This window comes from Xenorhabdus szentirmaii DSM 16338, assembly GCF_002632585.1.
GTDB lineage: Bacteria > Pseudomonadota > Gammaproteobacteria > Enterobacterales > Enterobacteriaceae > Xenorhabdus > Xenorhabdus szentirmaii.
Window position 1 is genome coordinate 1 of sequence record NZ_NIBV01000004.1, and the last position, 109448, is coordinate 109448.

Below are 109448 nucleotides of genomic sequence, written 5' to 3' on the forward strand. Positions count from 1 at the left end.
GGTAGCTTCTCCAGCAGATATTGATTCGTTGAATCAATAACAGGGATTACCTCAATGTGATCATTTGGAAGATAATCTGCAATAATTTTGCTATCAAGAAGGTCCATTGATATTGGGAAGCAGTAACCTTTTCCCGGAAGGGTCAAAACCTCAACTCCCCATTCACGGATTGTCTGAATATGTTTATTGATCCCTGCCCGGCTCATTCCCAATTCTTGACCAAGTTGCTGCCCAGAATGAACTTCACCATCTGATAAAAATTTAATTAGTTTTAACGGAATACTAATATCTTTCATGAAATACATTCCACCGCATCTATCTCACCCTCACTACCGATAAAGCGTACTTCAGGCTCTAAATGAATATTAAACTTTTCGGCTACTTTATTTCGGACATAAGCAGCTAATGCAACAATATCCTGCCCTGTTGCATTTCCTTTGTTAATTAATACTAATGCCTGGTTTGTATGAATAGCCGCATCGCCAACGGAATATCCTTTTAAATCACATTGTTCAATCAACCACCCTGCTGTAATTTTTACACTATGCTCATTAACGCAATACTGAGGGCAATCTGGGTATGTAAATTTAATTTTCTGAGCTAATGCTGCTGATATGATAGGGTTTTTAAAGAAACTCCCCGCATTGCCCATTATTGCAGGATCGGGTAACTTACTCTGGCGAATTTCACACACCATATTAAATACTTGCTCTGGAGTCACATCTTCTCGCGAGAATTTAGCCAAACCACCATAAGTTAACGTTGGCTCCCAGATTTTATTCAAACGTAACCCGACGGCAGTAATAGCGTAATCATCTTTATATTGATGTTTGAATATACTATCTCTATAGCCAAATTGACACGCATTGGCCATTAGACGAATTGAATTTCCCGTTTTCAGCTCAATAAGCTCCACATACTCACAGACATCTTTAAATTCAACGCCATATGCGCCGATATTCTGAATAGGGGCAGAGCCTACATTTCCGGGAATTAACGCTAAGTTTTCCAAACCGTAAATCTGTTGGTTGAGCAAAGAGATGATCAATTGATGCCAATTTTCACCTGCACCAACATGAACATGCCAAGCTGTATCAGACTCTTGTATATTAATACCAAGAATGCGGTTTAGGATCACAGTACCTTTAAAATCGTCGGTGAAAAGAACGTTACTTCCTCCTCCCAACAATAAAATAGGATGATTCTTTTCCATTGCTTCTCGCCATAAGGTCAGAAGAAATTCAATAGAGGTGGCTATACCGATATGATCGGCGCTGGCTGAAATGCCAAACGTGTTGAACGCTTTTAGTTGGGTAGATTGACAAACAGACATTCACTTTAGGCTCAATAGGTAATTTAAGCCGCAGTCTATCAGACTCTATATTTGAAAGGTAAATAGTTACCCAATACCTACCTGTTAATAAAATATAAGAGAGCTAGAAAAGCCACTCATTAGAGTGGCTTTAGATTACTGACAAAGGGTTTTTTATCTGGCACCTTATTGGTTTTATCTGTGATTCAGCCGTGCATTTATCGGGTCAAAAACCCAATCATGCTCAGGAAAAGACGTGTCGGGGATAAATAAGGAAAAATCGGAAGATAATGGTTGATAATGAATACCGCAAACCCCGCTACTTTCAACGAGGTTTGTCAGCGGTCAGAGAAGCTTTAATTAGCCTCTTTTGTTTTTTAAGCCACGAAAAGACCTTTAATCTCATCCAGATCCAGTTCTAATGGCTCAGTTAATTAATTGTTCTACGGACAATTTAAGACTGATTAACTGAGAACCAACGAGGATTTCTTCACCGTAAATAATAGGCACAGGTGCACCCTGTTCTACTGTATTTTGAGGGCCGTCAAAGTAAGTTGAGTTTTTACGATTATCAGCGCCTCCTGTATAGGGGTTAGGTGTTTTTGTAAGAAGCCCCATAACTCCACCAATCAACATTGATGCTCCTGCTAACGCTAATGCATAGTTTTGAGTATAAAGACCGACCACAATCAAAACAGCCCCAATAACTGCCTGAATAGCACCCATAACCTTAGCGCCAGCCCCCCGATAGATGGGAGTAACGCAAACATGAACCATATCCCCATGATTTTCCATCTGGTATTCAGTTTCACTCATATCTCGTATTGTGCCGTTAGCTCTGGTCACACGGATATGGTATTTCTGGTACTTTGTAGCATTCTGTTTCATCCAGGCGAGCACCCCCTGTCTATTGCAGTTAATGATGCTAATGCCCTGCCGTACCGTAATACATTTGACTCTGTGCTCTTTGCCAAACTTCTTACCCAACACGCCACCAAATTCAAACGTGACTAAATTAGGCTCTTTTACTTTTTCACTCATAGCAATTCCTTATGCCGTAAATGATGGATCGTTGTTTTCTGATACATTCCACCGTAAACTGCTTTGCAGCTTAAGCGGTCAGATTGGTGGTGCAAAATCAGGTTATCACCAATATAAACCGCACAATGATCGGGCATTTTTGCTCCTATCTTCATAAGAAACAGATCACCTCGTTTGGGCTGTGTTCCGTAAGGCAGTTTAACAAACCCTTGTTCAGCAAAGTTTTCACTGAGAATATCTTTATCACCATCCCACCAATTGGGGATATGAAGATGCGAACATGCTCCCACCTGAATATTAAATTCCCGTTTGAGATAGTCACGGCATAACATCCAACAATCAAAGACGCCAAAAGCGTAAGGCCGCCCCTCATAAGGCATCTCAAAACCATTAGGGGTAATAACATTCACATCACTTATAATGAATTCACTGTCAATTTCAGGGTTATAGTTTTTTGTCACGTTAATGATAAACCAAGGAATTTCAGAGGATTCACAGCCAGCCAGATCCGCTTCACTGGCCTTATTTGTTCTATCCGTATGGCTATGCCATACCCCTACGACTTCCCCTTTATTTTCTGCTGCTATTTGATCCTCTGCATCCATGACAAAGAAATTAACAGGGTCTTCCGCAACGTTTTTACACAACACAAGTTCATACTTGGCTCTTTTCGTATTAACCAACAATCCACAAGCCTCATTAGGATAAGTTTGGATTGCCGCCTGTTGCATTGCCAAGTATAAAGCTGTATTCATCATTTCTTGGATCATGCTCGTGTTGCCCCCGGAAAGCCGCCAAACATAATGATGCCATCAGCAAAGTAATTCTTCCGTGCTCGGCAACTGGATAACCGCTTAGGGCAAAAGTCTGCTCCGGGGATAGAAGTCGGTTTGTCATCTTTATCAAAAGCAGGGCCAGTATATCCACACTCTGCACTACGATAATTCCACTGACAAGAATTACGGATCACTTGTCGGTTAGGAAGCTGTACCCCCATTAAGTCATAAACTGACGCCAGTTCAAACTCCACTATTTCGCAGGTCTCAAGCGTTTTCTGGTCGATAAACCATATATCATCAGGAAAAGACTGTTCGGGATTTGCATCAGGATTGACGCCATCAGGGAAATTCTCGGCATCAAGAAAACACTGCATCGTTCGCTTGCGTGTCACCTGACAACCTAACAAATCGTCTTTAGTTTGTAGTTCTGCCGAAATCATCCCATGCAGATTAACGACTTTTAATTTAGGTCTTGGAAGTTTACCTTCTCCACTAATGTCAAATCCTGTTGCCTTGATTGGCATAGGTTGGTAAGTCTTACCCTGCCATATAACAGGTTGATTCACATCATTTGTACCAGCGTGAAAATAGAATCGCCCTCCCCCAGTATTTTGGGGAAGATCGATAATGAAAAATTCAAATATAGAATCTGGTGATAGCAATTGAATTTGCTGTCTGATTGACTTCACTGTCATTATGTTTCATTCCTTAAAATCATGCTATTCCCAGTACGGGAATAGCACAGTTTTATTCGAATACTTGTCTGAATGTCGCTGTTAAGGTTGCACTTCCCTGACCTCTTGTAACATTAAAACCTTCACATACAATTAAATAAAGTTTTTTATCTGGAGATATCCAATTAAATGAATCTTTTCCACCATGTTCGTAAAGAAAATCTTCTATTTCTTGAATGAGGGGATAGCCCCCTTCAAATACCAGACTCCATTCGTACTTTCGCCAATTAAATCCCGACGTTAATCGTTGCTCATAACCTTCATCAAACGACTGTCTACTGATTGCCGGTTTGAAGTTTTTACGGGATTCAAATTTTGGATGCCACTTGAAGGTTTTCCGTTCCATGTGTTACTCCGTTAACATACCACCAGGTCGTTTTTCTTCGGTCATTGTCTCAAGAACAATGGATTTAATTTTCTGAGCCGTCTCGTTCCATGCAGATTCATTGCTTGAGTTACTTTTTTCTTCTTTATCTCCTCCCTGATTGACTACAGAAATGGAGATAACAACATTCTTATCTGAACCTGCACCAATATCATCACCAGCGATGTTCATATTCACGGGAATACGGCGACCATCAGGCAAAGGTACATAGGCTTCATTGTGCGATCCCTCACCGAAGAGTGCTAGTTGAGGTGAAGTTGCAATGCCACCTTTTGAATAGGCTTTTAGCGGAATTTCGCCCAACGATCCCATAATGCCGCCTTTTGCAAAAGTGGAAGTATATGATTGCCAACTGGTTGACATACCCATTGCCCCCGTATTAGCCGCAGAACCTGCCGCTCCTACACCCGCGCTTGCTCCTCCACCATATCCGGCTGCTACTGTCGATCCAATTGTTCCTGCCATTGATACAATAGAACCAGCAGTACTTGCTGAACTACTTGCCGTCAGAGATGCTATGAAACTTATAACGGCACTTCTTGCCAAACCTAGCGCAACTGAGAATGAAGTCACTGTTGTGGTAGCTGAAATATCAGCGGCCGATTTTGTTTGGGTTGCGGTTGTACCGGTGATCATTGCCCATAATTGTTGTGCATAACCGGCAATAGTAGAGAAGATGCCATCTGATTGCATTGTCTTCAATGCACCGGTTGTTTCTGTGGCCGCCTTACCGAGAGCTTGAGTAGATTTAGCAATGCCATCGTCGCCTTCCTTAGCACTAGAGCCACCGAACATACTCCCTATGCTCCCTACAGCTCCACCGATTTTTGATATGAGGCTTTCTCCCGTATCTCCGCCAGCACCTAAGCCTAATCCATTAATCATCGGTGAAATAACCATGCTGCGGATAAAGCTGCGTTGAAGCTCTTTAAAAATAAAATTACCGAAATCAGCAATATTAAATTTACCGGTATCAAGAAATTCCATAAGCTTATCTTCGAGGTTATCGAAAATATTCTTCATGTTTTCGTCAATTAATTTACCCAGATTCTGGTAATCATATGCCATTCTCGCCGTAGCGGTTTCAGTCATACGAACCATTGCTTCCTCTTTGCCAACATGGAACTTAGCCTGCTCTGCTTTGAGATATTTTGAGATTTCAATATTATTCTCATTTGCCTTGATAATCTTGGCAAAATACTCGTCTGCTTCTTGGTGGTTTTTTTCAAACTCGCTACGCATTTCTGCAACGGATTGAGTCATATTGCCTTTAACTGTATTCGCAAAACCCGCCCATTTTGAGATAAGTTGATCCGCAGAATCTTTGGTTAATGCCTTTTGGTAATCGTCCGCTCCTGCGGTGATTTCCGCTAGTTGTGCTTTGGCCTTATCTATCTGTTCTTGGCTTAGGATGCCATCTTCTGGTTTGGAGCTACCCAGTTTGGAAAGGCTTTTGGTTAGTGCATCAATTGATTGTTTATATTTAATAACTTCTGTACTGCCAAAACCGACTTTTTCCGCCACACTTTCGGCTTGATCGAGGATTTTTTTGTTCTCCTCGGCCATTTTCTCTGCAAGCCTTTTGGCCTTAGCTTCTTTTGATTCTCCTTGATGAGAGGATTTCCTGCGGTCGGCTTCATCTTGAATACGAGCATTAGCTAAAGCTACATCGATCTCCTTCTTCTCTGCTACTGAAAGTTTTGCGTAGGCCTCTGACAAATTATCAACGGCAATTTTTTTACCAACCAAAGCCTCTATAATTTGGAAATTAGCCTCTGCTTCTTTCTCTCCTTTCGCAATTCTGCCATCAATTGTGGCAACCTTTTCACCACTATTAATGCGATCACCTAACGAAAGCCGTTCATTATTTTTCCTGATAGTAGATAATCTTTTTTCTAACGCATCATTCGCACCATCATTGAAGTTTCCATCAAGCCCTTTCCAGCCATTAAACATCAATTCTTTGCCGTCTTTAACCATTTGCGCAAGATTGCCGATCTGGTTAGCTATATCATAGTAATGTTTGCCAATTTCTTCTTTTTGCGATATTAGTTTTTGAAGAAATACATCGTTTTTAGCTGCCACAGCATCACCTAATTCGGCTGTACGGTCAGCGATTTTTTTGTTAATTTCTTCTTGTTGTTTTCCAATAACATCTCGAACTTTCACGAGGCCTAATCGTTGAGCTTCCACTTCCTCATCATAAGCGGCACCTAGATCTTCTGCTGCTTTTTTACGAATTTCTGCCTGCCGTTCTGTCGAGTCTTTGTTGGTTTGAAGGTCTGCATCTCTCTGTTTTTCTATATCCGAACGTTTCTTCTGGTAATCAGCTTGTCGGATATTTGCAGCTTTTTGGTTTTCTTCCATTACCAGCTCTAACTTCTTGCGCATATGCTCTTTTGCACGAGCAAGCTCGGAGGCTCGAATTAAATCTTGGTTGTTATCATAATCTTTCTGTGAATCTTGTTGCTTTTTTAATGCATCAGTGTATTTTTTTTCTACTCCTTCAATAACACTATCAGTTACAATCAATCCTGATTTTTTGTTATTGTAGATTTGTTCCCTATGCTCTAAAGCATCATTTAATTCTTTGTTTGATCTATCTAAAACCTCCTTTTGTTCTTTTAATTTAGCCTTAAGCAAAGCAAGTTGTTCATCTGTCACCATGCTAGGCATGTTACGAGCTGCCTCTGTCGCATCTATAGCTTTTTGCTCAGCCTGTCCAAACCACCATGCAAGAGCGGCAACAATTTCAATAACTGTTGTGATAGCAGCAATGATAATATTTGCTTTCATAGCCATATTTAGGCTGCGCCATGCATAAGCCATTTGCCCGATTGCGACAGTTGCTACATTCAACGAGCCTCCCATACGCTGTGAACGTTCTGCAACCGTTGAAATATGTCGCCCAAAGCTAATCAGACCGCCACCACCCCCAGTGATCGTAGTCGCAATAGCTCTATTAAATGAAGTAATCGAACCAATTGTTGTCTTTAAAAAAGACAGGAAGATTTTTGTGCCGCCAATTAGCAACAGGATTTTTAGTAAGGAGGTCAATGCTGACTGATTGTTCACAACCCAAGTAAGCATTTCACGAGCAACATCTATAAATCCTGTAACCATCTCGCCAAATTGTTTGCCGTAATAGGACGCAGCATCACTCATTAGCAGCCTATTAATGTCTTTTAGAGCATCTTTTACCGCATCCATATAACCGGCATCACCGATGGATTTAGCCATTAGCGCAGCGTTGGTTTGCATTTGAGACACCAACCCTGAATAAGTGCTCATCATCCGTTGTGCTGATCCCCGATAAGAAATCTCCATGATGTTGAGCATTCCTTTTATTGCGGTTGTAGCCTCAACTTGCCCTGACGATATGGCTTTCGTCAGTTCGCCCATAGAAAGGTTCATACTGGTTGCCATTGACTGCATGGCAGTAGGAATAGCCTCTCCTAATTGCTGACGAAGCTCTTCCATTGATATGACGCCTTTGCCGGACATCTGCTGAATTGCAATTGTTGCTCGTTTAAGCAATTCACTATCGCCACCAAATCGAGCAACCGAATCAACCATCGCATCTAACGAACCTTTGGTTGGGTCGATCCCCGCCGATTTTAGTTTTACGAAGCTGTCTGAGATAGATTCAATAGAGAAAGGCGCATTTTTAGCTTTATCAATGATAAAATTAAAATCACGCATTGATTCGGCTGCTTTATCCGAAGATGTAGCCAAGCCTTGTAACATGACTTGCAGGCGTTCTAATTTCCCTGCGCTATCAAGTATAGTTTTTTGCCAATCAAAAAGGGCAGTCTTTAGCGTTCCAATAGCAAAAGATGCCATACCGATTGTGGTAATCGTATCTGACAAAGTGCGATTAAAACCTCTAAACCCGCCCTCTAAGCGCTTAACACCCGTACTCGCCTTTGTACCTTGATTAGATAGACGATTGAGTAAACGACCCGCATTATCGATCTTTATCTCAAACTCTTTGCTGTCTAGCGACAACCGAAAACCTAATGAGTCAGCCATCCTTAGCCCCTACCGAATATATTCCTTAATTTCAATTCGGCATCTGGATCAGATTCGGCATGGAAAGGTGACAACACCTTTTTCATGATGACCGGCTGCCCCAATCGTTGCTGTAAACTTTTCTCAAATGCCGTATAACTATCCGCCGTTGCCTGAGCACCCCTTACTGTCTGCAAACGGCGAATATCATCTTCTGACTTGATACGGTCTATGTTCCGACTTAATAACCAGAACCGTTCAAGCGGCATGGCGATAACCGATTCCGTGGTTTCGCCATAGAAAGCAACAACACGACAAAAGTAGAAACCGAAATCGATAGAAATAATTTCGACTCCGTTTTCTTGACGGGTTATTACTTTGCGTCTTCTCCAGCGTGATGCTCATTGGTTTCTTCGCCTTCATGAAATGCAAAGAGGACAATTTGCTGGATTTGTTCTGGCGTCAGGTTCTCTACCTCAGCTTTTGCCATTTCAGGAAGCAGCTTGCGAACAATTTCAATACCCGCCTTTAATTGCTCAACCGGAGTTTGGTTTTCAATATCCTCAGAGTGAAATTGCTGCGCCAGCGCAAACAGACCAACCGTCATTGGCGACATTTTATAATTCACACCACGCAGAGTAACTTCTTTAGGTTTTGGGGCAATTGCATCAAGGTCAAGTAATTTTGCCATCTTAAACTCCATGTAATAAAAAGGGCTTCTATTCGAAGCCCTATAATATAATAGGTATAAACATACTTACCAGATTAAATTAATTAATCTTGATTTGTCTCGTGCTCTGTCACAGATTGACTATTCTGAACCACGCCTCTCTCTAATTCTTTATCTTTAGGAGCATGTTCAGTACTTACTTTTTTTTTGCCATTTTTCCTAATACACCACTGTCATCAGGGTAGGCATTAAATTCAATATTGAACACACGAACATCATCATGCTTGTATGCCATATTGAAGCTACCTGCTGTTGCAGTACGAGGCAAGGTGAGAACATAATCATCTTTGTTCAATGGAGTTAGGACAAGGGATTGAGCAACTTCAACCAGATTGATACCGATACCGGTCTTGATGGTGATCTCATCACCTGAACCACCGACTTCACTGCCCGGCATTACTGTTGCCAAACGTTCCAGCACAGTTTCAGCCAAAGGTACAGTGACTTTGATGTTACGCCCCTGAATCAGTTCAGAAACAGTTGTTTCACCAAACTGATCAACAGTCACTTTCAGCGTATCGGTTGTAACTTCAACTTCAACACCACCCTTGGTATACCCCAAATCAATGCCATTAAAAGAAACATTACACGCACCTAGCTTAATATTCTCTACTTTATTTCCAGCCATAAGTATTCCCTTACTTATTAAGTATATAACAACTAAACTCTATCACAACACCTGCTTCAAAAGAACCCCCATCGTTTTGAGGATAGATAGCCGGTAATGTAACAGCCTGAATAAAATTAAAGTATACGCCTTTTATCTGAACATCCCGCACAGAAAGGTGCTTCATAATTGATGTACTCAGTTCAGTAACCTTACTAATGCTTTCTGCTCTGATCATCAAAGGAAAAATATCTTGGTAATAGCCCGTTAATTCGTTATCTATTGCAATGCCATCATTAGGCGACATAACCAAAAATCCACGTGTCACTTTTGGCGGCATATAGTAACAAAACAGGTCCTTGCCAATCACCCCGACCTTTTTAGATCCAAGATATTCCGTAAAAGCTTCAAGAATCATTTCCATCTACCTCTGCCGAAACCAGCACGTATACCTGCATCTTTCAGATCATCTCGACGCCGTTTCCAAACTGTGTTTCCTGCGCGTTCAATATAGTTTTTTCCAACCTTAACTTTCATGCCTGAACCGTAGTTTTCTACCTGCTTGAGCCTTGACTTAACCCCTAGTCGATACTGTGAACTGTTCATATAACCGGCATACACACCAATAGGTACGCGTCTTACAGGTCTTTTGTTGTTGCCAATGCCAGATCTCATTTTGCTTTCCGAGACATACAGGTTCACATGAACTTCGTTCTTTGAATTCACTACATGAGCGAAAACGGAGCTTTCAAGACTACCTGTTTCACGGGGCGTCATCGCGCGAGCATATTTCTGCATTTCCGCCGCCATCTTACGAAGCTCATTCAAAAGGTTTCGCTTCAACGCATTCTGGCTATGGGTCAGTTTTTCCTGAGCACGCTTAAATGAGCCAATATCTACTGAGATACCCATAAATTAGCCCCCACTTCAAAATGCCCCTCCTTTCCTCTGAGTCCGAATCGGTTATGAACTCTTTTTACTTCCAGTTTCACCCCCTCGATCAACAGCACATCATCCAGTTTTAGCTTTGACGACTTAGGAAATATGATCACCGCATCAAAAAGCTCCATATCTGCTTTTCCTCGTGAAGCCGAGCTATCAGCACGTACAGAAGTCCGGTCGTATTCCTCGATGAAACGAACGATCCCGACATCTGCTTTACCCGCGAAAAACAGCTTTGGCTCTCCGTACATGGATAACGTTTCTGACTTCCGATAAATTGTTGCAGTTGATTGCCGGCTAAACTTCATATCACCCCCTACGAATACGGATAGTGTTGTCGATGTAACGAGCGATAATCCGCCATGTTTTACGTGACAATGAACGGGTAGCTGATCTGCCGCTACGATACATATTGGTCGTCTCACCAATTGATTCTGACAACAAACCATCATCCCGCGCATCAGAAGCCCCACCGTTCTCAACGACAGCGACAGCTTCAATCATGCAGGCTTCCGCCAAGTCTTTAAGGAAATAATCTGGCAATGATCTGAATTCTTCTTCGCTCAGTTCAGCAAAATCAATTATGTTGTTTTTAAATTCACCTGATAGATAAAAAGGCAGGGTGTTGGCGGTCAGTACGTTTTGAGGTCGATCGTACTCGTTATCTGAGATTTTGTAGACCTTTTTGATATCGAATCGCATGTTTTTTAGACGTTTTGTGGCTTCCATTAATGCCTGACGCTGTGTATGGCCGTTCAGCATTAAGAAGCTGTCTGAGGCGTACATATCCATAGCCGCCAGTTTCGCTTCCATCAACGACACAAATGATTCGCCTGGCACTGACAAATCTAATGAGTTGATAATTGCGTAATACTGCTCATACTCAGATACGCGACCGCTCTGTGTCACCGACTTAACGATCACACGACGTATATCCTTTGATTTATCACCAGCCAATTCGTTATGTTCGCCTGAAACTGAGAACGAAATGCTCAAATCACCGCTTTCGATGGCGATAGGAACGTCTTCAACAACAGCTTTACCGGAAATATCAAACAATGAGTAAGTGGCTGATTCGACATCAAGAGCATCAAACACAAAGGTGAGAGATACGGTGTTTCCCGATTTAACCACGTCCAGTTTTGACATTATTCACCTGCGATTTTCAAGATGCTTTCGATCATGGCTTCGATTGATTTTTCTCGCACATCTAGATCATTACCGATTTTACGTAACGCCGAAATGCCGCCTTTATCGGCCACAGCTTCTAATTCTGCTCGTGAATAGCGAACACCCGCTTTTTCGGCAGTTCGTTCCATCGGTTTTACTGGTTGCGCTTTAGTTTCCGCTTCGAGGGCTTGTTTCGCTGTTAATTCGCGGGATTCTGATAATGAGGCTGCGCCACTCATGTTTTTACCGTCGATAGTTTCTGCTTTCATAATTGAGCAAATACGCTGCTGATCGAGGAACGGGATTAGTGATTTACTAACACCGTTTTCAAATTCAACTCCAAACATAACACCGTTGTAACCGGAGAATGCAGATTCAATGAGTTTGATTTTGGCTGGATTCATTTTTTTCTTTCCTTAAAGTGTGTGCGGTCGTCCTGACCACACTTAATTTACTCGCCTGAATCGTCTGCCTTTTCCGGTTCAGGCTTCTTAACTGTATCTGCCACTAACTCTGAGCGAACCGTTGATAAAATACGTTCTTGTTTACGCTGACTTACCGGTGACACAGTTACGCCATCCTTAAAACCGGTCATAAACAAATGTCCCGTGTAACCACGCATTGATCTTTCGGTCAGCTTTACTTTCTTTTCGGCCATAGTTTTATTCCCTTATATGAAAAAAGGGTGGGCTTTCGCCTCACCCTTTTTCGGTCACAAGTACCTGTTACAGTGCAACGCCAGTCAGTGCTGAAATTGCCTTGTCGTGTTTGTTTGCCAGAGAGCAATACCATTTAACACGAGTACGGGTGGCATCTTTGTTCTGCACTGTACCGATGCTTTCAACAACGATACCGGCGTTGTCACCGCCGTACAGACCGGTCAGACCGTTTTCTTCGCTCAGGTGCAGACAGTAAATGTCAGCTTTCTTCGCTTTAGTATCGCCAACAACAGGAATAAAGTCGTTCACAATGAACGGTACACCGTTGTGGGTCAGCATTGGGCGACCAAAGTTTTCGATCATGATTTCTTGTGGGCCGACATTTACAGTACGCAACAATGCACGATAGGCACGAATATGCTCAGAGCGCATCATGATAGCGTCAGCACCTAAATCTTTAACCGCATCGACCAGTTCATCCAGCATGGAAAAGGTCATGGCGGAATCGGCAACAATTTTTTGGTCGTTGTGGATCAGCTTCGGAATACCGTCGAATGACTTAGCGTTTGTAACACTGTCACCTAAAATCAGGTTACGGCGGAATGCACGAGCCAGACCTTTCACTTTAGCGCGGATCTGAATAGCCAACTGGCTATTGGTGTCGGCCATAGTGGTCGCGAGGAATTTATCAACGTCCACGTCACCTGCCATGATTCGCAGTTTAGCAACGTGTTCAGTGAACTTAGCCGCACCTTCCGGTACGACGTCATTCACGTCAATGAAAGTAGCCTCACTCAGTTCAGATTCGCGGTTGTACAGGTACGCCTTAGAATCCACTTTCATGAATGGAAGTACCGCAAACAAATCTTCGCGGTCGATAATAGTTTCGATAACGCCTTGTTCTAAAGTGTTATTCGACAGCTTTTCAGCTTCTTCACGCAGTAATGGCATCGTAAGTTCCCTTTATACGCACACACAAACATTGATTCGGGGAACATCCTGTTCCCCATTTTGCTTTAATTGCCGGAGCGCATTTTTGCCACGCCAGCGGCGATTTTATCGAGAGCATTCAGCTCCTTCAGTGCCGGCTTACCACCTGCACCCAAATCGGTATTTGAACCTGCACCCGGCCTCGCTTTGCTACGCAACAGAGCATCAGATTCAGGGTCGGCTTTTAAAATCCGCTCAATGGCCTGCTCAAACGCTAACGGTGAGCCGTTGCCATCTACCAGAACAGCACGTTCTTTTGCACCAGCAGGTTTGTCATAACCAACAACGATACCGTCTTCACCCACTTCAAAATGCCCCCCGTAAATAACGCGGGCCTTTGATGGGGTAATCAGAGTTTCTTCACGCAGGAAGTTCGAGCCACTGAATGCAGAACCGACCGTTAGCTCAAGAATTTGAGAACGCAGTGTGTCTTTTTCACCTGCAAGGGTCGCAATCACATCGTCACGGCCTTTCAGTTCGGCTTGGTGTGCTTCAATCATCTGCTTTTTGACAGCATCGAATTCACCACGTTTCTCTTGTTCTTCCTGTTCACGGCGCTGTTTTTCTTCTTCCGCAGTTTTCTTAGCAGTGAGAAGTTCGGTAATTTGTTCAGGGGTTGCGTCACCAAATGCGGCCAATTTATCTGTCAGCGATTTGTTTTCGGTTTTGCGCTTCATCGTTTCCTTAACGAGATTCGCCTTTTCCGTTTCGGACGCCTTTAGGCGATTAATCAATTGTTCTTGTGAAAGATCGACGTAATCATCTTTAAGCTCTTCGGTTTTCCTCTCTGGTTCACCAGCAGAAACACCACCGCCACTACCACCCTGTATACCATCGTCCGCAACATCCATTAAGATGCCACGATTCGCCATCAGCATTTGCCATAAATTCATCGTTTACTTTCCTTGTAAAAATCACTCGGTTTCTTGAGTCGATTTCGGATCTGTCTCTCGATCTTTTCCGATTAAATAATAGGTATTTACCTACTTACTTTCAAGCGTTAATTGCGCATTTTTAAGCGGAAATTCCCTTAAATCGCTTTCAAAAGCCGATTTCATGGTTTTTGAAACATTGGGGAAGATCTTGTCAATCAAGATTTCCATTTGGTGACGGCGTACTGAATCAGGCGCTTCAATCTCTTTTAGCTGTTTCGCAACATCAAATTCATCCATCAAACCGCGAACATCGAAGCTTTCGGGGTATGAAACGAGTTGATCAATTTCTTCCTGTGACTTTTCCTGCCCCATCCATTTAGCTGCAAGGTAAAGCATCTGACGTTCCGCTCGTTGTAACCGCTCGGCTTTCGTAATAAGCAAACTATTCACGCGCTGGAAGTCATACGCTTTAGCCGCACCTGAACTATTGTCGATACCTTTAGCGTTATCCTGTTTGGTACGCTCGCCAGCCACACCTACCGAATGGTAGATTTCGTTGATAACTGTCTGGACGGTTTGAATAATCATTGATGCCTGTTTTGGATCTGGTGACATATAAAACGGCTGCGCTCCACCTTCTGCGTCATAAGTGAAAACTCTCTTCGTACCAAACTCTAAAACTTTTTTATGATCATCATCACCAGGCAACATTGACTGAACCGGTATCGCCAATTGACTGAAAGTCTGGTCTTGGATAATGGCATCGAGGTTAGACAGATAGTTGGCCACGGCTCGGTCGAGGTAGGCGATATCATCAATCAGCGACGGGCTGAAATAACGCGATTCAGCATTCCCCATGCAATCCACCGGAAATACGGGTACAACGCCCAAGTTATGCTCACCTGAGTTTTCGATACTGATCTGCGTTTGCTTACCGCTACCTTTCTTCGTTTCCTTGAACAGATACCAGTCATTTTGTGTCCATAAACGGTAACGGTTTTGCTGTTTACCAGATGAATTGAATGGATCTGCATCGTCACGAACTAACTCATGTGTTAAAGCCCAAAGCATGTTGCCGTCATCGTCATAGGCAAAATCCAGCATTTGCTGTGGAGGCATCCAATAGGCATAAGCACGGGCATCGGTTTTCTTTTCATCCGCGACTGATGACACATCAATGTTTTTCATTGTGGAATCGACAACGACCCAAATACGACCAAACACCGACGTTTGAATGTCGATAGATACCATCAGCTCATCAATCGTCATTTGCTCACGGGTGGCGCGATCCCAAAAATTTTTAACGGAGTCAGGTGCATCCTCGCGTTCACGAGAAATGTTCTCTCTGAATATGTATTTGTTGATTAAGTTAACGACCTCACGAGTATGGTTAAACCGATAGGCTCGTTCTAAACGTTCCTTAAATTCAGTGTCACCCTCTTTAAAGTAACGAAAGATGTTATCCGCGAACCACTTTCGGCCGCCAGCGTAGGTGGATGCCAAGAAATTCCAATGTTCAATCCGCCCCTCATATTCAGGATGCCGACGCTCAACCAGTTCCTTTAATTTTTTTCCATCTAGATTTTCATTGTCCATATAAAATCCTTTTAATAGGTATTAAAATACCTATTAATTTTAGCGTGAACCACCGAGAATAGTGCGCTCTTTAATCGGGAATCTTCTGTGAATTGGGTAGCCAATCGCATCGGTACTATGCTCTACGCCTGCTGCCTTATCAACATCCCTTGAACCCGGCTTGTAAATTACCTTTTCAAATGATTCTATCAGGTGTTTACACTTAGGATCTATGTAGAGCCTAACTGTGCCTGCCGCACTCATCAACATACGGTTTGTGGAGTTAACACGATCTGCAATAGGCGGGTGTTTCTTCGGGAAATCGATTCTGGTGAAACCTTTTTCCTTAAAAATATCGATATCCGACTCACCACGCGCATGTTGGCGATAACTGCCAGCCGGGTCAGGGAAAATAACGACCTGACTTTTCCAACGCCAATAACGCCGCTCAATCTCATCACAGACCTCTGCTGTATTTGATGAAAACAGTACAATCTCATCAATCGCCCACAATTCTCCGTTCGGCTGAGGTTGCAATACAACAGACGACATAGGATCGATGTTAAAGTCCTGTCCTATCCATATCGGCAGTTTAGGGTTGAACTCACACTCCCTGACATGTGTCTTGCATTCAAACGGATAGTAAACACGCCCCGACATATTCTCGAACGAAGCAAGGTATTCCTGCGCAAATGATTTAGGGTCCATATCCTCGCGAGCCGCCTCAATCTCAGACTCAGGAACAAACGGAGAATCTGCGGTAACAAACTGCCAGCTTTTCCAGTGCCCTTTTTTCTGCATCGATTTACTCTGCCCGATAGTCCACAGCTTATGAAATGCCGAGTAACCTTTCGGTGTACCAATGATTAACGCCTCACCTTTTGTAGATGAAAGAGTAGGACGAATAACCTTGTACCAAGTATCAGGCTTCATATCCTGAAATTCATCAAGTACAACAAAGTTCAATGCAACACCACGAAGCGTATCAGGCTTATCAGCACCTTTTAATGCCAACTCACTGCCATTTTTCAACACAATGGTCATTGTGGTATCGTTTTTCTTCCTGACCCACTTACGAGGGATCAGCTCTTGCAAATCATCCCAAAGGATTTGTCTCGCCATCTGGTATGTTGGCGCAATATACCAAACACGTTGCTTAGGGGCTTTGATGGCGGATTTCATCAATTTTGAGATCGATAAACGCGACTTACCCCAACGACGGCCAGCACACACCACTTTAAAACGGTGAGGCGACTTAAAGACTGACATTTGACCGCTGTGGAGCTGAACGAGTTGAAGCCCCTTATTAACCTGAGACATTACTCACCCCCGTCACTTTCTTCATCATCGTCGAGGTCGAGTTCTTCTGATAGATCTACAGGTTCATCTGATTTACGCAGCTCAGCCACTTGGCTCTGTGTCAGTTCACCGAACATCAGTGATGGCAGGTCGTCTTCTTCAACATCCACTTTATCCATATTGAGTGCTTTACTGGATACCTCAAAGCACTTACTGAGCGTGATGGATGCACGTTGCAACGCTTTTATATTGGCTTCACGCTCGGCGAAGCCAATTAATCCACCACCCGTTGCAGTAGATTTAGAGCCTTCGGTTACTTCTCGCATCAGTAACGCCGCAATGTTGAAAGCGAAGCGGTCATATTTGCCTCGTCTTTCTTCAATCAATGCGGTTCGTTCTTTTGCCCGGATCTCCGCTTCAGATTTGATTGCATCACGAACCAGCTTTCCTACCGCGTCAGTGCCTTTCACAACCTTCCGTTTTTTGAAATGCCGTGATAGCGTTTCGCGTCTTACCCCGAAACGCTCTTCCAACTGAGATAACGAAAATTCACCGGAAGACCACGCTGCTTCTGCTTCCGCCCATTGTGAAGCAGAAAGCCGTGTCCTTTCTTCTTTGGTAGTCACTCGAAAATTCCTTTTTCCGCAGTGTTAATGTAAAAGCCTTGCTCCCATAATATGTATATTAATTTCTTATTTAAAAAATAACTAAACATTCAATTTTTGTTATTTTCATTAATTACCAATATATATTATTTATATCAAGGTATTATTAACTATACATTTTTGCAACCGCAGAACCGAGATCAGTCAGTTTATAAACGACACGGTTGTATGCACCACCAGCGGAACGTTTTCTCAAACCACCTTTAATTACGAATCCTTTTTTAATCAAAGCACGGATAGAAAACTGCATTGATTGCTTTGTCGTTTTGTAAGGCAGCATTTCCAGTAATTCATCCATATCAACCGGATTCTCTCTTTCCATTCCAATCCATACAGTGCGGATAATCATTTTTTGTTTTTCTGTAACGTCCATGTTGTATTCCTTTCTACAAAATCATTTTTAAGCGTTCTAAATCCATTCCTGAGCGCACTTCTTGATTATCAAATGCCAGAAGTGGTATTTCACTCGGAAGCGTTTTCCCGAAGTCTGGATTGCGATATGCGCCATACAACGGGGTTGTAAAGCTGAGGTTGTGAATTTCCTTGAGTAATTTCACCATCGCTTCTTCGGTTATTAGCGTGTCAAGAATGTTCTGAATAGTTGTGCCACGGTTACGACCCGCTTTCGCCAAAGACGAATTCTTGTGGTAGTTGGCAGTCAAATCAGCCAGTGCTCGGCGACGGCGTGTTTCCGTCATGGCAAACAATTCTCCCACGATTGCCTCGGTATCACCGGCATCCGAACGGAAGTGACGCTGATAAACCCGCAATGCGCTTTCGTAGGTTTTCGGACGCTCCGGTCGAATAAATTCAAATCCGGCTTTCATGGCAAACGGATTGTATTTGCTCATAGAGGATTGAATCTCAATGATCGACTTATCGTGCATACGAGAAGCGATATTGACTAGCCGGTAACTGATTCCTAACCCACGGTAAAGAGTGTCAACCACACAACGACTTATCACTGCAAAGTTGGCATTCACATACTTACCCCAATACTGGTTCGCCACCGTTGTATTGGTTGTTGGTTTCAACTTAGGAAACATCCGGTGGCGCGGTGCAAGCAACAGCTTCGGATATGCCATCACGACAACACCGACCAGACGGTCGCCAATCGTGCATTTGTAGTAACATGGCGCGAATGGCTTACTGTCAGTCTTGTAGTGAAGTGATTTCAATTCATGCCAGTCTTCAATCGTGCCTTTCGACACGATCATTTCTTTCATAAAATCGAGGTGCTTCGGGAAGTACTCCTCATTATAGCGTTGGATCACCGTACTGCTCATGCTCAACCCTCCGTCGCGTAATCAACTTTCACACGCTCTTTGTAGTGTTTGGTGATAGTGATACCCGGACGTAAGGCATTGATCAGGTCTTCATGAGTGGTGGCTACCATCACGGTAGCACCAATTTTACGCGCCGCTCTCTGGAAGTTAGAAGTGACCGCCTGAGCTGTTACACGATCCAATACAGCACCGAACTCATCTGCCGCCCACACATTCGCGCCAGACTCGATCAGTTTTGCGATTTTTAATCGGTAACGCTGTCCATCAGACATCTCGGATGGCTTGCGAATAAACAGGTAAGCATCGTTGAGTCCGGCCATCGACAGCAGACTTAATGCCTCTGCGGTTGTCTTACCGACCTGATCAATGACGTTTTTATCATCGTCAAAGGTAATATCATCAATGGATGCAACAGTTTTTCCTTCATCTTTCATCAGGCGTTGCAATTCACGCAAGATCACAGATTTGCCTGAACCTGATTGCCCTGTGATATAAACAACATCCCCCTGGTCTATTTTGACTGGCAGATTGTCGTATAAAGTGAATTGGTTATCGTCCATTCCTAAGCCGAAAGATTCCGCCACCTCGAGTGTGCGAGTAGTTTTAGTGACACGGGTATCAAATGAAACGTTAATCAGATAGTCGCTCATGACTGCTCTCCGTACACTTCCTGAGAAACTTTGTCAGCAAACGCCAGAAATGCGTCCAGACCCTCTTTTCCCGTAGTTTCTTCCATGTAGGCGAGTAAATCCCCAACGATAATTGCGGAGCTGGCAGGGATGGATTTAAAGCCCATTACGTCACTGAGACGAACGTCTTCTTTTGCGACTTCATGAGTGATTTCGTCGCGTTCCTCTTTCTGACGGTCGGTTTCCAGTGACAGATCAGACACCAAATCGTCGGTAGCCATTGAGCCAGCCATATCTTCAACCAGAACACTTAATTCACGCTCAGAAAAACCGTATACGGCTACGTCATTGTCGATCAGCCCTTTCAGTTCTTCTTGTAAAAGCAATGCGTCATAATCGGTGCTGGATAAGCGGTTATCTTCGAGTCGTTTGGCCGCGACTTCTTTTTCGCCGAGATCGTCACGAATAATGACGGGTACTTTTGCCAGACCCGCAAAAATAGAGGCTTCGGTACGACCATGACCGGTGATAATCACCATATATTTATCAACAGTGATAGGCTGATCGAAACCACGCTTTTTAATCGCTTCGGCAAGGTCTTTAATTTGTTGTTCGTTGTGCTTTTTCGCATTCTTCTCATACGGAATAAGCGTTCGCGGGTCTAAATAAACGATCTCAAATTTCTTTTCCATCAGCGCACTTCCTTGTATTTTTCAGCAATCATCAGCAGAGCTTCGCCGGCATCTTCCATTTTGTTACCGGTCTTAATGACTTCGTCACGGATCACTGCTGCAATAACGGCTTCGATTGTTTCTGCCGCTTCCGTTGTCACTTTGAAACGCATGGTTTGGTAGGCGCTTGTCTCGCTTTTTTCAGCACGTTCACACAGAGACTCAGAGTCGGATTCATCCATCCCTGTTCCGGTGCCCATTTCGCTACTCAACGCCTCTAACTCACGAAACGCAGCTTCGGTTGAAATGGTTGGCATAACATCGTTGAGAATGTCGTCAATAGGAGCAAGGTCAGCAAAGTTGTAGGAGATATCCGCCTGAATGTCCTCCAGCAGTCGGGCGAAACTTTCAGCATCGTCTTCACCGTATCGCTCGTTATCGATAACCGAGATTTGTTTTGCCGTGGAATCATCGATCACGCCTAAATTGGCAATTATGATAGTCGGCATTTTGAGTTCTACAGCGATTCTCCAACGATGCTCGCCGCCCAAGATCTCGTATTTGTCGCCAACCTCACGAACAATGACAGGCTTGAATAAACCGAGTCGTGTTACTGACTCTTTAAGCTTATCCATGTTCATCAACGGAACACTGTTCGTATTCCAGCCGTTAGGAACAAGTAACCCCGTCTTTACCTCTAAAAATTTAGTTTTACTTTCCATTGTATTTTTTCCATACTTTTACATAAGTATTCACTTACTTAGTATAGTGATTTTTTCATAAAACATAAGGTCTTATTCATGAATATCGTTATTGCATACAACGCAGTTAACGCATTAGTCAGCAAAAATGCTGACGAAAGCGTATTGCGTTGTATTCAGGATTCACTGAACTATGAGGTGGATGGGGCGCAGTATAAATCGAGTGGATGGGATGGCAAATCAACGATGTTCAATTGGTCTACCCGCAGTTTTCCATCTGGTTTTGTTCAGGCAGTAAAAAGTAAGCTGGAAAAAGCCGGCCATCGTGTTTTACTGCAAAGGAAACCGATGCTTGAGCCATTAGGTCAGCCAAATCCAAAGATAAATGACTTTCCTTTCAACCCCGATTATCTGTATCAGGATGAGACGGTTGAGAGGATGGTCAAAATTGGCGGAATGATCGCCCAAATCGCTACCGGTGGTGGAAAATCCAACATTGCATGTAAAGCCGCTGCCAGAATCAATCGATTGGGTCTGTTTATCACCACGCGATCAGTGCTTATGCACCAAATGAGAGCCAATTTTCAGCGATCTATTGATTACCGTGCTGAAAATGGAGAACCACACCTTAAAGGTGAGAAAGTTGGCATCATCGGTGACGGATTATTCCATTTTTCACGTCATATCAATGTCGCAACTATTCAAACACTAACCAGCTTCCTTGATGAATACCCACGTTTTGTTGAGAAGCTACCACCGAAAGGTAAATCGGGTAAAAAACCATATCCAACCAAAGAAGAACAGCGGAAAGAGTGGGAGAAGAAACGCAATTTTCATTATCGCAGACAAGTCGCCGTCAAAATGATGCTTAAAGAAGCCGCATTATTGATCCTTGAAGAAGCTCACGAGTCTTCTGGCAACTCGTTCTATGATATTTCTCGTATGTGCATCAACGCTGATTATCGCTTGGGGCTGACAGCTACACCATTTATGAAAGACTCGGCGGAAGCCAATATGCGTTTAATGGCGGTGACCGGCTCTATTGGAATTAAAGTGTCTGAGAAGTATTTGATCGACAGGAGCATTCTGGCTAAACCGTATTTCCTGTATTTGCGAACAGACTACACGCCGGATGAGGTAAATATCAGCAATGACCTGAAAGAAACCGTTGGAAATACCCGTCTTGGCAGAACCTCACCATATACCAGAGCCGCGAAACTCGGTATCACATATAACCTTGCCCGTAACAGTCTCATTGTTCATCAGGTTAAGAAAATGGTCAGTCACAACTTAAGCGTAATGATACTGGTTAAGTTAACCCGTCACGGTAACATCTTAAAAGAAATGCTCGAAAACATAGGTATCAAAGCTGAATTTATCTTTGGCGAAAACAATCAAAAAGAACGTATGGCACAACTCGATAAACTGCGAAACCGGACGATTGATGTACTCATCGGTTCAACCATACTCGATGTCGGGGTGGATGTGCCGGGTGTGGGCGGCGTTATTTTAGCTGGTGGAGGAAAGGCAGAGGTTGAATTACGTCAGCGTGTCGGTCGTGGATTACGTAAAAAAACAGATCAGACGAATATCTGTTTCGTGGTTGATTTCTTAGACTACTCAAACAACAAGCTATTAGAACACTCATTTGAACGCCGAAATATCATTCGTGAAACAGACGGATTCCATCAAGGCATGTTGCCGGAAGGCAGTGAATTCCCTTTTCACTTACTTACTAAATAGCTATAATTTTAAAAAAGGTATTTTTCTAAAGGTATTTTATGATCAATAAAACAAAAGTGGTTCAGTTCAGAGCCACACCTAAGTCGCATGAAAAGCTGGAGCAGTTAAAAACCAGACTTAAAGAGAAAGGTGTCAAACCGAGGATTGAACTGATACTGAATACCATCTTAGAAAATGTAACGCTGGCTGATTTTGATAAATCAACAAAGGCTCTTGTAGAGACAAGTAGCGTAAAAACACGGCTGCTCAAGATGTTCAAAGATGGTCGCATTACTCAGGAAATGCTTGATACACTGCTTAAGAACGCGGAATCAAACGAAGTACAGTAAGCCACCAAATACTTATTTTTTCCCCTTTGTTATCGTTCTATGATCCGCTCCGTTTATACAATACCGCAAAACGGAGCGAGCTATGTCTAAAAATATTTTTGCCAATGATTTAAAAATTTTCTCTTGTTAATAATGATCCTTATTGTATGTTTGCCTAAGTGTTCGTTGCAATACGAGGACGTAATTAACATGTCAGTCCCTGTTGACAATCTGGCATGGTAGGGCGAGAGCGCGGACGTCGAGCATTTTTCTATCTCAAATTGTATAAAAACAACTCATAATGGGGAAATAATACAATCTGATTTTACTAATCTGTTAATGCTTTATTTCAATAATTAGTTAAAAAAGTAAATTTCCCATGATTTCGCCCTGAGATTTTATTTTCTCTTCTCAAGAGACGGATAATTCAACCTTGAGAAATTAAAAATAGTTTGAAAATTCTATTGCGTATGTTGGAATTGCTGCGGACAAACTGTGGTCATACTGCGGTCCAATATTACCATTACCAATTTTTATACCTTTTGTTATGGTTATTTTATTTCCAGTGAATTTATATGCCGTTGCATAATAATCCCAATCATTCCCACTTTTATCCCATAAAAGAAACAAATCTGTTGCTCTAATCATTGGGGATTGTAATGTTGTAGTCACCACATCGGTATGGTTATTGAAAATAATATTCTCTCCTTGAAAAAAAGGAATATATCTACTGGAATAAGTTAATTCTCCCTGTTCATTCCAAATATGTAATCCACAATCATCCTTCTGTGGAGTGAACCCAGAAGAAAAAACAACAATATATAAATTGCAATCATGGGATACCGTAATTTTATTGTATATCCTATCAGTAGAAACGGCGCAATTTGGGTTATCACTTCGAACAAATACCACATGATTTTCAGGATTTGGTAAGCCTAATGGTACACTCCATGATTGACCTGCACTCATTTTAATTTTTTCTCTTAAAATGCAATAGCCAATCTCTTTTTCATCAGAAACTGTTAAAAATTGATCAGCGGCTTTAAAATCTAAACCAAAATTATTTTTTATCAATTGATTTTTCTTGTATCCATATACATCAATAATGTATTCATTATCAAATACCCATTCAGACATATAAAGAAACTCATAAAGAACATCTTTGTCAATCTCCCAAACAATATGCTCCCCTTGAATATCGAATTTTGTGATCGGAACCGAACACATTTCATTAAATATTCTTATGTGCCCTCCTCCTGCAACTCCACCACCACCACCTGCCATATAGTTAACCGTGAAGTACAAGCAAGAACATCTAGGAACTATAACTAATTCATATTTATCAGCATTAGGTATAAAATGTTTATATTGATATTCGATATTCCACTTTGATCCTTTCTGTTTCTGTTTAATTGTTATTAATTTAGTTAATAACTTGCATTCTTCATTTAATAAAAAGTGTTTTCCACCATCTGACGGGAAAACAATTAATCCTGTTTTTTCCATTATATACAACCTAACTACAGCATCCAATGCAAACGACGGTGAGCAAAATACAAGAGCTTTCTACTCTGTTCTTCAATCTTATGTAAGATAATACCACTGCATAATTATTACATAGTGTAAATTACAGCGGTAGTGTTAAGCTCTCAAAAAATATCTGTATCTATTATATTGATTAATAAAAGTTGTTGAATGGAAAACTATCAATTTAGGTTGGCGGCGCACTGTTTTAGGAGATTTATTGCTGTAAATAACATATTGAGAATCCCAATTCTCTACGAACAATCATATACTTGGTCAGATTTACAGTTCAATAACGGAAACTATAACTGAGATATGGAACTGGTACAAAAGCATATCCCGGCGACGGGATATGCTGGAATGGATTCTCCAATTGGTATAACTTTAAATGCGGGACATAATACAATTGAACAGCGCTATGTTGTGTTACGCTATATTTTACTGAATGGACATACGCTGGAACTCTCACAATTTGTCCATCAACTGTCTGAACAATCCCCAGAGCATGAAAATATGTTGATAACTATTGCAGAACTGCTTGAACAAAAAGGGATAGAGCAGGGCTGGGAAGAAGGAAGCTAGAAACAGCCCACTCACTATTACAACAGGGCATCAGTCTGGATATTATTGTCACCAGCACCGGCCTGAGCCAGGATAAAATTGAAGCGTTAAAGCATTAAGTTAATTTCCTCTTTCATCGTAAAATGCCGATCTGAGATATCGGCATTTTTGTTTTATGGCTTTAGCCATAATGCAAGCTATGGAGACACAAGATCTCCATTTCGGTAAAACTAATTCTTATTGTTCACTTATAATTAGGAATCATTATCCTTGATAATCTTCGGTGCAGAACCATCTACTACTGCTATTCTAAAGATATTTGAAGAATTAGGTAATATCTTTACCGCCAGTGAACTGATAAGAGAACCACAGAAAGCACTCCCGCTTAAATATGTAGTGAATGTGTAATTACCGGGAGGCGCATAAAAAGTTACTTTTTCTCCAATTTCCAATTCAGCAACTTTTATTCCGTTAAGTTGAATATTTTGTAGGCAACCTGAGCCAACAAAACCTCGATCTCTTTTTATAATAATCTGACTTTTCAACCCTTCATTGCCCTTATCTGATCCCCAAAACATCCTATTTACTGGTACTTCCTTTGATGCAGCAACGTCAAGCCTTGTGGAGCTACAACCTGCAAGCAAACTAAAAACAACCAGAACAGATGGCAAAATTACCCTATTTTTCATTACATTTCTCTATCATTGATAATGCAACTCATTTTACATATATGTGAATATTTATTACAACAACCTATGAAAATCGGGTTCTTTTGCACCGTCGAGTTTATCGGAAGTTCACATTTCCTATGTTGGTAAGTATAGACAGAAGTAACCTTTCCCTCTATTTTTACAAATCTCCTTCTTGTCTTTGGTATAATATTCCCAAGAGCTTTTAAAAAAGAGAAAAAAAATGAATAACGAATTACCAAAGGTCGATATTACATACGGCACCAAACGATACAATGAGCGTACTTATAAAACTTTTTACACAGGACTTGTACCAGCAATTAAAGGTGAATATTCAGTAAGGGTAACCGATATTGATGGTAACACTTTTGAAACCAACGTACTCAAAACCAATAATCGCAGCGGAGTTATTGTATTTTCAAATCGCAGGATGCTTCTTTGTCAGATTGCTACATTAGAACTCATACCAAGACAAGAAATCGAAACTATCACCTCAAACACGGAATTTTTTGAAAAAAGCTCTTTGCCGAAACCCAAAACTTTCCATCTGATATTGAACAAAGCTCATGCTATGAATCGTAATGTAGCTGTAATTATAAAAGATGGCAAAACCTATAAGGGAAAATGTGATAGATGCGACTATGATACAGTTATTCTCATGACCAATAGCGGAAGCACTATAAATATTATGTATGATATAGTTAAACGTATCGTGCCTATTGAAGCTGATGGTTCTCTGGCTGAATAAGCTCTCTACAACTTAGGACCAGTGAAGCGCCCCTTGGCAATTGGTTTTTTATTAAATCGCATTTCAAAATGATAGGAGTAACCCTTGTCCGCGCGGACAAGGGTTCACCATCTGGAAATACTCTCACTATTATGAAAAGGCATTTAATCCATAAGTTTTTTTACAATATATCATTCATATATTTCTTCCTCTGCAACACCAATATCTTCATCGAAATAACTCTATCAAATAATCTCACCAATCAATCTAATGCATAGATAATCACGTATCTCTTGAATTTAAAATATATATAAGGGCAAGCGTTATTAAATGATATTTTTATAGGCAACATCTTCCAATAATTTATTGTTTTTTCTAAGATTTTTGTTTTCATATTGAAAGCAAAAAAAATATATAAAAAGTAAAAAAATATCTTGATTGGTTTAATTTGTTTGATAATATAATCGCTACCAAGTGATGACAACACTATAAAACAAATCAATTAAGCGTACTAAACGCATAGTAAAGGAATCTACACAATGGCTAACTTATCTAAATCTATTATCGTCTCTTCTGTTGCATCCGTAGCATCTCTATTAGACACACAATATAACGATATAAAACAACGCTTGTCTGATGTTGCTAACTTATCTAGTAAAGATAAAGCAGACTTACAAGCAGCCAGCACAAAAGTTAAATACTTTACTGGTTTATCATCTTTAATCTCAACTAATGAAAAAGCTGTTTCCTCACTGTATTACATTGTAAAGAACGCCAAAGCAGAGCCAGCAGATTTATTAAAAGAAATAGCTATTAACTCTTATAGCTTAAATAAGTTTGGTTTTATGATCCGTGGTATCGCAAACGGATTCTATGACTATGATTTATCGGACATGAGCGCATCTAATATCATAGCAATATTAGACTTTATTAAAGATGATAAAACTAAGTTCACCATGCGCCAATATCGCGATCAAATGACTTCTCACAAAGAAAAAGCAGACAAGAAAGCAGATAGCGGATTTACACAAACAAACCAAGCATTAAAATTATGTGAGCGTTTGGGGATTGTGTCTTACACTGGCGGAAAAATCAGCTTAGGATACGGTGAATATAAAATCAATTCTGAAAATGACTTAGTGAAATATTTAAAATCTATCTTCACCAAAGATAAAGAGAAACAAAAAGAATTAGATCTTGCTATCGCTGAATAATCAATCTCACACTCTATAATATCCGCTACTTGTTAGCGGATTTTTTTGCTTGTTTTCTGCTACTAGTAACACGTCCGACGATCCGCACTATAACGCCACAAAGCATACTATAAACGCTTTTAAATCCTTTCTTATGCAATCCACCAGCTATCATACAGTAAGCGCTTAGAATCGTTATGATCGCGTTTAATCTCTTTCTATCTGTCTTTACTGGCAATATTAAACAACACAATCAACCATAAGAGCGCATAGAATCTATTTTGAGACATTTTAAACATTAAGATATCACATCATATTATCAGTAAGTAAAAACGCTTAGAATGCGAAATATTATCGATTTAGTGCCCAGATGCTGCCGATATATTTTTCTATGAATTTTTAGCGTGATAAGTCAGTATTAGAGCACGATTTAAGTATATGTGAAGAATAAAGCATGATTGATATAGTTTCATCGAGTAACTACTTGCGAGGTAGTAACTTAATTTAGACTCGCTAAACTATTAATCCACACTGATTATCGTCTAATTTTCAAATTCTCCGCCTCATGCGTGATGCGACCCTTTCCCCGTTTCCCGAATCCAGCCGTTTCCCTTTCCCGTAGGCAATCTTTCTCTCTTTCCTCCAACATGTTGCCTTTTCTTCCCGTAGGCGCGATTCGGTTTCCCGTAGGGTTAAACTGGCGCCAAAAAAGTCCCGCTTTTACACTGGACTCTTTAGGGCGGAGAACCGCAGTTACACAACACACACAACGTTACAGAATAAACAAATTACGGCTAAAATCTTTGTTCAAGGTAAACAAGTCATTCCCATTTGAATAAATCGGTGTTTTATCCAGTAGGTAGAATGTAAGTGACAACTTCTCACAAGCTGATGGATGTTTATAGGTTTCACATTCTTTTCGTATTTCATCAGCGATACGCATCTTTAGGCGTAAATGATGACGATTTTCTTCGATTTGTTCAGCAATTTTCTTGTCCAACTCAAGTTCGTGTTCAAGTGCATCATGATCGACAAATCGGTTTTGAGCGTTGCTATGACGATTAAATGCGTTAGAGCGCATATTATTTACTCCGTTTAGTTATCTATCTTGTTATCTTAATGATGTTATTTTCACACGTTGGATAAGGCGAAAAAGCGATAAATGACGGGCGTAAAAAAATAATGCACTTCATGTTATAGGCAGATAATTACTTAACACATACACTCAGGTAAGCATCAGAGTAAATTGCGGGAAGCCAGTCGATAGCCGGGCAGAAAGAGGTCCATTGCCTACGGGAAAGAGGTGGGTAAAAAAGCCGCTACAAGAGCGACAGGAGAATGGCAACAGCCTAATATTATTTTCCAATGGACTTCCCTGTAATCACAGCATTTCAAATATGAAAGCGGATCTTCCATTTTATCCGCCGATAATTCTTTATTTCGCCATCTTCTCTTGAGCTGTTTCCATAATCGCCCATTGAGTTAATGTGACCATTTCGCTAATCGCTTTATTGCGTTCTGACATTGGGTAATGTTTGGCGATTGCTGTAACATATTTGCCACTCTTCCATTCCTTACGAGTTAGTGCAATCCGCGTATCAATAAGTTTGCCATCTGCTTTGCGATAGATCTCTTCTTCTGCCAGCTCAAATTGAGCATGTCCCACTTCTACCTGCATGACAATTTCAACAAGTTCAATTTCACGAGACTCGTCTGGAAAAATCATATTTTCAGAGTTCATCAAGTTCTTGGCCATACTGCGTTCCTTAATTTGTACTTTGTCGTTTTGATGGAAGTATTTTGCCAGTAGCAAATAGGCGAAAAAGTGGAAGCAGTAGGGATGATGAAAAGATAAAGGGCGTAGTTTTTATTCTACGCCCCGAAGGTGTCAGACTATTGACCGTTATTTACCTACATCTACCGTAGGTTCTTCAATCGGCTTTTCACCTAAAAGCGCCAATACGTTTTCCGGCAGATGTAAAGCCGCATCCATATCACCCAATACACGCAAGCCAAACATGCCGATCCACGTTGAGCTATTCAGACCGCTTTCCAGCACATCACTTACTTCAACCATCAGGTTTTTAAATTGGCTTTCTACGTCTTTGCGGTAGTGTTCGATTACCGATGTACAAAACTGATCGTTGCCACGGCTCAATCGGATAACACCTAAATCAAATTTCTGACTGCGATCTTTACCGGTGATACGTTTGAATGTAGTAGTGGTAACTTCTTCACCAGTGGCACGATCACGAACAATGGCCGTGATTTCTGCAACTTTCTCACCAGCCGCTCCGTTCTTGCTGGAGGAGTAGTACATATCGAAAACGAGGTTTGAGCGATTAATCTTTTCCATGATAATTATTCCTTGTTAGCCAAATCCCATTATTGGAATGATTATCTTAACTTCTACATTTTGTTATTCAAGTTGTTTTCTTGTTTATTTATTGTCGTAGGTGATTGGTAATGATTACCCAGCGAAAGACTCGAATAGGTCTTTCGCTGTTATAGTTAGCTACAGCTAATCACATTTGGAGGAATAACCAAGCCATCAAGTTTTGTATACTCTTTTACTATTTTCAGCACCCGCAACCAGTCTTCTTCACCATCAGAGCTAATATTAAAGTAGTTTCCGCAGAAGTGGTGTAACAAGATCAATGCTGCAACAACGTAAAAATCGTATGGTCTTCGGGCAGTTTTACAACACCTAAAATCCTCCCCATTTATCAGCTTTCCTGCAATACGTTTTACGGAAAATGTTTCGTAAGATTCGCCATTTTTGTCATTGCCATTAAATCGTAATGTATCCGCTCCTTTTAAAAGGAAATTTAAATCTATTGGCTCCTCACCGAATCAGTCATATAACTCTGCATTGGCGTGGAATAGGTGGTGCGCATAAACGATAGAGAAATGGAGTTTGAACTTGTTCCACTTAATATCAGGCACAGTCTCAATTTGTGAAAAATAATGTGTGTATCCCATAACACGCTCCCATAATGTATTTAATTAATTTTCTTAATGAAATTATTATTACATTGTGAGAAAGGTAGTAAACAATTTAATGTTGGCAACAAAATATTTTGCCGTAGGGAATCACAGGCAAAACGTCCACCTCGCCAGTTCTCATGTCAACCTGTAATGAACCCCGTTTCTGACCTGTAGCCGCTTCCCGTCGGTGAGAATAGACCTTTTCCTCATTTCCCATAGGCAACCGTAGGGATGCTTCGGCTGACCGGCTCACGGTGGGGAATTTCTACGGTAAAAGTACGTACCCGTTTCTATTTTCCATCTCTTATACTTTCACTGTTCCTACTATCTCTTGCTGCTGATACTTCTCTACGGTTCTTCTACGTATACGACTACCCATCACATGTAACCGTGATTGCTTCTCTTACTTTTCCTACCTGTGTTATTACCATTGATTGTCTACCGTCTTCTCTCTGATGATTGATATGCCGGAGTTCTTATTGTCTCCTGTAATATCCAGTATCGTTTTTATTGTCTTACTGGTGTGATTACTTATCTTTTGGTGATTGTTTTCTTCTTTCTACTAATTTTTAAACATTGGTAATTTTTCTTGTTTAGTTATTATTGTATATTTCTTGATTATTCAGTTTAGCTGCTGATGTAGTTTCTATGCATTACTTGCTGTAATGGTTGACGTGTGGGCTTTCCATTTGGATTGTTGCGGCGATAGTTTCTCTTTGTCTGCTTAGTTTGAACGTGTTAGAAAGTAGCTGGATTGTTCTTCTCTCTAATTACCAGTGGAAACTAGGTTGTCTATTAATATTTGATTAGCTACCTAGTGGAATTAGGTTGAGTATTTGTCTGTTATGAGCAGGTCGGTTCTCTTGGGGTTTGGTTTGCCGTAGTGTTGTTTGCTTTTCTCGTCTTATTCTGATTTGGCTGGTGAGTTGGACAATTCAGCTTGGATTATTTTGGCTCCCTTTCAGGGGAACTTGGTGATTTATTGTATTGGAATTAATTACCACAGCTTGCTTCTCTAATTCTTTCGTCGGTTTCGATTCGAATTGAGAAAACTAGCTGTGAAACCTGTAAGAATTAGTTTGCAAATAGATCAACTTTTTCGTTTTCAAAAGTCGATTTTTTGTTGACTATTCGTTGACCTAATGCCTTATATTCTCACATAGACATATGCAATTGATTTTATTAATTAAATTACATTAAAAAATGTCTTAAAGTATGATCAATTCACACTTATAGAAAACGTCAACAATGATGCTTATTTTGTCGCCATTATTTACGTCATTTCTACCAATCTGGTAATTAATATAAATTTCTTATTGATGTTGTTTTTTGATTTAGAAATAGGTGTGAAAGGTGCTTGGAAAAGCGACCGTGGGATATACAAAATGATTTATATATATCCCACTCTTTTCTTATAAAACTTTAGATTCGGTCGATAGTAAATACCTTTACCATCACGCCGGTATCTTCAAATTCATTGCTGTACGTGGCGCATTCTTCAACCTTAAACTGATTTGCATCGATCCATTGCATACGCTCACTACCAGGCATTACCGCCACGCAACGACCACCAACTTTAAGATGTCTTATAGCTGCTTCTACGTGTACTTTTGCACGTCCTTCTGAATACGGCGGATTCATGGCAATTTTATTAAACATTACACTGGCGTTTTCGTCTGACCATTTCAGAAAATCTGCGTTAATAGGTGAATAGCCTTTTGACTCAAGTATCTTGCAGAACAACGGCGCCAGTTCGATACAGGTCGTTTGTTTTGGTGCATCAATAAATGTCAGTAAATCACCACGACCGGCGGATGGTTCAAGCAGTCGGTCACTGTCTTGTAACTCAATAAGGTCAGTTACTAACCGTTGTAATGGCTCTGGTGTCGGGTAAAACTGATAAGTCTTTTGATCCGGCAAACAGCGATTTTTTAGCACAAAGTCTCTTACCTCGCAGAATTCATACGTAAAGCTCCAGCGGCTGTCACTGTCATCTCTGACACCACCGAGTTTACGCATGATGCCGACATACTGTTTCTTCGTTTCGTCAGTGCTGTTTATCCAATAGCAGCCAGAACTGCTATACACACCTGTTGATTTTTCAGGTTTATCCATAGCAACAATAAGTTTTACCACATCTTCGTCGACCGGAATCAAAATCTCACCAAACTCTTTAGCTGCACGTTTATTTTTAGGCATTGAGCGGAATTCTGGCGGAATAGCGTAAGGCAGTGATGCAGCCAGTACCTCATTCAGTTTCCATGCAACGTCAGGGTGAATTTCAATATGTAGATTGCCATTCATAAACATTTTTACACGGAGAAGATTGCCGTCGATAGGCTCCCATTTACCAAAATTACGTGTAGCTTTATCGGGGTTTGCTCTGTAAACAGCACTCAGGACAGTTGCCAGACGCTCAACGCGACCAAATCGACCGTGCGCAAAGAATTGCAGAACTACCCGCAGATCATCAATAGAGTCTTCACTGTAGGTTGACGTTGAAACTGAATTACCCCAAAAATCACTAATTACATTTGTCAGGATCAGCCGCTCTGAAAAACCGTAGCTTTTGTTCGTCTTGTGCTTCGGACTCAACGCACAGAATACACCGTACACACGTTCATTCAGATACATATTGCGGTCATTCAGCAGCCCCAGCAAAGTTGGGATCACTGAATCCTCACTGAATTCAGGAACGCCTACATATTCTGTCACCGTTCTCATTCTACCGGCAGTATAAGGATCTGGTTTATCAACCTTAACTTTTCCCTCAATAAACTGCTCACGCCATTCATCACGGCGTCTAGCCGGCATCAGTTGCAGAATATTGGTCATATCAACCACCCGCTGCCAGTATTTAGCTCTCAGGTTTCCTCGAACATAATCGAGGTCAATACTGTGGGGGATTTGGTACGCACCGTGGTTTCTTTCGCCAGGCTTGGCACCTTCATCAAGAAGCTGGTTAATCTTTGAAACACGGTCACCCGAAAACAGAATGGAATGAAGCAATTCGCGCTCAGTCACATCACGATGATACTGACCGATAACATCACGGATCTGATTTATTTCCTCGCGGAAAACAAGGTCTGATTGCTGGAAATGTAGTTCAGTAGTAGAAGCGACTAATGCCGTTGTCATTGTTTTCACCATTATATAAATAACTTCATTTTCTTAATGATATTATTATCTAATTCATAAAAAGGTGAACAACAAATTAACAACGGCAATTGACTATTCAGCGATCAAATCCTTTACGACCGTTTTTAATTTGTTCAGGTCAATATGGCCAGTCACATAAGCAAGACGCATGGCAACGTTTGGCCTACCTTTTAACAAGAGCCATCCCATCGCACCAGCGCAAAAAGACTCTTTGCCGGACGCATGATAAACATAGTCATCGTCATAGTATCCACCCGTTGAGAACGTGGTCTTATGGCATTGGAACACTTTCTGATCATCTTCAAATAATCCTTGTTTGATTGATTCAAGTCTTCCCTCTGCAAGTTCTATTCCGTTCTTTTTCAGGAAAGGACAGTTAGTACATGGCTGTTTTACAGCAAAAAATTTTCTTAGTTTCATCGTTTTTCATTTACCTTCCCGCGAATAAACCTCTGACATACGACTTTTGCCTTTTTGCACATTACTTAGAATTTTTCTGTGCAATTTCGGCTGCTTTCATCATTAGATCTGAATGTAGGTGTTTAGGCATTATTTATCCTCACTAATTCTTGTGACCTTCAATTCATCAACGACTCGTTGCAGCTTTTTCTTGGACTCTTCATCGAGGCTGTTGTGGAAAGCGATAATATTTTTTAATTGTCTTACTGAATCACCAAACAAGAACTCCTGACGGTAATCGTTCTCAAAAAAGACAGAGATTTGTATTACTCTGTTTTTGTGGCTACGTTCGCCCCAACGTGAAAGTTCACAGGCTGTCTGCTCATAACACTGCCGATAAATAGACTTCCCTTTTATCACCTTAGTTATAACAGCAAATATAAATCCAACAACGACCTTTGTTGAGTACATAACCCCTATGACAACAAAGACGGTCAACACGATTCCAGTATTCATTGTTCCTCCTGTTATTCTGGTCGTTCAGCTAATGCCATCCAATGTGTTACATCATACTTACACCAATCTTGGCTACCATCGTATGGGTTCTCTTTTTTAATTCTTCCATATGCCTCCTTACGATTTATGTTAGTCGTAGCCACCACGACCATAATCACTACCCGAATAGCTATCACGTAACTATCTTGGGATGACTTACTATGAGCCGGGGTTAATGGCGCTATACTGTGATTCGTTACCAATGAGTGCATCATAAGAGAATCAATAAGGGGAACTCTTGAATCAGAAGGTAATTAGAGTTTTTTTGAAGGTTGAAGAAATCTGTCATGATTACTAAAGGAAAGAGGCTTTTTCCGAGTATTACGGACGAAGTACGTACCGCAGGATTTGATAGAGACAAAGTGTCCGTTTTTTTCTGATCCTCATTTTATCATCAGATTGAACAGCCACCGTGCCATTTTCATATGAATAACGACAACGAGCTTGTCGCTTTCAACCTCGTACTGGCCGCTCTGAGATATAAAACTTCATCTTTTTTGCCGAAAAACCAGCTAAAAATCTTGTTAAACATATTGTCACCTGTAATGGAAAAGCCCACAGTAATAGGTGGGCTTTTTGGGAGTTGGCAATGTCTCGTAAACCTGTTTCACGGACGGTGAGGAGGGAGTCAGGAAACCCAACTCCACTACCCCGATTTTTTACTCATCCTGAGTAATAACGGCTTCCGCCAATGTGCGTCATCCCATGACGAGGACAATATGCAACAATAAACAAACAAATTCAATATGTATTTACTTACCTATTTAAAATTTTAATCATCAAAGAAAGTTTCAGCACCTATTAACGGGATTATTCTTGCTAAAACTTCATCAAACACGCCATCTTCCGCCTCAGTTTCAAACTTAACACTGAGATCTTTCCATGATAAAGTCTGGATTAGGCTTGCAGCCACAACACTCGGCGTATCAAGGTTATTCACAGATACTTCCGTTATTCCGCCTCTAATACTGGTACTGATAGGACAGCAAATAACAAGTCCTGTTTTCTTGCTGTATTCAATACTAGACAGAACCAACGCCGGTCGATACTTACCGATTTCTTTTCCCTTTTTTGGTTCAAAGTCCAGCCAAATTATATCGTTTCTTCTTGGTATGTAAGTTTTATTCATTCGCCTATTTCCATCCCCTCTATCTGTGCCAACTCATCCGAATGGGCATTATAAGAATCCATATTCTTCAGCAGGTAGCTCTCTGAAAATACACGTTTATTCTTCTTGGGTGACAAAACTAAGTTGCCGTTTTCAATAGATAGATCCAGCTTATGACCCGTCTCTACGCCGAGCTGCTTGAGAACAGCGGTTGGTATGATAATACCCTGACTGTTCCCCCATTTTCTGATCGCTACACTCATAATACACCTCCAATAACGCTTAACGTATAAACATAGTATAACTTCTTTTTCTAGGTGAACAAGAGTATTGTAGCAATTATAATCAGTCACCTTTATATACGTATTTACTTATTGATCACACACATTTATATATCTATCATTCACCGCGCTGGTACTCATCCAATGACTGCATAATTACCGCAAATTATTCAGTAAATGGTGACGATGGTTAGGTGTTAGCGCATCCTCCCCTGACAACAAACAAACTGCGCTCAAGACCAGTGACAAATGCGGAAACTTACGGGCTAATGACTTTTGACCGAGGATAAAGCAGGAGAAGGTGGCAGCGATCTAATAACTACCCATGCTTCAAGCCAGTGTGAATCAACTACCACACACCACGATTTTTCGTTTCAGGCTGCATGGATGCCGGGCATGACCTCTCCCAAATGAGGTTCTGCATATTTACCGCCCGTATTTTAAGACAGATTCTTATGGTTGGTATTTAAAGGCTGTAAAGCCAGAAGTGCGGGAAGCTCCGTAATTCTATGCCACCATAAGGTCATTAGACTTCTTCGGCCAAAAAAACAAAATTAGTTCAAATACCGCTTATTGCCTTGACCTACACCAATTTTTAACTCCCCCCCAAACAAAACAAGGAATTTGAACATGGCACCGTTTTGACGTACAATAAAGGAATCAATTTACAAATGGGGGGGCATTAATCATGAGCACAATAACAGAAAGAATCAATCTTCGCTTACAGTCTCAAGCTAAGCAGGCCATTGAACGAGCGGCAAGTTTTGAAGGTAAGACCATAAGTCATTTCATTTTGGCTTGTGCGTTGGCACAAGCTGAAAAAACTATTCACGAGCACGAAGTGATGCGTTTGAATCACCAAGATTCAGAGGTATTTTTTAATGCTTTAGATAACCCAGTCGATTTCAATAATAAACTGACCGCCGCTTTGTCGGAACATAGTCAAAGAGTTACCAATAAATGACCGATAGTTCAACACTTATTATATCGGCACTAGACAACAGCCATGACAGAGCCAGTTTTCATTGCGGTGTTCCTTTATTAGATGAATATATTCGAAAACAAGCCAAACAAGATGTGACACGTAGAATAAGTCGAGTATTTGTCGCTATTAATGTTACAGAACCAAACAAAATCATAGGCTATTACACACTTTCAGCTTTATCGGTTGAGTTTAGTGAACTACCGCCATCTCTCGCTAAGAAATTACCCCGAAGAGCTGTCCCGGCAGCATTATTGGGTAGATTGGCTGTTAATCAGACTACACAACAGGGGGGAGTGGGGAGAATGTTACTGGCAGACGCCATTAAACGCACACTGGCTATTACCGACATTGCGATTTATGCAATGATAGTTGATGCTATTGAGGGGGCACAAAAGTTCTATGAACAATATGGATTTATCCCCCTTACTACAGGAAAAAACAGATTATTCCTTCCGATGAAGTCCATTTGAAAAAGATGCCGAGCATGACCTCTCCCAAATGAGGTTCTGCATATTTGCCACAGATTCTTATGCTGAAAAGCCAGAAGTACAGGAAGCTTCGTAATTCCATGCCACCATAAGGTCATTAGAAACTATTCAGAATCTTTTTAAATCTGAATAGTTTTTCATATAAACTACTGGGATGAGAAAAATTTATGCCAGTGATATTAGTCGAGAAGTGTTCTCGGAAATTGAACCCCTGCTGCTTAGCAGCAGGAAGCGCACACGCCCCAGAAAAACCGATGTTTATGAGGTATTTTGTGCATTATTATATCTCCTCAAGAGCGGCTGTCAGTGGGATATGCTGCCCAGCGATTTTCCCGCCAAAAGCACGGTTTATTACTACTTCAAACTCTGGAAAGAGAAGCCGTCAGAAACAGAACCCAGCCTGTTTGAGCAAGCTTTAAAAAAATGTCGTTGGCGAGGTCCGTATCAGCAATGGTCGGAACGTCAACACCACTTTCGTGATAGTTGACTCGCAAAGTGTTAAGAACACGGACACCGCGCGCGAAAAAGGGTATGACGCGGGTAAAAAGGTTTCCGGTATCAAACGACACATTGCGGTGGACAATCAGGGTCTACCGCATGCGATAGTAGTCACGACAGCCAATGTGACGGACAGAAAAGGTGCCCTAATAACTTTTACCCGGCATAGGAAATCGCTTTCTTGCGTAACGAATGTTTTGGCGGACGGGGGTTACACGGGAGCAGCCTTCGCAGAGGAAGTGCATCATATACTGGGCGCGACCGTCGAGATCGCCAAACGGCGTGAACTCCATACTTTCAAGGTAATCCCAAAGAGATGGATAGTCGAACGTTCGTTTGCCTGGCAGAAAAGTGTCGGCGGCTGTGGAAGAACTGTGAGGAGGATTTGAATACCAGCCTTCAGTTAGTCAACTTAGCATTCCTTGCTTTGCTTTTGCGCAGGAAAGATACTGAATAAGCACTTAGACCCTTATTGTCATTTTAGAACCATCCCCTAGAGCAGCGTAAAATGCCCCCCGCTAGTCCATTATGGTAAATTCCTTGACCGATTATCGTTTATAAACGATAATCGTGTGATGAACGAGATCAAGCATTATATTGATAAAAATAATCGAAACTACTTTGCTGAGTGGCGTAATCAAATACGTGATATTAAGGCAAAGATTGCGGTTGACCGTCGTCTTATGCGAATAGAGTTAGGTAACTTTGGTGATCATAAACCTATTCGTGAGGGGGTTTGGGAGTTAAAAATTGATGTAGGTCAAGGCTACCGTATTTACTATGCCAAATCGGGTAACACAATAGTATTGCTATTATGTGGAGGTATCAAGAGAACTCAATCAGCTGATATTGAACGCGCATGTGTTTACTGGCGAGATTGGCAACAAAGAGATAACTAGGTTAGGAGATTGATATTATGAAAGATTTTTCACATGATAATTTTATGGCTGAAGTTTTTAAAAACGATCCAGCGTATGCGATTGAGTTACTAAATTCTATTTTAGCAGATGGGGAACAAGCGGAATTAATGATTGCTTTACGTCAAATGACAAAGGCATTTGGCGGAGTTCGTTCTGTTGCTGATACCGCTAATTTAAATAATACACAAATTTATCGTATGTTATCTGAAAATGGTAATCCTGCTTTTAGCAGTTTAAATTCTATATTAAGAGCTATGGGATTACGTTTAGCTATACAATCGATCAATGCGTGAAGAAAAACACAGGTCTTTTAAACAAGATGCACTGCGTGCCTGAGAAGCATATCAAGAGAATAGACTACACTTGACGTTTAAAGAAGCGGACAACTGGTTAGTTAAGCTCGAAGCAGGAGAAGATGCGGAGTTACCTGAATGCCACGTTTGATTTAGTATGAGTCAGTACAGATTATGTGGGTCTTGCGTCTGGTGCAACACAGCCAACACTTCAATGCCAGCCGGAACTTCCTGATAGTAAATAATGTGGCTCTCAACGGGAAAACTCCGCACACCAAAATAAAGATCCTCACTAGCTTCTGCGACATTAATTCCCCATCGGCGCATAGAAGAGAGTTTCCTATGAAAAGCAAGGAATTAGTTGCTTAACTTACTTATTCGATTATTGAATTAACTAACGTAATTAGTTAAAGTGAAAAAGCTATCGGCAAAATCCGATAGTCGGGAGGTCGCAGCCCCGTAAGTTCTCCACTGGTAGGATATTTCTACCAGTGCGCCTGCTATCGCACCTTCAATGGCGGTTCAGGCAGGGGAGACTCACGTCTCGCCGGTTGAGAACTCCGGTACTGCGAACCCTGTTTTGAATCGCCACCATCAATAATGAACAGAAGGGGAAGCAGGTATGACTCACACTCAAAAAGACTGGCACCCAGCCGATATTATTGCTGCATTATCCCGTGAATCGGGGTTAAGCTCATCAACATTAGCTAATACACTTTCCCGTCCTTGGCCTAAAGGGGAAATCCTCATTGCAACTCGTTTGGGCGTTGACCCTTCCGAAATTTGGCCGAGCCGATATTTTGATCATAATGGTCAACTCATTAAGCGGCTAATGCGTAAGCGTATTTCAGGATAATTGGGATTTTTCTTTTCAGAAAATAAACTTCATTGATTGGGTAAACTTCCGTATTCCCTGCACAGTCATGTCTGTTTTATGACTGGACAGTAAGACGTTTACTTACTCGACGGGTATTTGATTGATGAAAATAACAACGCCCCGAAGTGCAGCAACACTACCGAGGCGTCTAACCAACAACGTAAAAGAGACTTACGCGATGGCTAATGCAGAGTCTAACCAAACTCGCCTTGAATTAACATTCCTAATTGGATCAGGCAATCAACGACTGATGGATATTTACTCTATGCACCTTATCACCATTCAGGTGGTGAGCCATGAGTAAAAGTTCTCTTTCATTAAAACAGGCGGAATATCGTACACACTTAGCAACATCTGTATTCAGTTTCATTCTTGAAAAATATCAGGATGAGTGCTCAATTGACTTAAATAATTTGATCTTGCTGGCGCGTGATATTAATCAAGAAGTACAGAATACACTTTTGAAACATGCGCCACAGCCCTTGATAGTCACGTTATTGGGGTATGTGGGGCGTACACCGAAGAAAGCGATGCCTTTAGATCAGGCTATGTATCGTGCAGGGCTGGCAATCTCTTTATTTCAGGTCATTATTGACCAGATAGATAGCGATTGTTCGGAAGAATTACGCGATTTGATTTCACTGGCCTGTGATTTCAATCAGGAAGTCTATCATGCGCTTTATGCGGCTGTTTATGAGGAATAATTATGTGATTAGGCGGCTTAATGCCGCCTTAATTGGATTGGCTATTACACAAAATCGTAAACAGGGTCGTGAAGCTCATTCATTTGCTTCCTGTACACTCTCCCATATCACTAATCATCTTGCGCTGGAAAAACACTTCGTTGACCAACACACCGATCAATTGCCGCATGTTATCCTTATTTTCGCCGGTTTCAATGCACCGAAAAGCCCATTCCGCCAGTTCAAAAGATTGACCTTTATCATTCAACCGATGCCTGACGTGTTCGGTAAATTCTGTTTCAACAAAAGCAACTACATTCATGGGTTCTGACATTTTATCTCCGCAGATACTTATCATTTCCGCAGTGTTTATCAATGCCTTGCTCCCATAGTATTTATATATATTTCTTTAAGTGATCTTAGTAAAAATCCATTAAATATATATGGGAGCAAGGCAACTTAACTACACTGCGGCACTCACTGTTTTAGGTTTTCTTTTAACAACACGTTTTGCTCGAACTGGCGGAACATAACTACCGAGCTTCTTCATTACTTCAATTTCCACTTCACGGTTTATACAACCCACGCCACCAGAGAAACCACGGAATACCACCAGCATACTTCCGCCCGTATTCATCCTGCTTTCTTTGAATCCAAGCGCAACGTCAGGCTCAAGGAATGCAATACGGCCACCGACGATCATGACTATCTCATTGGCACTCTGACGAGTTTTGAGATACCACTTTGTATCGATGGATTGGGGGATCAGCATGACCGTAGTCACTCCCTTACTTTGTTCACGAATCGCGGCATCAATCCACGGTTCGATTTTGGAATAGGGCGGGTTCAAAAATGCCTTTGTGCCAGGCGTACCCCAACTGGATTTCAGCGCATCTTTTTCTACGCCGATAAAGTGGGGAAATAAGGCATTGTCTTTGTTACAGGCTACGTCCACGTCAAATTTCAAAGACAGGATTGTCTCGGTGGCATCAATGCACCATCGAGGAGTTCGCCACAAATCTTTGAGGGATTTGTCACGTTTTCTTTTCGCCGTTGTCGTCACTGTTACCATAAGTATTTAATTACCTATTTAAAACAATAATTTTATATCAAGCGATCCGATCTGCAAGCGTTGTTTTAAATATTCGGGGGTGGGGTCTATTTGAGCTTTTAAGACGTTTTCAGACATAAGCTAAGGCAAACGTATTGCTGCTACCACAAAACGTTTCCCTGAGTAGTTCTGGCGCTATTTTGAATATTGCTCTTTGTACAGCTTAACCAGAGGACTATCAGCTTTGAGTGTAACGTTTTTGCCGATACGATCCGCAATCCCAAGCGCCGGAAAAACAGCCATAAACTGACCCGCTTGTGTGCCAGCAGTACCAACCGGATAAGGACGAGTCGGGTTACTCATCATGTGAAGACGGAACACCTCAGAGGATGCCGTGTTCTTCTTAATGAGACACTCGATGCCTAATTGTGTGTACACAGACAACTCATTACCTCGTAAAACCCACTGGGCAATGTTAAGCACCTTTTCCTGCGCTTTTTTCGGGCACTTTTTTACGGCTGCTAACAGCACATCTTTGCTAACACCGATCTTTTCACAATCTTCTTCGGTCAGATCAGTCAGTTCAAAATGAGGGCGACTAGAAATTTTATGTTTACGTTTTTCTTTCTTCCTAGGTTCGGCGAGTTTTTCAGTTTCAATATCTTCTAAGGTGGTTGCCACAACAGGTTCTTCGGTAACAACTTCTAATTTAACTGGTTCAATTGCCGGTTTATCTGCCACATAAGTTTCCGACAAAGCCGCCATCGTCGCCTCAAGCTCATCAGTATCTTTATCAATAGTATCTAAACTAACAGATTCCGGTGTGGAAATAACTGGCTCAGACTCAACCACTTTGACAGGTGACAACGTTGAAAGCAGATCACTATCTTTCTTAAAATCCAATGCACTCAATTCTGCGGCCAACTTTTCAAGCTCATTTAACCCACTCAGGTCGTTATTTTTTGTCTCAACAGTTGGCTTAGATAACTCCCCACTGTCCAGAGCGGCCAGCATAGCTTCTAAAGATAAATTATCAGATTCGTTAACAGTCGTTGCGGTATTCATAGTCATTTACATTTTTCCTCTACTTTTAAGTAAGTTCGTTTGGCGCAATGATTATGGATGACTTGGGTAGGCGAGAAAGGAAAAGTGATAGGTGAGTCCAAATATGGAAAGGCTGGAAATTCCAGCCCTCATTTTAAAAAATTCCGCTAAGTGAGCTTAATGATTTACGATGGTCTGCGATATTTCGTTCTGATCACCGTATAAAACGATCCCAGACGTGTCGATTTGGTTTTCCAATTGACGAAGGTCATAAGCAGTTTGGAGACGTAACCAAAACTCAGGAGTGCTTCCCAATGCGGCAGCGATACGAATTGCTAGCGGTGGAGTTAACGCAGTTTTACCGGCAAGCAAGCGTGATATAGTCGCAGGCGTTACCCCTATATTGAGCGCAAAGCGACGGCCACTAACACCCATATCAGCCAAATCTCTGGCGATAATCTCTCCTGGATGGGAAATTTTAAACTGTCTCATTAGTGATAATCCTCATAATTCACAATGTAAGCATCACCGTTGATGAACTGAAAAGTAATGCGCCAGTTAGCTCGGATTGTAATAGACCAGTAACCTTCACGATCGCCTTTCAGCGGGTGAAGCTTGTAGATTTGACGGTTTAACTCGTTTATTTCATTTGCTGCGTCGATGGCTTGTAAACGGTCGTTAATCCTCTCGGCATCTTGCGCCAATACTCCTGAAGTCACGCCTTTTTCAAAAAGTTGCTTCAACCCTTTGTGCTTGAAAGATTTAATCATTATTCCAACCATATTACACTCTGTGTAATAGTATATTTCAATGTTGCACGTCGTGCAATGTTTATGATAAATAGGGTTAGCTTAAATAGGAAAGTTTTGAACCTGAGCCAAGCGGAACTATATTGGATTTAATTTGATCTTCGTTGGGTAACTGAAACAATCCATACTTATCACGGGCAGTAAAGAAGCAATCCATCATGAGTTGTGTATCATACAAAGCCCCATGAGCCTTTTCCTCGTCATATTCAAACCCAAGCGCAAAAGCCAACTCTCTCAGGTTAGGACGCTTACCGTCCTGCGTCGCCCATAAACCTTGAAGCATGGTGTCCATCCAGATAAGATCTTGTCTTAACGTCAGACCATGTAAACCTAACTCATGCTCAATGAATGGCTTATCGAAACCAAGACCATTATGTGCCACAATCACAGTGGCATTGTTAAGTATCGAGGCTATGGCATGTGCTTTACTTTTAAATAACGGCTCTGCGACCAGATCCGACAATTTAACGCCGGTAATTTCCTGAGCCTTTGCAGATAGTTCACGCTGAGGGTTGAAACGCAGTGCAATATCTTTAATAGCAGAGCCCGTAAGCAAGTCACGGGCGCATAATGCCACTTCAAAGATACGATGCCCGTCAGCGTATTCCAGACCTGTTGTTTCAAGGTCAAGACCAACGACGGTATACGTCATAGTTTCACAGCTCCATTTTTAGTGAATGTAATCGCTTTTGTGATCGCTGATTTCAACGCGGCCGGCTCATCATCTAAGACTTCTGACTTTTCCATCTTAGAACCGTCAGCTTTTACTACCATGTATGTAACTGTGCGAGAAAACATATCCAGTTTTAAAAAAACCACTGCACCTTTATGAGCAAATACCATAGGAAACTGATCTGCTTTATCGTTTTTCTGAATCTCTGTTAACGTCACATTCAAAACTTCACCAACATCACTATTTACCAAACCTTGAACCGCATCAAATACCGCATAGATAGCCATTTTCGCTTCATTGCGGGTAATAAAACGTTTCTCCAACCTAATTAGGATATTTTCAATTGATGCCAGCGTCTTGCGGTCAATCTCATCACGCAGATCGATCAGCTCATCTTCTGCGTTAGGGTAATTATCGTAGTTCATTGCTTCATCTGACATTTGTAAAATCTCTGTTATATGGTCAGCATATTTTCAGCCAACCACATAGGTATTAAAGGATTAATGGGAGGCGATGGTTTCGTACCCGTATGAATCGATATGCTTTTCGTAAACACCGATCAGTGAGTCCACCCGCTTCGACAAATTTTGAATGTGAGAGGGTATTGCCTGAAAGACGACGCCGGCAGTATTCGTGAACTCAGAAAAACGTCTCATTTCTCCTTCTATCAGACTTTCAATTTTGAGTCTGTAACCTAAATGAACAGAAGCTCTGTCCGTGCGTGTATCTGTCTGACCAGAAACAAAAGTCCCTCTTGCCATCACGATATTGCTAAAATGCTTTTCGGTCGCTAAACGTGATTCTGAAATGATATCGATAAGGGCAAACTCGATGTCATGACCCTCTTTCGTGTCAGTTGATATCGTCGGTGGTACATATGCCAGCGTATAAGCCATTACATCAATGGGAGTGCGGTCGGTGACAAAACTTTCTGTTGGATAGCTGGCAATCAACTCTTTGCATACTGTTTTCTGCATTCTGAAATATTCTGGCAGAGTCATTTCCGCCCGGCAGTCAAAACCGTTGCACTTGAGAATATGCCGTACACCTGAGTCAAAATAAGGAACGTCGGTTTGTTCAGAAAAGGCTTTGGCCAAAGTCGTTTTTCCCGACCCTTGAGCGCCACATAATCCAAGTCGAAATTGATGATTCATTCTTTTTGCTTCCAATACATAACATGATCAAACGCAGGTTCATTTTCTAACTCGTCGTAATAGTTCAACGTCATACGGCGGTTGAATGCGGCTTTAAGCTCATCCATCGGAAAAAAGGTGTCTGCGTCGGGCGTGTCATCTTCAATATGGGAGATAAAAGCGCGGTCAGCTATATTGATAAACTGACGATAGATCTCGGCACCTCCGATGATGTAAACAGAGTGCAACCGAGCCAGATCTTTCACTTCACTAGTATCACGAATAATCGAAAAGCCAGCCGGAACCCGATTAGGATCGCGTGATAGCACAAAGTTGAAGCGGTCTTTCAATGGCTTACCCAAACTTTCCGCAGTTTTGCGACCCATCACAACAATTTCACCAACCGTCTTATTCTTAAACAGTTTCAGATCGCGAGAACTATGCCAGGGCAGGGCGTTATTCACGCCAATGCCGTTGCCACGTCCTACAGCCGCAATAAGGGAAATCACACCGCACCTCTTGAGATCGAATAGACCGTTGGCCGATGCGGGTGGTTGCGAAAATCGTGTTCGTCCTGACGCTCAGTACAAAGCACAGCAATGATCTGACCGCCGTTCTCGCGCAGATGTTCTTTAACCGCTTTCATTTTGAAATAACGACCCATCTCTTTCGGTTTAGGCAAATACAGATAGTCAAAGAAGACGCCTTGCTCTTTAAGCCAAGCCTCGGTTTGCTCCTTATATTCAGCAGGGCGGTCGTCAACAATCAGAATGTCACAGCCAGTGCGCTGAAACCCTTTAAGCATACGAACGGAGGCAATGATCGCATCATCGCGCTCATGTCTTTCGTTGTATTCAATAAAACTGCCTTCTTTCATCAGATGAAGACGGTCTGAGTTGTCAGAAAGCACACCGTCTATTGTGCAAATAACTAAAGGTTGCATATGAAATGTCCTTATTTTGCTACTGGGGCTTTAATCCACGGATGAGATTGATAACCAAAGATACTGATCCCCTGCCAATTGAAGTCACTCAGCTCTTTCCATGACTCAGGGAACACAACGATAGGATCGTTTTCAGCAATATCTTCACGCTTCATATACGTATCAACGCCTTCTGCGTGATTGTTATACAAGTGAACATCAAAGCCGAAATGCGAGAAACCCGCCGCCATGTGATCGGTAATGTGGGCTAAAAAATGCGTAATAATGCTATAACCAGCAATGTTAAAAGGCATACCGACAAAGGTATCAACGCTGCGCTGAACCATTCCGGTATTTAGAACGCGACGAGGGATGTTGTAATGGTCAAGCCATTTGTGCGTTAACCCATCCATAAAGCAGTTGTAATCGTGATTGTTGCTCTCCATCACTGGCTTAATTGCCAGCGCGAAAGAGGCATACTTGGAATCGACGTTGTGATCGATATGATTTACGCCGATATTGAATGCCATCATGAGACGATTAACGGGATCTAATTCACGACTCCATGCGCCGAAAGCAAAGTGACAAGGAGGCAAAGCCATATCTTCCAATTCACCCACATTCCACGCTAACATAATGTTACGGCGGTTTTCAGGGTCATTACGCAGATTGTCCACAATGCGTTGTAACTGGTCGATTTCACGGGTGACAACTAAACGTCCGTCTGTCAGTTCGCCATCGACCACATAACCCCTGTGTTTGATTTGCTCAAACTGTTCAGGGGTAACTACGCGAGTATCACGCCATTTACGCCATTGCTTTCCGTAGACAGGCCCAAGGTCGCCATTTTCATTTGCCCACAGATCCCAAATCTTCACGCCATTTTCATTCAGGAAACGAACGTTTGTCAGCCCTCTGAAATACCACTCAAGTTCAACCAAAAGAGGATGCTGATTAACGGCTTTGCCTGAAATCATCGGCACAAGACCACCGTTTAAATAGTAAAAGCTCGGAATAAAAGAGATGCCAGATGTACCGACACCAGTTCTCTCAGAGCTTGAAGGAAAGCCGTTGACGACAATATCCGCTACGATATCGCGGTATGACTCGTCATTAATCAGAGACAGGTTGTTTTTTGGTGATTTTTTTTCAGTCATTTTTTATTTGCTATAGATATGTATTTACTTACTATATTTTATATAAGTTAGTTAGGCAGTAAACAAAAAAAAGCACACTCGAAAAGTGTGCTTACAATCGGCTATCGCTATTACCGGAACGACAGCAAAATTAGTTCAATTCAAAATAAATAAGGCGACACAAATATAATACGTATTTACTTACTTATCAATAATTTTATGCTAATTCTGTGCATTGTTTTAAGAATGGTGTTAAATCAACCGGTGTGTAACTCGGTGACTTCAAAATCTTGCCGTCAGAAATACGATAACCGATCAGCCCATCACGAGAAATACATGTACGAAATGCCAAATCATCGGCGTCATACTTACAGTTCTCAACTTGTTCTTTGCGAATCGTTGCGTCACTCGACCAAAGTTTAGACATGTTAGATTCATGAATCGTGGTCGTCAGTTCAACAAGATCCACCCCTGAAATACCTAACAGGTAATAGAGTAAGTGCAGAGCATCTGCGATAGCCGCCGGAAACAGAACCAAATCCTCTATAGCCGTTGCTACATTCCCTCTATCCATATTATCAGCCAATAATTCCAACTGATCAGCGATACAAATTGAGTGCTCGAATGCTGACTTCATATCATCCATAAAGCCAGATGAGAGGTTATGTTGCGTATTTTTTGTCAATGATTCTTTCTTGTAATCAAATGCAAGCGCGTGGCTTAAAGATCCGCCTAACATAACCAGAGTACCGGTCAGAACGTAAACGGTATCACCGGCAGCGTCCAGTATTTCAATGCTGTCATTTTCGTTAATCGCCTTAACACCCTCTTTGGCTTCTTCACGGATCAAATTGGCGCGTAGGCGGAACATATCAGCAGTGACCTCGTTACTTTCAATAGGATGCTCAAACACCTGATGAAACTCTTTAACCATATCGTAAAAGCTACTGATATACCCAGAATTTCTAATCGGCTGTTTTTCAGTTGGGTTTAGCTTCATGGTTGCGCTTGTTTTCTTCATTATATTATTTCCAAAAATAAAATATTTTTATTATTTATTAATTTATATAGATAATAAATGAACGACAACTCCCGTCACTCATTTATCGCAGGTGTCGTCAGATTTCAAAGCCAGACAATGCTCCAGTGTTGACCTGAGAGTCTATTTGACCAGTCAGATAATCCGCTTTCTCCGTTTCTTGTGGGGCAACCTGAACGTTATCTGATAGTAACCAATTGTTCACCCAAGGTAACGGGTCGTGGCTAATCTCTGCAAACACCGCATCAAATCCAATTCGTTTCATTGCGACATTGGCACGGTATTTCACGTATTCTTTGAGCATATCGGCATTCAGGCCAATCATAGAGCCATCTTTAAACAGATAATCAGCCCAATTCATTTCCTGTTCAGCCACCGAAACCATCGTGCGAATAACAAAATCACGGTTCCGTTCCGCAATTCGCTTCCACATTTCACCCTCGCGGCCGTTGTACATCAGTTTGAGCATTTCCTGAGTGACATGGCAATGCAACGCTTCATCACGGGCAATAAACTTCATGATCTTTGCGTTGGCTTCCATCACACCACGCTCACCAAAAGCAAACGTACAGGCGAAGCTGACATAGAAGCGAATAGCCTCAAGTGTATTGACCGCCACCAATGTTTTAAATACCTGCTCCTGAATCGTCTCTTCACCGTACTGACGCTCAAATTCCTCAACGCCAAGATATTCACGAGTAACAAACAGCTTAATCAGGCGATCATATTCTTCTGACACGGATGAGGCGCGTGCGAGGATCATTTCATCTTCAACAATGCCGTCAAAGATAGTTTCAGGATCAGTAACCAGATTACGGATAATGTGCGTGTAACTGCGACTGTGAATCGTTTCAGAGAAAGACCATGTTTCGATCCATGTTTCCAGTTCCGGCAGTGAACAGATAGGCAGAAAGGCAATATTTGGGGCGCGTCCCTGAACAGAATCCAGCAGAGTTTGATATTTCAGGTTAGCAATAAAAATGTGTCGCTCATGTTCAGGCATATTTTGGTAGTCGATGCGATCTTTACTCACATCCACTTCTTCCGGTCGCCAGAACAGGCTCAGTTGACGTTCAATCGCTTTTTCAAACAAACGGTGTTTTTGCTGATCGTAACGAGCCACGTTCACACTCAAACCGAAAAACATAGGTTCTTTAGTAGCATCATTCTTGGCTTGTCGAAATACGGAATAACCTGACATATTTTTTCCTTTTTGTGTAAATCTTTTGTATTTTGTATCAGTCAATTAGGCACTCAAGATGAATAAAAAGGTGAGCATAAGCCCACCTTTATTCCGTGCATTCAGGAATTAGATTTTGCAGGCATCGCCACAATCATCACCGACCGGCGCCATTGGGGTTTCACGCTCATCTTCCTCACCAGAGCGGTCACGGGTATTGTGGTAATAGAGTGTCTTAACGCCCATTGAATAAGCCATCAGCAGGTCACGCAGAAGCTCATCCATAGGTACACGACCATTAGGATAAATTTCAGGGTCATAATTAGTATTCGCGGAAATGGACTGATCCACAAACTTTTGCATGATCGCAACTTTTGTCAGATAACCTTTGTTACTGCCCATCTGCCAGAGGTATTCGTATTGGTCTTTCAGACGCTCAAACTCCGGCACAATCATACGAACAGTGCCTTCTTTGCTCATCTTCACTGACATAGGTCCACGAGGTGGCTCGATACCATTGGTACTGTTTGTGATCTGGCTTGAGGTTTCGCACGGCATCAGCGCCGAAACAGTTGAGTTACGTAAACCATACGCTTTGATATCAGCGCGTAACGCTTCCCAATCCATTTTCAGCGGTTCAGTTACACCAACAGCCGCCTTATCCAATTGCTTCCTATAGTGGCCGATTGGTAGCTCACCATTGGCATAACGAGTTTCATTAAACAAAGAGCATTCGCCGAATTCTTTAGCCAACCGATTAGATGCTTTGAGCAGGTAATACTGGAATGCTTCAAATGTGTCATGAACGAACTGATCACCGGCAGTGTCAGAATATTTGAAACCGTTTTTCGCCAAATAATAGGCAAGGTTTGTCACGCCAACACCAAGACTACGGCGATTCTTGGTCGAGTTCTCAGCCGCTTTAACAGGATATTTCTGGTAATCCAACAACGCATCAAGCGCCGACACAAGCAAGAATGACAGGTGTTCCAGCTCATCGAGGCTTTCAATTGCACCCAAGTTAAACGCTGACAACGTACACAGAGAAATCTCACCGTTTGGATCGTCCATGTATTCAAGCGGTTTTGTAGGTAACGCAATTTCCATACAAAGATTGGATTGACGAACAGGAGCTACCGCCGGATTAAATGCCCCGTGAGTGTTCATGTGGTCTACGTTAGCAATATAAATACGACCGGTAGAAGCGCGTTCCTGCATGATTGATGAAAACAATTCCACAGCCGGTACGCTAATCCGTTTAATGCTTTCATCAGCCTCAGCCGCTTCATACAGACGGGCAAATTCAGCCTGATCAGAGAAAAAAGCATCGTACATACCAGGCACGTCATTCGGACTAAACAGAGAAATGTTTTTGCTTTCAGTGAGGCGTTTATACAGAAGACCATTAATCATCACACCGTAATCCATGTGACGAACACGGTTTTCTTCAACGCCACGGTTATTTTTCAGCACCAGCAGATTTTGTGTTTCACGGTGCCATAGTGGATAAAACGCAGTAGCCGCCCCGCCACGAACACCACCCTGAGAGCACGATTTGACAGCCGCTTGGAAATATTTCAGGAATGGAATGACGCCAGTGTGGTTTGCTTCACCACCACGGATCTCACTGCCCAAGGCACGAATAGCACCGAAGCCAAGACCAATACCAGCACGTTGAGATACATAGCTCACGATTGCTGATGCCGTTGTGTAAATCGATGGCAGAGAGTCACCTGCTTCCATCACCACACAAGAGCTAAACTGCCGGGTTGGGGTACGTAAACCCGCCATAATAGGCGTCGGCAAAGAGAGTTTGAACGTCGATGTAGCGTCGTAAAAGTCTTTCACCATTTGTAAGCGAGTGTCTTTGTTCCAGTTTTGGAAAAAACACATAGCTGAAAGTATGTAAACATGCTGAGGCGCTTCGTACAGCTCGCCAGTAACACGGTTCTGAACCAGATATTTGCCGCGTAACTGAACGGTGGCCGCATAGCCGAACAAATCATCACGCTCAGGATTCAGATAATCACCGAGTTCGTTAATCTCTTTAGATGTGTATTTAGTCAGTAGTTCTTTATCATACTTTTTACGATCAACATTACGCTGGATATGCTCAAGCAGATTAGGATAATCGTAACCACCAAAGGCTTCTTTACGGATTAAACCTATATTTAATTTCGCTGCTACACGGCTATAGTTTGGTGAGTTGACAGAAATTAGATCAGCCGCAGCTTTCACCATGAGGGAGTGAATATCCGTTGTTTTAATGCCATTCTTCGCGCTGATATGCACTTTCATTGCGATAGCTGATGCGCTAACACCATCGATTCCCTCAGTTCCATACATAGCAACACGATTGAATTTCTCAGTATCGAACGGTACTTGTGATCCGTCACGTTTAGTAACAAATAAGGTCATTTACATCATTCCACGTTGTTTGTATTTTATTTATGATAGGTATGTGATTACGTATTATCAACCACACAAAAACAATATCTTGTGTGGTTGATCTATAAGTGTTCAATATGTGGGTTTATAACAGAGAGGAAATAACCGTAGAAATTTGACGATATTGATCAGTTTGAATACCGGTATGAATTGCCGCAACAGCATCGGCCAGATGTTCATTTTTATTTACCAGCTTAACAACGCCTTTTTCCTTTCTTCTGAGCCAAGGCGCTTCTGGATGCTTGCCAACAGCCCATTCGATAATTTCTTCTTTCGTGGTTGTTTTTTTATTCGCCACAAACTGCTTAATTTCGATAGGCGTTACCTGAATCAATGGCTTATCGATACATGCCAGAACACCAATGCAAATACCGTATGACGTCTGCGCACGGCTTGATTGGCTACCAACAGGCAATTCACAAAACACTAATTGAGCCTGATCGATAATTGGCTTTGCTGTTTTCCAAATCTCGCTTGCACGGCGTAAATCGTCGCTGTTTACACGCACTGACTTCTTATCGCTGGATTCTGTCTGTACCAGCTCCATACGTTCAATTTTGACAATCTGATTAGTGGTGATATCCAGCTCACCGAATACAACACCGAAATTACTCATACTCGGATCTATGCCAGCGATTTTGATTATTTTACTCATGTAGTTACCTGTTTGTGATTGATTTAAAATGAACCGAATGCGAATGAACGACCGTTAACCGATATACTTGCTGACTCATTCATTGGTTTTGGTTTAACTGCCGGCGTTTCTTTTGGTAAAGATAATTCCTGCTCTGTTGATTCATCCGATAAAATTATCCCTGTGGAATAACCATCGGAAAGCAACGCTATTTTCCCTAACTCACCCGTTATTTTTGAATTCTCGTGATTAACGACAGCTTTAAATGAAAAACTCTCTGTATGTAAGCTGAATTCGTTGCTTAAATCCGTTTTACAGAGTTTTTCTGGTATAACTGGCGTTATCCCATTCTCAACTTCATAAAAGCTGTCTGAGAGCGATTTAGACATATTCCCGATAGCTGAATGGTAATAAGCGTCATACCCAAGTTCTTCATTCAACAAAAGATGGTCTGCTTTCGCGTAAATTAACTTGCGATTATCCTCGATATTGTCTGCGTCAAGATCGGGTGTGTATGCCATCAGGATAAAATCACTTTTACCGCCTAAAACGGTATGAATCCGTGTAATGGAAACTAAAAGATCTGTAACACCGTCCAGCATTTTCATTGATAACCAGTTGTCAATTTTATCTACAACCTCTTTACCAAATACTTTTCTGAGCTTTGAGCTATGCCAGTTATTATCAGTGATCGTAATCCGACCTGATTTATCATCATCGGCAAAATCCAAACCCACCTTGGCTATATGGTGATTTTCATTTGCTGGCTGTTTGTATTTCACAGCCGGCTCAACAATGCCTCTAATGTCAGCGAAAATACGCGGCAAGCGGGAAATATCCGCAACTGCTACCGCTAAAATGGTAGCTTGTTGAATTGGTAACTTAATGGACATACGAACGACCGCCTTTAGATTCAACCGTAATTGTTTCTCTGAACCATGATTTCATTTCTTTGTGAGAGATAATCATCACGGTTCCGCGTTCACGGGCTTTGACTTCGAGGATTGCCATTAATCGCTCAAGACCAGCAATATCCAAGGCATCATCGATTTCATCACCGATAAATAACTGGATATTCTTAGTAGCTCGGCTGGCAACTAAATCCTGCAATGCTAAGGCGGTGGCAATACGGACTTTACGCTTCTCACCACCGGATAATCCGGCAAACGACTTGGAGGCACTTTCTTTAGAAACAGAGATATTGAATTTGTCTTTGACTTCACCTTTTTTTGTGGTTTCCATCGTAGACCAAACCGCTGTTATCAATCCGTCTGAAAGCGTATTAAGATATTCCGCCGTTCTTGCATTCAGGAAAGGAGTAACATTGGATAAAATATGGCTACGGACACCAGACGGAGAAAACACTTTCCGTGCATGTTCCAACAAGGCACATTCGTCATCTAATGTTCCTTTGTTTTTCTTTAAAGTCTTTAAATTATCTTTCAGGAGCGCGGCTTCGTGTTTTGTCTTTTCAATAAGCGCGGTAAACGGATTTAACTCAGCTTCAATCGTCTTTAATTTCTCAATTTCAGCTTTCAAGGCACGCTTGCCGGCTAGTTCATCGTTGGTCGATTTTTCAATGTAAGTACGCTGTCTTTGGAATACGGCGATCTTTTCCATTTCTGTGTCAACGTTAGGTCGAGTGGCTTTCAGAGCATTAAGTGCCGTTTCTGCTCTGGCGATTTGGTCGGTTACGGCGGTTATTTCAGGCGCTAGTTCGGTAGTAATACGTGCTATATCAGCTTTCGCTTTTTCGATATGAACTTTTTTTACCGTTTCTAAATCACTCTCACAGTATGGTTTCCCGCATTCAGTACATGGCACACCCACTTTAGCCGAAACCTCGGTGGCGTTCGTCATGGCGCGTTTTGCCTGAGTTTTCAGACGGTCGATTTCGTTTTGTTTAATTGTCTGCGTTGAACGAGCTTTGGCAATTGCAGATTCCAGTTCACTGACTTTACGGTCATGCCCAGTTACGCCAGAAATACTGGCACGTAATCCCCTTATCTTTTCATCAATCGACTCAAGAGTAGGATTGTCACGGTTGGATAACTGTAGTTCGGCTAAATTTATTTCCGCCGCACCAATTGCTTTCTTCGCTTCATCAATCCGCAATTTGCGACCGGCTTCCCATGTCTCAGCGGAATTTAAGGTTTCTTCCGCAGTTTCGAGGGCACTACTGAAAGAGCGATCCATAATCGTAATCTTGCCGGCTACACCATCACGCTCTGCCAATTTTGCGTTATGGCGATCACGGGCAATCTCATAGGAATGAGTTAAACGATCCACACCAGCAGCCTCTTCAACAATCGCTTTCAGGTTCTTATCTGTCATGCCGGGTAAATCGGGCATATTTTCCTGACTGGCATAAATTGAAGCCAGAAAGACGTCTTTTGAGGCTCCGATTAGTTTCTCGATAAATTCCTGAGTGAGTTTATCTGTGCCTTTGGTGAGATCGCCATCTTCACATGAAACTATCAAACGGTTTTTATTCGCGGTATGAGCACGATGTCGCATGATTGAGTAACGTTTCCCGTCTTCATCTTCGACGATGATAGCGACACGACAGTTCTTTTCATGATCGGTACTGAGCACATCATCAGCTTTTAAACCGTTGGCTGTTTCGCCATATAATCCCCAACACAGGGCGTTCATTAACGTTGACTTACCGGAACCATTACTGTTCGCAGAGGTATCATCGGTGTTTTTGCCTTGGATAAGGATCAAACCACGGTCGTTTAGTTCGACTTTTGCTTCCGCTATACGCATGAAGTTTTCTGCCGTCATTTTGATAAATTTCATTATTCTTTGCCCTCTGCCTGAGATAACACATCGTCACAAATCGCTGTCAGTTTGGTTACATCAATCGAGGTGTCGCTTTTTCCCATTAGAATGCAGTAGTTGCCAACCGATTCTTTCAAGCTGTCAATTTTGGCTGTACCCGCTGTTGCTGTCGTCGCGCCAACCAGAGCTGATTCCTTAGTAAAGTTTCTCGTTACACCGCTTGCGCCGAGTAATTTCACCATTTCTTCAATTTTTTTACCTTCTTCATCGTCTTTGATTACGGCGCGGATGCGAACGTAATTCCCTTTGATTGCCGATTCTTCCATATCGCCGTCTAATTCGAGGAAAACAGGGGCTTGTGTTGAGTATTGTGAATATGATCCATCAGCATTAATCAACATATAACCCGCTGTAGTGCCAATATCGCCCCAATTCTGATGCGTCAGTGCTCCGATAGAGATAACGCCGGGAATGACCTCTTTGTGGTTGTGATAATGGCCGGAAAGGACATAGCGGAAACCCAAACCTTCAAATTCTTCGGCTTCCATTCCAACATCTGGCATACCCGGTATCGCTTTATTGATTGAGGTATGGATGATCAGGTCATTTGGAACAGTGGGATCGAGTGTTTTTGCCAACTCTTTAACGGTGTTTAAAAGCTCTTTGTGATCGTTGTACCAGCTAATCATGTGAACTTTAACACCATCGATATCGAACGTTTGAGGTGTCTTAGAGCACACAATCTTCGCGCCAATTTTGGTAAATGATGCTGAGGCGTTGGCTGAGAACACAGAATCATTGGTTTCTAAGTCGTGGTTGCCAGCGAGAATATAAACATCTAAACCGAGCGTATTTATGATCCAATCATACAACTCAGATGTGAAGTGCAGGACGGTTGGGGCAATTGAACCACGAACATGAAATACGTCACCACCATGAAACAGAGCTTTTGCACCAGCTTCTTTAGCGGCAACTGCGGCTTCTCGCGTGGCATCTAACTGTATTTTTAATCGAGAATTCATACCATCATGAGCGGTTGAAGCAAAGGCATCCCATACATGGTAGTGCGTATCAGATATTAAGCCGTATAACGCTTTCTTCATCTTTCTTTCACCTTTAAATATGTAAATAAATACGTATTACCATTCAAATGGTATCAGAATAGAAAAGGCGAGAAAGTAAAAATATAAGGCACTCAATATATTGAGTGCCTTTTTAGTGTATAGGCTGGCTTACAGGTTCCTATGCCATGAAAGATTAATTACCTTGCTTTCAACATTTTCCGGTGTATCACCAAGCTTCTTATCAATTTTATCGATGAGTTCATGCGAAACGTTCTCAATATAGATTGCGGTCAACTTGGAATCTGGCTTTAAGAAGTGTCCATAAGACTTACGGATCACTCTTTCGACTTCATCAACTCCTTTTCCGGCCATAGCAATGTGGTTAAATTGAGCGTGTACTTCCAGCATCTTATCGATTCCACCTGAGATAACGCTTTTCACTTTGCCAAATCGAATGATATCGCCAGATTTTGAATCTGTAAGAGCTACAACTTTCCCTTTTACCAATCGTTCCTGCCACGTTGTACCTGCTCTTAATGTATTAAATATTGAGAAGTGAAGACCAACGTAAGGGGAGCAAAAGGGGATTGAGGGCACGAATCTAGCACATGTTCTGATAACTGCCTCAGCATGACCTTCTGTGAACGATAAAGCGCGTTGGATAGGACAATTTGAAATGATAGAACATACCTGACACAAGTGGTCATTTCGGGATCGTACTGATTTAGGCTCTATAGTGTAGACGCCTTTTTCTAAGAGTCTTACACGTTTATTTTTTTGTTGAGAGTCAGTCATGATTTACCTTATTTGTATTTTACTAAGGCGATCATAGCTGAAAAGAAATGGCTTGTGCCGATTTGCCTGGTTTTAGTCTTCCTCAATACAAGATGGTGATTGTCAATCAATTATCATTTCCTCCCTGATTTTGATCAATGATATTCATAGTTTTTCCTATAACGTATTTTGTTTGATTTGTATTATTTGCCAATGAGTTAAAGGTTAAATTGGGATACGACGGTATTTTATGAATGTTATTCACACGACCGATCCAATAATAAGTTCCAAATAGATCATTATAAAGATCAATAAAGATCCCCGATCTCCGCAGAGTTTGTGGCACAAGGCCTTAAGTGGTATCAGCGACCACTGTAGAGAGGTAATAGACCTCTAAGGAGAGTGAGAATGACTACTGTAGTCAGCAAAATGACGGCTTAAAAGAGCAACTGTGACCACTATAGGGAGAGGCTCCATATTTTTATTCACTAGCGAGTTATTCAGATATCCACAAGATAGATCCAATAATAGCTCCTATGAGTTCCCAAAGATCCTTGTTGCTGATTACGTATAAATATCAATAGGTTTAGTTACTTAATGACCACTATAAAGTGTAATCCGACCACTATAAAGAGTAAATAAACCACTATAAACATTAGTGACACGACTACTATAGATAGCAATAATAAACCACTATAGAGAGTGTTCTACTCAGAGTGTGGGAGGTAATTTATGTCTGAAAATTCAATAGCTAATGTCAATCTAGCTTCTGCATTAACAGAAGTAAACAAAGAAACCGGTGAGCTAATTACACTGACACCGAACACCAATAATACCGTTCAGCCTGTCGCATTGATGCGGCTAGGATTGTTTGTCCCTACTTTGAAATCCACGAACCGAAGTAAACGAAATCTCATGTCGTCAATGGATGCAACTGAGGAATTGAAACAACTTTCTCTTGCAAAATCAGAGGGATATAACAATATCAAGATAACTGGAGAACGGCTTGATATGGACAATGACTTTAAAACATGGGTCGGGATCATACACTCGTTTGCAAAGCATAAAGTGATAGGCGATAAAGTCACCCTTAAATTTGTCGATTTTGTAAAACTCTGTGGTATTCCGTCTGCCAGATCATCAAAACGCCTGAGAGAACGTTTGGATGAATCACTCCGGCGAATAGTCTCTACTACACTCTCTTTTACTAATGATTCAAAGTCTTATCATACTCACCTCGTTCAGTCAGCTTACTATGATATGAAAGAGGATACGGTGACAATTCAGGCTGACCCGAAGATATTTGAGCTGTATCAGTTTGACCATAAGGTATTACTGCAATTACGGGCAATTAACGAATTAGCGCGTAAGGAAAGCGCTCAGGCACTTTATACGTTCATCGAGAGTTTACCCACCAGTCCAGCTCCCGTATCAATGGCGAGGCTTAGGGCACGGTTAAATCTCAAATCCCGCCCCAATACTCAGAACGCTACTGTCAGACGAGCATTAGAGCAATTAAAAGAGATCGGCTATCTAGATTGCACAGAGACTAAAAAAGGTAATTCAGTTTACTTCCTAATCCACGAACGGACTCCTAAGCTCAAGAAAAACAAGCCAATTAAAACAGTTAAGAAAGCAAAGACCACTAAAGGAAGTAAGACCACTATAGAGAGCGATGATACTATTTTGGCTGAATTGACAAGGGAAGAACTTGAATTGTTAAAAAAAATCAGAAAATCAAATAAATAGCAAATTAACGACCGCTATAGAGAGTAAAAACAGAAGACCACTATGGAGAGTAATTTCTCATTATAGAGGTCTTTTTTATGCAGCATGGGTTGCAATTGAGATAACGTACCTTGATTTTTGGAATTGTTACGGTGTAACCATCATCTTTCTTGCTATAGTGGTTTTTTATAACATGTTGTTATATTTATATTTTTATCAAACAAAGCAGATGATGAATAATACGGTCACTTATCCTGACAGTAAATCGCGTATCGGTATCGACCACTATAGAGAGAATAGGTGCTCTTTATAGCGGTCTTACAAATCAAATATTTTTCAAAAGGGTAGGGTGGTTGACGCATTGGCTGATGAAGGCAAACAAAATGCTACTGTGCCGGCAAATATCCAAAGAACAATAAAGAAAGCAAAGGCTACTTTACGCATCTTTCTTTTCCAAAGCAGCTCGAACAAGAGAGTCTTTTGCTTCTAGTAGTTTTCGAAGGCCGACAGACTTCTCAGCGGAATCAGGTAGCATTCCGTCCATTTGAACAGCCAAGTCACCAACTGGCTTACTGACAGACTGTAAATTAGCTGGAAGATGGTTGTACGCGAAGTATTTGATAATAGGTGATGCCATGTCATTTCCTTATTCTGGCTATTTCCGATTTAATATGAGGTGCACAGAAGAAAATCCACAACCAGCATTTTAGGAATGCTTTTGATATGTTGCGGCGAACCAATGACTCGAACATTAATCCGGCACCGCCGATGTAAAGTAAACCCATCAATACGATAAAATTATCCATCCTAGCACCATTAGGTAAGTGAATACATATTTTATAAGTTGTGAAAATAAAGGTAAAGTTACATTGTATAAACCTGCACATTCAATGCTTGTTTAAATTCTTATTTTTCATAATTAACCTCATTTAGATAAGTTTATTGTTTTCTTATTGATGTTATTTTCTCAAAATAAAAAAGGCACTCAATAGAGCGCCTTTAAAAAGTGAGATTAGTTTTGAGAGCCAAATCTTGCGTCCAATTGCCGACTGATTACTTGAAGTGTATACTTAATATACACATAATGGAGGTATACCTATGAAGCATAGAATTAGCGTAACCGTAGATAGAGAGCATTATCAGGTACTTAGTTCTTCCGGGATAAATATTTCTGGTCTAGTAAATGACGCCATAGGAAAAGAAGCCCGCAGGATAAAGGCCGAAAAGTGGAAAGCAGATAACCGAGAAGGTATGGCGGAAGTTGCAGAATTTATAGCACAATATGGTTCGTTCGCTGAAGAAAACAGGAATTGGTGATATGCAATTCATTGTTTATGAATACAAGCGGGCAAGCCATTACAAAATGTTTGTCGATGTACAAAGCGATATCATCGATACTCCTGGGCGGCGTATGGTCATCCCTTTGATTGAATCCCGCCATCTTTCTGAAAAAGTGAATAGCTTATTGTTTCCTTTGGTTAGAGTCAACGATGAGGATTATCGGGTGATGACGACCGAACTATCAAGCGTGTCTGTAAACGTTATTGGAGAGGTCATTACCGACGTTAGCAGTGCCGCCGACGCGATTAAGAACGCCATCAACCTCATATTCCCCAGAACATGAGGTTGATGGCGCAATTGACCACTATGGTTAGTAATGTAATGGGTTTTGTAGCCGTCATCACTTTTATTATCTCAGATTTGAGCTGACAGCTTTCTCATGCAGCACACAACACACAATCAAATCTTACAGTCAGCTCATAGCTGACTGTAAGATTACAACACCTATCCTGTTGCTTTAATACCAGCCATTCTCTGCTATTTGGCATCCGAGCGAAAAGATTTCATCTTGGTAATCTCTAATAACTTGCTCTATGGATTGCTTTTGTTCAGTCGTTAAAGAGTCCCAAATTTCAATAATAGGCTTATCGTGTTCTGACCATTCTATTGGGGGTTCATTATCCTCTGGAGCAGTCGGAATTTGCGTTTTTACGTTGATATCAGGCGATTGACTTGACGGAGTACATGAAATATCACCCACTATCACTCTTACAATACCTGTTCTATCACGAAGGATAATGTTGTTGTTATACAGCTCCATACGCTCTCCTTTAGAGCAGTAAACATCAGTTTCTGATTTTTTCTGTTTTTCCACTAGTGATACCGTGAAGTGCATGAAGCCTGATGGGGCAGTTCAGATGTAAACAAATCAGTACCAATTGAGTTCGTTACACTCATCGATACAATCCCGAAAGAAAGAGACTGTTTCATTGTGTAACCCAAGCTGTCTATGCAATTTGTTGGCGCAGTTCTTTCTTGATTAGCCATTGTCTTTCGCCTTTTTGTTCAATTGAATAAGTGATCGTTTTGCATTCGCGGCATTGCGAATATAAAAAAGACGTTCCTGAAAAAACTCTTTCTCTTTAGGTACATGCTTCAAAAATGAAAGATTTGCTTCTAACGATTGCCTATACATTAATATTTCAAACATAATTGTAAGTAAGTGAATACATATTGTTTTGGTATAATAATGATCTAAAGCAGGTATACAAGAAATTTATATAAGAGTTAAAGGCGGGAGCAATAGAAAGGGCGCCAATTGCGCCCCAGTGTAGACAATAATATTGGTTATTCTTCTCTTTCTTCCGCTTCGTCTTCTGGAATGTCCTTAGCGTCCATATCCATAGCCGCGTCAGCCGACTCAGAGTTTTCGGTGTGCCATGTTTCAAGTAGCTCGACAATGCGATCTGCCGGCAATTTCTTGAAATTAACAACTACTTCTTTACGTGAATAGGCTTTATCACCTAGTAATATACGACCGGAATCATTCTTTTTCAGATAACCCACTGCCAGCATGTGATCAACTAAAGACTCGGTAGCGTCGATGCCGATCTCTGTGTCGTAGTAGAAACTCCATGATGCAGTTTTAAATGGTGGAGCTACCTTGTTTTTAATGATTTTGGCAGTTACAACGTCACCAACTCGCTCCGTACCTTCTTTGATTTGGGATTTGCTTAACTGAACACGAACAGAAGCGGCGAATCCCGGTGCTTTGCCGCCCGGTGCTTTGGTGTTGTCGCCAAATGTCACGCTCAGATCCTGACGGCACTGGTTGAGGAAAATCATACATACATTGTATTTATTCGCCCACTGGCTCAGAGCAGGGAAGTGAGAAGACGTACAACGTGCTAGCGCCGTATTATCATTCATATTCAGATCATCTTTCTTTGTCGCTTTGCCACAGGCTTTATTGGCGAATTTCTCGAAAATTTGCTTCGGCACCATTGTTGCCAAAGAATCGAAAACAAGGACAATAGGCGCTGTTGGTGGAATAATTTTCCCGTCGCGGATCTCTTTTACAATATACGAGGCGTATTCGAGAGATTCTTCAAACGTCTCAGGCTGTTGGTAGATCCAGTTTCCGTCTTCACCTACATTCAAACCACATTTTTCGGCTAGGAGTGAGTCGAAACTTTTTTCATGATCCATAAACATCGAAATACCACCGGCTTTTTGACCTGAAATCATAGCTTGAGTAGCAATATATGTTTTGCCTGACGACTCCCATCCAAAAATTTCCACAATACGACCGCATGGGAAGCCGCCATTGTACTTACCTGAGATTGCTTTATTCAAATGCGGTAAACCAGTATCAAGCCAGACCTCGACATGCTGTTGCTTTGCATTGGATTTAACTTTGCTTTTAAAAAACTTCTTCATCTTATCTGCTGACATGGTTAGGCACTCGCTTTCTCTAACGGGTAAATAGTTGCCAGTTGCTCAGGCTCGAAGTAATCCTGATTTAGCTTTCTACAAATACGGTTATACATGGTCATACAATGGCCGTGGACTAAGGCTAATTCCCGTTCAGTAACCTTTATTTCATTCTGGGAAAGGATGGTGCGTACACGGCCTAATCCACTACGACCGTACATAGAAACGAATTCTTTCGCTAAATCTGTAGGGGAGACTGTTATGCCTCTATTAATTAAAGATGTGATCATGCGGAAACTCCTTTTAGCCCGTATCGTTCAAATGGAGTCAGAAACACCTCTAAATCTTCTAAAATTGTCTGGAAGTTCAGCTCTAACATTAATTGCCGTAACTTTTCAGGATCGTATTCCATCGGAATAGAGGTGATTGTGTCTGGCTTTAACGGACAACCACGTAACATCATTAATCGTAGGTTACGTTTGAAAATATCCATCATCCCCATACCCTGCTTCTCGTTAAATTCGTTGAGTGACAGTTTCTCGAACGCTTTACGTGAACGATTTTTCATCAATGCTTCTCCAGACAGAACGACACGACGGATTTCTGCAACTGAGCCATATTCAGCCAAGAATTCTTTTGCGCCTTTCTCGCCAATTCCACCAACGCCAGGGATCGTATCGGACGTATCGCCTTGAAGTGCTTTGCCTTGGATAAATGCTAGTGGTGTGTGATAACCAGTGTCTTCAAAGAATTTATCGAGGCGCAAAATGGAATCGTCGCGCTGATTGATAAATGACACATTTTCATCAACTAATTGCTTGTAATCCCCGTCACCAGACAGCAAATATATATGCTCGTATTTGCCTTTTTCTGTACTGACCAATAAGCCGGCCAAATCATCCGCTTCGCCGTCTTCGGCAATAAACTGTTCGACGCCGAGATAAGAGAATGCCTTTTGGATATATGGGCGCTGTAGCTTAAATTTCTCTTTCATGGCCTCCATGTCAGGGTTTGGCTCACGCTTCTTGTAATCCGCATAGATCGCGTTGCGTTTGACGGTTTTACCATCCCAAAGAATGACGACACGGGCTTTTTGGATAGAAGCGAGACGTTTAACAGTGCGGAGTGTGTTGTAGACAGCCTGAGTTTCCATGTCACCGACTTTCAGCGTAGCCGCTGATTGCTGGTGGTAGTAACCTTGGCTGTGTGCATCAACTAATAACAGGTTCATATTTCCCTCCAATGATAAGGGCGCACGAATGCGCCCTGTTTCACAACCAAAGTTACGATTAAATGCCTTCCAGCTCTTTCATCATCTTTTCAAGTTCGTTGGCATCCAGAGAGTCACCGATTGGCTCAGCAATAGGTGCTTCACTTACTGCCGCAGATGCTTTTGCACTATCAACACCAGTAAACTCTGCCTCAGATGCCGCAGCCGCAGCCTCTTTAGCGACGTTTGTTGAGCTGGAGAAAGGTATATCGTCAGACGCAGGAGCGGAAAAGCCCGGTAAAGCTGCTCCAGTAGTGCCAGTTGCAGGTAGTGCCATTGTGGAAGAAACTGAAACAGCAACACCGGTTAATGCGCCAATTGCTTTACCAGCGATAGCTATTTTGTTTACGTCACCCTGACTTGCGACAAAATTTTCCAAACTGATTACACTACTTGTTAATTTGGCAGGAATTTCGCATTTGGATTTACGATTAGGAGATACTGAGTATTTGGTATCACGGCCAGCACCGGTACGCTCAATTTTAAACGCATAGCCCGCGGTTGCAGACAGAGGATTGCCGATTTCGTCAGACAGATGTTCTTCAATGCCTTTCAGCACATCGTCAAATACCGTTTGTGGTAGTTCAACTAACTGAGCTTTTTCAGCGGAATCTAGTTCCGGTGAAGTGGTGACGACGCCGTTAACAAGGAAACGTTGACTGGAACGAATATCTGTGATCAATTCTTCCATTTTTTCGTTGCCTTTATGGATCGCTTTCGCTTCCATCAGTGCTTCACACAATTCACATGGCTCACCGTATGATGCGCTTTTACAAATAGAGGCAACTGTTTTCGCTTTACCACCTTCGTTTGTTTTTACAAAATGCATACCAAAAGCGTGATAAAATACACCGTTTGGATCTGTCATATTTGGAAACACACGGAGATAAGAAACACCGTTTTGTAGCTTAACTGTATCTATGCCACGACCCGCGTTTTTAGTTGCAATTTCTTTACGTTTACCGCGAATAAGCTCTAATAAAGATGTTGACATACCTGTTCCTTAATTTGTTTCGTTTGTCTGTTTTTGTGTTTTGTCTATTTAGTGAGTTCAAATACAATTGTGTTTTGTTGCTCTAGTTTTCTGAGTGGCTAGATAATAGATCAGTAAGTACATACATAAAAGCTATTTTTTTAGGTTGGTGTTATTTCTTCCGGCAAACGTACCTGCGCCCAAAATTTCATAATCCAAGATTGCTTTCTTAGAGGCTTGCACAACCATGTCACGGCGATGGCGTAGGGCGTCAACAGCACCTTTGTAGATATCCGTCATTTCTTTTGTATGGTTGTAATTGTTTCGCACCTTAGCTAACGTTCTGGCGATCACGGCAACCTTTTCAGGCAATTCATCCATGAACGAATTTTTGAGGCTAAGTTCGGTGTCAGAGCCAGAATAATGCCGCTCTATCTGTTTAACCATTGCTTCAATAGCAGCCTCTGAACTCTTTGTTCCGTTCATGTTTCTTGCTGTTCTAACTACGTTGTAAAGAGCCGCCTCAAGTCCCTCAATACGGTCCTTTTCCTCAGCGCAGATTCTTTCTGATTCGGCTTGTTTTGCCGTGTATTTAATCACCAGTTTTGGCTGATTAGCCCAGACGGAATCAAGGTTATCTAGATCGGTTTCTAAGTCAGATATAACCTGCTCAATTACTAATTCTCTCAAACTTACGTTTGTGTCATTCATGCTGCTCACTCATTATTTAATAATTTAATTTGGTAACTAAATACCTATTATCGTTCACCAAAGTTATTTGATAAAGAGCCGAAATGATGGAGTGACTTGGTTAAGGTAGCCGGATACGCGATTGGCGCGTTAAATTCACCATCCGCATAGAATTTGCCGTTCGGTTTAAAATACGTCATTTTTAGTGTGATTTTATCCATTATGCAGCCTCTATCTGTGCAAAAAACTTTCTGAATTCAGATACTTTTTGGGTCAACTCCTCAACCGGAACTCCTTGCTCCATAAGCTCATCGAGATCGCCGCCAATATAATCGTTCATTAAGGCGATCCGCTTTTCAGCGGATGAAATGAATGAATCCCGGTATGACAAAATATTGAGGTAGGCTTTATCTGTATTGGTGCTGGTGGCGAGATCTTTTAGCAGACAATTAAGCTCATCAAGCGGATATTTACCAATGATGCTCTTGGCAACATCACGTAAACGACGATTAGGTCGGTCACCGTATTTTATTGCTATTGCCCTTGCTAGCTCTAAATTGGTGGCTGTGCTGATAAATGGGACAAATATGGATGACATAATCATCAAATTAGCCTTTTCACGGATCTTGTCTGTGATAATTGGTTCTACTTTTTTCAGTTCCATTTTTATTTTTTCTGTACTTGCTTGAGACATAAATAATAAACCATTCAGACAGGCAATATACCCAATCTGAACGGCTTTACAGGTGGTTAATTCTCGTTTACTGTGGTGGCAACTTCTTCGACAATCTTGATTAGCTTTTCGTCTTCTTCTGGTCGGAAATAGAGAATATTAGGGTTGAATGCATAGAACACCGTGGCGTCCATACCCGCAAAGTATTCCTTTCTGCCGACTAAATCTGAGGGTTTAGATTTGTTATTGAAAAGTGAGGAAGCCAAGCTACCACAAGCCAGAATGTAAGTAGGTTTCGCGATTTCAAGCTCAGCTTTCATGTAATCAGTGAAAGCTGAAATATCCTCTTTGGAATATGTTTTAGCTCCCTCATCTTTTTGCTTTTTCAACACACCAGTAATATAAATGTCACCCATCAGGAAACCGGCGTTTGTCAAAATAGCTTTGAACTCGTTATAGCCGGATTCCATGAATATCCCGTTGTTCACATCACTTTTACTTGCCCCATCAAGGATGATCATGAATTTCGGCTTTCTGCCAGTACGTGGTCTTACCAGACTATCGGTTAAACCTGTCTCGGAAGAAATACGATTCATCAGTAAGCTAATATTGGCGTTTTTCTTTTCATCCATGACAAACTCACGGGATGTTTTAACCGCCTCGATAACCAAGTTACCCATCAACTCAGCCTGATTTTTACGACGAGATTCATCAGATGCTGGCGGCTGATCTGCTTCGATAGAGGCGAATGCCCCGACTAGATCCAGCGATTCAATAACTCGCGCATTGCAAGAACGTTTGTTTACAACTTCGACAAACTGAGTCTTGCTTTCAAACTTACCACCGAGTTTATTTCTGGCTTCAACAATGGCGTTACTTCCGTTCGATGAACAACCTTTGACAGCACTGAAAGGAGCGAACAAAGTAGGGCCCCCGTCAATGTCTCTGATTTCCATACGATGACTGGAAATATTGATATCTGGTGGAAGAATAGAAATGCCGTAATCTAGCGCATCAGCTACCAAATCCTGATGCTTGTCCTCGCCTAAAATCGTGATGGCGGCGGCGAAGAATTCTGCTGGATAGAAGGTTTTTAGCCACATTGATTGATAACTAATCAGGGTATACGCAACGGAATGTGACTTGTTGAACTGATACGCACCGTTCTTTTCCAGTGCATTCCAAATCTCATTTGCTTTTTCTTTCGTCAGTCCAGCCTGTTCAGAGCCGACTATAACGCCTTTAACCAGTTTACCCTCGATACGGATCTCAACTTCTGATCCCAAAGCGTTTTCAATAGTGAGTTTAGTGTCGCCGCACTTGAAGTGTTCCGCTCTGTGAACGGTCATTATCGAGCCATCTTCAAACAGAACATCGATCCAGCCAGCGCCAGCCTGAGCTTTAAATAACTCACCCATAGACGCCATTTTAGCAGCGTCCTTTTTACCAATCGCTTTACGGACAGCATCAGCCTCAGCCAAAGTAAATCCACCAAGGATCTGCACCGTTTTCATGGTCTGTTCCTGATAGAGAATAACGCCGTTGGTTTCTCTCGTGAGTTCGTCAAGTTTAGGGTGAAGTGACGCTGGCTCAGAAAAGCCTTTCGCGACTGAAACAAACGTGTCTAACATGCCTGATTGAATAGGCCCAGGTCGAAACAGTGCGGTTGTCGCAACGATAGTCTCAAATGAGATCGGATCTACGCCACCGCCCAAGTCTTTCAGAAGGTTACGCATAGGTGCGGATTCAAGCTGGAATACACCTTTAGTCCGGCCATTGGCAAAGTTTTCCATTACCTTACTTTCATCGAGTGACACTTCATTGAGGCGCACCACACCAGCCCCGTGACGTTCATCGATATAATCGACAGCCAATTGCAATAAATCGAGTGTAGCCAACCCTAAGACGTCTAATTTGATTAACCCCATGTCCTCACAATGGCGCTTATCCCAATTGATTACACGCTCGTCACCACGACGTTCAATCACCGCTCGTTCACGAATTGGCACACTGGAAACGATCATACCGGCTGCGTGACGGCCATAGCTACGCATCATGTTTTTTAACTTACAAGCTGATTCGAATGCTTTAGGGTATTTGGTTGCGTATTTATCCAGAGAAGCAAGTTCAGAACGCAATTCTTCAAGCGGCAAATCATCACCTTCTTTGACAGCCCACCCCACCTCTTTTGATACAGCTAAATCGGCGGTCGGAACGTTAAAAATCCTCGCTGAGTCACGAATGGCAGATGCCGCGCCAAGATAGGAATAGTTAACGATGCCGGCAACGTAATCCTCACCGTATTTTTCGTACAAATATTTAATTGCGAGGTGGCGTTTGGATTGTGAAAAGTCCAAGTCAGCATCGGGTAAATCCAGACGTTCTGGGTTAATGAAACGTTCAAAAAGTAAACCGTGTCGAATTGGGTCTACATCGGTAATACCCACGCACCACGCAACCAATGAACCACCTACAGAACCACGGCCAGCTCCGACAGGTATTTTTGTCTTGATAGAGTGTTGCATCAGATCGGAAACCATGAGGAAGTAACCGCAAAACCCTAAACGAGTCAGCACCTCCAACTCATATTTCATGCGACTAATGTATTCTGGCCACTGTGTTTTAGGTGGTGTGTAGCCAAACGATTTGCCGACCAGTTTTGCTTTTAATCCATCAATAGCTAACGTTTTCAGCGTAGTAGCCTCATCCTCTGCCATTTTCGGTAATGCAATACCCATCTTGTGCCAGCGATAATTACATTTGCCTATAATTTCATCCTGTATTGTTGAAACCATAGCAGGGGAGACGGCTGTTCCGGTTCTCTCATTGAACTCTTTCAGATGCTTAAGCAGATGAAAACGGTCGTTAATCGCATTGTCACGCACATAAGGTATTCTCATGCGGTGAACTTGGTCGGATTTGACGTTGTTACACACCTGATACGCAATATCTTTAAGATCGGCATCGTCAGAAGATTCGTAATAGGCCGGATAGAAAGCAACGCGCTTTAAAGATAAAGTTTCCGCTGTGATAGATGATTTGATATTAATCTGGTCGAAAAAAGGCGAATTCATTGGGTAAACGGCTGCGTATAAATCCTCACGGTTTACGGATGCCAGTTTTTCCATTACAGCCACATGGTCACGCCGACGAAACACACTGTCAAAATCCGCTGTCGTTAAGACAATATTGCCTTTGCTGTGCGTTTCAATGACTTGCGATAGATCTAAACGTGGGATCTTATAAAACTGATTTCGTTCATAACCGTAGCTCAGTAAAGAGCATAGATCAGAGAACCCCTGTTCGTTCTTTGCCATAGCGATAAACGAATAGCCAAAGTCACGATCAATTGGCAGTAATTCTTCTCCTTTTTCCTTACGTTCTTTGTTTTCGGATTCAATAAAAGGATTATCTACGATAATTAGACGTGTACCGAGTATGACTGAAACGTCCTCAGAAGCTGCCGTTTGCATTGGGATAACAGCGGATATATTCATGGTATCAGCGGATATAATCGCTTTGTAGCCTTTGTCCTTTGCGATTTGAACAGCATTAGCCGCCTTGATGGTAGACTCACCTAATGAAAAGTCAGTTCTTACGAGTAGAGCTTGCATTCTTTTTACCTCGCGTGTTTCCGCCATCCATAGGGAAACACTCAAATTTACCGAATATAGCGATCATTCTGTTTTGTGCCTCAACGTGACACGCCTCTCTGTGAGGACAAGCCTGACAGAGAAGCGATTTTTCGGAGGCGGTTAGAATTGAGCCGAAGCACCCAATCATGCGGCTTTTCCGAATAAGCGTTGTGCAAATTCAAGCGCGGCAACAGCTGACGCAGATGGGAGTTTATTGACGTAGGCTTTCTTCAAGCCAAGAATAGGATCGTTGCGCATTACACCGATTGTGCCGGCATTCAGTAATTCACGAGGGCCGATAGGTTGGGCGATTTCATGAGCTTCATAAGCCTCGCGACAACGTTTGGCGAAATTCACCAATTTTTTAGCAAGTTGTTCAGGTATACCGTTGGCAACCAAAATTGCAATTTCTTGTGCTTCTGGCATGTATTCGACTTTTGAAACCAGAGCAAAGCGTGAGTAGTTTGCGGCGTTTTGTTGGTTTGTTCCTTGATATAGCCCCGTTTCGTCGCCAGAGCCGTTTGTGTTGCCGGTAGCTAAGAATGCAAAATGTTTGTGTCGAACCGTTCTGCGCCATTCTGGTGTCGCTTCTTTCAGGATCAGCGGTTCACCCTCTAATACTGGCTGATACAGTGACAAAATTTGTGGATAGGCAAAGTCGTATTCGTCGGCCAGATAGATAAAGCCATGCTTCATTGCCAAGGTTAATAAACCCGGTTCAAAGTATGTGCGGCCATCTTTTGCAAGGATCTGACCGGTGATATGAGATTCTTCGGTTGATGCCGTGTGTTGTGAACGAATGACAGGGCGCCCAAGACGTGCCGCGATTTGCGTTGGCAATGATGATTTACCAGTGCCGGCGTGGCCCCATAAATAACCAGGCATACCTGTGGTGAACATCATCAGAATATCTTTAATTAACTCAACGTCATTAAAAACATAAGCCTTGTTAACTTCCGGCACGAATTCAGGAAACGGTCGGTTGATAAAAATATCTGTAATGATTGGTTTTCCCAAAGCATTCATCAGATGCCCCGCAGGAAGTCCAAGAACCTCATGCAAAGCTGCTTTCTCAGTGGTGTATTCAGTTATACCGGCATGACCGTGAGTATGCGTTACCGTTGCATCTAGAGAGCCAGTGCCAGAAGTTTCTGTGGCTGTTGTTGCCATACCTACTTTGGAATGAGCAGTAGATTCTTTAGCTTTCATTTTAGATTCGGCAGCTCTTAGTGCTGAAGTAGAAACGGTTTCCTTATAAGGATAGAGGCGTTTGTATTCAGCCAGAGCATCGTCAGGATTCATTGGTTCGCCATTTTTGTATTTTGGATGCTCAAGACACTTTAATGAGCCGTCTTCTGGTTTTGGCATGAAATGCGTCTTCATTAACAACTCAGGAGCACCGCAGAGAGCACAATGAATAGGCGTAATTTTTGGGGCATCAACCGCAGATGATTCGCTGACTTTTGACATTTTCTGTATAACCTTAATTTGCGTTGGTGTTATTGTTAAAACTTATATATATCTTACATAAAATAATTAAGTAAGTAATTAGATACCTATTTAAATTTAGAGGTTAATAATTATGAAAAATCTCTTTAAATACTATGGGAGCACGGCTTCAAAAAATACATAGGATTGAAGTTAGAAAACAACACCGTTTCCAAGTAAAACGTTGCGGATTCCTGTTATGACTGTTTTAGGCAAATCCTCCACAGAATCAACTCGTGTGTGGTACTTATAATAGCGGGCAGGATCATCAGTTTGTATTCCAACAGCTAATAACTCTAAATTGGCGGTTGACGTTAGAAATTCCGCAACTTCAATCAGATGATTGCCAAAACCGTTTCCTTCAGCACAAGGCGCTCCATCCGATAAAACGAGCATAATTTGTTTGTCTTCTGTTCTGCCTGCATGATGTCGTGACAGTGCCAATATGCTTTCACCGTCAACGTTATTACATAGAGGAATGCTATCAACAACGGCTCCTAATCGACCCATGCAGGTTGTGGAATTGGCTTTTTCATTCCAGTTTTTGAGTGTAGGTAAAAACAGTGGTTCATATCGATTAGCTGAAATAGCACCGTTCATACATCCGACAGTTGTGAATCCAGAAATAAGATTCGGCACGCGAATTTTATCCAGTGCATCAGACAGTGCATAAGCCGAAGCCACCGCCAGTTCAATACGTGTCCCCCCCATAGAACCAGAAAGGTCAATAACAATCTGAACCGCCGCATTTACCGCTTTATGGTCATATTTCTTTGAGAATACACGGTCGTCGTTGATTGACGGTACAGTGATTTTCCAAAGACTTGATGAATTGATCTTGCCACGGCGCAAACCATTTACTTTTTGCACTCGGTTTTTACTTGCAATCGCACGTTCGAGATCTTTTGATAATGTTTGATACTTGTTGGATAAATAAGGTTCTACGTCACGTCTGAAAATAGCAAGATCCCTTTTTTTATCCAATTCATAATAGGAGGTGTGCTTCTCAACCCAATCAGCGCTACCAACCGTTCCGCCTTTTCTGATAAAATCCTCTGCATCTTCCAAAAGCCCCATAAAGTCGTTGGATCGGGTGTATGGTGTATACGAACCATCTTTAATTGACTTAATTTCATCGGAGATCATTGCACTTGTTACATCCTCAGTGCTTATTGTCTCAGGGGCATCCTCGGAGTCCAATTCTTCTAAGTCGCGTTCTGTAAGTTTTTCATCGTCGGGGTGAACTTTATCAGGCTCATCTTTTTTCCCCGTTTCGTGAGACGTAACTTCATCTTCTGTACGGTCATTGCCTCCCATGTAACTATCGCTACCAGTATCAAAATCAGAGCTATTTGTTGATTCGGATGAATTTCGGGTTTTACTGCCAGAGTTGGGTGTTTCTTCATCACCGCCTATAAGTTTTGATTTGTCACTATCTGACTCCCGATCATAGGTTGATTGCTTAGATATCGTGTCTTCTTTAGTACCCGGAGCTATTTCAGGCTTTCCAGTGATGGTTTCTTTGGTGCTAATGTTATCTGAATCATCCTCGTATTCACCAGAGGTATCTCCTGATTTTTCTGATAGAAAATCGTTTGGTTTTTCCTTATTTTTAAGATACGTATCTGAATACGTATTATTGGTTTTATCAGAAATCGGAGGTTTTTCTTTTTTCTTTCCTTCTAATTCACGGAAAGCTCGAAGTAGGTCTGCGGCCAATTTAGCAGATCCCTCAGAGTTGTTGATTCGGTTCAGTCGTGCTCTATAGCGAATTGAATCAAGTACGGACATTTCGTCTTCAAACATATCCCAATAGGGTTCCATAAAATCTATAAATGGGATGTGACCACACATTGCACGAGAAGCTGGCATTAAAAATACATTTAAAAATAATAATTTAGTGTTGCATCCATAGTGCTTGATATGATCGCTAATGTTGCCTTTAAAATAGTTTTCAATAATATGCTTTTGGGTTTTCAACAGGTTTTGTTTACTGCCGGCGAAAATGAGCGCCATTTTTCGCTCGATGTAGGTATCTTCAATAACGTTCCAGACGTGGTGAGCTTTTTTACCCGCCATTCTTTTTGCCATCGACGAATCGGTGAATAGAACGTGCGCGACTTCATGATCGATAAAACCACGAATAGCGTTCAATAGATTGTCCGAGGCTGTGTCTGGTATTGACGGTATATTGATATATTCTACTTTGCCAGTCTTTTTATTATATGCGCAATATGCTTGATCGCCGAAGTCTACTACTCTGATTTTTTGGGAGGAAAGTAAACTAACTACCGTTTGAACTGATTCTCTAAACGACAAAACTTCCTGTCGTATTTTTCTGGTTTTTTTCATCGTATTTTGCCTTTTGATTGACGCTTTGTGTGCCAAAATAATAAAAAAAGCGTATAGGCAGTCAAGCTATACGCTTTTTTTACTTAGGTTGTGTTAAGAAATACGAGAAAGAACTCTGACTGAACCGTTGTCTGCAATGCTGTATGCTGTCTTACCCACAATGATCGAATGTATGATCAGGTTCTCGCTAGAGAAAACCGTCTTCATAGCATCAGAAAATTCAGTAACCACTTCGGCAAATTCATCTTCGGTCAACATAATTGAATGACCAACTCTTACACTGTTAACGTTATTTGCTACGGTTACCATAATGGTGAATGCCTCGATTGTACGTAATTATTTACTGACTAATTATATTATATGTTATATGTCTTTAGGCTTTTAATTATATAAATTACCTAGTGAAAAAGGCAATGATTTTTATTCTCGTGAGTGAAAATAGAAAATTTCATTCAATTTTTTGTCTTATAACACAGATTAGCCAGTTTTATTATTTCATTCTGTAACCTTAAGTAGATATGTATTTACTTATATATTTCTTAAAGTGTATATTGTTACAAGAGCATATTTAGTATAAAAATTCCAATAGATAAGGCAAAATAATGAGTAAAAACGTAATTGGCGACTTTTTGACAGCTGCGATTATAGCAAGTGGAAAATCGCAGGCTCAAATTGCGGAAGAGGTCGGGTACTCCGCACATAACAATATTTCCATGTTGAAATCAGGAAAAATGCTATTTCCGCCTGAAAAAATTCCTGCTTTTGCAAAAGCGTTAAATTTGGATGAAGGTGTTCTGTTTCGCGTGGTGATGCAAACTAGATACCCTGATATCTTTGGTATCTATATCCGCAATTCTGACGTTCTTTCTGCCGATGAAGCACAAGTGTTAAATGCTTACCGTAAATTTCGTGGTAGTGAGATTACCGATAGCGCAGCAGCAACTATGAAAGCCGATGAATTCATCAAATCAGGCACATCTCAAGGTTAGTTTTCTACTTCGCAGTAGACTTTCGAGGTTGGTGGCAACTTCAATCCATCAACCTCGAAATCATGATTTAATTCTCTGTAAGATCCAACATTCACAATTTGTTTTATCTCGTCAGAATACAAGGTTAAAGCTTCTCTCATTTGTTCAAAATAATCATGCCTGTCGTACACTTTGTCGATACCTTCAAGAGCGTGATTCATGATCTTACGAGATACGTCATTCTGCACCCCTAAAGAAGACAGTTTAGTTCTGGCTGTTCGTCGTAAATCACGAGGCATAAATTCATCCAGGCCAAAATGAACTCGGTCACGAACCATTCTACGGATTGCCTGAGCCGGAGCACCCTTCGACATTGGATGCGAGATATTTTTAGGTGATGGACAAAGCCATTCGCTATTTGGTGTACTGGCAAACAAGTTGTCGAGACACACTCGCATTAAGGGGCTGATCGGCAGAGTGTGGTCGCGTCTTGATTTGTTTCGATTTCCTTGTCTCCATATACCGGAATTTAAATTAAACTCAGATTTTTCCGCTCTAAAAACTTCATCTGGTCTTCTGGCGCTTAATAGGCAAAGCCTTAGTCCCCATCTGATTTGTTCACTGAAATCCCACATATCAAGTCCATGCCAAAAGCACCATATTTCGGCATCAGAGAGTGAACGACTTCTGGGTTCGGCCGTTTTTCCACCTACATCTTTACGTGTCATAGAAGCAAGCGGGTTATGTTCAATATAGCCTTGATGTTCGCACCATGACAGAAATTGTTTGGTTAATGCGAAGACCCTCTTTGCTTCATTTACCTTCCCTTCTGAAAGTAAGTAGTTAAATACTCTATTCAATTTAATTTTGTTGCATTCTTCAATGTTTATGTTACCAATCATAGGTATAACATGAGTAATTAGCGATGAAACAGCGATTTCTGGTCTTCTGCGTGTTAAAAATAAGGAAACCTTTAACCATATCATTATAATGTCTTTTACTAATCGACCATTATCCGCTCTATCTTCCAATGTAATAAGTGATGTGATACCTATCACATTGATATAATCTATAGTTATTTTTCCGACATGTTCAGCCTTGTTATATGGCTCATTATTTTCATTTCTATTCATTTTTTACCTTATTTATTTAAATGCTCTTTATAAGAACAAATATAGCTCAAAAGTGAATGTGACTCCAGACTAACTACGTCTGGAGTCACATGGGTGTGTTTTAGTGAATTATGATTCGAAAAGGGAGTAGGACTCCGCTCGTTGTTGCCGTGAATGATTTAATACCCTATGGTGATAAAATGGACAGATATCAATACATCTAATTACATAGATGTATTAGTGCCTAGTATATTTTGGCACATTAACTACTCAATAAAAGGAGGCCATAATGGCAGTACAGAGTGGAAATGTTGGCAGTAGTGTTGTTACTGAATTTGGTGAGCGGTCTATGTTAGTGGCGGGTGCAAAAGCGGGTTTAAAGCCGCCATTTGCTATGTCTGCATTTGTTAATAAATCTGCGGGTTCAATTGTTACTTTTGCGTCTGGTACTTGGTCTGATTATTCAGATGGTTACGCAGACAAAAAACAATTCTGGGGGTATTCGGGTATTTCACCACATAGAACTATCCTTGTGCCTGATAGGAAAATCGGAAATATAAGCCCGCAATTGTACTATAAAGGCAATCAATTGGTTTTTTTGGTCGTTCTCGAATACTTAACTGATGGATGGAATACGGCGGAAGGCACTTATCTAGGGTTTAAGGATTATGCCAATGTAGGCGGTTCTTTAACGCTCAGAATCAATGACCAACCTTATGTTTTTACTGGCGGTAATCACAGTGCTGGGCCGAATGACGCACGTAGCCCTTATATATATATTTGTAACAATAAGAGCATCAATTCGGTAATTAAAAGTGGTGGTGAAAAGAAAATATCTGTTTCATAGATATAAAGGGGGTTTGCGTCAAATTCAGCGAAAATTTCCATAATTTTAAAATTATCTAACTATTTTAAAATGTTGAATGCACATAATCAGCCAGCTTCTCCCAGTATGGGCTTTGCTAGAAGACTTATTACCCACTCTATCTAGAAACGGCATTTGTATTGATAAAAGTGAACCTTAAATTATATTAATTCATAAAGTTTAAAGAAACTTCTCAAAAAAATAGAAAAGCCGATGTGTAAACTTCGGCTCCCTAACCTGCTGAATTATAGCAGCAAGAATATCAGCAAACAGGGGCTTTATATGCCAGAGATTTCATCTGTTCTTCCTTGTGAATCGATTTGATGGACTTTATTGTGTCCAGATCATTATTCTTATCCATGTTTGACATGGATAAGAATAATATGCTCATCTCAAGAAGTTTTTACTGAATCTACAGCCTTCTTTACAACATGGGGTCGTGACCGACCACAGTGCGCGGGTCGGTGCAGCGCAGGACATGACCGAATCGGGAGCCTCGCCCAGATCATGCACGAAAGGCACTGGAAAAAACCCGAAACCGTGTTGGGCTATATTCGCAATATTGAGGCGAAAAAGAGCGTGATGATTGAGTTGGTGGAGGGGCGTGCTCCCGCGGAAACACGTCGAAGGGCATAACGTATTAATTCGAGAGCCTTATAGGCGCATATGAAAAATCCCCGGCTATGCCGAGGGATACTTATTCACTTTTGGCATTAAGTATTAATTATTAAACAGCATTAATTATAATACCAGAAATGTAACCATCACCATCCCCATTTATATATGAGGTGGTTTTTAATGTAACATCTATAGCTTGAGATAAAGCAAAAAGTAAAGTGGTATATACTCCAATCCCTTCTATTTGTTTATCAGGATAAGCCAGAAGAAATTTGTCATGAATTTTTCCAAATCTGTCCTTAAATGTTACTCTAACATTATTATTTGCAATACCCCCTAACTCAGTTTCTAGTCTAATGATAGTCACTACATCAATAACATTATTTTTTTCAGAGGTTACTTTATTCATATTTTTTCCTTGTTAATAACATAATCTTTGTTTATGTTGTTTTATAATGTAACTGTATAACTATTGATTTAATTCTATTTCTTTGTATGCTGCGCCACTACTTAAAAGCCCAATTAAAGTAGTAATTAATGTAATTAAATTTTCACTTTCATATTTTGAATAATTTTCTTTAATAATAGGTTTTATAACCTTACTGACATTTTTCCAATCGTTTCTTTCTAATGCCCCTTTCATGCCTTTCATCATATCTTCTAAATCTTTAACTTTTGACAGAATATGAACAATGATGTCTTGATAATAAAGCTTTATTCCATAAAGCGCATCCGAAAGATTTAACAATCCATTATTTATCACATGAGAAATTAAAAACTCTTGCTGACTTTTAAATAAATTTTTTGTCTTCCTAGAAGATTGTTCTAATACTACATTGTAGCTATCTGCTGCATTCTCTAAGTTACGCTCAGCAATAATACTAGTAAATAAAAGACCAACTATACCAACGCAAAGCATTGCTATAGTGACACCAGCAGGGGCTGGCGCAGGCACAATGTTATTATTGATATGCTCAGAGGGACGCAAGTGATATCTTTCTATATTATTTATAAATTCTGAAGTATCTCCGCCATTATTTAGATAAAGCTTGGCTTTAGCAATTTGTCTAATAAGAGTTTGGGATTGTATTTTTACTTTTGCTAGCACGTCATCAAGTTCATTAATTTCCTCTTTAAATTCCAAAGATGCTTTTCTTAATAATACTGCATCTTCACTTTTGGATTTTGCTTTAAATGTGTCAATAAATTTTTTTGTTGAAATTAATTTATCAATTAACACGTGGTCGGTTTTAAAACCTTCGATTTCTTTCCTGGCTAGATTAAGTTCCATAACAGCATCATTACTATACCCTCTTATATCTGATATAATTGGCCACCAGCTATTTAAACTGGTATTGAATTTTTCCATTGAAGAATCAATTCTTTTTAGGTGTTTATTTATTATGTTAAACTTATATAGAATGGAAGTATAAATATGTAAATCACTATCTAAAACGCTTTTGTTATTTAAATGAAAATCTTTTCTCTCTGAATAAATATTATCATCGATAGAATCCTGTACATTATTAATTATTTTATTTAATACTCTTGAAGTAGGAGTTTTGGGTGATATTGCTAAATTACCCCTTTTTAAGATTATTACACTTTTGCTAAGTTGATGGCAGGCGCTGATAAATTCAATGATTTTCCAATTATAATATGGTTGTTCAAATTCATTATTTTCCATACTAACCCCTAGCTTTAATTATAAAAAATTCAGTGAGATTTAATTTTTTATGATCTTACATTGAAATGTAAATTTCAATGACGTTATAAATGATGTAAAAGAATTTCTTTTCATGATATTTCATTTTTTATTTGAACTTTATGTTTTTTTATTTCTATCTTTCTTTTATCTACATACAAAAGCTCACAACCGGGAATTATTTTTCTGAAAGGATTAGTCTTCTCGGTATTAATCGAATTGGTTGGATTAGAAACACTGGTAGAAATGTCCTACCAGTGGATTGTTGTTAACAAAACCGTGTCGCCTGAATCATTGAGTTTTTCGATGAGATTTATTGCGCTTTAGGTTCATAAATACTGCCGCCATCATCCCGCTCTAATAATGTCCAGCGTACCTGATGCACTTTGCCATTTTTGTCTGTCCATTCAGGCATGATTTGTTCCTGTTGCAACTGGGCATATTGCAGGCTGCCATCAATAAAGGCAGACCACCGTCCTGTGTGGGGGCAAGTTTCACCACTTACGCCTGTTATGCGCACAGGCTCATCGACAGTGGATTTTTTCTGTTCCGGTATTGCTGGCGGCAGCTCAACATCAAAACGTCTTAACCACTGCGCGGTAGAAGCTGTATCAAAACGAATTTCGCCGGCGATAGAGCCATAATAAAGGTAAACCAATTGATTGAACGCAGGTCATGGCGATTATGTTTATTGGTATTTGAATTAGTAATATCAACACCTAAAAATTCTTGGCCTATTTCATATTCAAGGTGTTGGTATCTTTCTCTCTCAAAACCCTGCTGTATACCCAACCCTGCCAAACCATGCATCGGATTTAATATTATGCAGAACTTATTTAATAAATCCTCAAGATAAATTCCCCCTTTTGCTTTTAATTTACTCAAAGGAAGATAAAATGAAAAATAACTGACACGGCCATGTATATATTCATACCAATCTGCGGGTGATCCCATTTCTATTTTATATTGACTAGCATAATGATAGCCTTCTTCCTCCCCCAGAAACAATCCATATTATCACTGTCACCTTCCGTAATACGGTGACAATGTTGTTCCAGCGTGGTGTCATGGTAATATTCAGGTTTATTCGGGTCATGAAATCCCCAGCGCAATTTATCGCCAAACTCCCGGTGGTATAATGCAAAAGCGTCAGCCATCCGTTGCCGATTTTCGGGTAAGTACCCCTGATCCATATAAAAATAAGCAACTAGCCCGACCTGAAGCGCATTATAGTTATCCGGATCATCCTCAGCACCGTAAGTAAATTCCCATTCTGCCTGCTTAAATTTTTCAAAGAAATCCATATGCTGTTTACCTTTAAATTAATCGGGCCAATAAATATAATCCTAGCTGGATTGTGACGGGTCATTTAAAAATTTCATGGTTTGGGCAAGGCCTTCATACTCCGGCGTCATTTTGTACGCTTCTGAATGGGTTTCGGCCACAGCATAAGTGCTCGCCGCACCACTACCTACCGCGATGCCAGTGCCGATTGTCCGCGCATACCGGATAGCCTGAGCGCCAATATAACCGATTAAAACGTCTGCTTCGGCGGCGGCTCCGGTTACTGCGGTTGCTGTTGTTGTTGCGGCGGTAGCAAGGGCGGCCCCGCTACCAGCGACAAACAGAGGTGCGCCCAATACCGCCCCTAATTTTCCTCGGGCCTCTTCCAGTTCCCGCTCCTGTGCAATACGCAAGGCAGGGTATATGCAAATCCATTTAGCTTCCCGGTCACTATCATTGATTGGGAAGAAAACCCATGATGAGCAAGAGATATTGACGTCATTGCTCAGCAAACAGCAGAGTGTGTTCGGATTGCATTACGTTAAAATAATTAATCGTAACAAATGACAGGTGGTGCTTTTTCAGAAAGAAAATGTACTCTTTTTATCCGGTTAAAACCATAAAAATATGGACTGAAGGAGAAAGGGGGAGGCGCGTCCACTCACCGTATGCATACGCCCGGGTATAGAAAAACCGATGTAGATACATCGGCTCCTCAATGCACAAATCCAACCCAAACAGGGTGTTTTCGCTGAATTATCGGATTAAGAATATCCGGAAAAAGGTATTTTGTTCTCGCAATAGATTTAATCTTCGTGAATTTGCGTTTTCACATGATCCCATTTTATGGAATCTATGGTGTTTTTAAAGTCTTCCATAGTAATTTTGAAGCCTTCAAAGGCTTTTTCGTATTTCCGTGTTTTTGTTGTCAGCGTAGCAATGAGTTCATTTTCGAATTCATAGTCATGGCAAAAATTCTTTTTGTACAGGAGTAAAACTTGCTCCGCGAAGACATCATCATCGATGTAGAAATAACAGGGTGGAACATCTAAAATCGCAGCAATCTTGCAGGCAACATCATATGGCGGGGATAAAACGCCTCTTTCATATCGACCTATTTTTAATTTTGCCTGATCTTTACTCGTTGCTCCCAATGCTTCACCAACCTCTCGCTGTGAGAGGTTTTTTGCTTTTCTTGCATCTATCAATCTTTGTGGGTTCATATATAAAAAATATTAACCTTATCTACAGTTGTATCTTGATTCTTTTTTACCATTGTTAGAGAATACGCAAAAGACATCTTATTTTGACTCCAGTATCAAATAAAGATGCCTAGTGGAGTGAAGGGTTTCCTACAACCCGATTATTCACCAGGGAATATTAAAAGTTACACAAATAATTATAACGAATGAAACTATTTTCATCTGACTATTTTTGTTAAATCGCGAGGTTTATCTTGAAGAAGGAAAACACGTATTTTCAGGTCATTGATTTTTTAAGCACATTGAAGTGGCAATCTGAAAGTACTCAGGCGTTGTCCGGGCAAATTTATCAACGCATTTTATGCGCCAACAACCCGGTTTTTATCGGAATGTCTTGTCTCTTTGTCTTGTTAAAAGACTGGCTTGATGCCGGCCAGGCTTGTCCTTTGCAATCCAAATACAACAAGGTGGCTGAAGAGCTGATCCAATTGTTCTATTGCCCGGTCATGTTGCCGACAGACGTAAATGAAATAACCCATTGATAATCCGTTTTATTATTAAAACCGAGGGGTCATTACCCCTTATTTTCATAAGGCAGGAGAATTTTATTCTGGCACCCGCATTTTGTTGTCTATACTGCCTCTCTCAGTATAGACAGCCATTTTTTAATGACCTCTGAGAGACACATTTATGCATAAAATTATATCAAGAGCCATTGGTCAACGTATCCGAATGCGACGGGAAATATTGGGTTGGAATATGCAGACATTAGTCGAAAAAATGGGTCTGTCTCAGCAACAACTGTCCAGATACGAATCAGGTGATAGTCAAGTCACCGCGCGTAGACTATTTCATATTGCCGTCATATTAGACACCGATATTCATTGGTTTTTTGCGGATTGTAATCTCCATGTAGAAAAACATCGCCATGAAAACCATTGGGATCGTCATTCCTAGCGTAAACGATAATGATACCACCTCTCATCAGCAGGCTTATGTATGCTCAATCGATGAGTCAAGAGCAGCGTTTCTGAATATTTTTTTTCAAATAGCGACCAACAAAGGGGAGTTTTTGATGACAGTACCAGAAAATATCTTCAATCGGATATCGACCTGCGCATCACCAAGGTCAGGGCCTTAATTTTAGACCGAACGCCAGCGGAAATCTGCCAGTTAGTAACTGATTCTGTTTCTGTCCGTGATTTAATGATGGCGCTGAACTATTTTAATGCTTTAAATCGGCAAAGAGACCGATCTGACGATAAAAATCTGCATTACGATTTTTCAAAATCCATTGAAAATCTCGAAATCGCGCTTTCGGTACTTGCCGATACACCTCAAGACGAAGCCCTAACAGAAACGGGTATTATCTTAAATCAGAACCACCCGCATAGCGGGCTGTCTCTTGATCACAAGTCTTGCTCGATAGACTGTGCCAGCTCATAACCTTCAAGGATGGCTTGTAATCTTAGCCATCCTTCCCACAACGTTTTGACTGAGGCTCTACCATTTTGCTTGCTATTTTTCCAACCGCCTAATTTGGCAAGGTGCTCGTAAGCCCATTTAGCCGTAGGTGGGATTTCAGGAAGCGCTATGTTTTCACTTTGAAGCCAAAGGAGTTTCCAAGCTTTTGGTGACAATATTTTTTCACAGTGAATATCTTCATATTGTTCATTAGCAAATTTTAATTGGAATAGCCTGACCGCTAAAAAAGCATAAATTGTCGCTAATCTATCGAGATTATTTTTGCTTTGAACTCTGAGTTTTTCTACATGAGTCCCTTCGCTTTTCCAGATTTTATGATATTCCTCGATTAGCCAACGTTTTTCGTAATAACCCACGATTTTAAGGGCATCATCTTTATTATTGATTGGCTCATTCGTTAAGATATGCCAAATGAGCTTCTTATCCTCACTGCCTATTTCTGAGCAGCCTACATAGTAGAGAGGAATTGCACTCCCCTTTCTATTGGACGGGGTTTTCAATGTGACAGGCGCATATTTTATATCAAGCGTCACGGTTTTTGCTTTCCGTCCCCCTCTTTGAGCTAACCGTATTTGTCGTTGCCCGACACTCTTAAGCTCGGAGGCAAATTGATATAATTTATTTGAGGAGCCATTGGTCGATCCGGATAGTTTTCAATGGATGGATCGTAATGGTCGTAAAACATGATGCGACTGGCTTTATATTCCGTCAGCATCATTAATAAAGCGGGGCAAGCGACGTTATCCAAAGCATATGTGCACTCTTTAAACATGCCAGCCCTCCCAAGGCGCTTTTCTTTCTTAGCCTTAACGATGTGCTGGCATAGTGTGTATGACTGTAGATTTCCGGTTGTGTCGCAGTGGATGCGAAAAGCATTGGTGGGGCATAACGATTTATCTACGCCTTCTGGCAAATTTGTAACACTTTCTTTTACTTTTAACTCGTACATAATTATAGCCTTATGATAGTTATGCGCTTACGTATTTTATAAGCGCATAATATCGTAATGATAGAGGCGAAAAACTAATTTAAAACGGTTTAGAACATGCCAGCCATGCCAGCCAATTTTGATCCACGTAACTGAATATCCGCAATAGAAGACGAGGCCGCTTTCAAGCCGTAGGAAATCGCTTGCTCTTTCATCATCCCCATCTCTGCAACAGCTTGAGAGGTAAGACGTGCAGAGCGATTGATTATATTGTCAGCGAAAGAGTTGGCGAGCTGAATTAAGTCTAAGCCAGAGTTCAACTGTGTCATAATTTGCACCCCTTGATGATCCTTAATATGTCGCAATACATCACCTGATTCGCCTTTAACAGTATGATAATCAGGCATAGTTGCCGATACTTTATTGTTAAATAGCAATTCCAAAGAGGCAAAGCCTGAGTTTTCCGGTAGTTTATTTTCATGTAATACGGCGTGAAATTCCGCCATTGGCATGCCGATAAATTCTTCGTCGGATTGTTTTCTGTACTCACGGGTAAACGAATCAAAAACCTTCAGTGGTGGCTTAGAATCAAAATCAGAAGTAACGGCCACCAGCATATTGTCACAAAATCCAATCATGTAAGTGAGAGGCGTTCTGACCTTTAATTTGGCTGATTTCTTAATAAAATCAATCATATAAACTAAATCGAATAAGGAATCTGAATCGCGCAGACGGATGTGCTGAATCTCAAGACACACTTTATCAGGGCTGTAAAAAAACGTTTCTGACGTGAGGCGTTCAAATTCACGCTCCATTGTTTCGATACCAGTACTGATAATATCTGGTTGTTCGTCAGTCTCAACACCGTTGAATCCGTCAAGAGCCTTAATCTTTTCGATAAAAGTGGAATTATCCATTTTGCTTCTTACCTCTTTCATTTTTTTACTTATCTTATACATATAAGATGTAAGTTAATACCTATTGTTGTGAGCAAATAGCGTTATGCCCTTTGATTAATAATTCCAAAGAAAGGCGTTGATTGAACGGTTTCGAGCGGTAATAGGCTTCAATAATCTCACTATCACTCGATCCGCCGGCATCTTGCCCCTCATTTCTGAACGCCGCAATTTTGACGTTAAGACCGATTGATTGCAGTTTCTTGGCAGCTTTGATTGTGTTCTTAACAGCTTGTTTCTCTGAATCCCACAGCATCACAACGTTTTTTAAGCCAGTTTCTTTTAATGTGAGGAAGCTACCTAACTGATCTTGCCCTTCTTCTGCCAAATCACCAGAAAGGTGCATACCAAACGTACCTATAGGCTCAACATGTTCTCTAAATGATTCTTCTTTGAATAAGGCGCGCTTAACTGCGAATACGTCAAAAACACCCTCTAACAGTACAACGGTAGATTTACCCATTGCGTTATGTCCGTTATATAAAAAACGCCCGGAAGCTGGCAGAGTGGACGGGAACAGATATTTCTTCTCTGCTGTGTTGGTAACGTCACGCCCCTGAAACGTACAGAAGTTGCCGGCCAAATCATAAATAGGGATCAGAATCCGCATCGAAAAGTCTTGTGTTGTTATTCGTCCACTAAAATCGTGATATATGTGTGAACCGTTAACGATGAATCGGAGGTCAAAGTATTTGACCAATTCAGGCGATATGTTCCTCTCAACGAGGTAATCAGGTATACGGCCATCTGGTAAGGGTAGAAGATAATGAGGTGGAAGATCGACCTTACGAGTCAAATCAATCTTACTTTCCAACCTCACTTCTTTCTCTTTCGGTCGCCAGCCCTGCTCTAATAACTGAGCATCGATGTAGTTTGTTAATTCACGCTTTTCTAACCCTGAATATCGTTGTAGAAACCGGTAGACGTTAAACTGATCATCAATAGGATGGCTACCAGCGAAACAGACACCAAGTTTTGTTTTCGGGTTAAAGTAGACTTTCCAATTATGACTACCACATGTAGGGCATTCTCTTAGGTTCAGCTCAAGACCCGTTTTTCCGGTGGTTCTGCGGTAAGTAATGCCTTCGAGATCAAAAAACTGCTCTATGTCGAACTCGATTAACTTCTCTTTTAGATCATTGTTTATTCGCATAACTTACTATTTCTTTTGACTTATATTAAATAGCAATAAAGTCACTGATGCTGAGTAGTATCACTGACAGTTTGTGTTTTTTATAGACTTTTTATGATCGGGAGTCAGACTATATAATATCAATAATACGTTTAATAAATCGCATCTGATCGAGGTTCTGCTCTATACGAACGCTCACTTCACCTTTTTGGTTACGGGAACCAGCGATATACAATCGAGCCTCACCTTTGGCTTTTTCTTCTTCCGTTTTGTTGATCGTGATAATCAAGTCAGCGATACGCACTTTCTCAACGTTATCTGCCGCATGCATCATTGTGGCCACCTCGGACGAACCACCCTCACGGTTAGTCTGTGATGCCGTTATGCCTGCGACATTATATGTATCGAAAATAGCACGGGTATCGGTGTAGATGTTTTTCACATCCTCACGTACATCACCGCTTCGATAGTTAGGTTTCATCAGGTCAGCGTAGTCGATGATCAGCATATCGAGCGTTACACCGGTAGCGATAATGCCCTCAACCATACGAACAATATCGTTCGGCGCGACCGTACCTGGCGGACGCTGAATGACGAACATTTTGCCAACCTTACCGGTTGCCCCAAGTTCTTTAAGTTTTGCTGATACACGCTCTCGGCTATCGACCAGCTCGTCCATATCTGTTTCAGATAATCGGGCATCAAATCGATCGGCCACTATCTCCTTGTGAACTTCCAGAGACACGTAAAGCACGTTAAAACCCGCCAGTGCCGCGTTGACACCAAACTCACCCATACCCGTTGATTTACCGGACTTAGCAAACCCCATAAATAGGGTCATTTCTTTACGACCCCATCCTTTGTGATAAAGCAAAGCATCGATTGCACGGTAACCGGTTGTGATACCTTGTGGCGGAGCTTCACCGCTAGCGCGTTTTTCACGAGCCTCAAATCGCGTAGCAGATTCAGAGAAATAGTCGTATACCTCGGTATTTCCCTGACCGCCAAGGTGCTTAACCTTATCCATGATTTGCATGGCTTTATCAAAATCACCTTTGTCTTTGAACTCAGCCGCCTTAATCATAGCGTTATCGAAAGCAACTGAACGAGCAAATAACGTTACCTGATCAACCATATACTGGGAGTCGGTCAGCTTCACATCGTTGATTTTCGCAATAGCTGTTTTCACATCAGGCACGTATTCTGGCCTTATTGCCTTGGCCTTTACATCATTGGTAATTAATGTAATTAAAGTCGGCATCGATGGCGGTTGCTTGTACATTTTGTAAAAGCGTCCGGCGGCCGAAACCAGAAACGACAGAGCCTTGTTGTCAAACTGTTTTGGCTCAACCAAGTCATGAGCCTGAGTTACAAAACGGTAATCACGGCAGTAATATGCGGCGAGCATCGTTTGGAAATTCTCGTCAAAGCGATCCGATAATGAAGCGCTTGTGTGTTCCAATTCTAATTCTGATGAAGGCATTCAAATTTCCCTCAACAAGCGGAAGAATGAAGGTTTTGGACACTTTCAATAGATGAGTAGTTCACCGTTTTGAAAGTATTAAGATCGTTGTGACCGGCTTCATCAACCAGAACTGACAGATCATCAAACTTACGTACAAAGCCCGAAATTTTGTTACCGCTATTTGTCACAATTTCAATCGGTACATTGTGGAATTTCAGCCACGAAAGGCGCGATTTAATAATTTCGTAATCGTGATTCATTTCTCTTTTTCCTTTAACATTAATCCATTATTGGATATTGTCATTTCCAAACAGGGCTTCTATAAAAACTTAGAGGCTTTCCTGAATTCGTTAGGGAACTGGTCTACGAAAATTTGCTGATCAAGATACTCAAGTGTGAAAACAGCCGAGAAAATCAGAAAATGTCGTTTATCAGGTCGTGTGTCCGTAATTTGCCCCATCACATACTTTCTGTGAGCATCTTGGATTTCATCACCCGAATAGTTGGCTTTTTTGAAATAATCCAACTCAGAGCCATTCAGTCGGGTTTCCTTACGCTTCTCGTTTCTCTCCGTGAAAATCTCCAATAAATCGTCCTGCCACAAATGATGAGGGCGCGGTAATTCACCCCACTCGCACTTTGCCGCTATCGACAATATGCTCATAATGAAATAGCCATATTCGACACCAAGCTCATCCGCCTTTTGTCTGGCTTTCCATAGTGAAGTGATATTTGATTTAGACAGATTAATAAACGGACAACGTTTAAGCCCCGTCTTAAATGGCGCCTTGCGAAAATCCTCCCTGCCGTGTCTCAGCATAATCTGCGAGTATTCACGTTTATAGGCTTCTGCAAATAAGATGGTAGCGTCCATAGGGTGCAGATGCCGGTAGTCAAACCATTTGCTATCAAACAACGCTAATTCTTTGTTAGCGCGTGACAGACCAACGTTATCAACCGTCCACTGGTCTTTGTCTTGTGCCGTCCATGAGAGCATAAATTCCTGCGGGTCACCCTCTTTAATGAAATAATCCAATATTAGGCACATAGATACATTTAACCTTTTACTACATAAGTAAATAAGTACTTTTTATAACAGCGAAAGAAACGAAAATCAATTCCGCTGAGAAGGTGTAAGTAAGAAAAAATGATAAAAAAAAGAGAGCAATACAAATGTCGTGCTCCCATAAGATATATATATAGATTTTGGTATTAAACAAACAACCAAAACAAATTAAGGATCTCAATGATACCGCCTAACGTAGTATTCTCAAATAGATTTAAAATTCCTATATAAGAACTCTATTAATAACTATGAGAGCACGGTAGCTGTCATTAGTGGTAGGCGGATATTCAATCCTAAAAAAAATCAATGTATAATATGCTTATAGATTGTCCAACATGTGGAGGGCAATATGGAACATATCAAATCAACAAGGGAACTCTCTAAGATGCCGTTTATTATTGGTGATGCGGATTTCAATAAAAAACTACGCATGCCGTCAAAGAACGTAGAACACACTCAATCGTTTTTAGATAACGGTGTGACAGACTACACTTTGCCTGAATATGTCGTGCCGCACGGCTATCGCTTGGTCAAATCTTTGAAGAAAGATCAATTCCGTATGATCGCAGACGGCAAAGAACCAGAAACCGTTTACCTTGTTGAAGTATTTTTCCGAGAAGATATTGTTGTCGGCAAAACAACTTGTACCCAAATCAAAGTATGGCGTACTGTTTCGGCTAAACATCAGGAAGTCGTATCCGGTTTCCCGAAGACATTCTTTAAGCACCTTTTGATGAACCACAACATCGTCGTGACCGACGAGCAACAAACTGGTGACGGTAAGCGCTTCTGGGAAGCAATTATTTCTTGGGCGCTGAATATGAAATACAATGTTTACGCCTCAGATGGCACACAAGAAGATAGACCATTAATTATCATTAAGACTATGGATGAATTTTACGACAAATGGGATGAATTTTGTTGGGGACACGATCCTGAAGTTCACACCCACCGCCTTGTGGTTATTAGTAGAACGCCTCTGGTTTAAAATCCCCAAATAGGGGTTCTAAGTGGGGAAGAAGCTCAACAGAACGATTTTAGCGTAATCCATGCTGCTCAACAATGGCTGCCAATTGAGAGACAAAAAATTGGACGGTTCCGATTTATTCCCCAACGTTGAACCTTATCGGGGGATGGGCAAAAATAGCCACGTCAGTATGACAGTCACAGGGGCCATCCATCTGTTTCTTCCGCCTGTTTGAGGGGCCTTAGCTGACCTTTTGTTACCTGTTCCGCAAGCGTGAATGTGTAGTGCCCCAGCATGGGAGTCCGTCAGTAAGGGGGGAACTGAGAGCTTTCAATGAAGATTTGTAATATATTGATTAGTAATATAATGGCTATTTAAATTGACCACTTAATGGCGATTACTGTTCCGCTGCTCCTCAAACCCCTATTTTCATCTCGCGAGATAGCCTAAGACCGGCTTCTTAAGACTCATCCGAAATACCTCAAAACCCATATTACATAAATTAAATTTAACTGATATTCTTGTAAAATACCTCTTTAACCCCATCGACTGTAAACATACATAAATTTTTCCGATAAAATACCGATAAGTAATTAATCAAAGCAGGCTTGCGAAAAAAAGGGAATTCAGCACGTTGCCCAGAGTGAACTAGCCACGTTTATCAAAAATTGAATATCGAAAAAGGAACGATGTGAAAACCTTTGAACACTATTTTCAACACGAGATCGCATATCTTCGCGCACTACAACGATTGATTAGCCAGGAAAAACCCCATCTGGCCGATATCCTCAATGGGCAAGATCCCGATGTGGAAAGAATCAGCGAAGGCTTTGCATTTTTAACCGCACGTCAGCATCAAAAAATTGATGATGGTTTTCCGGAAATCACCCGCCCGACATTGCAAAGCTTACGCTCTCAGACCATTAAAGGCATACCAACTACCAGTGTCATGCAACTACACAGTGGGATTGGCGCAGACTCCGCCTGTTCAGTACCGAAAGTCAGTCAAATGACGACTGAGGCTGAATGCATCTTCGTGACCAGTCGGCAATGCGACATCGAACCGCTGGCACTGATCCGGCGAGAAATCTCTTATCAAGCAAAAGAAACCCAGCTCAAACTGACCTTTCAATATACCGGCAAGGATGACCATTGGCTTATCAACCCCATTAGCCTGTTTCTCAGTGCAGATAACACCGTGGCGGACAGCCTGATGCTGGCGTTGAGGCAATATGCCTATGACATTCGGTTATACCGGGGAGAAACGTTGTGTCCGATGGACGGCATTCGTCTGGAACCGTTGCAGGGGACATCGCGTTTGATCCTGTCTCCCCCGCAAAAGTCAGGAAACTGGGCACCGCAATTATTGTTGGAATCCCTTTATCTGCCGCATGTCCACCACTTTATGACATTGGTTTTGCCCACTTTCATGCAAGACCGTTTATCAATGGCAGAAACCAATGAATTTACCCTTACCATTCAGCTTAGTTGCGAGCTGGATGTGTCTGAAGCGCAAATTGAGCAGGCTTTTCACCTTCATTGTGTCCCGGTCTTCAACCGACAATCGCTGAGGTTAACAATCCCCTTTACGCCGGACAGTGCCCGTTACTGTTTACCCATCGAGAACGGGATACTGGATGTTGTGGGGGTGGAGTTGGAGCAAGAGCCGGGGGAAGCCCTGCACCGCGGCCAGACATGCCAATTCTACCCCACCAGCGTGTTGACGGGGATGGAGCGTTACCCTGATGATGAACCGGCGTGGTTCTATTCACTGGAAACGAGTGTTGATGCGTTGGGCAGGTTGCAACATGAACTGGTGTTTCGCGATAACCGAAACCAATTAATGGCATCACCACCCGCGCATAAATTTGTTTGTCATTTCATGACCTTTGAGCTTCAAGCCCCGCCATTATCGCCCGGGGAAATCTGTTATGCCGATGAAAACATCCCGGATGATTTTCACATCAAAAACCTGACCACCGTCTCATCGCCTTATCCGCCGTTCACCAATAACCACCATTACTGGACATTATTGTCACACTACTCCGCCAGTCCCTTTTTACTGTATTCGGCGGAGGCGCTTAAGCATTTGTTGCTGGGGTACGATCTTTATGCCGATAAAGACAGAAACCAGAGCCGGAGGCTGCGGCGCCTGATCGGAGGCATTGTGACTGTGGAGTCTGTCTCTGGTGACAGGCTCGTGATGGGAGTTCCCCATCGTTGCCTGTTTGTTGATTTGACACTGGATAATACGGCTTATGAATCTGAAGGCGAGTTATTTGGGTTCGCCAATACCCTGTTTCAGTTTTTACCCTTTTGTCTGGCACAAGATATGCGGATGTTAATGAAATGCCACACAACATCGGGGGAAACCTATGTTTTATCTCGGTATCCTGTACAGGGATACCGTCCGTTAATGTGAAAATAAGGACAGACAGTAATGGATGGTTTAGTGTTTACCTGCCAGATAGGCAGATTGCCGCCGGCCACCTTTCAGGTGGTGAATTTCCAGTTACAGGAGCATTTATCACAGCTTTTTCACCTTAATCTGACCGTGATCAGCGCGCTAAATGACATCCCTTTGCGTGAACAACTTGATCGTGAAGCATCATTAACGGTGATCCGCAATGGTGTCGTTGAACGTACCATAAATGGCATCATTGTGGGTGCAACACAAGGGAATACAGACGGCAGGCAGACTTATTACACCTTTATCTTGCGGCCGGAAATGTGGCGGATGACGCTCAATCAGGACAGCCGTATTTTTCAGCGCCAATCCGTTCCCGAAATTCTCACGCAGTTGCTGAAAGAGCATCGAATTAAAGCCGACAGCCAGTTTTATGATAGCCATGGGTATCATGCAAGACGGGAATATACGACCCAAAAACGGGAATCGGCCTATGAGTTCTGGAGCCGTTTGGCGGCGGAAGAAGGCATTATCTTTTGGTTTGAAGAAGACCAAATGTTCTTCAGCAATAGCCACTTGGGAATGACGGCGGGTCTCCCGTTAACCTATAACCCGCAGCCGGATACTGATGATACCGACGCGACCGTCTGGCAATGGCAATACGGGGAATACCTGTGCCCGGATGAATACCGCCATAAAGACTATAATTTCCAGCGACCTTCCCAGCCGATGCTTACCCAAAGTACCTTGGAGCAAGCGGGCAATCATGCCGTGTTCGAAAGTTACGGGCGGTTCCAGTGGAGTAAGGAAGGCCAACCATTGGGGGACATTTATCTTAACCAGTTGAACAGTGAAAGTAAGATCGGCTCTGCGCAAAGCAACTGTATCAAGTTACGTCCGGGTAAAATATTCACGCTCAACGCCCACCCCGCGTTATCCATGAATGACCGCTGGCAGGTTGTCAGTATTACGCACACGGGGTCGCAGCCGCAGGCCGCAGGGATCGGCGGGGAAGGCACGACCTTAACCAGTAATATGACCTTTATCCCTGGCCGCGATGACTGGCGGCCACCGTACCGTTACAAACCCTTGGCCGATGGTGATGAATTGGCAACCGTGGTTGGGCCAGAAGGTGAAGAGATTTTCACCAACGAGTACGGGGCGATTAAAGTGCATTTTCACTGGAACCGCTACGACAAGCCGGGGGATGGCTCTTCGTGCTGGATACGGGTTGCCCAGGGCTGGAACGGCAACGGTTTTGGCTTTATGGCCATTCCCCGTATCGGTCAGGAAGTCATCGTTTCTTACCTGAACGGCGATATTGACCGCCCCATTGTGACCGGCTGCAATTACAACGGGCGCAATAGCCCGCCACTGGATTTGCCGGCACAAAAAACCCGCACAACGTTCAAGACTCATACACATAAAGGTGAAGGCTTTAACGAATTACGCTTTGACGATGCGAAGGGCAGCGAAGAAGTCTATATCCATGCCCAGAAAGACATGAACACCAAAGTGCTGAACAACCGCACGACGCAGGTTGATATGGATCATGAAGAGCGGATAGGACAAGACCAGAAATTGACGGTGGTACGGGATCAATTTGAGGAAATCCAACGCAGCCGTCAAACCCTGATCAAACAGGATGACGACGAGTCCGTTGCCGGTCATCAAACTTTACGGGTTGAAAAAAATCAGTCCACCACCATCACCGGGCAGCAAAGCGTCAACGTCGGTAAAAGCCAGTTGCTGGAAATCGCAGATAACCAGGAAATCAAGGTGGGGAAGCATATTGTGCTGCAATCTCAAAGCGGGCAAATCACGATAGGCAATGCTGGCGGCCAAATCATTATTGATCCGACAGGGGCTATCACGATTTCCGGCACCTCCATCTCAATGACGGAGCACGCGGCCGGGAAAGCCGGCAGCCAGGCACTGTTTGATTATGCTGGTCGATTTATTCTGACCAACAGCAAGAACGGGAATAAGCCACTGGGCAATACCCTGTATGAGATAAAAACCCCATCGGGGGTAGTATCCGGGCGTACCGATGCGTTTGGGCGTACAGCCATCGTACAGACGCCACAAGCGGATACGCTGGAGTTCAGCATCCCCGAAGAAAAAAAGGTAAAGAAAACCGAAACGCTTTACCACGTGGGGGATAATCAACCCGTGGATTACATCATGGAATTTAAGGAGGAATAACAATGGCGGAAAAACCTCAACAATTAAAACCAGGCACCATGTGCCCAGCTGTCACCTCAGTCAATTGCCGAATGGAGCAGATTGAATTCCCCAAAGATGAAGACCAATGCTACCTGGCAAGAAAAGCGGCGTTAGCCATTTGGGCACCCAAGATAAGTTTCAAAAAAGGAAAATCCATCTCCCTCAGACAGGCGACGCTGAGCCAGTTGATTAAAGTAGAAGAAAATGCGTCTGATTGGCAATGGCAATATAAAGCAGAAGTAAGTTTTTACATGAGAGGGAGAAAGAAAACGCCATTGCCTAAACTCGCGACAAGTGCAGGCAAAAAGAGGCTTTATGCAGGTAACTTACCCCACTCTGGAAGCTGGTTTTTAAATTTGTCTAAGCAAGACATCATCAAACATGGTATTACAGGTTTGCGGCGACCTGATATTGTTTTAGTCAAAAATAAGCAGTTTCGCTGGCCGGGGCGTGACGCTCAATATCTTGATGGCTCCGTACATCCCGATAACCTGAAAGTGCTGATTGAAGTAAAATTTCCGGGAGACTCTTTATCAAAAGGACAAAAAAGAGATTATCCCCTCATTGCTGGTAAAGATCGCTTTGGTCTCTTTGTGGTTGAAGATAACCGGGATTCAGAAGAATGGAAAAATCAGTCAGCAGAAGCCAAAGCCGCTGAGATGGATTACATAAAAAAACATATGGCGTTGTTTGGTGGCTTATTTCCGCCGATTGACGGTAGTAATCGCCCTCCATCACCCGCACCAGCACCTGAAGTTAAACCGACACCACCCCCATCCTCTCCATTACCTATTCCGACCCACACAGGAATGGTCAGGTATATGCCGAAAAACCTCCCGCTGGTAAGTGAAAAACCGTGGCAGCATAAACCCATGTTCAGTATCTGGATGGCTTTATCGCATGATCAAACCGTTCCCGCATTAATCACGCCCCCTGATGAATCATCATTTTGGGAACAAGTCGAAGCATTTTATGATCAGGGTGTACAATTAGTGAAAGACGGGTTTACCTATACCAAGGATAGGGTTGTCCGAAGTTGGGAATGGACATGGGATTTAACGGCCAGTGGAATTAATTACCTCACGGATAAAACACGTGAAGCCTTGGCGGCTTGCGGCGCCTGGTTTCGTGAATCGGGGAAATGGATAGCGGATGAAATTATTGATCCAGTAACCAACAAGCTGAGCTATGCCATACATTGGGTGAGTGAAAAAACAGGGGAAATCGTTCGCCTTACCGAAGAAAAAATCACGGAAGCGGTGGAGATGCTATACCAAAACACGGACTTGACCATTGAAGCATTAAAACACGTCGATTGGTATCAGATAGCGGCTGATTTGGGCAATGGAACCGTTGAATTAATGGTAAAAATCGGCGAAGAAATCGTTACCCTGATTGAAACCATTGTCGTTGTCGCTGCTATTGTTTTACTGGTTGGCTTAATCATTTGGGTGGGGAGTATTGTCGGCGGTGTCGCGTCGGCGGTATGGGCGATGTTGACCGCCGCAGCAGCGGGGATGGTCGCATTAACCGCGGCAACCGCATAATAAAGAAAAAGGATCATTATGAATCAAGACGCTTACTTCGAGCATATCAAGGCACAGTTAACCAACTTTACCCTGCAAAGCGAACGCGATGTGACCGTGTCACGTTTAGGATTGGCCATCACCCTGTTTTTCAAACAAGGGTATACGCGAGAAAAAAAGGAGCGTATTCTCGCCTGTTTTCGACGATTTCGAGAAATGTACGGCGACAGATTACGATTCCATGCCCACGAATTTAAAGGGCTAAAGAAGTTTTCAGCCGAAAATATTGAAAAGGTAGAGCAGCTAATTTTAAAAGCTGACAACGGGATATTTGTAGGTAATAAGATATGCAGTTGGGATGTCAGTGATGCGAAAAATGCTGATGACGCGCCTCAATACAGGATGCATTATATTGATACGTGGGAAACTGATGGTAATGAGGCAAGCTCCTATTTATCTCTGGTATTACCGTGGGATCAGTTGGCAACAGATAAAGGGCAAACGGAATTTAACGAATGGCTGGCCTTTCTTTGTGAACAACTCAATCCCGATAGTGGGGAATGTGGTTACACATTAGTATTACCCCTAGACTATGAAATATACATGCCCCTAGAATATCAGCTTGCGATCCGTTATCCAACGATGCAGGTTAATTCTAATGTTTTTATCGACACCATGTATTTTTTTAATTCCATACGCAGTATTGACTGGATAACTTTGCTGTCACATCGCTTTATCAAGCGGTTGGGTGGTGAACAATGGGTAAGAAAAAAATTATCAGCCTATCCGGATATCGCCATTACTGAATACGGCAATGGACTGATAATTCGCGCCGGCGAATACCCTGATTTGACCCCATTACCTGCCAGTGTGCCTGAAAGTTATATTGCGATTAATGAGTTAATTCGCCCTATACGTTATACCTTAAAAGATGAAGGTTACTCTTTACATACCTATGGTGAAGGCCATTTCACAGGTGAAACCAGTGCCCTCTGGTATGCCCGTTATGACCGTGGCGCGTTACAAGTAGAGCCACTAATGGCGGGTGAGCCTGCCAGGGTGGATGGCTACTGGACAACCAAAGGGCGCGAAGGGCTGGAGAACGTCATCCTGCAAGGGGATATTGCCCCGGATGTTGAAGGCAATTCGCCGGGTACAACCGTGTGGCGTTTGGTGCGTCAGATTAAGCATGACGACATGAAAGATCTGAAAGAGCTAGAGGCACAACAAAATGCGGGCCACCATTGACGGAAAGAAGATCATCCTGAAAGGGGACACCACAAATACGGGCGGTACGGTGCTGACCGGTTCAGGATTAACTAAGCAGGGTGAACCCGTGGCTTGTGTGGGGGATGACGTATTTTGTCCTGCGTGTAAGGGCACCGGCACTATTGCTGAAGGTTCCTCACTGACGGTGATTCAGGGGAAGGCGGTGGCTTTGGAAGGGCACAAGGTAGATTGCGGCTGTCCCTCTGGCTGTACCCTTGTTGCTGGGGGATAATAAAATCTCACAGGCGGTAGAATGGCTATCGCCTGTGAGTGACACAATTAATGGTCAAAAAATCAGCTATTCTTGTCTTCAGTTGATGATTGAAGTAAGCGAAAAGTTCATTACAAATAGTATTCACCCTTTTCTGTAGCAAATAGGTATCAGCCGTAGTCATTATTTTTCCTCTCTTAACGATGAGATTAAAGTATAGACACCGAAAAAGAACGAACGCTGTTTGTTCGATAAAAAATCTATAATATTTACGGAATCTTTTTATCCAACTCACTGATTAAATCTTTAATCTGCTCTGGGTTCGTCTCCAAACTCAATTCTAATGCAGCCTTAATATCACCAAACGGCAATGATGCTAAGGTAACTAACGCGGCTCTGAACACGTCTGAACGGCTTAAATTGGCTCGTCTTGGAACGACTCGTAATAGATCAACAAGTTCATGGTATTCGTCTTCCATTGAAACGGTGCGGCTTTTGATTACCTCATCGCTGTTTTTACGACGACCGCGCTGTTTAACCGTTTTTTCTTTCAATGAGGAATTGCTCAAAAATTCCTGTCTTGCTTCTTCACGATCTTGCTTTGCAAGCCCAGCCATAGGGTTCTTAGCCATCTACCTTTTCTCCATATACAAATTCTTTTACTAACAATTCAATTTCTTTCTCAGCTTTTTTGTCGCGTTCTGTTTTTGGCAATTCAAAAATAGTGCGGCCGGCTTCTTCCGCATCGTCATAAACATTGCGGGCATAGATGTTGGTACTTAGAGCTGACATACCGAAGGTTTCACACACGTCTTTTGAAAACTGGATTCTTGAGAACTGGTTCGGCAATGACGGGCATTGGTTCATGACAACACGAACCTTTAATTCTTCATTCAGTATTTGGGCTTTTTCGACAATGCGATCAAGTGCCGCTAGTGAGCGAACGTCACGGCGCTTAGGACGGATAGGCAACAATAAATGAGTGGCACAAAGCATTGCTTCACGCTGTACCTCTGAGTCAAAACCTCCAGCGTCAACGACGATATAATCATACTGATCTTTAATACCATTGAGGTATTTGATCACGTTGTCGGAGCGATAGTGATAGGACAGTTTTTTAATATCCTCTCCCGCAGGCGTGCTTTCACGATCCTGACACCACTGATAGGTGGTTTTTTGGATGTCAATATCGAGAAGGTGTACTTTTTTACCGACCTTAACTAGCATGAAGCCAGCAATTTGTTGTGCAATCGTACTTTTGCCGGGACCGCCTTTACTACCACCCACCAGTATGATTTTTGCGTTCTTACTCATGGTATTTGCCTTATCTGTTTTAGGATTATTCACGTACCGCGTTTATTGTTTTATATAAGATACCTTTGTTGTTTTCAAATTGGAAGAAAACCTATAAATAAAAGCATTTAAAAAAATATATTATTTTTTTATTAATATTGTTTAGATAAATGAGAAAAGGCGACTACTTGTCGCCCTTCCTCCAACCACAGAGCCTGTGACCTATCAAATTGTGAGTGAGTATTTCTCTTGCGGTAAAGTCAGTTAAAGTATCCTCTGACCCTATGTATACTGGGGAAGCAGTTTCGCAGAACGCGGGGGAAGTGTTGGCAATGTTATTTACGCATCCAATCGTTGCGAAGCTCATCAATAACAGCAATGCTACTTTTAGAATGAACCTCATGCTCAACCTCACTCCTTGCATCAAGCGTGACTTTAAGCCGCTCAACTTCATCTTTGCGGCGTTTAATTTCCATCGATTTTCTTACTGCTTTGCCGCCCAAATGATATGCGGAAAAGAGGAGAGCGATAACAGCCAAAGCAGTGTATAAAAATGCTGTCAGTTTATTCAATTTATTTCCACCTTACATAGCGTCAGGAAAAGAATAGGAAAGTTTAACAAAATATGACCTTCCAATACTCTGTATTACAATCCAAACATAATTAACCCAACTCGTTACTCAATACCTTGTTTAAAACGTTTGATCTGCGAATATGAGATAACACACGCTACAGCAATCGTTGCAATCCCGAAGATAATGCGAGCCACTGAACCACTGGATAAATGGCTTTCTGACTTAACTAGCGCGTCAGAAACTTGCGGCATGACTTCGGCAATCTGACCTATTCCCAAAGATGCCGCAACTGTTGCGCTGGCGGTTTCTTTTGTCACAGGCACCTTAGCGACCGTTTTGGCTTTCTGTACGATACCGGCGCGACGTAAGCCTTCGTCGATCACTTCGCGGCTATACCAGCTATTAATTGTTTTCAACCCACCCCGACCATTTTCCTGACGAATAATAGCCTCCACCAGTGGACGAATAATTTCATATTTATGGAGATCAATATTCTGATCAGGACATACACCAACCGTCTTACTAACAAATTGAATGTAGATTTCGGTATGATTTTCGACAACAGGTGCCCAACGTTCGATGATTTTACGAACCGTATCGATACGTGTGCCATTGGCCGTTTTACGTTTGTCATGGTAGGTAATCAACGTCACGGTCAAAGCGCGAATGCCGTAAGCCGAATCTACAAATGAACAAAATCGTTTGTCTTGAGGAGTCTTGGTTAACCCCTGCCACGGCGACCCCATCTCAAGATTGCCGGGATTGTTGTTACGTATTCCACGAGGTAATCCTTTACCAGCCATCGTAACTCTCCTTAGTTACCAATACCGTTCTTTAAGCCCCATGCCGCCAGCCCGAAAATAAGTGCAACGACAACGATAGAACCGATTTTTGACAGAATTCCTCCGTAAAATCCGCTGGATAGGTTATCCAAACGAACAAGGAGTTTTTCTAAATTTGCGTGTTGGATACTGTGTTGTGCCGCGGTCATATCGCCAAAATAGGCTTTAAGGTGGCGTTCAACTTCCTCACCCACTTTGTCTTTTAATTCCTCGCGCAAGTCGGTAGCGATTTCCTTTGCAACCACTCTTGCGATGCGATCAATGATCTCTGGTGTTAATTTCCCCACCTCGTTAGCCATTTTAACCTCCATGTATTCGGCAATCGGTGTGGGGATTTTATAACATTTATTAACTTAATATGTAAGCAATTACCTATTATTTTTCAGCGCATCAACCTGTTTTTGCAGGTCTTTTACAGATTCAACCAATAATCCTATGACACTGTTATAGTTCAAACGCAACAAACCATTTTCATCTTTAGTCACTGCTTCCGGCAATATATCTTGAACTTCCTGAGCAATAAGGCCGGCAGAACGGCTACTATTGTTGTTATCATCAGATATGGTGTAAGTATAACCACTTAATTTTGACAGTTTTTCGCTTGCATCACTGATTGTTGCAATATCTTTTTTGGCTCGTTTATCTGATCTGATATAGACATCGTTAAAATTGCCATTACCTCCACAGTAAAACGATCCATCAGTACGCATTTGCCAGTCGCCACCATTAACACCGTTGTTAAACATAAGATGACTGCCAGAATCTTTATAAATATATCCATCAACTTGTGAACCATTATTAAATATAATATGGCGACGACCATTTCCTTTAAAAAGTAAATTGCCATGTATCTCGCCGCCAGATTTTTCTAAATAACGGCCGTCAGATTCACCTTTGGTATAACTGTCACCTCTATTAGCGTAATTACCTTTTGGCTGATATTTATTGTCAGATTCGCCTTTAGTATAGCTGTCTCCTTGAAGAGCAAATACACCTCCTCTCCCTGGATGGTGAATTTCACCCTTCCAGACACCACCCTGTTGTACTGTCCATCTCCAAACTCCATCTGCTTGAAAAAAGAAACTTTGGTTATTTACGGCTCCAGTTATGACATTTGGCGCTCGCACTTCGCCACTAAAAGTATGGGAAGCGGCATTGGCATAATTTCCTTTGGGTTGATATTTATTGTCAGATTCATCTTTTGAGTAAGCGTAATTCTCTAATGCAATCACACCGGTTTTTTGAGGCAACGCAGCAACAAAAATATTAGCGCCATCTTTTTCACGATAGATAAAGTTTAGTGGTGCGCCACCGTGAGGGGATGTTTCAATAACAGCATAGCGGCCATCAGGCTTGGTTAACTTAACCCCGGTATAATCATTACTCCATGATGCCGTTAAATACCCAACCTTAAGCTCTTCTTTCGAGTTTTTTAAGGCATATTTACCGTCAGATTCACCTTTGGAGTACGCGTCTACGTCACTCGCAGAAGGTTTATTTTTAGTTGTATAAAACTCTGTCCAAGGCTCTTCAAACCCATAACCATCCCTAGCCGAACGATAGGCTATGCTATTATTCTTATATACTGATTTTAACTGAAGTGACGGTGTACTAAAGCCTGATGTCCCCATATTAAAATGAACAATAATTTGTGTATGGCCACCGTAATTTGCATTATATATACCAGATGCCGCATTCCACGGGACGTTATCCTTTGAAACAGTGTCCTTTAATCCTCTATGAAACGCACCAACATCAGCCGCATTCAACGTAATATCTGATAACAATGATTTTCCATTAATTTTTCGGCTATTAGAGACGGTGTTCTGATCGATTGCATAATCACCTTTCGGCTGGTATTTGCCATCTGATTCACCTTTGGTGTAATGCTCTTCTAATATGGCGGCAGTTCCCGATTTTTTGGGGTGTTTGAATTCGCCAACATAGCGATCTCCGAGATTAGCCAGCCAACATGCTTCGCCATTTTTGGGTTCTATCCATGTTCTATCTTTACCCCTAACCCCCGAAACAAATCCGGGTCCATATAGATTTGTATCAATCGATAAATTCCCGCGTTCGTCGACTGCTGAGGCCAAAACGTAATTGTATGTCTTACCTTCTAACACCCCTTCAGGCAAGGTTTCCAGCGGTGTTGATAATTTCCCTACATTTAATACTGTGACGTTGGTCTGCTGTACATTACAAATCAAATCAAATGGATAAGCACCAAAATGAACATAAACATCATATTCATCATCTTTAGTATTGATTGTTGCCACATTATTTGCAGCGCCATTATTTGTTCTATAAAGAGAAGCATTAATGCCTTTGGGATAACCATTACCAGACCGCAAAACAATTTCAGACATGGCAGTTTGTTGATAAGCCCCAACATTATAGCCACTCCCACCCACCAGCTCTATACGTATAGTACTCGGTTTACCCGGATGTTGAGGCATAACTACCTCGGCTATTTTTGTCCAAGTAGGTTTATCCGATCCTAGAGATATTGCAAGAGTCTTCCCTTTGAGGAGATCTTCTTTTATTTGTGCGGCAAGTGTTGCTCTATTGGCTGCATCCAACGCCTTGCTTTCTGAGGCTGCGGCTAATTCCGCTTTTTTGGTTGCCAAAGTAGCGGCTTCTTGTGCTGCATTTATTGATGACACCGCTACGTCTTCCGATGCTTTTGCTGATGCCTGAGAGACGGACGCCAGTTGTGCTGAATGTGTGGCGTTAGTTTCGGAGACTTTTGCAGCATCTTGCGAACTTTTGGCTGCATTGGCTGCATTGAGTGCATTAGCTTCTGAGGCTTTTGTGGTAGCTTCACTCGCCTTTGAATTAGTTTCAGATAATTTTGCAACTTTAGCTGCATTATCAGCAACTTTTGCATCATTCCCCAATTTCGCAAGAGTATTCGCCGCATCTTTTGCCGAATTTTCAGCTTCGAATTTAAATAATTCGGCATTACCTTCTGAAACTCTAGCGTTTTTCTCTGATGTAGCAGTATTAGTTTCTGATAATTTGGCGTTAGATTCGGACGTTTTCGCCGATTTTGCAGAAATTGAAGCATTAGACTCAGAAATCGCCGCACTAGTAGCTGCACCGATAGCTTTATTGGCTTCTTGTTCAGCCTTATTAGCAGAAGAAAAGGCATTGGAGGCAGATTTAGCGGAGGCATATTTAAATGATTCAGCATTGGTTTCAGAGGCTTTTGCTGCTATTTGCGAACTTGATGCTTGTTTGGCTTTTTCAGTCGCGGAATTTTCTGAGGCTTTAGCGTTATCTTCTGATAAATTAGCACTAACTTCGGATGATTTCGCATTCGTTTCCGAGGTCTTGGAGGCAAGTTCAGATAATTTGGCTTCTTTAGCTAAATTAGCCACATTAGTTTCGGAAATCTTTGCAGCCAATTGCGAGGCATTTGCTTCTTTAGCTGAATTAGCAGTGTTATTTTCTGATGTCTTAGCTGCAACTTGTGAAGATGCAGCATCTTTAACTGAATTAGCTGCATTGGTTTCAGATGTCTTAGCATTATTTTCTGAAATTTTTGCCGACGATTGAGATGAGGATGCCGCAATTAGGGAATCTTTCACTGCTTTCGCAGAATTAGTTGCCTTTTCTTCACTAGCTTGAGCTGCTGTTTGCGATTCTTTTGCTGCTTTCGCAGAATTAGCTGCATTTGCCGCTTGATGTCCAGCATCAGTAATCAACGCCCTATTTTTATCAAACCACCCAACGCGAGTTTTGTGCGCTGCATAGATAGTTTCTAGTGAATCAGCTGTAAATTTAGTACCATCATCTCGGATAATAACGACTGGTGACGGCGAAGTTAACCAGCGTCGAATCTCACGGAAATCTGTAGATATTGATTGCAATAATGCCGAGAATCGTGCACTAAACTGCGATAAATCCCCTTCATAAGTGGTAATAATACGACAAGGTTGATCCTTGATCGAACCTCCCTTATAAGCCTCAGTTAATGTGAGTTCTGTATCACTTTGAACACTTTCGATCTCATATAAAAGGTTGTCGGAGCCAATAAGTACCATGCCTGGCATAACTCCATATTTTGCCTGCGACCAAGAAGTGCCAACACCTTTAACTTTTTTGCTTTCTTTCTCAAAAGAATTAGTACCTTCCCTGTACCACATTCCATGTCTCCTCATTCAAATGGATATTAAGTATTTAGATACCTATTATTTAAGCAGTATTATCACACACAATAATGCCATTTACAGCAAACCAAGCCTAACTCGCAAAACCCCCTTTTCGTCATAAACATCAATGCGATTGTTGGAAATGTTTAATCGACCTTGTCCAGACGTTTGGCCGTTCATCTCCAACTGTCCATTCTTACCTAATCTCCAGCCTGTTCTTCCAGATGAATAGTTGTCAGATTGTAGATCACCAACTTTACCACTGCTTATTGAACCATTTTTTATATAAGCGGCATTCATGTAGGTAACGCCGTTCTCGACAACAAACGGAGTGGTCACAACACTGTTGTTTACGTTAACTAAACCAAACCGATCAGCCTGAACGAGAAATTGTGAAACCGTGTTATTTACTCCTAATGCTAGGCCAGCTGCATAGTTTTTTCCGTCTTTGGTGGTCTCTATTTTCAGATTCCAAGAGGCAGAAATTTTCCCATTAATCTCGGCTACTGCTTTTGTAGTTTGCTGAACAATAACAGTGTTTTCATTTAGGTTCGCTTGAACAGTGTCTACACGCTTACCAAGTGCTGAATCGCCGTTAGCACGAGCCGACTGTTCTGATTTTACAGCCGCCTCGTTAGCGTTAGCCTTCGCCAAAACCTTAGAGATTTCCCCTGCTAACGCTTCATCTTTTGTAGTTCTAGCATTTGCTTCATTAGCAACCGCACTGGCAATATCTTTGGTCGTTTTCGCACTTAAGGAATAGACTTGGGTTGCCAAACTTTCATCAGCGGTTGTACGTGCGTTTTTCTCCGCCAACACTGCCGCTTCAATATCCTTGCTAGTCTGTGCCTTAAGGTGTTCAACACTTTGAGCCAGAGCGCTATCTTTGGTAGCACGAGTACTTTTTTCCTTGTCAAGTTGAGCCTTGATATCTGTACCGACTTCACTTCTCAATTGGGTGATTTGTTTAGACAATGCTTCATCTGCATTTGCTCTTGTCTGCTTTTCCTCACTTAACTGCGCCTTGATGTTTTGGTTTACTTCGCTTTTAAGTTGTGTAACCTGCTTAGACAATGCCTCATCTGAATTTGCCCGTGTTTGCTTTTCTTCATTTAATTGGGCTTTGATGTTTTGATTGAACTCTGCGGTCATTGTTTCTATTTTTTGAGACAATGCCTGCTGTCCATCCACTATGACTTTCTGGTCAGTAAATATCTTGGCGTTGGTTTCACGTTGTTCCCTAACTTCTTCTTCACCTTTTAACGCAGTATCAATAGCTGCCTTAGCCACAGCTTCAACAGAACCAGAAACGCGAGCGATTGTCTTTTCGGCACCAATAACCGTAGATTCAGCCCGCTTAATGACTGCGTCATGACTGTTTATCTTTGTTTCAATCAACTCAACTTTTTCAGTTGTCGCTTTGTCACCTTCAATACGAGCATTTTTTTCTTCGAGTAAGACGGTTTCTATATTACCTTTTACCGTTTGAATCGCCTCTAACGTTGAAGCGAACTTCTTATTTTGCTCATCGACAGTATTTTTGATTTTGGTAATCTTAGATGCATTGTCACCTGCATCTTGCAGGGCTTTTTTAGCATTCTCTTTTACCGTTTCAACGGAAGAATTTAGACTCTCTTGAGAAACCTTAATTTCACCCGTTATTTTGCCAATCTCATCAATTTTCTTATCTGATTCATCCACTAAATCTTGAATCGCATCAATCTTTGTCTCCGATTTACCAATCAAATCATGTATTGCATCAAGATCTCCTTTGGCAGCTTTAGTGTCGATTTCTTCTAATAACTCTTTACCGAGTTCGCTTGAAGTAATTTTATTCTTCAAAAAGGACAGAACATCCTTCGTGGCTGCCTGCGTACCTAAATTAGAGTTTACAAGGCTTAACATACCTCGTTTGTTGATCGCCCTAACCCAATAGAACCATGCTATGTCATCATCCAGACCTGAATGTGTAAAGGTTGTTGATGGAATCTTTGCCAGCAAACTCGCTGTTTCTAAGTTATTTGTTTTTGAACCATAAACGTAAATCGTATCTAGATCGATTGAGTCTGGATTTACCCAAGTCAGCACAATTTGTCTGTAATCACCAACAGCAACCAGATTTTTAGGTGCTCCGGGAGGCATCAAAGTACCTAACGTTTTGTAAACAGTCACTAAGGTTTCTGTTCGTCTGCCAGTGATTGAAATTGCAAATACTTCAATATCATAATTAGCATTGTCTGCAACATTTAGAATTTCACATTGGTTATCGGTAACTTCCATGAGAATCCAATTGTCTATTACATCACTGCGGCGATAACGGACAACATATTTGGGGGAACGCCCTTCCCAAGATACAATCAGTTTCACCGCCAAATTACCGGGTGATGAAAGGTAAGTTGTTTCCATCACCTGCAAACCAACCGGTTTGCTGAAAGTCGGATCTAAGACGCTTGATTTAGGTGGAATGAGGATTGCACCACGGTCAATCGCTTCAAACTTAGACGGGTTGTGCTCAACACCGGTGATCTCAAACGTGCCTTTTTCATCGCTCTCTTTCACACTCAGAACACGAATTAAAACGGGTTCTAAATCAGGTTCAGTAACCGTCCAAACACCCATTTCTACAGGTTCATCACCTGCCTTAATGGGTTCTTTAAATGTTACAATCTGATATTCGCCAGCCAGTTCAAGCAAGTTGCGATCTATCATACGGCTGTCAGCCGTTAAAAATGTGATAAACGCCCCTTCTTTATCGAGCCTTACTGATGCATCCAGTGTTATGCTATTTTTGGTAAAAGACTTAATACGACCCGAATTACGCTTACCGGAGCGATATTTATCTTGTAATTTTACCAATTCACCGGGAACCAGAAACGAACTATCAATCCCTGCTTTGAAGATAACAACATCTGTCTCCATTTTCGCAGTGTAAAGCAGCCACAGCCCCGTTCTGTATGCTTGCCCTCGGCTGGTACACCCAAACGCCAGTGATTCCGTTTTACGGATGCCAAAGCGCTTCTTGGCCTCCTCGTCCTCGATGTATTCAACATTTTGTTTGTAAAGGTCATCTTTGTCGTTATAAGTAACAACGGCAACGGTTGGACGATCTTTTCGTGAAGACCCCTTACGAACGACTTTATCGATGATATTTGCTGCCGAAAACTGCATAACAGGTGTAGCTGGACTGTCTTGTCGGAGATTGATCATACCGCCAGCCCAAAACACCATGCCCCGGAATACTGATGCAATGTCAGAGATGACCTTATACGCTTCCTGACGGCTTACAATCACGGTATTAATCGTGAACCGTTTTTCCATCCCACCGAAGCCATCAGGAACTTCTTGATCACAATAGCGCCCTATCTGATAGAACTGTCCTTTGTCTATCATCGATTCATTAACGAAATTCCCTAGACCATATCGTTTATTGATAAGTAAGTCGTAGAGAATCCATGCAGGGTTAGATGACACCTGAATATCAAAGCCACCATCCCAGTCACCTTGGTAGGTGTTATCGGTAGGAAGATAGTTTGAAGGAACCCGAATTTTCATCCCCGAAACAAGGTATGAGCGGCGAGGCATATTCCCGCCAAATTCCCGTGAATCAATGGTGATCCCAACAATCGCACTGTTAGGGTACGCCATTTTTGCAAATACGATTTCTCCGTAGGATGCCACTACGGTTTTGTTATGCAGATAATCGCTATTGGTATCGGGTGTAAATCGAACGATCCGAATACGGTAGTTTTTGCCGGGTTTAGGCAAGTCAATAAAATATTCTCTCTGGAATTTACCGCTCGATTTTTTGGCAACTGTAATTATATTATCTTCATGGCCTAACGGAATTACAGGCTTAAACGAATTATCGCCTATGGCTAATTGAAACTGGAATTTCACTTCCGCCCCATTTATGTCTCCGTTTTCTTTGTCAGTCGAGGTTATACGGGGAAATTCCATAATGATCCGCACGCGATCGGCATCATCATTGTCAATTTGCAACGTTTTAGGTTTAGTTGTTTTAAGCTCTGTTGCAACATTATAAGGGGTTTCAATGTCGCCAAAACCATCTATTGGGGCTTGGTTTTGCTCTCCCCTCCTTTCCCAAAACTTCACTCCATTGAAGTTTGATGAGCTGTCAGGATTCAACAAAGGTACATTGTCCAAGAAAATAGACTGGCCGCCATTTTTCAGACCACCAATTGCACCTTCGCCCAACAGATCCAATATTGAAGCGAGTGTTTTAGATTCAACGTTGTCGGGCGCTTCAACTGACTGCCTGGGGCTGTCGTTGTTCTCGCCACCACCAGCCCCCGCTATGATCACTTTTTCTTTTTTCACCGCAATCTCCATATCACAGTTATTAGGTATTTATCAACTTATTATAATGAATTAATTTATAGACGAATACAATTATGAAACTATAAATAAATAGTCTATGTTTCAGTACGATAGAACGAAAAACACCGTTAGTCAGTGATTACATCACGGTAAAAGAAATAGAAATGAATTTTATAATATTACAAAAAGAGGCTTTAATTAGCCTCTCAAGTTACTGACAAAATGCTGGCTTTTTATCTGGCACTTTGTCAGTAACCTGAGCTGGAAACATTTCCGGCTTTATATTCAACAACCTCTCAAGGATATTTCTCCACCAATATAAGGTGTAACTACACCATTAATATCAAGAAGTAATGCACCTTGTTGGTCAATTCCTCGGGCGATTCCGCAAGTTTCTTGATCACCAATAATTAATTTCACAGGGCGATTAATAAAATTATCTAATTCAAACCATCTCGAAATAAAAGGAGATAACCCTTCTTTTTCAAACTGCACGAGCGCTTTTTTAAGTTCAATGATGATTTCAGCAACTAATTTATTCCGCTCAACTGTCATGCCTGTATGCAATAAACTGGTTGATTTTTGATTAATTATTTT

Annotated in this window: 112 protein-coding genes and 6 pseudogenes; 26 read left to right on the forward strand and 92 right to left on the reverse strand. The window is 41.7% G+C overall.

What is annotated here, in order from left to right:
* From Xsze_RS20100 to Xsze_RS20225, 26 genes and pseudogenes are all read right to left on the reverse strand, one after another.
* A partial coding sequence (locus tag Xsze_RS20100; RefSeq protein ID WP_099139176.1) for a biotin operon repressor occupies window positions 1-296 on the reverse strand: 296 nt, incomplete at its 3' end.
* Window positions 293-1333, reverse strand: coding sequence for a UDP-N-acetylmuramate dehydrogenase (gene murB, locus Xsze_RS20105; protein WP_038234181.1), 1041 nt, complete (start codon window positions 1331-1333; stop codon window positions 293-295). The genes murB and Xsze_RS20100, both read right to left, overlap by 4 nt.
* A 405-nt stretch (window positions 1334-1738) precedes the next feature.
* Window positions 1739-2353 (reverse strand): tail assembly protein, encoded by a 615-nt coding sequence (locus Xsze_RS20110; protein WP_038234184.1) that lies wholly within the window; start codon window positions 2351-2353, stop codon window positions 1739-1741.
* Window positions 2350-3123, reverse strand: a complete 774-nt coding sequence (locus Xsze_RS20115) for a C40 family peptidase (RefSeq protein WP_244431726.1) — start codon at window positions 3121-3123, stop codon at window positions 2350-2352. Before Xsze_RS20115 ends, Xsze_RS20110 begins: the two co-directional genes overlap by 4 nt.
* Complete coding sequence (locus tag Xsze_RS20120; protein ID WP_038234187.1) at window positions 3120-3827, reverse strand: phage minor tail protein L; 708 nt, start codon at window positions 3825-3827, stop codon at window positions 3120-3122. Before Xsze_RS20120 ends, Xsze_RS20115 begins: the two co-directional genes overlap by 4 nt.
* Window positions 3828-3879: 52 nt before the next feature.
* Window positions 3880-4212, reverse strand: coding sequence for a phage tail protein (locus Xsze_RS20125; RefSeq protein WP_038234189.1), 333 nt, complete (start codon window positions 4210-4212; stop codon window positions 3880-3882).
* A 3-nt stretch (window positions 4213-4215) separates the two neighbouring features.
* The gene (locus Xsze_RS20130) at window positions 4216-8283 is read right to left on the reverse strand and encodes a tape measure protein (protein ID WP_038234191.1); all 4068 of its coding nucleotides are present in this window, start codon (window positions 8281-8283) and stop codon (window positions 4216-4218) included.
* Between the two features lie 2 nt (window positions 8284-8285).
* Window positions 8286-8531: a hypothetical protein gene (locus Xsze_RS20135; protein WP_038234194.1), complete on the reverse strand. Its 246-nt coding sequence runs from the start codon at window positions 8529-8531 to the stop codon at window positions 8286-8288.
* 104 nt (window positions 8532-8635) lie between these two features.
* Window positions 8636-8953: a hypothetical protein gene (locus Xsze_RS20140; RefSeq protein WP_038234198.1), complete on the reverse strand. Its 318-nt coding sequence runs from the start codon at window positions 8951-8953 to the stop codon at window positions 8636-8638.
* Window positions 8954-9131: 178 nt separating this feature from the next.
* Window positions 9132-9620 (reverse strand): annotated as a pseudogene (locus Xsze_RS20145) (hypothetical protein); the annotation flags it as partial.
* A 10-nt stretch (window positions 9621-9630) separates the two neighbouring features.
* Window positions 9631-10023 carry a minor capsid protein gene (locus Xsze_RS20150; RefSeq protein WP_143707592.1) on the reverse strand — a complete coding sequence of 131 codons (393 nt, stop codon included), beginning with the start codon at window positions 10021-10023 and terminating at the stop codon, window positions 9631-9633.
* Window positions 10014-10511 (reverse strand): HK97 gp10 family phage protein, encoded by a 498-nt coding sequence (locus Xsze_RS20155; RefSeq protein WP_038234204.1) that lies wholly within the window; start codon window positions 10509-10511, stop codon window positions 10014-10016. The genes Xsze_RS20150 and Xsze_RS20155 overlap by 10 nt, the downstream gene beginning before the upstream one ends.
* Window positions 10496-10849, reverse strand: a complete 354-nt coding sequence (locus tag Xsze_RS20160) for a hypothetical protein (protein WP_038234207.1) — start codon at window positions 10847-10849, stop codon at window positions 10496-10498. Before Xsze_RS20160 ends, Xsze_RS20155 begins: the two co-directional genes overlap by 16 nt.
* Window position 10850: 1 nt before the next feature.
* Window positions 10851-11690 carry a hypothetical protein gene (locus Xsze_RS20165; RefSeq protein WP_038234209.1) on the reverse strand — a complete coding sequence of 280 codons (840 nt, stop codon included), beginning with the start codon at window positions 11688-11690 and terminating at the stop codon, window positions 10851-10853.
* The gene (locus tag Xsze_RS20170; protein ID WP_038234211.1) at window positions 11690-12115 is read right to left on the reverse strand and encodes a hypothetical protein; all 426 of its coding nucleotides are present in this window, start codon (window positions 12113-12115) and stop codon (window positions 11690-11692) included. Before Xsze_RS20170 ends, Xsze_RS20165 begins: the two co-directional genes overlap by 1 nt.
* Before the next feature lie 47 nt (window positions 12116-12162).
* Entirely contained in the window at window positions 12163-12369 is a 207-nt protein-coding gene (locus Xsze_RS20175; RefSeq protein ID WP_038234214.1) for a hypothetical protein, read from the reverse strand.
* Window positions 12370-12436: 67 nt separating this feature from the next.
* On the reverse strand, window positions 12437-13321 hold the full coding sequence (locus Xsze_RS20180) for a major capsid protein (RefSeq protein ID WP_038234216.1): 885 nt from the start codon (window positions 13319-13321) through the stop codon (window positions 12437-12439).
* Between the two features lie 65 nt (window positions 13322-13386).
* A complete protein-coding gene (locus tag Xsze_RS20185; protein WP_038234217.1) occupies window positions 13387-14253 on the reverse strand; it encodes a DUF6651 domain-containing protein in 867 nt (288 codons plus the stop codon).
* Between the two features lie 21 nt (window positions 14254-14274).
* Window positions 14275-15831 (reverse strand): annotated as a pseudogene (locus Xsze_RS20190) (phage portal protein).
* Between the two features lie 39 nt (window positions 15832-15870).
* On the reverse strand, window positions 15871-17130 hold the full coding sequence (locus Xsze_RS20195; RefSeq protein WP_038234219.1) for a phage terminase large subunit: 1260 nt from the start codon (window positions 17128-17130) through the stop codon (window positions 15871-15873).
* A complete protein-coding gene (locus tag Xsze_RS20200) occupies window positions 17130-17735 on the reverse strand; it encodes a hypothetical protein (protein ID WP_038234221.1) in 606 nt (201 codons plus the stop codon). The genes Xsze_RS20195 and Xsze_RS20200 overlap by 1 nt, the downstream gene beginning before the upstream one ends.
* Before the next feature lie 145 nt (window positions 17736-17880).
* Window positions 17881-18147, reverse strand: a complete 267-nt coding sequence (locus Xsze_RS20205; RefSeq protein WP_038234223.1) for a hypothetical protein — start codon at window positions 18145-18147, stop codon at window positions 17881-17883.
* Window positions 18148-18160: 13 nt separating this feature from the next.
* Window positions 18161-19060: a hypothetical protein gene (locus Xsze_RS20210; RefSeq protein WP_038234225.1), complete on the reverse strand. Its 900-nt coding sequence runs from the start codon at window positions 19058-19060 to the stop codon at window positions 18161-18163.
* Window positions 19061-19062: 2 nt separating this feature from the next.
* Window positions 19063-19710, reverse strand: a complete 648-nt coding sequence (locus Xsze_RS20215; RefSeq protein WP_038234227.1) for an ATP-binding cassette domain-containing protein — start codon at window positions 19708-19710, stop codon at window positions 19063-19065.
* Window positions 19707-20381, reverse strand: coding sequence for a ParB/Srx family N-terminal domain-containing protein (locus Xsze_RS20220; RefSeq protein WP_038234230.1), 675 nt, complete (start codon window positions 20379-20381; stop codon window positions 19707-19709). The genes Xsze_RS20215 and Xsze_RS20220 overlap by 4 nt, the downstream gene beginning before the upstream one ends.
* Complete coding sequence (locus Xsze_RS20225; protein WP_038234233.1) at window positions 20381-21082, reverse strand: ParB/RepB/Spo0J family partition protein; 702 nt, start codon at window positions 21080-21082, stop codon at window positions 20381-20383. The genes Xsze_RS20220 and Xsze_RS20225 overlap by 1 nt, the downstream gene beginning before the upstream one ends.
* Before the next feature lie 78 nt (window positions 21083-21160).
* Between Xsze_RS20225 and Xsze_RS20230 the strand changes: the two genes are divergently transcribed.
* Both Xsze_RS20230 and Xsze_RS20235 read left to right on the forward strand, forming a co-directional pair.
* Window positions 21161-22804: a DEAD/DEAH box helicase gene (locus tag Xsze_RS20230; RefSeq protein WP_038234235.1), complete on the forward strand. Its 1644-nt coding sequence runs from the start codon at window positions 21161-21163 to the stop codon at window positions 22802-22804.
* Between the two features lie 38 nt (window positions 22805-22842).
* Window positions 22843-23133 (forward strand): hypothetical protein, encoded by a 291-nt coding sequence (locus Xsze_RS20235; RefSeq protein WP_038234237.1) that lies wholly within the window; start codon window positions 22843-22845, stop codon window positions 23131-23133.
* Window positions 23134-23553: 420 nt separating this feature from the next.
* Here Xsze_RS20235 and Xsze_RS22485 read toward each other — a convergent pair whose 3' ends face one another.
* Entirely contained in the window at window positions 23554-24618 is a 1065-nt protein-coding gene (locus Xsze_RS22485; protein ID WP_038234238.1) for a DUF6453 family protein, read from the reverse strand.
* 333 nt (window positions 24619-24951) lie between these two features.
* Between Xsze_RS22485 and Xsze_RS22960 the strand changes: the two are divergent.
* Window positions 24952-25316, forward strand: a pseudogene (locus Xsze_RS22960) (Rpn family recombination-promoting nuclease/putative transposase); the annotation flags it as partial.
* 135 nt (window positions 25317-25451) lie between these two features.
* On the opposite strand, the gene Xsze_RS20250 reads toward Xsze_RS22960, so the two are convergent.
* Window positions 25452-25886, reverse strand: coding sequence for a hypothetical protein (locus Xsze_RS20250; protein ID WP_038234240.1), 435 nt, complete (start codon window positions 25884-25886; stop codon window positions 25452-25454).
* Window positions 25887-26109: 223 nt separating this feature from the next.
* Between Xsze_RS20250 and Xsze_RS20255 the strand changes: the two genes are divergently transcribed.
* Window positions 26110-26634 (forward strand): hypothetical protein, encoded by a 525-nt coding sequence (locus Xsze_RS20255; RefSeq protein ID WP_038234242.1) that lies wholly within the window; start codon window positions 26110-26112, stop codon window positions 26632-26634.
* A gap of 518 nt (window positions 26635-27152) precedes the next feature.
* Window positions 27153-27827, forward strand: a complete 675-nt coding sequence (locus Xsze_RS20260) for a hypothetical protein (RefSeq protein WP_038234244.1) — start codon at window positions 27153-27155, stop codon at window positions 27825-27827.
* 751 nt (window positions 27828-28578) lie between these two features.
* On the opposite strand, the gene Xsze_RS20265 is transcribed toward Xsze_RS20260, so the two are convergent.
* From Xsze_RS20265 to Xsze_RS20300, 8 genes are all read right to left on the reverse strand, one after another.
* Window positions 28579-28887 (reverse strand): hypothetical protein, encoded by a 309-nt coding sequence (locus Xsze_RS20265; RefSeq protein ID WP_038234247.1) that lies wholly within the window; start codon window positions 28885-28887, stop codon window positions 28579-28581.
* Between the two features lie 354 nt (window positions 28888-29241).
* A complete protein-coding gene (locus Xsze_RS20270) occupies window positions 29242-29562 on the reverse strand; it encodes a hypothetical protein (RefSeq protein WP_038234249.1) in 321 nt (106 codons plus the stop codon).
* Window positions 29563-29709: 147 nt separating this feature from the next.
* Window positions 29710-30162 carry a hypothetical protein gene (locus Xsze_RS20275; protein ID WP_038234251.1) on the reverse strand — a complete coding sequence of 151 codons (453 nt, stop codon included), beginning with the start codon at window positions 30160-30162 and terminating at the stop codon, window positions 29710-29712.
* 2054 nt (window positions 30163-32216) lie between these two features.
* Entirely contained in the window at window positions 32217-33932 is a 1716-nt protein-coding gene (locus Xsze_RS20280; protein ID WP_038234254.1) for a DUF4942 domain-containing protein, read from the reverse strand.
* A 93-nt stretch (window positions 33933-34025) separates the two neighbouring features.
* Entirely contained in the window at window positions 34026-34373 is a 348-nt protein-coding gene (locus Xsze_RS20285; RefSeq protein ID WP_038234257.1) for a hypothetical protein, read from the reverse strand.
* A 129-nt stretch (window positions 34374-34502) separates the two neighbouring features.
* Complete coding sequence (locus Xsze_RS20290) at window positions 34503-34868, reverse strand: hypothetical protein (protein ID WP_038234260.1); 366 nt, start codon at window positions 34866-34868, stop codon at window positions 34503-34505.
* Between the two features lie 811 nt (window positions 34869-35679).
* The gene (locus tag Xsze_RS20295; RefSeq protein ID WP_038234262.1) at window positions 35680-36036 is read right to left on the reverse strand and encodes a type II toxin-antitoxin system PemK/MazF family toxin; all 357 of its coding nucleotides are present in this window, start codon (window positions 36034-36036) and stop codon (window positions 35680-35682) included.
* Window positions 36033-36278, reverse strand: coding sequence for an AbrB/MazE/SpoVT family DNA-binding domain-containing protein (locus tag Xsze_RS20300; protein WP_038234264.1), 246 nt, complete (start codon window positions 36276-36278; stop codon window positions 36033-36035). Before Xsze_RS20300 ends, Xsze_RS20295 begins: the two co-directional genes overlap by 4 nt.
* Before the next feature lie 706 nt (window positions 36279-36984).
* Here Xsze_RS20300 and Xsze_RS20305 point away from each other — a divergent pair.
* The 5 genes and pseudogenes from Xsze_RS20305 (at window position 36985) to Xsze_RS20325 (ending at window position 39480) form a co-directional block, all read left to right on the forward strand.
* On the forward strand, window positions 36985-37260 hold the full coding sequence (locus tag Xsze_RS20305; protein WP_038234267.1) for a type II toxin-antitoxin system TacA family antitoxin: 276 nt from the start codon (window positions 36985-36987) through the stop codon (window positions 37258-37260).
* Entirely contained in the window at window positions 37257-37751 is a 495-nt protein-coding gene (locus Xsze_RS20310) for a GNAT family N-acetyltransferase (protein ID WP_038234268.1), read from the forward strand. Before Xsze_RS20305 ends, Xsze_RS20310 begins: the two co-directional genes overlap by 4 nt.
* Window positions 37752-37923: 172 nt before the next feature.
* Window positions 37924-38724: pseudogene (locus tag Xsze_RS20315) on the forward strand (IS5 family transposase).
* Between the two features lie 118 nt (window positions 38725-38842).
* The gene (locus Xsze_RS20320) at window positions 38843-39166 is read left to right on the forward strand and encodes a type II toxin-antitoxin system RelE/ParE family toxin (RefSeq protein ID WP_038234273.1); all 324 of its coding nucleotides are present in this window, start codon (window positions 38843-38845) and stop codon (window positions 39164-39166) included.
* Between the two features lie 17 nt (window positions 39167-39183).
* On the forward strand, window positions 39184-39480 hold the full coding sequence (locus tag Xsze_RS20325; protein ID WP_038234275.1) for a helix-turn-helix domain-containing transcriptional regulator: 297 nt from the start codon (window positions 39184-39186) through the stop codon (window positions 39478-39480).
* A gap of 162 nt (window positions 39481-39642) precedes the next feature.
* Here the strand turns inward: Xsze_RS20325 and Xsze_RS21920 are convergent, their stop codons facing one another.
* Window positions 39643-39807: a type II toxin-antitoxin system RelE/ParE family toxin gene (locus Xsze_RS21920; protein ID WP_143707594.1), complete on the reverse strand. Its 165-nt coding sequence runs from the start codon at window positions 39805-39807 to the stop codon at window positions 39643-39645.
* A gap of 295 nt (window positions 39808-40102) precedes the next feature.
* On the opposite strand from Xsze_RS21920, the gene Xsze_RS20335 reads away from it, so the two are divergent.
* On the forward strand, window positions 40103-40336 hold the full coding sequence (locus Xsze_RS20335) for a helix-turn-helix domain-containing protein (RefSeq protein ID WP_038234277.1): 234 nt from the start codon (window positions 40103-40105) through the stop codon (window positions 40334-40336).
* Between the two features lie 317 nt (window positions 40337-40653).
* Window positions 40654-41061, forward strand: coding sequence for a hypothetical protein (locus Xsze_RS20345; protein WP_038234280.1), 408 nt, complete (start codon window positions 40654-40656; stop codon window positions 41059-41061).
* 79 nt (window positions 41062-41140) lie between these two features.
* On the opposite strand, the gene Xsze_RS20350 is transcribed toward Xsze_RS20345, so the two are convergent.
* The 19 genes from Xsze_RS20350 to Xsze_RS20440 form a co-directional block, all read right to left on the reverse strand.
* Entirely contained in the window at window positions 41141-41374 is a 234-nt protein-coding gene (locus Xsze_RS20350) for a hypothetical protein (RefSeq protein ID WP_051462266.1), read from the reverse strand.
* A gap of 129 nt (window positions 41375-41503) precedes the next feature.
* Complete coding sequence (locus Xsze_RS20355) at window positions 41504-42112, reverse strand: phage N-6-adenine-methyltransferase (protein WP_038234282.1); 609 nt, start codon at window positions 42110-42112, stop codon at window positions 41504-41506.
* A gap of 174 nt (window positions 42113-42286) precedes the next feature.
* Window positions 42287-43162 (reverse strand): hypothetical protein, encoded by an 876-nt coding sequence (locus Xsze_RS20360; RefSeq protein ID WP_051462267.1) that lies wholly within the window; start codon window positions 43160-43162, stop codon window positions 42287-42289.
* 150 nt (window positions 43163-43312) lie between these two features.
* On the reverse strand, window positions 43313-43627 hold the full coding sequence (locus tag Xsze_RS20365) for a HigA family addiction module antitoxin (protein ID WP_038234284.1): 315 nt from the start codon (window positions 43625-43627) through the stop codon (window positions 43313-43315).
* Complete coding sequence (locus Xsze_RS20370; protein ID WP_038234379.1) at window positions 43627-43905, reverse strand: type II toxin-antitoxin system RelE/ParE family toxin; 279 nt, start codon at window positions 43903-43905, stop codon at window positions 43627-43629. The genes Xsze_RS20365 and Xsze_RS20370 overlap by 1 nt, the downstream gene beginning before the upstream one ends.
* Window positions 43906-43981: 76 nt before the next feature.
* The gene (locus Xsze_RS20375) at window positions 43982-44596 is read right to left on the reverse strand and encodes a 3'-5' exonuclease (protein ID WP_071991734.1); all 615 of its coding nucleotides are present in this window, start codon (window positions 44594-44596) and stop codon (window positions 43982-43984) included.
* Window positions 44593-45057 (reverse strand): hypothetical protein, encoded by a 465-nt coding sequence (locus Xsze_RS20380; RefSeq protein ID WP_051462268.1) that lies wholly within the window; start codon window positions 45055-45057, stop codon window positions 44593-44595. Before Xsze_RS20380 ends, Xsze_RS20375 begins: the two co-directional genes overlap by 4 nt.
* A gap of 60 nt (window positions 45058-45117) precedes the next feature.
* A complete protein-coding gene (locus tag Xsze_RS20385; RefSeq protein ID WP_051462269.1) occupies window positions 45118-45771 on the reverse strand; it encodes an AAA family ATPase in 654 nt (217 codons plus the stop codon).
* The gene (locus tag Xsze_RS20390) at window positions 45768-46259 is read right to left on the reverse strand and encodes a dihydrofolate reductase (protein ID WP_051462270.1); all 492 of its coding nucleotides are present in this window, start codon (window positions 46257-46259) and stop codon (window positions 45768-45770) included. Before Xsze_RS20390 ends, Xsze_RS20385 begins: the two co-directional genes overlap by 4 nt.
* Window positions 46256-46693, reverse strand: coding sequence for an HAD family hydrolase (locus Xsze_RS20395; protein ID WP_038234287.1), 438 nt, complete (start codon window positions 46691-46693; stop codon window positions 46256-46258). The genes Xsze_RS20390 and Xsze_RS20395 overlap by 4 nt, the downstream gene beginning before the upstream one ends.
* Window positions 46694-46704: 11 nt before the next feature.
* On the reverse strand, window positions 46705-47829 hold the full coding sequence (locus Xsze_RS20400) for a thymidylate synthase (RefSeq protein WP_038234289.1): 1125 nt from the start codon (window positions 47827-47829) through the stop codon (window positions 46705-46707).
* A 196-nt stretch (window positions 47830-48025) separates the two neighbouring features.
* Entirely contained in the window at window positions 48026-48829 is an 804-nt protein-coding gene (locus Xsze_RS20405; RefSeq protein WP_038234292.1) for a nucleoside triphosphate pyrophosphohydrolase family protein, read from the reverse strand.
* Between the two features lie 97 nt (window positions 48830-48926).
* Entirely contained in the window at window positions 48927-50048 is a 1122-nt protein-coding gene (nrdB, locus tag Xsze_RS20410) for a class Ia ribonucleoside-diphosphate reductase subunit beta (protein ID WP_038234294.1), read from the reverse strand.
* 108 nt (window positions 50049-50156) lie between these two features.
* A complete protein-coding gene (gene nrdA / locus Xsze_RS20415) occupies window positions 50157-52445 on the reverse strand; it encodes a class 1a ribonucleoside-diphosphate reductase subunit alpha (protein WP_038234296.1) in 2289 nt (762 codons plus the stop codon).
* Between the two features lie 115 nt (window positions 52446-52560).
* Window positions 52561-53130, reverse strand: coding sequence for a RuvC family protein (locus Xsze_RS20420; protein ID WP_038234298.1), 570 nt, complete (start codon window positions 53128-53130; stop codon window positions 52561-52563).
* Between the two features lie 23 nt (window positions 53131-53153).
* Complete coding sequence (locus tag Xsze_RS20425) at window positions 53154-54002, reverse strand: hypothetical protein (RefSeq protein ID WP_038234300.1); 849 nt, start codon at window positions 54000-54002, stop codon at window positions 53154-53156.
* Window positions 53992-55911, reverse strand: coding sequence for an AAA family ATPase (locus Xsze_RS20430; protein WP_038234302.1), 1920 nt, complete (start codon window positions 55909-55911; stop codon window positions 53992-53994). Before Xsze_RS20430 ends, Xsze_RS20425 begins: the two co-directional genes overlap by 11 nt.
* Window positions 55911-56996: a metallophosphoesterase family protein gene (locus Xsze_RS20435; RefSeq protein WP_038234305.1), complete on the reverse strand. Its 1086-nt coding sequence runs from the start codon at window positions 56994-56996 to the stop codon at window positions 55911-55913. The genes Xsze_RS20430 and Xsze_RS20435 overlap by 1 nt, the downstream gene beginning before the upstream one ends.
* A gap of 129 nt (window positions 56997-57125) precedes the next feature.
* A complete protein-coding gene (locus tag Xsze_RS20440; RefSeq protein ID WP_038234308.1) occupies window positions 57126-57752 on the reverse strand; it encodes a hypothetical protein in 627 nt (208 codons plus the stop codon).
* A 711-nt stretch (window positions 57753-58463) separates the two neighbouring features.
* On the opposite strand from Xsze_RS20440, the gene Xsze_RS20445 reads away from it, so the two are divergent.
* Window positions 58464-59480: a RepB family plasmid replication initiator protein gene (locus tag Xsze_RS20445; RefSeq protein WP_038234310.1), complete on the forward strand. Its 1017-nt coding sequence runs from the start codon at window positions 58464-58466 to the stop codon at window positions 59478-59480.
* Between the two features lie 415 nt (window positions 59481-59895).
* Here Xsze_RS20445 and Xsze_RS20450 read toward each other — a convergent pair whose 3' ends face one another.
* Window positions 59896-60096: a hypothetical protein gene (locus Xsze_RS20450; RefSeq protein WP_038234311.1), complete on the reverse strand. Its 201-nt coding sequence runs from the start codon at window positions 60094-60096 to the stop codon at window positions 59896-59898.
* 461 nt (window positions 60097-60557) lie between these two features.
* Between Xsze_RS20450 and ccdA the strand changes: the two genes are divergently transcribed.
* Window positions 60558-60776: a type II toxin-antitoxin system antitoxin CcdA gene (gene ccdA, locus Xsze_RS20455; RefSeq protein ID WP_038234313.1), complete on the forward strand. Its 219-nt coding sequence runs from the start codon at window positions 60558-60560 to the stop codon at window positions 60774-60776.
* A 1-nt stretch (window position 60777) separates the two neighbouring features.
* Window positions 60778-61083: a type II toxin-antitoxin system toxin CcdB gene (gene ccdB / locus Xsze_RS20460; protein WP_038234315.1), complete on the forward strand. Its 306-nt coding sequence runs from the start codon at window positions 60778-60780 to the stop codon at window positions 61081-61083.
* Window positions 61084-61257: 174 nt separating this feature from the next.
* Here the strand turns inward: ccdB and Xsze_RS20465 are convergent, their stop codons facing one another.
* The 12 genes from Xsze_RS20465 to Xsze_RS20520 all read right to left on the reverse strand — a co-directional run bounded on the left by Xsze_RS20465 (window position 61258) and on the right by Xsze_RS20520 (window position 74563).
* Window positions 61258-61614 (reverse strand): hypothetical protein, encoded by a 357-nt coding sequence (locus Xsze_RS20465; protein WP_143707595.1) that lies wholly within the window; start codon window positions 61612-61614, stop codon window positions 61258-61260.
* A gap of 473 nt (window positions 61615-62087) precedes the next feature.
* Complete coding sequence (locus Xsze_RS20470; RefSeq protein WP_071991735.1) at window positions 62088-63194, reverse strand: recombinase RecA; 1107 nt, start codon at window positions 63192-63194, stop codon at window positions 62088-62090.
* 2 nt (window positions 63195-63196) lie between these two features.
* Complete coding sequence (locus Xsze_RS20475) at window positions 63197-63394, reverse strand: hypothetical protein (protein WP_143707596.1); 198 nt, start codon at window positions 63392-63394, stop codon at window positions 63197-63199.
* A gap of 65 nt (window positions 63395-63459) precedes the next feature.
* Window positions 63460-64404 (reverse strand): 5'-3' exonuclease family protein, encoded by a 945-nt coding sequence (locus Xsze_RS20480; protein WP_038234321.1) that lies wholly within the window; start codon window positions 64402-64404, stop codon window positions 63460-63462.
* Window positions 64405-64462: 58 nt separating this feature from the next.
* Entirely contained in the window at window positions 64463-65437 is a 975-nt protein-coding gene (locus Xsze_RS20485) for a hypothetical protein (protein ID WP_038234323.1), read from the reverse strand.
* Window positions 65438-65569: 132 nt separating this feature from the next.
* On the reverse strand, window positions 65570-66127 hold the full coding sequence (locus Xsze_RS20490; protein WP_038234325.1) for a hypothetical protein: 558 nt from the start codon (window positions 66125-66127) through the stop codon (window positions 65570-65572).
* 47 nt (window positions 66128-66174) lie between these two features.
* On the reverse strand, window positions 66175-66327 hold the full coding sequence (locus tag Xsze_RS22285; protein ID WP_156935846.1) for a hypothetical protein: 153 nt from the start codon (window positions 66325-66327) through the stop codon (window positions 66175-66177).
* Window positions 66327-66800, reverse strand: a complete 474-nt coding sequence (locus tag Xsze_RS20495; RefSeq protein ID WP_038234328.1) for a pre-mRNA-splicing factor CWC21 — start codon at window positions 66798-66800, stop codon at window positions 66327-66329. The genes Xsze_RS22285 and Xsze_RS20495 overlap by 1 nt, the downstream gene beginning before the upstream one ends.
* Window positions 66801-66856: 56 nt before the next feature.
* Window positions 66857-70393: a DNA polymerase III subunit alpha gene (gene dnaE / locus Xsze_RS20500; protein ID WP_038234331.1), complete on the reverse strand. Its 3537-nt coding sequence runs from the start codon at window positions 70391-70393 to the stop codon at window positions 66857-66859.
* A gap of 165 nt (window positions 70394-70558) precedes the next feature.
* Window positions 70559-71884, reverse strand: a complete 1326-nt coding sequence (locus tag Xsze_RS20510) for an AAA family ATPase (protein WP_051462271.1) — start codon at window positions 71882-71884, stop codon at window positions 70559-70561.
* Between the two features lie 171 nt (window positions 71885-72055).
* Window positions 72056-74254: a cobaltochelatase CobT-related protein gene (locus Xsze_RS20515; protein ID WP_038234337.1), complete on the reverse strand. Its 2199-nt coding sequence runs from the start codon at window positions 74252-74254 to the stop codon at window positions 72056-72058.
* Between the two features lie 93 nt (window positions 74255-74347).
* Window positions 74348-74563, reverse strand: coding sequence for a hypothetical protein (locus Xsze_RS20520; protein ID WP_038234340.1), 216 nt, complete (start codon window positions 74561-74563; stop codon window positions 74348-74350).
* Window positions 74564-74856: 293 nt separating this feature from the next.
* Here Xsze_RS20520 and Xsze_RS20525 point away from each other — a divergent pair, with 293 nt between their 5' ends.
* Window positions 74857-75243, forward strand: a complete 387-nt coding sequence (locus Xsze_RS20525; RefSeq protein WP_038234342.1) for a helix-turn-helix domain-containing protein — start codon at window positions 74857-74859, stop codon at window positions 75241-75243.
* Here Xsze_RS20525 and Xsze_RS20530 read toward each other — a convergent pair.
* Window positions 75240-76355, reverse strand: a complete 1116-nt coding sequence (locus Xsze_RS20530; protein WP_038234344.1) for a tyrosine-type recombinase/integrase — start codon at window positions 76353-76355, stop codon at window positions 75240-75242. The two genes, Xsze_RS20525 and Xsze_RS20530, sit on opposite strands and share 4 nt — an antisense overlap.
* A 268-nt stretch (window positions 76356-76623) precedes the next feature.
* On the opposite strand from Xsze_RS20530, the gene Xsze_RS20535 reads away from it, so the two are divergent.
* Window positions 76624-77181 (forward strand): hypothetical protein, encoded by a 558-nt coding sequence (locus tag Xsze_RS20535; RefSeq protein WP_038234346.1) that lies wholly within the window; start codon window positions 76624-76626, stop codon window positions 77179-77181.
* Between the two features lie 525 nt (window positions 77182-77706).
* Window positions 77707-77835, forward strand: a complete 129-nt coding sequence (locus Xsze_RS23170) for a hypothetical protein (RefSeq protein WP_280113391.1) — start codon at window positions 77707-77709, stop codon at window positions 77833-77835.
* Between the two features lie 91 nt (window positions 77836-77926).
* Here the strand turns inward: Xsze_RS23170 and Xsze_RS20540 are convergent, their stop codons facing one another.
* The 7 genes from Xsze_RS20540 to Xsze_RS20560 all read right to left on the reverse strand — a co-directional run bounded on the left by Xsze_RS20540 (window position 77927) and on the right by Xsze_RS20560 (window position 82029).
* A complete protein-coding gene (locus Xsze_RS20540; RefSeq protein ID WP_038234349.1) occupies window positions 77927-78226 on the reverse strand; it encodes a hypothetical protein in 300 nt (99 codons plus the stop codon).
* 60 nt (window positions 78227-78286) lie between these two features.
* On the reverse strand, window positions 78287-79504 hold the full coding sequence (locus Xsze_RS20545) for a hypothetical protein (protein WP_038234352.1): 1218 nt from the start codon (window positions 79502-79504) through the stop codon (window positions 78287-78289).
* Window positions 79505-79835: 331 nt separating this feature from the next.
* The gene (locus tag Xsze_RS22965) at window positions 79836-80180 is read right to left on the reverse strand and encodes a hypothetical protein (protein ID WP_244431728.1); all 345 of its coding nucleotides are present in this window, start codon (window positions 80178-80180) and stop codon (window positions 79836-79838) included.
* Window positions 80108-80476 carry a type VI immunity family protein gene (locus Xsze_RS22970; protein WP_051462274.1) on the reverse strand — a complete coding sequence of 123 codons (369 nt, stop codon included), beginning with the start codon at window positions 80474-80476 and terminating at the stop codon, window positions 80108-80110. Before Xsze_RS22970 ends, Xsze_RS22965 begins: the two co-directional genes overlap by 73 nt.
* 2 nt (window positions 80477-80478) lie before the next feature.
* Window positions 80479-80826, reverse strand: a complete 348-nt coding sequence (locus Xsze_RS22975) for a hypothetical protein (RefSeq protein WP_051462275.1) — start codon at window positions 80824-80826, stop codon at window positions 80479-80481.
* 42 nt (window positions 80827-80868) lie between these two features.
* Window positions 80869-81318: a hypothetical protein gene (locus Xsze_RS20555; RefSeq protein ID WP_143707597.1), complete on the reverse strand. Its 450-nt coding sequence runs from the start codon at window positions 81316-81318 to the stop codon at window positions 80869-80871.
* A 294-nt stretch (window positions 81319-81612) separates the two neighbouring features.
* On the reverse strand, window positions 81613-82029 hold the full coding sequence (locus Xsze_RS20560) for a helix-turn-helix domain-containing protein (protein WP_051462276.1): 417 nt from the start codon (window positions 82027-82029) through the stop codon (window positions 81613-81615).
* Between the two features lie 233 nt (window positions 82030-82262).
* Here Xsze_RS20560 and Xsze_RS20565 point away from each other — a divergent pair, with 233 nt between their 5' ends.
* Together Xsze_RS20565 and Xsze_RS20570 are read left to right on the forward strand one after the other, a co-directional pair.
* Window positions 82263-82550: a hypothetical protein gene (locus Xsze_RS20565; protein ID WP_038234356.1), complete on the forward strand. Its 288-nt coding sequence runs from the start codon at window positions 82263-82265 to the stop codon at window positions 82548-82550.
* A 148-nt stretch (window positions 82551-82698) separates the two neighbouring features.
* Window positions 82699-82965: a helix-turn-helix domain-containing protein gene (locus Xsze_RS20570; RefSeq protein WP_051462277.1), complete on the forward strand. Its 267-nt coding sequence runs from the start codon at window positions 82699-82701 to the stop codon at window positions 82963-82965.
* Between the two features lie 452 nt (window positions 82966-83417).
* Here Xsze_RS20570 and Xsze_RS20575 read toward each other — a convergent pair.
* From Xsze_RS20575 to Xsze_RS20605, 7 genes and pseudogenes are all read right to left on the reverse strand, one after another.
* Window positions 83418-84119 (reverse strand): annotated as a pseudogene (locus tag Xsze_RS20575) (IS4 family transposase); the annotation flags it as partial.
* Window positions 84056-84442: a hypothetical protein gene (locus Xsze_RS20580; RefSeq protein WP_051462278.1), complete on the reverse strand. Its 387-nt coding sequence runs from the start codon at window positions 84440-84442 to the stop codon at window positions 84056-84058. The gene Xsze_RS20580 and the pseudogene Xsze_RS20575, both read right to left, overlap by 64 nt.
* Window positions 84443-84531: 89 nt before the next feature.
* Window positions 84532-85338, reverse strand: coding sequence for a hypothetical protein (locus tag Xsze_RS20585; RefSeq protein WP_038234358.1), 807 nt, complete (start codon window positions 85336-85338; stop codon window positions 84532-84534).
* Window positions 85339-85399: 61 nt separating this feature from the next.
* Window positions 85400-86530 (reverse strand): hypothetical protein, encoded by a 1131-nt coding sequence (locus tag Xsze_RS20590; RefSeq protein WP_038234361.1) that lies wholly within the window; start codon window positions 86528-86530, stop codon window positions 85400-85402.
* Between the two features lie 109 nt (window positions 86531-86639).
* Window positions 86640-87992, reverse strand: a complete 1353-nt coding sequence (locus Xsze_RS20595) for a DnaB-like helicase C-terminal domain-containing protein (protein ID WP_038234363.1) — start codon at window positions 87990-87992, stop codon at window positions 86640-86642.
* An 11-nt stretch (window positions 87993-88003) separates the two neighbouring features.
* Window positions 88004-88234, reverse strand: coding sequence for an RNA chaperone Hfq (locus Xsze_RS20600; protein WP_099139177.1), 231 nt, complete (start codon window positions 88232-88234; stop codon window positions 88004-88006).
* A 59-nt stretch (window positions 88235-88293) separates the two neighbouring features.
* Window positions 88294-89022 (reverse strand): hypothetical protein, encoded by a 729-nt coding sequence (locus Xsze_RS20605; RefSeq protein WP_038234149.1) that lies wholly within the window; start codon window positions 89020-89022, stop codon window positions 88294-88296.
* A 367-nt stretch (window positions 89023-89389) separates the two neighbouring features.
* On the opposite strand from Xsze_RS20605, the gene Xsze_RS20610 reads away from it, so the two are divergent.
* The 6 genes from Xsze_RS20610 (at window position 89390) to Xsze_RS20635 (ending at window position 97667) form a co-directional block, all read left to right on the forward strand.
* Window positions 89390-90028, forward strand: a complete 639-nt coding sequence (locus Xsze_RS20610; protein WP_038234152.1) for a hypothetical protein — start codon at window positions 89390-89392, stop codon at window positions 90026-90028.
* Window positions 90029-90698: 670 nt separating this feature from the next.
* On the forward strand, window positions 90699-92429 hold the full coding sequence (locus Xsze_RS20615) for a type VI secretion system baseplate subunit TssF (RefSeq protein ID WP_071991733.1): 1731 nt from the start codon (window positions 90699-90701) through the stop codon (window positions 92427-92429).
* An 18-nt stretch (window positions 92430-92447) separates the two neighbouring features.
* Window positions 92448-94619 carry a type VI secretion system tip protein TssI/VgrG gene (gene tssI, locus Xsze_RS20620; protein ID WP_038234154.1) on the forward strand — a complete coding sequence of 724 codons (2172 nt, stop codon included), beginning with the start codon at window positions 92448-92450 and terminating at the stop codon, window positions 94617-94619.
* A gap of 2 nt (window positions 94620-94621) precedes the next feature.
* Window positions 94622-96187 (forward strand): VRR-NUC domain-containing protein, encoded by a 1566-nt coding sequence (locus Xsze_RS20625; protein WP_038234156.1) that lies wholly within the window; start codon window positions 94622-94624, stop codon window positions 96185-96187.
* 18 nt (window positions 96188-96205) lie between these two features.
* A complete protein-coding gene (locus tag Xsze_RS20630) occupies window positions 96206-97414 on the forward strand; it encodes a type VI immunity family protein (protein ID WP_038234159.1) in 1209 nt (402 codons plus the stop codon).
* Window positions 97398-97667: a PAAR domain-containing protein gene (locus Xsze_RS20635; RefSeq protein ID WP_038234162.1), complete on the forward strand. Its 270-nt coding sequence runs from the start codon at window positions 97398-97400 to the stop codon at window positions 97665-97667. Before Xsze_RS20630 ends, Xsze_RS20635 begins: the two co-directional genes overlap by 17 nt.
* A 248-nt stretch (window positions 97668-97915) precedes the next feature.
* On the opposite strand, the gene Xsze_RS20640 is transcribed toward Xsze_RS20635, so the two are convergent.
* The 8 genes and pseudogenes from Xsze_RS20640 to Xsze_RS20675 form a co-directional block, all read right to left on the reverse strand.
* Window positions 97916-98278, reverse strand: a complete 363-nt coding sequence (locus tag Xsze_RS20640) for a hypothetical protein (protein WP_038234164.1) — start codon at window positions 98276-98278, stop codon at window positions 97916-97918.
* Complete coding sequence (locus Xsze_RS20645) at window positions 98271-98960, reverse strand: division plane positioning ATPase MipZ (protein WP_038234166.1); 690 nt, start codon at window positions 98958-98960, stop codon at window positions 98271-98273. Before Xsze_RS20645 ends, Xsze_RS20640 begins: the two co-directional genes overlap by 8 nt.
* A gap of 314 nt (window positions 98961-99274) precedes the next feature.
* Complete coding sequence (locus Xsze_RS21925; RefSeq protein ID WP_051462263.1) at window positions 99275-99511, reverse strand: hypothetical protein; 237 nt, start codon at window positions 99509-99511, stop codon at window positions 99275-99277.
* 104 nt (window positions 99512-99615) lie between these two features.
* A complete protein-coding gene (locus Xsze_RS20655) occupies window positions 99616-100317 on the reverse strand; it encodes a membrane protein (protein WP_038234171.1) in 702 nt (233 codons plus the stop codon).
* A gap of 11 nt (window positions 100318-100328) precedes the next feature.
* The gene (locus tag Xsze_RS20660) at window positions 100329-100655 is read right to left on the reverse strand and encodes a hypothetical protein (RefSeq protein ID WP_038234173.1); all 327 of its coding nucleotides are present in this window, start codon (window positions 100653-100655) and stop codon (window positions 100329-100331) included.
* A 69-nt stretch (window positions 100656-100724) separates the two neighbouring features.
* On the reverse strand, window positions 100725-104507 hold the full coding sequence (locus Xsze_RS22490) for a tail fiber domain-containing protein (RefSeq protein ID WP_051462264.1): 3783 nt from the start codon (window positions 104505-104507) through the stop codon (window positions 100725-100727).
* An 81-nt stretch (window positions 104508-104588) separates the two neighbouring features.
* Complete coding sequence (locus Xsze_RS20670) at window positions 104589-108851, reverse strand: TipJ family phage tail tip protein (protein ID WP_339352212.1); 4263 nt, start codon at window positions 108849-108851, stop codon at window positions 104589-104591.
* Between the two features lie 285 nt (window positions 108852-109136).
* Window positions 109137-109448, reverse strand: a pseudogene (locus tag Xsze_RS20675) (bifunctional biotin--[acetyl-CoA-carboxylase] ligase/biotin operon repressor BirA); the annotation flags it as partial.

Bases quoted from the DNA above. Each gene is read 5' to 3' on its own strand.
- Xsze_RS20175 (WP_038234214.1), bottom strand. From the start codon at position 12,369: ATGGCCGAAAAGAAAGTAAAGCTGACCGAAAGATCAATGCGTGGTTAC.
- Xsze_RS20350 (WP_051462266.1), bottom strand. From the start codon at position 41,374: ATGTCAGAACCCATGAATGTAGTTGCTTTTGTTGAAACAGAATTTACC.
- Xsze_RS20640 (WP_038234164.1), bottom strand. From the start codon at position 98,278: ATGGCTAAGAACCCTATGGCTGGGCTTGCAAAGCAAGATCGTGAAGAA.
- Xsze_RS20450 (WP_038234311.1), bottom strand. From the start codon at position 60,096: ATGGCATCACCTATTATCAAATACTTCGCGTACAACCATCTTCCAGCT.
- Xsze_RS20600 (WP_099139177.1), bottom strand. From the start codon at position 88,234: ATGAATCACGATTACGAAATTATTAAATCGCGCCTTTCGTGGCTGAAA.
- Xsze_RS20380 (WP_051462268.1), bottom strand. From the start codon at position 45,057: ATGTCAGATGAAGCAATGAACTACGATAATTACCCTAACGCAGAAGAT.
- Xsze_RS20285 (WP_038234257.1), bottom strand. From the start codon at position 34,373: ATGAAACTAAGAAAATTTTTTGCTGTAAAACAGCCATGTACTAACTGT.
- Xsze_RS20360 (WP_051462267.1), bottom strand. From the start codon at position 43,162: ATGACTATGAATACCGCAACGACTGTTAACGAATCTGATAATTTATCT.
- Xsze_RS20310 (WP_038234268.1), top strand. From the start codon at position 37,257: ATGACCGATAGTTCAACACTTATTATATCGGCACTAGACAACAGCCAT.
- Xsze_RS20520 (WP_038234340.1), bottom strand. From the start codon at position 74,563: ATGGTAACCGTAGCAAATAACGTTAACAGTGTAAGAGTTGGTCATTCA.
- Xsze_RS20110 (WP_038234184.1), bottom strand. From the start codon at position 2,353: ATGAGTGAAAAAGTAAAAGAGCCTAATTTAGTCACGTTTGAATTTGGT.
- Xsze_RS20490 (WP_038234325.1), bottom strand. From the start codon at position 66,127: ATGAATGACACAAACGTAAGTTTGAGAGAATTAGTAATTGAGCAGGTT.
- Xsze_RS20220 (WP_038234230.1), bottom strand. From the start codon at position 20,381: ATGGAAAAGAAATTTGAGATCGTTTATTTAGACCCGCGAACGCTTATT.
- Xsze_RS20610 (WP_038234152.1), top strand. From the start codon at position 89,390: ATGGAACATATCAAATCAACAAGGGAACTCTCTAAGATGCCGTTTATT.
- Xsze_RS22970 (WP_051462274.1), bottom strand. From the start codon at position 80,476: ATGGGATCACCCGCAGATTGGTATGAATATATACATGGCCGTGTCAGT.
- Xsze_RS20560 (WP_051462276.1), bottom strand. From the start codon at position 82,029: ATGAACCCACAAAGATTGATAGATGCAAGAAAAGCAAAAAACCTCTCA.
- Xsze_RS20485 (WP_038234323.1), bottom strand. From the start codon at position 65,437: ATGTCAACATCTTTATTAGAGCTTATTCGCGGTAAACGTAAAGAAATT.
- Xsze_RS20525 (WP_038234342.1), top strand. From the start codon at position 74,857: ATGAGTAAAAACGTAATTGGCGACTTTTTGACAGCTGCGATTATAGCA.
- Xsze_RS20660 (WP_038234173.1), bottom strand. From the start codon at position 100,655: ATGGCTAACGAGGTGGGGAAATTAACACCAGAGATCATTGATCGCATC.
- Xsze_RS20140 (WP_038234198.1), bottom strand. From the start codon at position 8,953: ATGGCAAAATTACTTGACCTTGATGCAATTGCCCCAAAACCTAAAGAA.
- Xsze_RS20165 (WP_038234209.1), bottom strand. From the start codon at position 11,690: ATGTCAAAACTGGACGTGGTTAAATCGGGAAACACCGTATCTCTCACC.
- Xsze_RS20260 (WP_038234244.1), top strand. From the start codon at position 27,153: ATGGCTAACTTATCTAAATCTATTATCGTCTCTTCTGTTGCATCCGTA.
- Xsze_RS22285 (WP_156935846.1), bottom strand. From the start codon at position 66,327: ATGGATAAAATCACACTAAAAATGACGTATTTTAAACCGAACGGCAAA.
- Xsze_RS20375 (WP_071991734.1), bottom strand. From the start codon at position 44,596: ATGACGTATACCGTCGTTGGTCTTGACCTTGAAACAACAGGTCTGGAA.
- Xsze_RS20295 (WP_038234262.1), bottom strand. From the start codon at position 36,036: ATGAATAAAACTTACATACCAAGAAGAAACGATATAATTTGGCTGGAC.
- Xsze_RS20215 (WP_038234227.1), bottom strand. From the start codon at position 19,710: ATGAGCGACTATCTGATTAACGTTTCATTTGATACCCGTGTCACTAAA.
- Xsze_RS20335 (WP_038234277.1), top strand. From the start codon at position 40,103: ATGACTCACACTCAAAAAGACTGGCACCCAGCCGATATTATTGCTGCA.
- Xsze_RS20440 (WP_038234308.1), bottom strand. From the start codon at position 57,752: ATGACTGACTCTCAACAAAAAAATAAACGTGTAAGACTCTTAGAAAAA.
- Xsze_RS20305 (WP_038234267.1), top strand. From the start codon at position 36,985: ATGAGCACAATAACAGAAAGAATCAATCTTCGCTTACAGTCTCAAGCT.
- Xsze_RS20280 (WP_038234254.1), bottom strand. From the start codon at position 33,932: ATGACAACGGCATTAGTCGCTTCTACTACTGAACTACATTTCCAGCAA.
- Xsze_RS20635 (WP_038234162.1), top strand. From the start codon at position 97,398: ATGCGGGCCACCATTGACGGAAAGAAGATCATCCTGAAAGGGGACACC.
- Xsze_RS20290 (WP_038234260.1), bottom strand. From the start codon at position 34,868: ATGAATACTGGAATCGTGTTGACCGTCTTTGTTGTCATAGGGGTTATG.
- Xsze_RS20320 (WP_038234273.1), top strand. From the start codon at position 38,843: ATGAACGAGATCAAGCATTATATTGATAAAAATAATCGAAACTACTTT.
- Xsze_RS20470 (WP_071991735.1), bottom strand. From the start codon at position 63,194: ATGTCAGCAGATAAGATGAAGAAGTTTTTTAAAAGCAAAGTTAAATCC.
- Xsze_RS20540 (WP_038234349.1), bottom strand. From the start codon at position 78,226: ATGAATAAAGTAACCTCTGAAAAAAATAATGTTATTGATGTAGTGACT.
- Xsze_RS20300 (WP_038234264.1), bottom strand. From the start codon at position 36,278: ATGAGTGTAGCGATCAGAAAATGGGGGAACAGTCAGGGTATTATCATA.
- Xsze_RS20225 (WP_038234233.1), bottom strand. From the start codon at position 21,082: ATGGAAAGTAAAACTAAATTTTTAGAGGTAAAGACGGGGTTACTTGTT.
- Xsze_RS20195 (WP_038234219.1), bottom strand. From the start codon at position 17,130: ATGTCTCAGGTTAATAAGGGGCTTCAACTCGTTCAGCTCCACAGCGGT.
- Xsze_RS20430 (WP_038234302.1), bottom strand. From the start codon at position 55,911: ATGAAATTTATCAAAATGACGGCAGAAAACTTCATGCGTATAGCGGAA.
- Xsze_RS20235 (WP_038234237.1), top strand. From the start codon at position 22,843: ATGATCAATAAAACAAAAGTGGTTCAGTTCAGAGCCACACCTAAGTCG.
- Xsze_RS20160 (WP_038234207.1), bottom strand. From the start codon at position 10,849: ATGAAGTTTAGCCGGCAATCAACTGCAACAATTTATCGGAAGTCAGAA.
- Xsze_RS20180 (WP_038234216.1), bottom strand. From the start codon at position 13,321: ATGCCATTACTGCGTGAAGAAGCTGAAAAGCTGTCGAATAACACTTTA.
- Xsze_RS20270 (WP_038234249.1), bottom strand. From the start codon at position 29,562: ATGGCCAAGAACTTGATGAACTCTGAAAATATGATTTTTCCAGACGAG.
- Xsze_RS20230 (WP_038234235.1), top strand. From the start codon at position 21,161: ATGAATATCGTTATTGCATACAACGCAGTTAACGCATTAGTCAGCAAA.
- Xsze_RS21920 (WP_143707594.1), bottom strand. From the start codon at position 39,807: ATGCGCCGATGGGGAATTAATGTCGCAGAAGCTAGTGAGGATCTTTAT.
- Xsze_RS20435 (WP_038234305.1), bottom strand. From the start codon at position 56,996: ATGAAGAAAGCGTTATACGGCTTAATATCTGATACGCACTACCATGTA.
- Xsze_RS20585 (WP_038234358.1), bottom strand. From the start codon at position 85,338: ATGGATAATTCCACTTTTATCGAAAAGATTAAGGCTCTTGACGGATTC.
- Xsze_RS20535 (WP_038234346.1), top strand. From the start codon at position 76,624: ATGGCAGTACAGAGTGGAAATGTTGGCAGTAGTGTTGTTACTGAATTT.
- Xsze_RS20130 (WP_038234191.1), bottom strand. From the start codon at position 8,283: ATGGCTGACTCATTAGGTTTTCGGTTGTCGCTAGACAGCAAAGAGTTT.
- Xsze_RS20325 (WP_038234275.1), top strand. From the start codon at position 39,184: ATGAAAGATTTTTCACATGATAATTTTATGGCTGAAGTTTTTAAAAAC.
- Xsze_RS23170 (WP_280113391.1), top strand. From the start codon at position 77,707: ATGCACGAAAGGCACTGGAAAAAACCCGAAACCGTGTTGGGCTATATT.
- Xsze_RS20265 (WP_038234247.1), bottom strand. From the start codon at position 28,887: ATGCGCTCTAACGCATTTAATCGTCATAGCAACGCTCAAAACCGATTT.
- Xsze_RS20395 (WP_038234287.1), bottom strand. From the start codon at position 46,693: ATGCAACCTTTAGTTATTTGCACAATAGACGGTGTGCTTTCTGACAAC.
- Xsze_RS22975 (WP_051462275.1), bottom strand. From the start codon at position 80,826: ATGGATTTCTTTGAAAAATTTAAGCAGGCAGAATGGGAATTTACTTAC.
- ccdA (WP_038234313.1), top strand. From the start codon at position 60,558: ATGAAGCATAGAATTAGCGTAACCGTAGATAGAGAGCATTATCAGGTA.
- Xsze_RS20420 (WP_038234298.1), bottom strand. From the start codon at position 53,130: ATGAGTAAAATAATCAAAATCGCTGGCATAGATCCGAGTATGAGTAAT.
- Xsze_RS20605 (WP_038234149.1), bottom strand. From the start codon at position 89,022: ATGTGCCTAATATTGGATTATTTCATTAAAGAGGGTGACCCGCAGGAA.
- Xsze_RS22490 (WP_051462264.1), bottom strand. From the start codon at position 104,507: ATGTGGTACAGGGAAGGTACTAATTCTTTTGAGAAAGAAAGCAAAAAA.
- Xsze_RS20515 (WP_038234337.1), bottom strand. From the start codon at position 74,254: ATGAAAAAAACCAGAAAAATACGACAGGAAGTTTTGTCGTTTAGAGAA.
- Xsze_RS20495 (WP_038234328.1), bottom strand. From the start codon at position 66,800: ATGTCTCAAGCAAGTACAGAAAAAATAAAAATGGAACTGAAAAAAGTA.
- Xsze_RS20210 (WP_038234225.1), bottom strand. From the start codon at position 19,060: ATGAGCAGTACGGTGATCCAACGCTATAATGAGGAGTACTTCCCGAAG.
- Xsze_RS20405 (WP_038234292.1), bottom strand. From the start codon at position 48,829: ATGAAGAAAACAAGCGCAACCATGAAGCTAAACCCAACTGAAAAACAG.
- Xsze_RS20205 (WP_038234223.1), bottom strand. From the start codon at position 18,147: ATGGACGTTACAGAAAAACAAAAAATGATTATCCGCACTGTATGGATT.
- Xsze_RS20355 (WP_038234282.1), bottom strand. From the start codon at position 42,112: ATGGTAACAGTGACGACAACGGCGAAAAGAAAACGTGACAAATCCCTC.
- Xsze_RS20570 (WP_051462277.1), top strand. From the start codon at position 82,699: ATGCATAAAATTATATCAAGAGCCATTGGTCAACGTATCCGAATGCGA.
- Xsze_RS22485 (WP_038234238.1), bottom strand. From the start codon at position 24,618: ATGGAAAAAACAGGATTAATTGTTTTCCCGTCAGATGGTGGAAAACAC.
- Xsze_RS20115 (WP_244431726.1), bottom strand. From the start codon at position 3,123: ATGATCCAAGAAATGATGAATACAGCTTTATACTTGGCAATGCAACAG.
- nrdA (WP_038234296.1), bottom strand. From the start codon at position 52,445: ATGACCTTATTTGTTACTAAACGTGACGGATCACAAGTACCGTTCGAT.
- Xsze_RS20590 (WP_038234361.1), bottom strand. From the start codon at position 86,530: ATGCGAATAAACAATGATCTAAAAGAGAAGTTAATCGAGTTCGACATA.
- murB (WP_038234181.1), bottom strand. From the start codon at position 1,333: ATGTCTGTTTGTCAATCTACCCAACTAAAAGCGTTCAACACGTTTGGC.
- Xsze_RS20120 (WP_038234187.1), bottom strand. From the start codon at position 3,827: ATGACAGTGAAGTCAATCAGACAGCAAATTCAATTGCTATCACCAGAT.
- tssI (WP_038234154.1), top strand. From the start codon at position 92,448: ATGGATGGTTTAGTGTTTACCTGCCAGATAGGCAGATTGCCGCCGGCC.
- ccdB (WP_038234315.1), top strand. From the start codon at position 60,778: ATGCAATTCATTGTTTATGAATACAAGCGGGCAAGCCATTACAAAATG.
- dnaE (WP_038234331.1), bottom strand. From the start codon at position 70,393: ATGCAAGCTCTACTCGTAAGAACTGACTTTTCATTAGGTGAGTCTACC.
- Xsze_RS20425 (WP_038234300.1), bottom strand. From the start codon at position 54,002: ATGTCCATTAAGTTACCAATTCAACAAGCTACCATTTTAGCGGTAGCA.
- Xsze_RS20530 (WP_038234344.1), bottom strand. From the start codon at position 76,355: ATGAATAGAAATGAAAATAATGAGCCATATAACAAGGCTGAACATGTC.
- Xsze_RS20630 (WP_038234159.1), top strand. From the start codon at position 96,206: ATGAATCAAGACGCTTACTTCGAGCATATCAAGGCACAGTTAACCAAC.
- Xsze_RS20655 (WP_038234171.1), bottom strand. From the start codon at position 100,317: ATGGCTGGTAAAGGATTACCTCGTGGAATACGTAACAACAATCCCGGC.
- Xsze_RS20345 (WP_038234280.1), top strand. From the start codon at position 40,654: ATGAGTAAAAGTTCTCTTTCATTAAAACAGGCGGAATATCGTACACAC.
- Xsze_RS20400 (WP_038234289.1), bottom strand. From the start codon at position 47,829: ATGACTGAAAAAAAATCACCAAAAAACAACCTGTCTCTGATTAATGAC.
- Xsze_RS20135 (WP_038234194.1), bottom strand. From the start codon at position 8,531: ATGCCGCTTGAACGGTTCTGGTTATTAAGTCGGAACATAGACCGTATC.
- Xsze_RS20250 (WP_038234240.1), bottom strand. From the start codon at position 25,886: ATGAAAAATAGGGTAATTTTGCCATCTGTTCTGGTTGTTTTTAGTTTG.
- Xsze_RS20275 (WP_038234251.1), bottom strand. From the start codon at position 30,162: ATGGAAAAGATTAATCGCTCAAACCTCGTTTTCGATATGTACTACTCC.
- Xsze_RS20370 (WP_038234379.1), bottom strand. From the start codon at position 43,905: ATGATTAAATCTTTCAAGCACAAAGGGTTGAAGCAACTTTTTGAAAAA.
- Xsze_RS20545 (WP_038234352.1), bottom strand. From the start codon at position 79,504: ATGGAAAATAATGAATTTGAACAACCATATTATAATTGGAAAATCATT.
- Xsze_RS20385 (WP_051462269.1), bottom strand. From the start codon at position 45,771: ATGAATCATCAATTTCGACTTGGATTATGTGGCGCTCAAGGGTCGGGA.
- Xsze_RS20150 (WP_143707592.1), bottom strand. From the start codon at position 10,023: ATGGAAATGATTCTTGAAGCTTTTACGGAATATCTTGGATCTAAAAAG.
- Xsze_RS20365 (WP_038234284.1), bottom strand. From the start codon at position 43,627: ATGAGACAGTTTAAAATTTCCCATCCAGGAGAGATTATCGCCAGAGAT.
- Xsze_RS20645 (WP_038234166.1), bottom strand. From the start codon at position 98,960: ATGAGTAAGAACGCAAAAATCATACTGGTGGGTGGTAGTAAAGGCGGT.
- Xsze_RS20170 (WP_038234211.1), bottom strand. From the start codon at position 12,115: ATGAATCCAGCCAAAATCAAACTCATTGAATCTGCATTCTCCGGTTAC.
- Xsze_RS20125 (WP_038234189.1), bottom strand. From the start codon at position 4,212: ATGGAACGGAAAACCTTCAAGTGGCATCCAAAATTTGAATCCCGTAAA.
- Xsze_RS20580 (WP_051462278.1), bottom strand. From the start codon at position 84,442: ATGTACGAGTTAAAAGTAAAAGAAAGTGTTACAAATTTGCCAGAAGGC.
- Xsze_RS20475 (WP_143707596.1), bottom strand. From the start codon at position 63,394: ATGTACGGTCGTAGTGGATTAGGCCGTGTACGCACCATCCTTTCCCAG.
- Xsze_RS20255 (WP_038234242.1), top strand. From the start codon at position 26,110: ATGAATAACGAATTACCAAAGGTCGATATTACATACGGCACCAAACGA.
- Xsze_RS20625 (WP_038234156.1), top strand. From the start codon at position 94,622: ATGGCGGAAAAACCTCAACAATTAAAACCAGGCACCATGTGCCCAGCT.
- Xsze_RS20155 (WP_038234204.1), bottom strand. From the start codon at position 10,511: ATGGGTATCTCAGTAGATATTGGCTCATTTAAGCGTGCTCAGGAAAAA.
- Xsze_RS20445 (WP_038234310.1), top strand. From the start codon at position 58,464: ATGTCTGAAAATTCAATAGCTAATGTCAATCTAGCTTCTGCATTAACA.
- Xsze_RS20480 (WP_038234321.1), bottom strand. From the start codon at position 64,404: ATGAACCTGTTATTAGTTGATGCACACAGCCAAGGTTACTACCACCAG.
- Xsze_RS20595 (WP_038234363.1), bottom strand. From the start codon at position 87,992: ATGCCTTCATCAGAATTAGAATTGGAACACACAAGCGCTTCATTATCG.
- Xsze_RS20185 (WP_038234217.1), bottom strand. From the start codon at position 14,253: ATGAATTTATGGCAAATGCTGATGGCGAATCGTGGCATCTTAATGGAT.
- Xsze_RS20510 (WP_051462271.1), bottom strand. From the start codon at position 71,884: ATGTCAAAAGTCAGCGAATCATCTGCGGTTGATGCCCCAAAAATTACG.
- nrdB (WP_038234294.1), bottom strand. From the start codon at position 50,048: ATGTCAGGTTATTCCGTATTTCGACAAGCCAAGAATGATGCTACTAAA.